This is a genomic window from Myxococcus sp. RHSTA-1-4 (assembly GCF_020037125.1).
GTDB lineage: Bacteria > Myxococcota > Myxococcia > Myxococcales > Myxococcaceae > Myxococcus.
In genome coordinates this window covers 114272-229614 of the sequence record NZ_JAIQDG010000005.1, presented here as the reverse complement: position 1 = coordinate 229614, position 115343 = coordinate 114272, and the positions used below count along the sequence as shown (strand labels likewise).

Sequence of the window (115343 nt, the reverse complement as noted above, 5' to 3'; positions counted from 1 at the left end):
TCCCATCGGGTTGCCATTGTCCCCCCATTCACGCAACCATGGTGATGCAAGGAAGACGCTATCGCGTTCATCCTTATCCAGAAATAATGACGCCTATTCCCGGAATCCTGGCAGTGCCTGGGCCGTCATGCCGGGTTGGTTGTCATTTGAAGGCTATTTCGCGGGCTATTTCGCGCGGAGGCGCTCCGGGCACGCTCGGGTTCACAACCCAGGTATGCCTGGCGTCCTGGGAGCATACGGCAAGAAGGAGAGACGCCATGCTTCCGAAGATGACCGCAGCGCAGAGCCTGGGCCCCACGGCCACGAGGCCGTTCGCCCTGGCTCCCACGCGTTCCGTAGTCCCGGGCACTCGCGGTTCCCTGCCGCGGAACGACATCTTTCAGCTGATGGAGGATGGCGACGACCAACCGGCGTTCGTGAGTCATGTCGCGGAGGCCCGCAACACCCAGGCGGGCGAGCGGGACGAGTATGCGGTCATGTCTGGCTATTCAGGACATGGCAAGACGCTCAAGAGCCTGCTCCAGGCCCGGCCCGACAAGATTCAATCGGATCGTCTCTTTCGAATCCTCAATTCGCTGGTCGTGGACGTGGTGGGCGGCGCGAACAAGGGCAATCATCAGTTCGATTGCGCGGAGCCGCACGCGGTCGCCAACCTTGCACTCATGGATGTTCCGCTGGAGAACATCAAGATCACCTCCATCAAGCTGGCGGACGGACCCAACAAGGGAGAGTCGAGGACTCCATGCAGGAATTGTAGCCAGTGGCTCGAGGCGAGCGTCGGCGGCTACGTGATAAAGAAGGGCATGCTCGACAAGTCGTGGCGGGACAGCTACCGCATCGGTCTGGGACGGGTGTCCGGCAAGGCGCTCAAGGCGCAACTGACCCAGAACCTGTGAGCCCGGCGGGACGGGTCAGGCGCTCGCGGGCTCGCGGCGCAGCGCCGCGTCCAGCTTGTCCAGCCCGAGCTTCGTCCCGTGCTCGCGCTCGGCGGGCGCATCGTGCCCGTCGAGGAAGACGCCCTGCTCGGTGAAGCGCAGCCGTGTGCCGGTGCCCGCGGGCTCGAACTCCACCGTCGTCACCGATCTTCGTGACACGAGAACCAGCGGGCCTTGGCTTCGAGCCGCGACCAGGCGGCGAACACCCGTGCCGGTGAAGCGGCATAGGTGCGCTCGATGGTGAAGGTGGCGTGCGTGGCGGAGCGTTCGGTCATGGGCGTTCCCCGGGCGGGTCATCGCTTAAGTATAATATTAAGTAACGATGTCCGGTGCGAGGTGTCAAGCGCGAGGCCCCCGAGGCCTCCGGGGCCTCGCGCCGCTGGCCGTACGGATTCCGAGGAGTTGGCGCCGGCGCGAGGAAGATTCGCGCCGCGTGTCGTTTTCCCGGCGGCTCATTCGACGTCTCCATGGAGCCTGATTTCACGGCCGCTTTGACACATTTCGTTACCGCGGCGGCGGTCACGGGAGACGTGTGACCTGGCAGTGCGGCCCTCCGGGGGCTGCCCGCCACATCCATCAGGTGATGTCAGACCCCTGATGCATCTCTTCCCGCGCACCTCTGAACCGAAGGATCAGCAATGTCCTCTCATCCATCATCGCAGGGCGTCGATGTGTCGTTGAACGTGCTGGAGCGTATTCGCCGCTGCGCGGCTTCAGTCACCCGGTATCCCATCGACATCCTCACGGAGGATGCACTGCTCGAGGACGAACTCGGCATCGACTCCGTGAAGCTCGCGGAGATCGCCGCCGTGGTCGGACGTGAGTTCAACCTTCCTCCCGAGCGCCTGCCCCGGGGCGGCAAGGCCCGGACGCTTCGCGCCATCGCGGAGGTGGTGGCTCCGCTGCTCGCGGGAGCGCCGCTGCAGCCGGCACCGGCAGTCGCCGCCGCGCCCGCACCGGTGGTCGCGCCGGCTCCCGTCGCGGCGGCATCGGGTCCCGCCCCCGCGGACCTGGAGGCACGGGTGCGTGCCGTGTTCGCGCGGGTGACCCGTTATCCCGAGGAGCTCCTGACGCCGGAGGCGGACCTGGAGGATGAGCTCGGCATCGACTCCGTGAAGCAGGCCGAGGTGCTGGCCGTGCTCGTCAAGGAGCTCGGGCTGAGCCGGGGGCCGGCTCCGTCCCAGCGCCTGCGGACCCTCGCCGCCGTCTGTGAGGCGGCCCGCGCGCACCTGCCCGCGCCGGCCGCGCCTGTGGCCGCCACGCGCGAGGCGAGTGCGCCCGTGCGGCCCTCGCCGTCCCCTGTCTCGCCTCAGCCGTTCCTGCCCTTCGCGGGGAAGGTGGCGCTCGTCACGGGCTCGGGGAAGGGCATCGGCAAGGTCATCGCCACCCGGCTCGCCAGGGCGGGCGCGACGGTGGTGGTGAACTCGTTCCACTCCCGGGATGAAGGGGAGAAGACCGCGCGGGAGATTGCCGCCTCGGGTGGGAAGGCAGTCCACCTGTGGGGCTCCGTCGCCCAGGAGGAGCACCTGGAGCGGATGTTCTCCAGCATCGCGGAGCAGCTCGGGGGGCTCGACTTCCTGGTGTGCAACGCGTCCAACGGCCTCATCGGGCCCTTCGACCGGATTACCCCGCGTGACTGGGACAAGGCGTTCCGCACCTGCATCACCGGCACCTACGAGTGCGCGATGCGCGCGCGGCCGCTGATGGCGGCCCGGGGGGGCGGGAGCATCGTCACCATGTCCACCTCCATGTCCCAGCGGTACATGCACGACCTGGGCTGCCAGGGCGTGGTGAAGGCGGGTGTCGAGTCGCTCACCCGCTACCTGGCCGCGGAGCTGGCCACCGACGGCATCCGCACCAACTGCGTGTCCGCCGGTCCGGTGCATGGCGAGCTGCTCGGGATGTTCCCCGACGCGGCCGCACGCGTCGCGCGCTGGGAGGCGGCCACGCCGGGCGGGCAGCTCTGCACGGCGGACGACGTCGCCGATGTCACGGAGCTGCTGCTGGGACCCAAGACGCGGCGGGTGAATGGCGCCATCTGGGTGGTGGACGCCGGGCTCTCCGGGACGGTGGACGGGCTGTTGCCGGCCGCCACCGAGGCACGGGAGCCGCGCCCGGGCAGCAAGGGCTTCTCCTACATCCACGGGCACGACGTGCGAGCGCTCCTCGCCCTCGAGTCCTGAGCCTTTCAGGGGGACATCCACCATGGGCTACTTCGCCGTCCCGTACGACATCCACTTCGACGACACGATGGCCTACGGGAGCCATCACTTCCTCACCAACTTCAAGTTCCAGTGCGCCGGCCGCGAGCACCTGCTCTTCGGTCCGCACTTCTTCGAGGTGCCGGAGCTGCGCCGCGACTTCGAGCAGGTGCTCCTGCTCACCTACGAGGGCTACACGCGCAACCTGGCGCCAGCGGTCCTGGGCGACCGGCTCGTGGTGCTGACGACCCTCGAGGAATGGGGCGAGGTCTCGTTGCGCTTCTGCTTCCGGACGCTGAAGGGCGACGGCACTCCGGTGGCCTGCGGGTACCAGACGGTCCTGTGCGCGGACAGGGATCACGGTGCCATCTGCCCGTTCCCCACTTCCTTCCGGCGCTGCTACGCGGCGATGGCGAACATCGACGAGCCCGAGGCGTCCCAGAGCTTCAAGGACCGTGTGTTGCGAGGGGGCTCCGCCGTCAACGAGCTGTTCCCGGAGGCGGTCCGGCAGCTTGCCAGGGTGCTTCTGGCCGACGCCGCCCTGCTCGGTACTTCCCGGGTGGTGGAGGTGGCATCGGGAGCGCGTGGAGCGGAGGCCTCCCGGCAAGTGGATGTCCCGTCAGGGGCACAGGAGGCGAACATCTCCCGGCGGGTGAGCGTCGCGGAGGGCGCACCTGGGGGGGAGGACTCCCGGCGAGTGGACAGCGCACCGGGAACACCTGGGGCGGAAGACTCCCGGCGAGTGGACACCGCGTCCGTGTCAGCCGGAGCGGACACTTTCCGGAGGGCGGACGCCGCGCCAGTTTCAGCCGGGGTCGCCGCGCCACGCCCGCCGGAGCCGAAGCTTCCGCCCGGCTCCACGGTCTTCCTCTTCGGTGGGCAGGGCACGTTCGAGCCCGAGCTCTTCATCCGGCTGAAGGCGCTGCACCCGGAGCTGCGTGACGAGCTCGCGACGGTCGCGGAGGCATGCCGGGCCATCGGCATCGACGCGGCCCCGCTGCTGGCCGCTCAGGACGTCGCCGCCGTCAAGCGCGCTCTCGATGAGTCGCCGCTACTCGACCAGCTCGGCATCTACCTGTCCGGTGTGCTGGGCGCCCGGTGGCTGCGGAGTCACGGTGTGTCTCCGGGAGTGTTCCTGGGACACAGCTTCGGGGAGATCGCCGCGATGACCGCGGCCGGAGCGCTCGACCTGCGCGCGGGTGCCGAGGTGGTCTGTCATCGCATCCGGGCCCTCCAGACGGTGTCCGATGAGGCGGGGACGCTCGCGGCCGTTGCCCTCGGCGAGGCGGAGACCGCCCTGGCCATCGTGGACTGCGGCACCCGGAGCCTGGAGATCGCCGGCCGCAACCACTCCCGCCAGACGGTGGTCGCGGGTCCGCGTCCGGAGCTCGAGCAGCTCCGAGCGCTCCTGCAAGGGCGGGGGCAGGGGTTCACCTTCGTGCCCAGCCGCTATCCCTTCCATCACCCCGTGCTGGCATCGGCCGCGGAGGCGTTCCGTACCGCGCTCGCCGGCGTGCCCATGCGTCCGCCGCAGGGACATATCTACTCGCCCATCGAGCGGCGCGAGTACACCGGCGGGCACGACGAGCTGGCGGATGCGCTCGCCTCCCACCTGGTGCGTCCCTTCGACTTCCTCGGCGCGGTGGAGGCGCTGGTTCGCGCGGGCTGCACCCGCTTCGTGGACTGTGGGACGGACGGGCGGCTGGCGCGCATCGTCCAGCGAATCCTCCCCGCGGGCCCCTCCATCGAGGTGTCGGCCATCAGCGGAGCGCTCCCGGTCGAGGCGCCCGTGGCCGCGCCGGACTCCGCGCGTGACGAGGACACCGCGATTGCCGTGGTGTCACTCGGGTGCATCCTTCCTGGCGGCGCGAAGGACCCGGAGGCGTACTGGCAGAACATCCGGCGAGGCATCAGCGGCATCGTCGACCAGGGCCAGCTCCAGCCCGAGCTGGTGACGGACTTCGCGGGGCCCGCCGGCACGCCGGACCGCACGTACACCCTGCTCACGGGGCGGGTGCGGGATTCGGACCTGGTTCCCCCGCCGGGCCTGGAGCCTGCCCGCTTTCGGCACTACGTCCGGGAGCAGAAGCTGCTGGCCATCGCGCTCTCGCAGGTGATGCGGGGGCTGGAGGCGGCCGCCATCCGCGCGTCCGGGCGCATCCAGTGCCTGCTCGGCTCCACCGGGGATGGGTCCTCCGAGTATGACGCCGCGCTGTGCCTGGAGGCCGGAGAGGCCCTGCTGCGCGCCCGGGGAGTGGGTGGTCCGGAAGTCGACGCCCTCGCTCACGTGGCGCGGGAGGCCTTGGGCGTCGAGGCCCGGTCCACGGAGCTGGCGCCTCATCCGACGCTCCAGGCCGTGGTGACGGACGTGGTCGGCCGTGGTGTTCCCACGATGCTGCTGGACGCGGCCTGTGCCTCGTCGCTCTACGCCATCGCCCTGGGGATGAAGGCGCTGGAGCTCGGCGAGGCCGACCTCATCTTCGCGGGTGGTGTCTTCTCTCCCGGGCCCGGCAACAGCTGCCTCTTCTCCCAGTTCAAGGGGCTCTCCGCGACGGGGAGCCGGCCCTTCGACGAGCGGGCGGACGGCGTCATCTTCGGAGAGGGCGCGGGTGTGGTGGGCCTGATGCGCCTGTCGGACGCGGTCGCGTCTGGGCTCCGGGTCCACGCCATCATCCGGGGCGCGGGGCTGTCCAGCGATGGGCGGAGCAGCTCGGCCAACGTGCCGCGCACGGAGGGGCAGGTGGCCGCGATGGAGGCGTGCTACGCGGCGGCCCACGTCGACCCGTCCACCATCCAGTACATCGAGGCTCACGGGACGGCCACGCCGGCCGGGGATGCCACCGAGCTCAAGTCGATTGCACGCGTCTTCGGCGGCAAGCGGCGCGGCCTCCAGCTCTCCAGCGTGAAGGCCCTGATGGGTCATACCGGCTGGGCCGCGGGCGCTGCCTCGGTCATCAAGCTGTGCAAGGCGTTCGAGCACCGGCTCATCCCGCCGCAGTCCAACTTCGACCGGCCCGGCGCCGAGCTGCGCGCGCTCGGGGGGGACTTCGAGGTGAGCACGCGTGAGCAGCCCTGGCCGGAGAATGGTGCGCATCCCCGCCGCGCCGCCACGAGCGGCTTCGGCTTCGGTGGCACCAATGCCCACCTGGTGCTCGAAGAGTATCGAGGGGGGACTCCGGCGCCTCGTTCCAGGGAGTCTCGCCCCGCCCAGGGCGACCTCGTGGTGGTGGCCGCGGAGGGGCTGTTCCCGGATGCGCGGGGCGTTCCGGTGACGGGAATCCCGGCCGAGCCGGGGGCACGCTTCGACACGGGCGCCGTCCGCCTGCCGCCCTCGGTGCGGCTGCTGCCGGACATCGCCGAGGACATGGACCTGACGCAGAGCCTGGGGCTCACCGTGGCGAGCTCGCTCGTCCAGAAGCTCGGTTCCTTCGAGGCCCTTCGCCCGGGCACCGCCATCGTCCTGGGGCTCGAGGGGAAGACCCGCCGGGGCGTGGAGGCGACCCAGCGCGTGCTGGCCTCTTCCACGCGGCGGCGGCTTCGTGAGGCCGTCCACCGTGCTCCGGAGCTCGCCCCGCTCCAGCCCCTGGTGGAGCGCCTCCACGAGGTGGTGACGGGGGCTCTGCGTCCCTCGGGGCCCTACACGCTCCAGGGGATGATGCCCAACGTCACGCCGGGTCGCATCGCGGGGGCGCTCGACACCAAGGGCCCCAACTTCGTGGTGGATGCGGGCGCCGCCTCGCTGGCGGCGTCGCTCCAGGCCGCGCGCGGGTTGCTGGAGAGTGGGTTCGAACTGGTGCTCGTGGGCAGCACGCACGTTCGCCGGCCGGGGGAAGGGCTGGATACGGCTTTCCCGGCCGAGGGCGTGGCGCTGCTGGCCGTCACCACCGCCGCGAAGGCCGCACAGCGCGGCTTGAAGCCGCTGTGCCATCTCCGGATGGCGGCGGATGCGCAGTTGAGCACCGGGGCCGGTCTGGAGCTCCCGCCCCACTCGGCGCGGGAGAGCCTGGAGGTCCTCCGGTCGGTGCTGGCCGCCGCGGAAGGGCGCGGCACCACGCTGCGCTTCCACCCGGACGCGGCGACGGGGGCTCGGCTCGAAGTCCAGCTCCTGCCCGCCGGTGCTGTCCGCTCCACAGCCGCGACACACGCGGAGGTTCAGGGGCCGGCGCCCGCGAAGGAGGTCGTGCCACCCGGGGTGGCAGCCACCCCTGAGACGTCCGGGGGCTTCGACCATGCGGCGCCCATCCGCTACCACGCGCCCGTGCTGGTCGAGCGCTCCGCTCGCACGACGCGACCGCCGCACCTGCGCGGCCGGCGTGTGCTGTTCATCGCGCAGGACGAGGCGCTGGCTCGCGAGCTCGCGTCCCAGGCGGAGGCCCTGTGCGGACCCGAGCACCTCATCCTCTGCGCGGGGACGTCGGGGGCGGAAGGACGGATTCGCCGCATCGACCTCACGCGTGAGGAGACGGCGGAGGCCGGCCTCGACGCGCTCGGCTTCGACCCGCGGGTCATCCTCGCGGTCTGCCGGCTCGAGCCCGGAGCGGGCGAGGCCGAGGTAGTCGCCGACACGGCGCTGCGCCACGAGGCACTGGAGTTGCTCTTCCTCGCCGCCCGGCGCGCCTACGAGCGGCTGACGGCGGGGGAGGTCGAGCTGGCGAGCCTGTGCATCGGCGGAGTGGGCCCGCGCCGGGCGCTGCACCCGATGACTGGGTTGTTCGCCGGCATGCTCAAGTCCATCGGGCGCGAGGTCCCCGCCCGGAGCGTTCGAGCCATCTCCACCTCTCCGCTCCCGCTCCCGGCGGCGCTCCAGCTCGCCGCCGCCGAGCTTGGCTCCGAGGAGGAGGGCGGTCCCTCCGTCGAGGTCTGCTTCGACGGACCGCGGCGCTGTGTCCGCCGGCTCCGGCCGACGGACGTCACGGCGGACCCCGCGTCCACGCTCGATGCGCGCTCGGTGGTGCTGCTCACGGGCGGCGGGCGCGGAGTGACGGCGGTCCTCGCCGGAGCGCTCCTGAAGCGGTACGGGTGCAAGGTCGTGCTCATCGGACGGAGCGACCCGGCAGAGGCCCCCGAGCGGGTGCTCCAGGCTCCCGACGAGGACCTGCCACACGTGGAGCGGGAGTTCTATGCCGCCGAGCTGGCCAGCAATCCCACCGCCCGGATGCCCGAGCTGCGCAAGCGGTTCGAGCGGTATCTCGCCGCGCGCGAGCTGAGGGCCACGCTCGACGGGCTCGCGCGGCTTCCCGGTCAGATGGTCTACCGGGCCGCGGACGTGACGCGGCCCGAGCAGGTGGAGCGGGTGGTCCAGGAACTTGCCCGGGAGCACGGGCGCCTGGACCTGGTGGTCCACGGCGCTGGAACCCAGACCTCGAAGAAGCTGAACCGCCGGCGGCTCGCCGAGCTCCGGGCCAACCTGGATACCAAGCTGCTCGGGCTCCGGAACCTGCGCGAGGCCTGCGCGAGTTGCTTCGCGCGCCCGGTGCCGTTCCATGTCCTCACGTCCGCCTTCAGCTTCATCGGCAATGACGGACAGGCGGACTACGGGGCGGCGAACGAGGCTCTGGACCGGCTCTGCGCCTGGGTCAGCGACGCCAGTCAGGAGGTCCGCTGGAGCAGCGCCGGCTGGCTGGCCTGGGACGGCATCGGGATGACGCGCGGCTCGGAGTACCGCGTGCTCGGAGCCAGCCGCCGGCTGCGAGGCATCCGCGCGGAGGAGGGCGAGGCGCTCTTCCTCCAGCTCGTCGACGGCCGCCCACGCGAGCCCATCAACGTGCAGCTCACCGAGAGCGAGCGCGCCTGGTACGGGCTGGAGCTGCTGCCCGTGGAGGCGCCACGTCCGGAGGCAACCCGGCCCACGCGGCGTGAGCTGGTGGTGGACGCGGCGAGCGTTCCCTGCCTGGAGGACCACCTCGTGCGCGGCACGCCCACGCTGCCCGGGGCGTGGGCCCTGGACCTGATGCTGCAAGCCGCGCTCGGAGAGGAGCGGCCGGGGCTGCGCACCGTCACCATCGAGGACGTCCGGTTCTCGCGCTTCATTCGCGTGAAGCCGGGCGGGCGGCAGGCGCTGCGGGCTGAGTGCACACCGCTCATCAACGAGCCCGGCCGGTACAGCGTGCAGGTGAAGCTGACCGGCGACATCGTCCATGCCACCGGGGTGGTGCTCGAACGGGACCTCGTCTACGCCGAGGCCCGCTTCACGCTGACGGCGGAGCCACCTCGGGGCGCGCCGTGGCTGGACGCGGCCACGCCTTCGGGAAGCGGGGTGCGCGTCCACGACCCGCACTGTGCGCCCGGAAGCCCTATCGAGCTGAGGAAGATGTTCGACTGCCTGGAGGAGATCCGGCTGGAGCGGACGGCCCGCTTCGCGCGGTTGGGACTGCCGATGACGTTGGAGCAGGCGGGGCGCACCGTTCCCGCGCTCGTGCTGGACGCGGCCCTGCGGCTGAGCGCGATGCACGTGGATGGGGTGTCGGACTCCGTGTTCGCGCCCATCCAGCTCCAGCGCATCACGTTCGACCGGGGCCTGGTGGAGGGGCAGGGCGGCACGCGGCTGCGCCTCTCATTGAAGGCGCTCTCGCCTCGCGTGGAAGGGGACTTCGTCCAGTGCGGCAGCGTCGCGGCGCTGGACGAGGCGGGACGCCTCCGGATGCTGTTCGAGGGCGGGCTCGCCCGTCCCATGGCCTGAGACACCTCTCCATCGGATGAACACATGAGCTCTTCGACTCTCATGAAAGACAGTATCCCGGTGGACGACGCCCGGCGGCTACGCTCCGAACTGCGGCGCGCGATGCCTCCGGAGGCCTTCCAACCGCAGCCCCTGCGCGGAGTCATCGCGCTCGCGCTCGTACCGGTGATGGTGGCCCTCGGCTGGGCGGCGGCGAGCGGCCGGCTGCCCTGGTGGGCGTGCCTCGTCATCTCGTTCGTGCTCGGGCAGTTGCTCGTCGTTGTCGGGTTCGCGGCCCACGAGGCACTGCACCACTCCGTGTTCCGGAGCAGGGTGCTCGAGGACGTCCTCGGCTGGGCCGGGTTCAGCCCGTGGCTGGTGACGCCCGGCCTGTGGCGCGCGTGGCATGTCCAGGCGCATCACAGCGCCGCGAACATCCATGTCCGGGACCCGGACATCCTCCCGCGTCAGGAGGATTTGCGCGCCCACTGGTTCCCCCGGTTGTTCCACGCGATATCACCGGGCTCGGGCACGTGGCTGAGCTACATCAGCTTCGGCCTCTTCTTCACCGCTCAGGGCCAGGCCTTCCTGTGGCACTACAGCGGCAGGCCCGAGTTCCAGCACGTGCGCATGAATCGGGCGCGGGAGCGGACGCTCTCGGTGCTGCTCGCGCTCGGCTGGGGCGCGCTGGGCTGGGCCATGGGGCCGTGGGGGGCGCTCTACGTGCTCGTCCTCCCGCAGGTCTTCAGCAACATCACCCTGATGGTCTACATCGCCACCAACCACTGGCTCCAGCCGGCGTCCGAGGACACCGACAACCCGTTCGTGAACACGGCCAGCGTGGCGACCCACCCGGCGGTGGACTGGGTCCACCTCAACTTCAGCTATCACCAGGAGCATCACATCTTCCCGGCGATGAGCCCGAGGTTCGCCCCGCTCCTGCGCGAGAAGCTGCGCGTGCTCAACCCCGAGGCGTCCATCGTGTATCCGCACCTGCTCGCTCTGCGCACGCTGTTCCGGCGTCCACCGCTCTATGCGGCGGATGGACACACCCTCGTGCGCCCCGATGGCACGGCTTTGGTCACCACTGGGGAGCTTCGCCGGAGGCTGGAGGCCGGTTGAACTGAAGCCCCTTTCCGTGTGGCAGGAGGTGCCTGTGACCGCGAAAGACGTGAGGACGGTCGCGGCGATAGGTATTGTGCGCGCCATGCAAAGGCTTTCTTTGACTTCCATGGTCGCGCTGTTCGCGACGGTGTCTCTCCTTGCCTGTAGCTCCGAGCCCGAAGTTGATACTGACGCGGGAACGCCGCCGCCGGACGACAGCGGGACGTCCGAGGAAACCGACAGCGGCACCGAGCCGGTGGGCGAGGGCATCCGCTTCAACCCCACCGTCCACATCATCGACGAGCGCGGACAGGGCGCGGTGATGCAGACGGGGGCGTGGACGGATGCTCCTTCCCCGGCGGCGCTCGTTCCGGGCGGTCTGCCGGACGGAGGCGTCCGGGTGTACCCCGCACGGCACGTGGGGGTCGAAGGTTACGTGGTCCCCGGCGTGCCGGAGGGGGAGTACCTCCTGCGCTTCAACGATACCTTGCTGGTGACGGACGCGCGCCAGGTGGAGCTGCGTTCCACGATGGTGCAGCGCCCCAGCCTCGAGTGGAGTGTCCCCACCGGCACGGCGCTCGACCTGCGCGTCTCCGGGCTCGCGCCCTGGCGGTCGTCGGACATCCTCCGGCTGAGCTCGCCCAACGGGAGTACCCCCATGGAGGACCTGCGCCTGAGCACCGCCGAGCATTTCGGAGGCACCCTGCCCACGGCCGGTGCCACCGGGCTCGACGTACGGGTGTCTCGCTTCCTCAGCCTGCTCGATGGCTCCAAGGGGGACTCGCTGTGGGTGCAGCAACTCTCGGAGAGCGCGGGCATTGACGGGGGCCATTCCTTCACGCGGGTGGTGCGCAGCTTCCACCAGCCCGCCGTCCCGCTCACCCCGGGAACGGCGACCTCGCTCGACGTGGCGCTCACGGGAGGCACCGAGCGCACCGTGTCCTTCTCGGTGGATGGCGCTGCGTTCGCGGCGCAGCTCGAGGCCACGCACCCGGATGCGCAAGGGCTGGGCTCGCTCAACTGGGCCATCGGCGCGCGCCCGGGGGCCGAGGCCTTCGCGCGGCTCGGCAGCCATCCCGAGCTCGCGTTCGCCTCCACCTCCATCGACGTCCCGCTCGCGCCCTACACGGTGAGCTTCCTGGATGCCTTTCCGGAGCACTGGCGGCGCGTGGCGCACGTGTCCTCCTCCACGCGGGTGCGCCTCACCTCGGGCGGAGCGGCCTATCAGCGCACGCTGGTCCTGCAGCGCGCGGATACGCTCGAGGGACTGGTCGAGGCGGGCACGCTGGCCCCCCGGCTGGGCCCGGTGCGGAACCTGCGCATCAACGGGCAGGACGCCACCGCGGCGCGCTCGGGCGTGGGGACGACGCCCCTGGTGAGCTGGGACCCGCCGGAGCTGGGGACCGCGACGCGTTACTTCGTTCGCGTCACGCCGCTCCTGCAGCAAGGCGCGGGCTTCACGGCCGGCACCAGCCGGACCCTGCTCGTGACCTCGAAGACGGAGGTCCGGCTGCCGCCCGGCCTGGTGTCCGGCTCGCACTTCGTGGTGACGGTGACCGCGACGCGGGGCGCCGGCACACGCAGCCCCCACGAAGGGGAGCTGCCGCTCGACATGGCGGAGGCCACGACGGGCATCCTCAGTCCCTGAGCGCGCCCGTCCCAGTGGGCGGTCTCCGCCCCCGAGCGGGGGGCCGCCTACCTCCGTTCGACCGCCTGCTTCCAGTCCAGCCGCGACAGCCCGCCCTCGGTACCAAAGAGGGCGGAATCGTCCTCCACGAGCACCGCGTAGACCCGCGGGTCCGCGAGCCGGGGAAGGGCGCGCACGTGGCCGCTCGCGGCGTCGTAGTGCGCGGCGCCGCGCAGCGTGCCGATGAGCGCGCCTCCCGGCACGAGCGCCGTGGAGACGATGGCCCGCGAGGGCAGTGCCTGCGCGTCACGCACGCGCGTCCAGCGTGAGCCGTCGAAGTAGCTGAAGCCGTCCTGGCAGGTGCCGGCGGCAGCGCGGCCCTCTGCATCCGTGGAGAGCGCCGTCACCCAGTTGTCCGTGAGGTCGCGCCCGTCGTGGAAGCGCTGCCACCGCGCGCCGTCCCAGCGCAGCAGCCCCCGGTCCTCGCTCGCCACCCAGAGGAAACGGCCGGCGCCGTCCGCCACGGAGGGGTGCTCGCTCCAGCCGTCGGGGAGCGGCAGCCGCTCCAGCAGCGAGAGCGTCTGGCCCCCCGGCGTGACGACGGAGGCGCCGCGCCCGTCCACCAGCGTCACGCCCTCGTCCAGCCTGACGGCGGCGAGCACCGAGAGCTTGCCGAGCCCCACGGGGTTGCGCCCGCCAAAGGCAAGCTGTGTCCACACCTTCCCGTCGTACAGGCCCAGCCCGTACGTCGTGGCGACGTAGAGTCGCACCCCGTCACTGGCGACGCCGAGCACCTGGTTGCTGGGAAGCGCGGGCGTGCGGAAGCTCTGCCAACGGCCGTCATCGCGCTGCCAGCACACGCCCCGGTCGAAGGTGCCCACGACGAGCCGTCCCCGGTGGCGTGTGAGCGCGGTGACATGGTTGCCGCAGAGCTGGCCCGTGGGCGTCACGCGGCGCCACGCCCCCGCCGTGCGCAGGTGCACCCCCGAGTCACGAGTCCCCACCCAGGTGGCACCCTCCGGCGAGCGGCTCATCGCCGTGGCCCCCATGGGCAGCGCGGGTGTTCCTCCCGAGGTGTCCTCCTCGCGGAGCTGCTCCTCCCATGTGCTCATGGCACCCTGCGAGCCGAGGACGGACACCCCACCTCCGGAGGTGCGCACGTACGCCAGCGGGCCCACCGGCACGTCCCCCGCGGACGACAGCTTCCCATCCGCGTCGATGAAGAACACGCCCTCGCTGGTCCCCACCCTCAGTCCCCGCCGCTCCTCCGCGAGGAGCCGCACCGGGCCGGGCACGGGCCACATCCGCTCCGTGCCGAGCTCCAGCACGCGGCCGTCCGCCGTGCCCGCGAAACGCGTGGACAGCGCGGTGTACGTGGGGCCCCCGGGCAGTGCCGACGCGAGCTGGCCGAGCCGTGCGACGTACTCACGGGGGCTCGCGCCCTCCGAGGGAGGCAGCGCGTGCCAGCGCACGTCGAGCACGGGTTCCACCCGGAAGCGCGCGTCCACCGAGACGAGCCCTTCATCCGTGGCGGCGAAGAGCCGCTCCCCGCTGCGCTCCAGCGCGCGGCAGAAGTGGCTCGGCAGGCCGTCCTCGACGGTGAGCACCCGGACGGGCGCGCCGGTGGGGGTGAACAGCTCCAGGCCTCCCTCGGTGCAGGCGACGACATGGCCGGAGAAGGACTCCAGGTCATGCACCGTCTCCGTGTTGGTGACGGTGGCGGCGAGGGCGGCGGCGGCAACGACAAAGAGGGTGGAGGACATGGCCCCCACCCCCTTTGCGAACTCCGGGCCACCGCTCGCGGCGGGGGCCCATGGGGAGGAACGCCCGGCCGTGTCCTCTTCCGGCCACGGGTGCGGCCGGAATCACACGGGCGGGCCTACTCCACCGCGGCGTGGACCCGCACCTTCTCGCGGCGCTCGAAGCGGTTGCCCGCCGCGTCCCGGGCGACGAAGACCAGCTCGTACTCACCCGGCGCCGTCCCGGCCGGCACCTTCAGCTCGCCGGAGAATCGCAGGCCATCCTCCGTCTCCAGCAGGTGCTGCTCCTCGCCGAAGAGCTCGCCGTACACGCTGACCTCCTTCGTGGCCTCCACCGCGTCCACCTCCAGCTTCAAGGTGCCGCCCGGGACGAGCTCCGCCGATGAGAGCGTCACGTCGAAGTCGTTGCCCTTCGAGTCCAGCCGGTAGCGCACCTCGCGGCGGAGCACCCGTCCGTCCGCCAGCTCCGCGGCGATGATGACGTCGTAGTAGCCGTCCTCCACCGACAACGGCACCAGGAACCGGCCCCGCCACGCGCCCGACACCGTGTCGAAGGTGAGCGGCTTCACGAGGCCGAAGGGGAAGTACGCCGTCACCCGGCGCGCGTCGCGCGGGGCCCGGACGCTGATGATGGGGTCGCCCGGCGGAATCTCCTCGCGGCTCAGCTCGCCGAAGACACCCGAGTAGGAGGTGCCCTCGGGCAGGTGCACCGGCACCATCTCCTTCACCGGCTCGCCGCCCGGCGCCGTGCGCGCCACCTGCTCCACGGCCACGAAGGAGGTGTACTGGCTCATGAGCCCATACTGGAGCGCGGTGGAGGTAATGCCCTGCACCACCTCGGGCGTGTGGCCGCGGTAGCCCTCGACGGTCAGCTCCTCGATGCGCTGGCGGGCCCACAGGCTGCGGAGCGCGGAGTTCTCCGGGGCGGCCTCGGGGAAGCGCACCGGCACTTCGAAGCGGCGCTCCACGCCGCGCACCCGGCCGGAGATGCGCAGCACGCCACCGCCCGTGCCGTGGAACTTCCCCACCAGGAACAGCGGCTGGCCGCTGAAGAGGTCCGGCAGCACCTTCGGGTACACGTCCGCCACGGGCAGGCCCTCCAGGTCCGCGCGCAGCGAGGTGAGCACCGGGCCGCGGATGCGCTCCTCGAACTCGCGGGCCACCTCCGCCTCCGGACGGTTGAGGTCCACGAAGGTGGAGCCGCCCCGGCCCAGCTCGGCCATCTTGGTGATGAGGTAGCGGTTGACGCCCGAGCCCACACCCGCGGCGAAGATGCGCGTCTCCTCGCGCAGGTGCGTCTGGAGCGTGGCGAGCACGTCCTCGTCACCGCCGATGAGGCCGTCCGTCATGAAGAGCACCATGCGCAGCCGGGCCGGGTCGTTGGCGGGCACCATGGCCTCTTCCGCGGCGATGCGCACGTCCGTACCGCCGCCGCCCCAGAAGTTGGCGACATAGGGCAGGGCTCGCTCGATGTTCTCCCGGGTGGCGGGCACCGCGCCGGGCGCGAACTTCGTCACCTGCGTGTGGAAGTTGAGGACCTGGAAGGTGTCCTCGGAATGCAGGTGGCGGAGCACCTCGGCGGTGATGGCCTTGGACTTCTCGATGGGCAGGCCCGCCTGTGAGCCCGAGGTGTCGAGCACGAAGTACAGCTCGCGCGGCACCACCTCCTTGTCGGACGGGTTGAGCTGCGGGTTCAGCAGGACCAGGAAGTAGCCGTGGTCCGCGCCGGGCTCGCGGTGCACGAGGACCGCGGGACGGATGAGGGCGTCGGCGACGGTGTACTCCAGCGTGAAGTCCTTGTTGGGGATGCGCTCCTCACGGCCGAGCTGAACGCGGGCGCGGGAGCGGCCCTCGCGCGCCACCTCCACGCGGTGCGACGTGGAGCGCAGCGCCTGGATGGGGAGGCCGGCGTCGAGCCGGACGGTGAGCTGGATGTCATGGCCGGCGCGCAGCTCGGGCGGGAGGACGGGCGGGGAGAGGCGGCTGGCGTCGGGGACGGTGGTGGTGTCCGGCGAGGTGCCCTCTCCCTGGCGGAAGGGCAGCGGCTCTCCGCCCATGAAGCGGGGGCCCACCACCATGGGGAAGGTGAAGCGGTAGGTGCCGGACTCGTACGGGAGCCGCTCCACGTAGTGGATGCGGACGCGGATGCTCTCGCCCGGGAGGATGTTGGCGACGGACTGGGTGAAGACGTTGGGGCGCTCCTGGTCGAGCAGCGCCGCCGTCCGGCCCTCCGACTTCGCCTGCTCGTAGGTGGCGCGTGCCTGCTCGCGCGTCTGGATGACGCCGCGGATGACGCGCTCGCCGACGAGGAGCTCCATGCCGTCCACGGCCGCCATCTCCGGCAGCGGGAAGACGTAGAGCGCTTCCAGCGGCTCGGTGTAGGGATTCTCGAAGACCTGGGTGACGGTGACGGAGGCCAGGAAGCCGCTCACCTCGGCGTCCACCTCCGTGTGCTTGAGGCTGAAGGTGCGCGGCGTGGAGTCCGGGCAGCCGGTGTGCTGTCCGTGCTGGCGCAGCCGGGCCACCAGCGTGCCCTGGGAGATGGCGCCGGAGCTGAGCGGCGAGGGCGGAGCGGGGCAGGGCGGCTGCTGGGCGGCGGCCGCCAGCGACAACAGGCAGACGGAGAGCGTGGCGAGTACGGCTCGCATGGGACGTGGGCCTCGGCTTTCGGGTGTGCCGGGGGCGATTGCAGGCCCCGGGCCAGCGCCGGCTGTGGCGAGGGACCCACGCTCGCGGGGGCTGACCCGTCTGGAGCCGGACCGCGCGTGTACCGCTGGCGACATGCGTCCGTGGCTGCCCGGCCGCACGGCGAGGGGGGAGGCGGAGAGCCGGGGGCGCGGGAGAGGTGTCCGTTCAGGGCACGGCGTGCCGCTCATCGGGGGGATGGATGGCGCCGGACGACAGTGGCACCTCCGCCCCGGCGCGGAGCCGCGGGGCCTGCTTCACTGACGGGAAGACGCGGCCGGCGGCTCGGCGAACACCGGCGCGCGGGTCTCCGCCAGTTGCTCCAGGAGCACGGCCGCGCGGGTGGGCGCGTCATACGTGGCGATTTCCGCCTGGAGCCCCCGGGCCCGCTGCCGGAAGTCCGGCGTGCCGAGCACGCTCCGCACCGCGCGCCGCACCTGCTCGGGTGTGGGTGCCTTCGTCTTGAGGTTCACCCCCACGCCCGCCCAGGCGACGCGGTTGGCGATCTCCGGCTTCTCCTCGGAGGTGCCCGCGCACACCAGGGGCACGCCCTGGGCCAGGGCGCACTGGACGCCGCCATAGCCGCCGTTCGTTACCATCACCGACACGCGCGGCATCAGGTGGGCGTAGGGGATGAAGCGCTCGATGCGGGCATTGGCGGGGAAGGGACCGGCGCCGAGCCATTCCACCGGCGGGCCTCCGGTGGCCGCGACCACCCACACGTCTTCGTCCGCGAGCGCCTGGAGTGTGGCGAGGATGAGGTGGGGCTCCTCCGTCGCCAGCGTCCCCTGCGTGACGTGGACCACGGGGCGAGGAGAGTCCCGGAGCTCGTCCCACCACGCGGGCGGCGTCCAGCCGGCCGGAGCTTCCGGGAGGAATGGGCCGATGAAGTGGACCTGCGGAGGGAGGTCGGTGCGCGGGTACTCGAAGGAGGGGACGGTGCCCTGGAGGTAGAGGAACGGGGACACGGGGACGTCGAAGATGGGCTTGCGCGTGGCGGGCAGTCCGAGCCCGGCGCGCATGCGGTTCAGGTGCGCGTTGACGTCCCGGAACACGACGTGGTTCACGCCCCACGCGAGCGCGCGGTTGCGCAGCCTGCCCAACGGGGTGCTGCTCGGCATGAGGCCCAGGCCGAAGGGGGCCGTGTCGGCGCTGGCGACCGTCATGGCGGTGATGCCGAAGGTGGCCCACGGCAGCCCGCGCCGCTCCTGGAGGAGGGAGGCGCCGAGGAAGCCCGTATCGCAGACCACGACGTCCGCCGGGAAGTCCCGGAGCTCGGCCTCCAGGTCCGCCAATTGTCCGGGGGCCGAGTCGATGAAGAAACGCGTGAGGTCGAACTTGAGCTTCGCGAAGTCGCTCAGCGCCGCGCGCTCGGGGAACACGTCGCCCACGGTGGTGTCGTGGAAGTCCCTCGCGGCCCGCATGGGCACGTAGCGCGCCCCGGTGGCCTCGACCTTGGAGCGGAAGATGCTGCCGGTATGCCAGCGCACCTCATGTCCCCGCTCGACGAGCCGCCGGGCGATGGGCGCACCCGGATTGAAGTGACCGGTGAGGGGAACGGTTCCGAAGAGGAAGCGGGCCATGGGGTGACGGTACTCCCGGCGGCGACGGAGTTCCCGGAGCAGTGCCGCCACCTCACGGGATACGGAGGCGCGTCCGCGTCCTGGTCACGGCGGCGAGCCCCGGCCGCGCGGCCCGCGCGGCGTCAGGTTCCATAAGGTTGCCTGCACCCCGAGCGCAGGAGGTGTCACATCCTGAGAAGATTCTCAGGACCCCTTCAGGATGCCCGCACATGGTGCCGTTACGGTGCGTGTCATGGTGGTTGCCCTTACAGCACTGCTGCTGGCCGCGGCGCCAGCGGAGCCCGTCCCGCTGAGCTTCGCGGAAGCCCTTGATGCCGCCGGGCGCGCGCCCCTGCCCGCCGCCACGGCGCGCGCGCTGGAGGCCAAGCGCGCCGAGGATGCCCGCATCTCCGGCCTCGTGGCAAACCCACAGCTCACGGTGGAGCCGGGCTGGCGCCGCCAGGAGGCGGTGGGTAGCGGCCTGGACCTGCGGGTGGGCGTGGCCCAGCCGCTCAACCTCTCCGGCCAGTCCGGCGCCCGGCGGGAGGCCGCGCGGCTGGAGACGGAGTCCCTCTCCGAGGAGGCCCGCGCCCGGTTGCTGTCCCGGCGGCTGGCCATGGCGGAGGCCTGGCTCGGGTTGTGGGCGGCGGAGCAGGCCCAGGCTCGCGCCGCGGAGGAGGTCCAGCTCGCCGCCGAGTTCCAGAAGGCGGTGGAGGCCGCCGCGGCGCTCGGCGCGTCCACCCGGCTGGAGGTGGCGGAGGCCGTCACCCATGCCGCCGAGGCACGGCTGGCCGAGCTGGACGCCCAGGGGCTCGTCGCCGAGCGCCGGGCCCAGCTGTCCCGCCAGCTCGGGCGTGCCGCCGCGCAGCCGCCGCTCTCCACCCGGGGCCCTCTTCCCGAGGTGACGCTTCCCCCCGAGAGCCGGTGGCCGGAGTTGCTGGCGCTCGCGGCGCGGAAGCCGGACGTGACGGCGCTGGCGCTCGGTGCCCGGGCGGAGCGTGCCCGGGCCAACGAGCTGCGCGCCTCGCGAGGCTTCCAGCTCCAGCTGGGCGCCTCGGCCCTGCGCGAGTACGACGGCGCGGTGGGGGGCGTGGCCACGCTGGGCCTGACGCCGCCCCTCTTCGACCACGCGGAGCGCGAGCGGGGGCCCCTGCTGGCCCAGGCCGCGAGGCTGGAGGGTGAGGCCGGGGAGGCCGCCGCCGCCGCCTTCGCGGAGCTGTCACTCGCCTTCCACGAGGTGGAGCACTCCCACGAGGTGGTGGAGCTGCTGAAGGGCACGCTGCTCCCCGGGGCCGAGGAGGCCGCCAACCTGAGCGTGCTGCTCTTCCGCGCGGGGGACACCACCGTCCTCGAGGTGGTCCGCCTGCGCCGCGTGCTCGCCTCCGCCCGCATCCGTCTGGGCCATGCGCTCGCCGACGAGGCCCTGGCGCGCGTGCGGGTCCGCTTCCTCATCGACGCCGCCGACATCTCCACCCCGGAAGGCTCCACGCCATGAGACACGTGCTCCTGACCACCGCCCTGCTGCTGGGCGCGGGCTGCTCGTCGCCGCCCGCGGAAGCGCCCGCCGCCGCGCCGTCCCGCCCCAGCTCCGCCACCGAGTGGGTGCGCCCGCGCCCGGTGCGAGGCGTGCCCCTGGCGGAGGCGCCCGCCCGCGTGCTGCCTCCGCCCGACGGGGCCGCCGCCATCGGCGTGCCCTTGCGCGCCAGCGTGTCCCGCATCGCCGTGAGGCCCGGCCAGGGGGTGCGCCGGGGCGACGTGCTGCTGGAGGTGCGCATGCCCGAGGTGGTGGAGGCCGCGGGCCGCATCCAGGCCGCGTCCCTGCGGCGCGAGGCCTATGCGAAGCGCCGCGAGCAGCTCATGGCGTTGAAGGAGGCGGGCATGGCGCGGCTGGCCGAGCTGACCGAGGCGGAGACTCAGCTCGCCGAGGCCGAGGCGGACGCGCAGGCCGCGCGGGCGATGCTCGCCGTGGCGGGGGTGGACCCGAAGGAGGCCGCCGCCGTGGCCCGCAGCGGCGTGGTGCCGCTGCGCAGCCCCGTGGAGGGCACCGTCACCGAGGTGTCGGTGGTGCTGGGCGAGACGCGCGACGGAGCCGGGGCGCCGATGGTGCGCGTGGCGGGCGGCGGCGAGGCCCGCATCGAGGCGCGCTTCGCCCGCGTGCTGCCGGAGGAGGCCCGCTTCGAGTTCACCGTGCCGGGCACGCCGCCGGTGCCGGTGCGCGAGGTGAGCCGCTCGCCCGCGGTGGACCCGGGGGACGGCTCCACCACCGTGTGGTTCGAGCCCGAGACGCCGCGACAGCTCCCCGCGGGGCTCGCCGGGGCGGTGAGGGTGCGCGCGGACGGCCTGCCCGGCGTCACCGTGGTGCCCGTGCGCGCGCTGCTGCTGGAGGCGGGCCAGGCCGAGGTCCTGGTCCAACAGGGGCGGGACTTCCGCCGCCAGCGCGTGGAGGTGGTGGCGACGTCCGGCGCGGACGCGCTGGTGCGCGGCCCGGGTGAGGCGGACGTGGTGGCCGCGGACGCCGAGGCGCTGCTCCTCCAGGAGGCCGCCGTGGGCGGCGGTGGGCAGGAGGGCTCGAAATGATGGGCCGGTTGGTGGAGCTCAGCGTCCGGTACCGCGGCGTCGTCCTGGGTGTGACGGCGGCGCTGGCGGTGGTGGCCGCGCTGGTCGGCTGGCGGCTGGAGCTGGACGCGCTGCCGGACATCACCACGAACCAGGTGCTCGTCCTCACGCGCGCGCCCGGCATGACGCCCGAGGAGGTGGAGCGGCTCGTCACGCGCCCCATCGAGACGGGGCTGGGCGGCATCCCCGGGCTGCTGGAGCACCGCAGCCTGTCCCGCTACGGCATCTCCTCCGTCACCGCCGTCTTCTCGGATGACGTGGACCCGTACCGCGCGAGGCAGGGCGTGCAGGAGCGGCTCTCCGGCCTGGCCTCGCGGCTGCCGCCCGGCGTGGACGCGCCGGAGCTGGGGCCCCTCACGGGAGGGCTGGGGGAAATCTTCCACTTCACGCTCAGCTCGGAGTCGCTGACGCCCGCGCGGCTGCTGGAGCTGGCCGAGCTGCGCGTGGCGCCGCTCTTGCGCTCCGTGCCCGGCGTCGTGGAGGTGAACACCTGGGGCGGGCATCAGCGCACGCTGGAGGTGCGGGCGGACCCGCGCCGGCTGGCGGCGCGCGGGCTGACGCTGGAGGACGTGCGCCAGGCGCTGGAGGGGGCCTCGGGCTCGGTGCCGGGAGCGAGCCTGCCCGTCGGGGACAGGCAGGTGCTGGTGCGCGCGGTGGCGCGTCCCCCAGGGGCCAGCGAGCTGGGCGGCGCGGTGGTGCGTACGCCGGGAGGCGAGCCGGTCCGGGTGGCCGACGTGGCGGACGTCGTCACGGGCGCGCTGCCCCGCATCGGCACCGCCACCGCCAATGGCCGGGGCGAGACGGTCTACGTCATGGTGCAGATGCTGCGCGGCGCCAACGCGCTGGACGTGGTCCAGGCGCTGCACGCGCGGATGCCGGAGGTGAAGGAGGCGCTGCCCAGGGACGTGCGGGTGGACATCGTCTATGACCGAAGCGTGCTGGTGCGCGGCACCCTGCACACGGTGGCGAAGAACCTGGCGGAGGGCGGCCTGCTGGTGGTGCTGGTGCTGCTGGCGCTGCTGGGCAGCTTCCGGGCGGGCCTGCTGGTGGCGTCGGTGATTCCGCTGTCCATGTTGGGCGCGTCCGTGGGCATGGTGTTGCTGGGCATCCCCGGCAACCTGATGAGCCTGGGCGCCATCGACTTCGGCCTCCTGGTGGACGGAGCGGTGGTGATGGTGGAGGGCCTCTTCCACCACGTGGGGCACTCGCGGCACCGGCTGGATGCGAGCGGGTGGCAGCAGCGGGTGGGCGAGGTGACGTCGTCGCTGGCGCGGCCCGTCTTCTTCTCCGTGCTCATCATCATGCTCGTCTACGTGCCGGTGCTGTCGCTCACCGGGGTGGACGGGAAGATGTTCCGGCCCATGGCGCTCACCGTGGTGCTGGCGCTGGCCACCTCGCTGGTGCTGGCGCTCACCTTCATCCCCGCGGCGGCCAGTCTGGTGCTGCGCCCCGAGCACGTGCCGGAGCGCGAGCCCTGGCTGGTGCGCGCGGTGCAGCGCGCCTACCCTCCGCTGCTGGAGCGGGCGCTGCGGCATCCGGCCTGGGTGGCCGGCGGGGCCCTGGTGCTGCTCGCCCTGGGCGTCTTCGAGTACGTGCGGGCCGGCACCGAGTTCGCCCCGCAGCTCAGCGAGGGAGACCTGGTGGTGCAGACGACGCGCGCGGCGGACATCCGCCTGGAGGGCGCGGCGCGCGAGGCGGGCCGGCTGGAGGCCGTGCTGCTGGGACGGGTGCCGGAGGTGACGCAGGTGGTGTCGCGCGTGGGAAGTCCCGCGGTGGCCACCGACATCATGGGCCTGGAGCAGGCGGACGTCTTCGTCGCCCTCAAGCCCCGCGAGCAGTGGCGGCCGGGGCTCACCCCGGAGGGGCTGGTGGAGGAGATGCAGCGCATCCTGGATGAGGACGCGCCCGGGGGAGAGCCCTCGTTCACCCAGCCCATCCAGATGCGCTTCAACGAGCTGCTGGGCGGCTCCGTCGCGGACGTGGCGGTGAGCGTCTACGGCGAGGACCTGGGGGAGCTGCGCCGGCTGGCCGAGCGCGTGGCGGCCCTGGTGGACGAGGAGAAGGGCGCGGAGGACGTGCGTGTGCTGGCGCCTCCGGAGGTGTCGCTGCTGGAGGTGGAGCCCCGGCCGCTGGACGCGGCGCGCGCGGGCTTCTCCGTGCGAGAGGTGCTGGAGGCCGTGCAGGCGGTGCGCACCGGCCTGGAGGTGGGCGCCACCTTCGACGGCGCGGTGCGCGTGCCCATCCTCCTTCGCCTGGGCGGTACCGCGGAGGCCTTCTCCCTGGCGGACCTCGCTCTGCCCGCCGCCACCGGCGGCACGGTGCCGCTGTCGCGCGTGGCGGACGTGCGCCTCACCTCGGCGCCCAGCCTGGTGAGCCGGCAGGACGGCCAGCGCCGCCTGGTGGTGGGCTTCAACGTGCGCGGGGCGGACCTGGGCACGGTGGTGGCGGGGGCCCAGGCGCGCATCGCGAAGGGGCTGGAGGTGCCGTCCGGCTACCGGCTCGTCTGGGGCGGGCAGTACGAGACGCTGACGGCGGCGGCGAGGCGGCTGTCGCTGGTCATCCCCGCGGTGCTGGGGCTCATCGTGCTGGTGCTCGTCGTGGCCTTCGGCCGGTTGAGGCCCGCCGTCATCATCTTCACCCACGTGCCCTTCGCCTGTGTGGGGGGCGTGCTGGCGCTGTCGCTGCGCGGCATGCCGGTGTCCATCTCCGCGGCCATCGGCTTCATCGCCCTGTCCGGAATCGCCGTGCTCAACGGCGTGGTGTGGGTGTCCCGCCTGCTGCACCACGAGGCGGAGGGCATGCCCATTCCGGAGGCGGTGCGCCTCACCGCCCGCGAGCGCGTGCGCCCGGTGCTGATGACGGCGCTGGTGGCGGCCCTGGGCTTCGTGCCGATGATGCTGGCGCAGGGGGTGGGCGCGGAGGTACAGCGGCCCCTGGCCACGGTGGTGGTGGGCGGGCTGGTGACGTCCACGCTGCTCACGCTGGGGGTGTTGCCCGCGCTGTACCCCTGGCTGTCGCGCCGCCGTCCCCGGGCGGCGAAGACCCCCGCGGCCAGGGAGGTCCCCGCATGAAGCTGCTGCTGGTGGAGGACGAGGAGCGGATGGCCCGGCTGCTGCACCGCGGGTTGAGCGAGGCCGGCCATCAGGTGGACGTGTGCGAGCGGGGCGAGGATGCGCTCCGGCAGGCCCAGGACGTGCCCTACGACGTGGTGCTGCTGGACTGGAACCTGCCGGACCTGGACGGGCTGGCGGTGCTGCGGCGCTGGCGTGAGCGGGGCCTGCGCACGCCGGTGATGCTGCTCACCGCGCGGGGCACGGTGGGCGAGAAGGTGGCGGGGCTGCGCGCGGGGGCGGACGACTACCTGGTGAAGCCCTTCGCCTTCGAGGAGCTGCTGGCCCGGCTGGAGGCGCTGCACCGCCGGGGCGAGGCGGGCTCGGTGCTCGGGCACGTGGGCCCGCTGGTGCTGGACGCGCGGCGCCGCGTGCTGCGCCATGGCCAACAGGAGCAGCCGCTCACCGGGCGCGAGTTCTCGCTCTTCCAGGAGCTGGCCTCGCACGTGGGCGAGGTGCTGTCCCGCTCGGAGCTGCTGGCGCACGTGTGGGGGGCGGGCTTCGACGGGCCGCCCAACATCGTGGACGTGTACGTGGGCTACCTGCGCGGGAAGCTGGAGCGGCTGGGGGCCACGCCGGTGGTGTCCATCCAGGCGGTGCGCGGAGTGGGCTTCCGGCTGGTGGTGGAGGCGGCGAAGTGAGGTTGTCCACGCGGCTGTGGCTGCTGGGCGCGGGCGTGCCGGTGCTGGGGCTGGTGCTGGCGGTGATGCTGGCGGGCCACCTGTTCGAGGCCTGGCTGGAGCGCGCGGTGGACCAGGCGCTGCTGTCACAGGCGGCCACGGAGGCGGTGAGCCTCTTCGACGGGCCCGGGGGCTCGCCGCACCTGCACCTGTCGCACTCGCCGCTGACCGACGTGGTGCGGGCCTTCGCCCCGGTGGCGGAGGTGTACGGGCCGGATGGCGAGCGGGTGCTGTCCTTCCCTCCCGCGGGGCAGCCGCCGCCGGAGCGGCTGGTGCCGCCGGCCCAGGCGGGCCCACCCCGGCTGGAGACGGTGGTCGAGGACGGGGCGAGGCTGAGGCGGCTCTCCGTGCGCGTGGAGTCCGAGGCCGGTGTGCCGTACCTGCTGCGCCTGTCCGCGTCCCTGGCCTGGATGGACGCCGCGGTGCGCGCCTTCCGGCTCATCACGCTGGGGTTGGTGGCCGCGCTGGGGCTTGTCTTCTTCGCCTTGCAGGCGTGGCAGGCGCGGTGGCTCTCCGGGCGCCTGGAGGGACTGCGCGGCCTCATCACCCAGATGCGCGAGGGGGCGCTGTCCGGCGCCGCGCCGCGCGCGAGTGGGGCGGACGAGGTGACGGAGGTGGAGACGGCGCTGCGCGAGGCCAACAGCCGGCTGGGCGCCGCGCGCGAGGCGCAGGAGCAGCTCATCGCCCGCGCCGCGCACGAGCTGCGCACGCCGCTGGCCTTGATGCGCACGCACCTGGACCTGGCGCTCTGGAAGGAGCGTGACGCGGCGGAGCTGCGCGAGTCCCTGGTGGAGACGCGCCGCGAGGTGGAGCGCCTGTCCGTGCTGGCGGGCAACCTGCTGGACCTGGCCTCCTTCGGCCGGGGCGCGTGGGAGGTGGGGGCGGGGGACCTGCGTGAGCTGCTGGAGGACGCCTCGGCGGCGGCGCGGGCGGAGGCGGAGGAGCGAGGTGTCTGGGTGACGGTGGAGGCCCCGGCTCCCGCTTCGTGCCGTTTCCACGCGGGCTCGGTGCGGCAGGCCGTGGACAACCTGCTGGCCAACGCGCTGCGCTTCGCCCCGAGCGGCACCGAAATCACCCTGCGTGCCGAGCGCCAGGGGAAGACGTGGCGGCTGTCGGTGAGGGACAGGGGGCCGGGCATTCCTCCCGAGCACCGGGAGAAGGTCTTCACGCCCTTCTACCGGGTGGAGTCCGCGGGCAGGGGCACCGGGCTGGGGCTGGCCGTGGTGGCGGAGGTGGCGCGCCGCCACGGAGGCCACGCGTATGTGGCGGACGTGCCGGGCCCGGGGGCCGAGGTGGTGCTGGAACTGCCCGACGCCGTACCCGAGGTGCCGGCGGTCCAGGGCGGGCCGCTTCCCCGGCTCAAGGACCGGGCTTGAGGCCCCCCGCGTAGAGCGCGGCGGAGCGGGAAATCAGGAAGCCCTGTGGCAGCACCTTCATCGCCAGGGCCAGGAAGCGGTTGAGGAGCCCCGGCACGTACAGCTCGCGGCGGCGGGCGAAGGCGTCCACCGCCAGCCGGGCGCACGTGTCCGCGGGCATGATGCCCAGGTCCCCGGCCTTGAACTTCCGCGACAGGCCGGACACCTCCAGCATCTCCGTGGCGATGCCGCCGGGAGCGAACACCGTCACGGACACGCCCGCGTCGCGCAGCTCGTACGCCAGCCCGCGCCCGTAGCTGATGACGAACGCCTTCGTGGCCGCGTACGCCGTCTGGTAGGGCAACGGCGAGAAGCCCGCCATGCTGGACACCAGCATGAGGCCTCCGGGCGTGCGGTGCGCCGACAGGTGGCTCGCGAAGTGGCGTGACAGCTCCACGAGGCTGGAGACGTTGGTGGCCAGCATGGCCTGGAAGTCCTCGGGGGACTGCTCCAGCGCGCGCCCGTAGAACGTCACCCCCGCGTTGAGGATGGCGCCATGCACCTCGCGGCCCGCCACCGCGGCCTCGAAGAGGCGCTTCGGCTCTCCGGGCCGGGCCAGGTCCGCCACCAGGGGCACCACCTGCACGCCGTGCTTCGACGTGAGCTCCTCCCGGAGCGCCACCAGCCGCTCCTCCCGCCGCGCCACGGCGAGGATGTTCGCGCCATGCTCGCGCGCCAGCACGCGCGCCATCTCCAACCCCAGACCGGACGACGCGCCGGTGAGCAGGACCCAGCGGCCCCGGAAGTCCATCTTGCTGCTCATGGGGCGCGAAGCTAGGCGATGCGTCCAGCCTCGCCAACCGGCTTCTCCGGCGCTCCCCGAGGGGCTCGCCTGCACGCCGGGTATGCCCCTCCAGAGGCACCTCGCGACGCCCCGGCTGCCCCCAGGCGTGCGTGCCAGAGGAACGCGGATGCGTCCTGGCGCCGTGCATGGACGCGCGCCTCCTGCCCGGTGCTCCCTCGGACGTCACGGCCCCGCGAGGCTGGCAAGCCCCGTGCAACAGGGCCTCCCGCCGCATGCGCCGGCAGGACGGCGCGCTCACGGGGATTCCATCCATGAAGATGATGAAGAAGGGGCTGGCGCTGGCCGGCACGGGGGCGCTCGCCCTCTGGGCGTGCACGATGCAGGAAGTCGTCCGGGACACGGAGGGCCCGGACACCCGGACGGACGCGGCCGGTGTGGGGACGTGTGACGGCCCCTATCCGAACTACTGGCAGGACCCGAAGTTCACCAGCACGGGGATGTGGATGGGGCAGGATGTCTCCAACCAGCCGCCTCCAGGGTGGACAGGGCCCGTGTTCCGCCTGAGCCAGCAGTACCCCGCGCAGCTTCCCGCTCCCCAGCCGGCGGACGAGGGCTGGCGCGCCGTCAATCCGTTCGACCCGAAGCTCAGCCAGGCCGAGCGGACGGCGGCGGCCGAGGCGTACACCTGGGCGGTGATGCGCTACCTCCAGGCCGGCAACGTGGACAACGGCGCCAACGGAGGGGACGTCTCCAAGGACTGGACGCTCTGCAACAACCCGGTGCGCTCCTGGGTCCACATTCCCTTCCAGACGTATGACCCGTCCAGCGGCCGCGAGTTCATGCACGGCCTCACGCGCGAGGCGCCCGTCACCTTCACCCTCAAGCCGGGAGGGCAGCAGCTGAAGACGACGGTCTGGGCGGTGGGCTTCTACAACCCTCGCGCCGCCTACGCGCTGGGCACGGTGTGGAAGCCGGACGGGCAGGCGCGGCTGCCTGCCAGGGACATGGCCTTCCCGGAGGGCGCCGTCATCGGGAAGCTGCTCTTCACCACCGCCACCCCCGAGCAGATTCCCAACCTCGAGAACATGCCGCAATGGCAGGCCAACATCAGCGCCCCGTCCTACTGCGCGTGTACGCCGGCCCCGGGAGATGGTGGGAGCTCCTCCACCTGCTCCTTCCAGGAGATCAGCCAGCAGTGCCCGCGCTCGCCGGGCACGGTGACGCTGCTGCAGTTCGACATCGCGGTGCGTGACGACCGTTCGCCCACGGGCTGGGCCTATGGGACGTTCGTGGCGGACGGCATCCAGAAGGCCTCGGAGCCCAACCCGTGGAACCGCATCTCCCCGCTGGGCCTCATGTGGGGCAATGACACGCCGCCCGCGGACAGCCTGGCCCTGGACTACCCCGTCGACCCGCGGCAGAACGGCTTCGCGCAGGAGGTCGTCTTCTGGGACGTCGCGGACCGCTGGAACGCGCACTCCAACGGGGGACACCTGGGCTGCAACGGGCGCCTCAACGGCCCCGCGGACAATGCGCGCAGCTCGTGCCTCTCCTGCCACATGACGGCGTCGGTCCCGGACAAGACGCGCACCGTGCCGCCCATCTTCGACCTGTCCTCCACCACCGGCCAGTGCCTGCCGGCCCCCGGCGGCCCCACCACGGACGCGGTCTACTTCGCGACCACGCAGTGCTCCCAGCCCTTCCAGGGCGGCTCGGTGGTGCCGGGGCCCCAGTACGCCAGCGGGCGGAAGGAGTGGATCTCCACCGACTTCTCGCTCCAGGTCTCCATCAGCATGGTGCAGTGGCTGGAGTGGCAGGCCGACCAGGTGGACGAGGCCACCGGCCCACGCGTGATGCAGGGCCTGCTGCCGGCGCGCTGAGCCGCCGGAGGGCGGGGTCGCGCGTCAGCGGGGCAGGGGGGCGCTCACGAGCGCCTCCAGGTGCCCTCATGCGTGCGACTCCGTGCCTGGCCTAGTAGCGCGGACGGGTGGGCAGGTTCAGGTCGTCGCGCAGGTCGTTCTCGGCGGTCCGGTCCTGCTTGCGCTTGGGCGTCGACGGGTCGTTGTCGTGGTCGTACGGCAGGCCCACCGCGGAGTGCTCCAGGTTGCGGACGCCCTCGGACGTGCCCGGGGCGAGCTCGCCGTTCACGAAGTCGGAGGCGTGCACCAGCTCGTGGAAGAGGCCGACGATGGGCGGGCGGTTCATCCACTCCTCGCCGCCCAGGGAGATGCGCGAGGTGTTGTAGTTCACCTGCGAGTCGGTGCCCTTGCCCGGCGTGCCATCCGCGGACATGTAGCCGTCGTTGAAGTTCGTCCCGGTGGCGGAGTTCCCGCCGGCCGTCGACTGGATGGTGGTCTTCTTGCCGCTGGAGTCCAGCCGGCGCAGCAGGTCCTGGCCCGACGGGAGCGAGCGCATCGCGTCCAGGTCCGACTGCACGCGGGCGTTGAAGTCGGCGTCCTCGCCGGATGCGACGGACACGGAGCTGCCCAGCGAGTCCGAGTCCGTCATGTCGACGGTCTGCCGCGTGTCCTCGGCCGAGGCGTCGACGGCGTCGTCGTCCTGGACGTAGAGCTTGTCGCTGCCCTCGCCGCCCGAGACGGCGTCCGTGCCCAGGCCACCCGCCACCGCGTCGTTGCCCGCCCCGCCCGACAGCGCGTCGTTGCCCCGCCCGCCAATCACCTGGTCATCGCCGTCGCCGCCGCTCATGGCGTCGTTGCCCGCGCCGCCGTCCATGTAGTCACGCCCGGCGCCGCCATCCATGCTGTCCGAGCCGTCGAGGCCGTACATGACGTCCCGGCCGTCGCCGCCGGAGATGGCGTCGTTGCCGCCCCGGGCCTCGATGTAGTCGTCGCCGCCGCCGCCCGACAGCGCGTCGTTGCCCATGCCGCCGACGAGGCTGTCGTTGCCCTCGCCACCGTCGATGCTGACGCCCTGGGTGACGCTGGAGTCGACGGTGATGGCGTCGTTGCCGTCCCCGCCGCGGATGACCGCGTTCTTCGCCTGCTCCGCCGTGAGGGTCACCGTGTTGCCGCCCGAGGTGACGGACAGGCCACCGTCCTGCGTCTGGGAGATGGTGGCGTTGTCGTTGCCGGAGCCCAGGTCCACCACGGTGCGGCCGGAGGCGTCCGTGGAGACGGTGGGGCCCGGCGTGGGCGCAGGCGTCGGGCCACCGGGCTTCTTCGCGGTGGTCTCGGTGCCGGGGGCGTGGGGGCCGTGGGAGTGGTTGCCAATCTCCCCCAGCAGCGTCTGGCGCTGGGCCGCCGCTCCCCGGGGGGCCGCGTCGAAGCCGTCGCGGAAGCGCTCGGCGACGGCGGTCTTCATGGCATTGGGCTGCGTCTTGACCGCCGCCTGCGGCGAGGCCTTCTGCGAGACCCGGGGCTCGACCTGCCGGACCTGCGACGAAGTCGATGCGCGGGAACCGGAGCTTCCAATCCTGGTCATGACGATTCTCCCGGGGACTGCGGCGGTCGGTCCGGACCCCCACACGACTCCGCCGTGGAGAGGACCTTGTAGCCCATTGTCGGAGTGTCGCCCCCGGAGTTGCGTCCCGCCTCTCGTGGCGGGCAATGGGGGGCCGGGTCGTCCGTAGGCGTCCGGGAATGAACCTCCTTGCGCTGCTCGGTGCCTCGCTCATCCTCCAGGTCACCCCACCCGAGTTCCCCGATACGCCCCCGGGCCGTGTGGCGCGGGCGTGGGTGGAGGCCGTCCAGAGCGGAGACAGCGCGAAGATAGAGCCATTCGTGCAGCGCTATCTGAGCGTGGACCCGCTGCTCTGGACGACCCGCGCCAACTACCGCGTGCTGATGAAGAACGTGCATGACCCCATGGGCCTGGAGGTGGGGGAGGTCCAGGCTCGGGGGGATGACGTCCTCTCGTTCATCCTCACCTCGCGGCGGGACGGCCGGCGCAGCCGCGTCACCGTCTACTCGGACCCGGAGGGCAGGGAGGTGGACGTGAGCCTCGCGCCCGTGCCGTCCCCAGAGGAGCAGGCGCGCTTCCAGTGGCCCGATGGCGGCGCGCTGGGCCGGCAGGGGACGCTCGACGCCATCCGGCGTCACCTCGGCCTGCTGGCGAAGCATGACAGGTGGTCCGGCGTGGTGCTCATCGCCAAGGGCGACAAGGTGCTGCTCTCCACGGCGCACGGTCTGGCGGACCGCGCGTTCCAGGTCCCCATCCGCGAGGGGACGCGGTTCGACCTTGCGTCGGTGGGGAAGATGTTCACCGCGGCGGCGGTGGCGCAGCTCGTGGACGAAGGCCGGGTGTCGCTGGAGGACACGGTGGGGAAGCACCTGCCGGACTACCCGGACGCGGCGGTGCGGGAGAAGGTCACCGTGCGCCACCTGCTGACCCACACGGGCGGGCTGGGCACCCTGTTCGGCTCGCCGGGCTTCGACGCGACCCGGCGCTATACCGACGCCACGGACATGACCACCGCCTTCCATGGCGAGCCACTGCGGTTCGAGCCGGGGACGGACTGGTCCTACAGCAACGCCGGGTTCGTCCTGCTCGGCGCCATCATCGAGCGCATCGAGGGCAGGCACTACCGGGACTCCCTTCGCGAGCGCATCTGGACGCCGCTCGGGATGACGGGCACCGACATCGTGGGCCGCGACGCCGTCGTGCGGGACCTGGCGCGCATCCATGACCGCACGCCGCTGGACCCGTTCGGGCGAGAGCCCAAGGTGCTGGACAGCCGGAACTACGGCTGGATTGGCGGACCACATGGGGGCGGCCACTCCACGGCCATGGACCTCTTCAGGTTCATGCGGGCGCTCAGGAAGGGGAAGCTGATGAAGCCCGGGACGCTCGAGGCATTCCTCACGCCCCCACCGGGCTCTCCGGACCCGAACTACGCCCACGGCTTTCGGACGGCGCAGGTGGAGGGGCACCGGCTCATCTTCCACGGCGGCCACCTGCGCGCCGACGTGGGCATCTTCTGGGACCTGGACGTCACCGTGATTGTCCTGGGCAATGACCTGTACGACAGCGTGGCGGGGGTTTCGCGGCCCATCCGGACGCTCATCGCGCGGAATGCCCAGGCGTTCTGATTCACGGCCCGGCTGTTCCAGCCCGGTCTGACACGCGCGGGAGTGGCCACCCGGCCTGTAGACATGCTCGCCAGGTGCTCGACTTCAGTGCCGATAGCGCCTATTTCGCGTCTGGTCCAACCGCGCGAGGCGCACAACTGATGCCCGGTGCGGCAACGCGGCGCCCGTCATTGCTGGACGTGGGGTGCGCGCATGGGTGGTTCCTGGAGGCCACGGCCAGGGAGTTCGCGGGCGTGGGGCTCGAGCCTGACGTGGCCGTGGCACAGGCCGCGCAGTCCCGTGGCCTGCCCGTCCGCGGAGGCTTCTTTCCGGATGCGCTGAGCGCGGACGAGCGCTTCGAGGTCATCGTCTTCAACGACGTGCTCGAGCACATCCCCGATATCAACTCCACGCTGTCGGCCTGCTTCGAGCGGCTCCAGCCAGGCGGGGTGCTGGTGATCAACGCACCGTCACGGCGCGGAGTCCTTTATCGGGTTGCACGACTCCTGGGCAGGCTCGGACTGCCGGGCTCATTCGCGCGCTTGTGGCAGATGGGGTTCCCGTCTCCACACGTGCATTACCTGGACTCGGATTCGGAGGCCGCGCTGGCGCGGCGGCACGGCTTCCGGCTCGAAGCGCAGATGGCGCTGCCTTCGGTGTCGACCCAGGGGCTGTATGCGCGCATTCGCTACTCGCGCGATGTCTCCGTGCCCAAGGCAGTGGCGCTGACGGCGGCCGTAGGCATGGCCAGTCCGCTGCTGGCGGTACTTCCTCCCGATATCGAGGTCTGGTTCCTGCGCCGTCAGGCGTGATGGACTGGAAGCTGCCGCCACCGCAGGCAGCCGGAGGGGACGGTGCTGTACGAGGCGGTGAGGGAGAACCTGGCCACGCTCTTCCCGCGGTTCTCAGTTCCGGCCGTAGACGCGGCGCCGCTGGTAGCGGAAGAACCCTGCGTCCTCCTCGCGCGCGATGGTCGGTGCCTCGTGTTCGAAGTACTGCTCGCGCAAGGAACGCAACTCGGCCTCGAGGGCTTCACCCTGCTCGAGCCGCGAGAACAGCTCCGCTCGCGCCTTCATGTACGCATGCCCGTTCTCCCAGCGCGCGTCCCGGTACGCATCGTCCGCCGCTCTGCGGGCGATCATCTCCTCGGAGTAGCCCATGCGCCGCCGTATGCCGGCGAGGGCGGCCCGTCGCTCCTCGACCGGCATCGCGGCGAGGCGTGCCTGCACCGGCTCGAGCCGTAGGAACACCTCGGTCGCCTGCGACCGCACCAGATGGGCCTCCGGCTCTCTTGGGTCCACGCCGGCGCCCGCGGACAGCCGGTCGAGAAACGCGCTCTGCTGCGCCTCGAGCGAGAGCGTCGGGTCCACGTCGAGGAGCTCTCGCCGTCTCGTCTCCTCCTCGTGCTCGTGGGCGAGCGCCGCCTGCATCCAGCGCGCGGCCACCTCCCCGTCCTGGTCCTTTGCCTTCTCCGCCCGTCCGGGGGCCTCGCCGTGGAGCCGTCGTGGCGCTTCCCCGGGACTCACCGAAGCGGGCTGCGACGCACCGGCCCGTGCGACCGGCGCGCCCCCGCCTCGAAAGAAGGGGAGCGCGCCAGCCATGAGGAGGGCGCCGGACGCGAGGAGGACGATGATTCTCCCGCGCCGACTGCGCATCAGAGTCGCGGCCCCAGCTCGGACCAGATGAGCCCGGCGATCTTGTTCGAACCCGAGGTCGTCGGGTGAACACCGTCGGACTTGATGTCGGCGTTGGTGATCACCGGCCGCGGATCGACGAACGCGCAGTCGACGACGGCGTTCGAGCACGCCTTGGCCAGAATCTGATCTCCGTAGTCGACGGCCTCGTCGAGGTCGTCGGCGCCGAGGAGCCCACCCTTCGTGTGGTAGTAGCCGAGGTAGACGACGTCGGTGACGCCGCTGGCCGACATGTCGTTCAGCATGTCCGCCACGTCGACGTAGATGTCGTTGATGTACTCCCGGCAGCTCTGCGAGAGGCGGCCGAACTCATACCACTGCGTCTTGCAGTCGTAGGGGTCGGCGAGCGCGATGGTGGGGATGAGGATGTCGTTTCCTCCGCCGTCCATCACCACGATGGGGCTGTTCGGATTGTCGCTCTCGGCGAGGTCGAACTGCCCGCGGATGGAGGGGGTGACGACCCCGCCCTCCAGCTCCGCGCCGGAGGTCGTGTAGTTGCGGAACGTCTCGCCCGCCTTGGCGTGGATCGCGCTCTGGATCTCCCCCGAGAGCGCGAAGATTGAGTCGCCCAGGAACACGACGCCGTCGTTGTCCGCGTCGGGAATCCACGGGGCGCTCATGAGCTGACCGAGGCCACAGCCGACGAGGAGCGCGGGGGCCGAGACGGCGAGGGCGAGCGTCCACCGGGGCAGACGCGCGCGGCCAGGGACTTGGAGCTTCTTCATGTGGTTCCTCCCGCCGGCAGGTCCAGCCCACCAGCGTGCATTGGAGAGGCGTCCCGAGGAGGGGAAGCCCCTCATGATGATTGTTCCGTCATCCGGACTTTCCGGATGACGTCCTAATCAGCACACAGAGTTGACTTGAATGTCAAAACAGAAAATGCAGTGAAATCGGAAAAGTCTCCGAGGGGTTCACGAGGGGCGGAGCCGGTGCTGGAGGAGGAGAGCCCGGCCCAGGCTGCGACGGAGGAGCGCACGTCGCGATGGGATGGGGCGGGGCTGCTGCGCCGGACGTTCGCGCTGGAGCCCGGGTAGACCTCGCACCGCGAGGCTCCAAGTAACAGCGGGTGACGCCCCCGTCCTGGCAAGCTCGACATGAACATCCAGGGCCTGGGCGGCATGTGCCTCCACTCGGACGGCTTCTACAACCGTGCAGCTCTGGGACTGCCACGGAGGCTCCATTTCCAAGGGATGCGCCCCTCGGCCTCCGCGTCTCCTCGGCGACACCTCGGGCCCCCTCGGCCGGCAGCTCGCGGTGGACCCGCGGGCCCTCGAGGGGCGGGCGCTGGAGCCGGCGCGCGCTCAGTCCTCCTCCACGCCGTGGCGCTGGTGCCAGCCGGCGATGGACTCCTTCGGGTAGCGCTTGAACTTCTTGTCCCCCTTCGCGGCGTGGACGGGGACCCAGTCCGGCTTGAAGTCGAGCATGATGTGCACGTGCTCCGGGGGCACCGGCAGGGGCGTGTCGATGGCGGACGCGAACGGGTGGATGAGCTCCGGCCACGTCGGGTCATACAGCCAGAGCGCCGAGCCGCACCGCCCACAGAAGTGACGCCGCCCCGTGCTCAGGCGCGCCTTCGCGTCCTCCGGGTTCTTGATGCGCGCGCGGTACACCTTGACGTGCTGCCCGCCGCGCACCTCGAGCGAGCCGGAGTCCCCCGACAGGTTGATGGCGTACCCACCGCCCCCCTGCGTCTTCCGGCAGATGGAGCAGTAGCAGCGCATGAAGGGCTGCGGGTGCTTCGTCTCCACGCTGAAGCGCACGCCACGGCAGTGGCACGAGCCTTCGAGCTTCATTCGTCCTCCCGGGTCAGAAGCCGTAGCGAATGCCGATACGGAGCTGCCGGGGAGGCTGTCGTTGGATGGGCGTCCTGAAGTTCACGTTCTCATCGGACGAACCGGAGGGCAGGTCCTCGGGGGTTCCTCCCTCGATGGGGAGGAAGGCCTCGAGCGTATAGGCCTCGTCCACGCGGGTCACCGCCTGGAAGTTGAAGAGGTTGAACACGGCCACCGAGAGGGACACCACCTGGTAGGACAGTCCCCCATCGGTGCTCATGTCCTCGACGGTGGTGTCGAGGTTCCGGTGGACGTACCAGGCCCCCAGCCGCGGGGTGTCCGTCAGCGCATGCTCGGCTCCCGCCATGAGCTCGGTGGAGGACTGCGGCAGCAGCTCGCGCTCCTCCGTGAAGGGGGACCGCGCGGCGAAGAGGTGCATCTCTCGGACCGGAGGAGCTCGACGTCTCCGCCCGCCTTGAGCACGTGACTGCCCAGCGCGTTGAACAGCCAGGCGCCCTTCGCGTTCGCCTGATAGCGGTCCAGGGTTCCACCCAGCGGGACGGACGAGCCCAGCAGGGCGCCATGCACCGGCGCCCCTCCTCGCGTGTCGAGCGGCTGCAACACGGCGGCGGCCTCCGAGGTCGCGTCCTGCCGGGACGGGATGCCGGAGACGGAGAGCGACAGGCCGTGGTCCTCCCCCGGCCGGAAGGTCACCTTGGCCAGGTACTGAAGGCTGCGGGCGTCGAGGAAGCAGCCCCGCCGAGCGTGGCCCCAAGGTCTCCCAGGTTCTTCATCCGCGTGGAGGTGCTGAAGATGGTGCCCCTGTTCGGGGTGGGCTCGGGCTGTCCCTCCAGGGCGCCGGGAGTCCAGTGGGCGAAGACGGAGCCACGGAATTCATTGGTGCCCGTGCGCGTCACCGCGTTGATGACGCCTCCCTGGGCGCGGCCCTCCTCGGGGAGGTAGCCGCCCAGGCGGACCTCCACCGCCTCGAGGAACTCGACGCTCAGTGGCCGGAACCGCCCTACGCCTTCCGGATTCCCACCACCTCGCCGTAGCCACCGGGGATGAAGAATTCATGCGGCTCCATGCCCATGATTCGCAGCGCGGTGGTGACGGCGTCCGCGGACCTGGGGACGCGCCTCGAGGGCTGACCGGTCTCCTCGATGATGTCCACCGGGACGCCGAGCCCGCGCGTCGTGTACGAGCCCACCTGCCGGTTCCCCGCCACGTTTCCGCCCGCGAAGCAGACCGAGGTGTAGGGGTGGTGGTCATCCGGCTGGGCGTAGCTGCCATCACTCCCGCGCGAGGCCCAGCTCCGGCCGAACTCGCTCATCACCAGCACCAGGGTGTCGTCGAGCAACGTCTTGCCCGGCTTGCCCGGAGCAGGCGAGGCCTTCATCTCGCCCAGGAAGCGCGCGACGCAGTCCATCAGCCCGCGGCCGTGCGCGCAGCTGTAGGCATGGCCCTGTCCGTTGTGGGTGTCGAAGTCGAGCCGCAGTGAGACGTGCACCGAGGTGCACAGGTCCGACTTGAGCAGGCGCAGCGCCATGTCCATCCGCGGGTCGAGCCCGGTGAGGTGGAAGTTCGCGAGGCCGAACGTGTAGGTGAAGGCCTCGCTCAGGTAGCTCGACAGGTACGCGGGACGGTTCGTCTTCAGCGCGTCGATGCCCTTGGTGCTCTCCAGCACGGACACGACATCCGTCGCCAGCACGCGGGAGACGGACGACAGCGAGCCATGCAGGCCCTCCAGGTAGCTGTCCACCTTCGCCGTCGAGCGGCCCAGGAGCTGCTGGGCGCGCGAGAGCGAGAAGCGCTCCACCGTCGTCGTCTTCAAGGTGCTCCCGGTGGGCTGGCCGCGCGCGTCCAGTTCGGGCCCCTCGGTGCGCGCATCCAGCCCCGTCCACCAGGCGTTGTCCGCGGGCTTCGCGGAGAGCATCGGCTTGAGCGCTTCGATGGACGGAACGCGAACCGGCGAGGCGTGGGAGGGCAACCCCATGCCGACCGGCGTCCCTCGTTCTCCGGAGACGACCACGAATGGCAGCGGCCGGCTCTCGCGGTACCGCTCGTACAGGTGGTTCGCGATGACCGAATGTACGGCGGGCGCCCGGTAGTCCGCGCCGGCGACACCGCACATCGCGGAGATGAAGGCGCTCGCGTGGTCGTTGGTGCCCTGGTCGATGCCGTGCAGCACGCTCAGTTGCTCATGCAGCGCGAAGTGCTGGTAGCCGTACATGAGCGGGCTGAAGCTGCCGCGCGCGCCGGGGTCCTGGGGATTCCAGGACTGCCAGGTCCGCAGCGGCTTGTAGGGGCCGTTCGCGGGCGCGAGGCTCACCACCTTGCTCGCATCGAAGAAGACGGGCTCTCCGCTGTAGCCGGCGGGCGCCGGGACGCAGAGCGGAATCTCCGCGTCCTCCAGCGGGGTGAAGTAGTACGCCGGCCGGAAGCCGCCCGGGATGTAGAGCACCACGAGCCGGGAGGGGACGTCGGCGTCCGCGGCATGCGCGATACCGGAGCCGAGGAGCCCCGCGCGTTCGAGGAGCGCGAGCTGCCCCGCTCCGAGGGCCCACTTGAGCAACGTGCGTCGGGAGGTGTTCGGCATGGAGTCCTCGGCTCAGTAGGTAATCCACAGCGGGTGACGGATGAGCGCCGCGCAGACGCCAATCCAGGCCAGGCGCGTGCTCTGCGTCTCGAGCGGGAGGTAGACCTGCTCGTACAGCGCCTTCGCTTCCGCGTCCGGAGGCGGCTGTCCGAGCATGCGCAGGTAGAGGTTGCGCAGGTTCTTCTGCACCGCGTCCGGGTTCTTGGAGGAGGTGTCCGCGAGCGTCACGTAGCGCAGCACCGCCGTGTTGTTCCGCTTGTCCACCGCGCGAGCGCACCAGGCCTGGGACATCTGGACCAGCGCCTGCGCGGCGGAGGGACCGAAGCTCACGTCCTTCTTGCGGTACAGCAGCGAGTTGCCACCTCCGAGCGCCTCGAAGCGCTCGACGGTGCGCGCGTCGGAGACGTACTCGCCCGAGATGCCGGGCGCCCAGTCACCGGGCCACACGAAGAACTTGTTCCAGTTCACCACGTACGCCCGGTTGCGCCAGTTGGGGTCGCTGGTGCTGACGAAGTCCTCGAGCGTGAGCCCGAGTTGGTCCATCAGGCTCACCACCATCTCCTCGGCGGACAGCCGGCGGACGCCGAACTCCTCGGGCGACGGCGTCTCCATCTGCGCGGGGGGCGCCGGCAGGTCGCGAATCCACCCTTCCACCTGCGCGATGGTCAGCGTGACGCGGCCGCTGGCGACGAACTCGTCGTAGGGCTGGCCCGGCGGCATCTGGGGATAGCTCCCGGGGGCGGTGCCCTTGAGCATCTGGACGAGCAGGCTGTTGTCCGGGTCCCCGCGCTTCACGTACCGCTCGTCGTAGACGAGCCCGTTCTCGAACGCGGCGAGCGAGGCGAAGAAGGGCTTGTTGCCGGTGACGTGGCAGCCCTGGCACGCGGGCGCGAGCGCGAGCCGTATCTCGTCGTTCCTGCTCGTGGCCTCGCAGCTCGTGCCGCCGTCCCCGGGGGTGGCCGAGTCATTGATGCGGGCCGCTTCCTGCTCCAGGCAGGCCGTCAGGGTGAGCGGGAGCGAGGCCAGCACGGCCGCCCCCAGCAACGAACGCAACGTGCGCATCACAGGCCCCTCCTCAGCTCGGGCTGCTCGAAGAGATAGCGGAGGAAGGGCCGGAGCTTGCGCTCCCTGGCGACGAACTCCCTGGCGAGCTTGTCGATGAAGCCCTTCTCCGTGGCCGGGTTCAGCTCCCGGCCAATGAACATCGCGTAGAGCCTGCGCGCGGTGCAGCGGTCGAACTCACCGGAGCGGACGAGGAGCTTGCCGAAGCCGAGCGGGCCCATGGTGCCGTCGCCGTGCTCCCCCAGCAGCGTGTACGTCTCGGGCATCGTGTCGAGCAGCACCGCCTCCGGATTGGCCTTGAGCTGCTCGGGGGTGACCGGGGTCAGCACGGTGTTGGGCAGGAAGGCGTTCTTCCAGCGGAAGCCCGGCGTGTTGCCGGTGTGCGGATACTGCCCGGACAGCCAGTCCTTCGTGACGCGCTGGTTGCCCACGCCCGGGATGAAGGGCCACGGGACGTAGTAGCTCGGGAACGGGGTGAAGTCCCACCGCTTGAAGAAGATGGCCGCGGGGTCCAGCGTCTTGTGGCAGTGCAGACATGTCCCGCCGGTCGCCGGGTCGACTTCCAGGGGAGGGAAGTGCACGTCCGCGGGAGGCGGCGAGAAGCTCTGGCAGGCGAACATCTCCAGGAAGCGCGCGGCCCGGACGCGCTCGCGGGGGAACGAGGACATCGCGCCCATCATGGTGAGCACCCCGGCGGCCGGAAGGCCCCTGGGCGCCTCGGTCGTGGTGCGCGGGTCGAAGCGGTAGGTGCGGTCGAGGCTGCCGGAGCGCGACCGGTCGTCGGTGAGCGCGAGGTGGAAGGGCTCCAGGTCTTCCACCACGAACTCGCGCCAGGCCTGCGGGTCGTTGGGGGCCGGGTGCAGCGGGTCGCGCGGGGCGTTGTCCGCGTCCGGGCGCCACCACGTGGTGTTCGCGTCCACCGCGCTGCTGCCCATCTGGCGGCCGAAGCGCACGTACAGCGCGCGCAGCCAGTTGGTTCCGACCGAGTAGTTGCCGATGACGAGGTCCGAGAGCGGCCGGTCATGCCACGCGAGGTGCGCGAACAGGCGCGCGGGCTCCTCGTACGGGTGGCGGCGTTGAGCGCCGATGAGGTCGAAGGTGCTCGAGCCGCCCAGGCCGGAGAGCGGCGAGCACCACACCAGGTTCGGTCCGCAGCCGCACCCCGTGCGCAGCCCGGGGTCGTAGTAGCCACCGCTCGCGACGCCGCAGTCGTACACCTTCCCCGAGGAGGAATCGACGACCTGCGTGACGCTGGAGCCGGCCTTGCCGAGCACCTCGACCGTGGTTCCCGGAGCCCACCAGGGCTCGACGGTGTGCACCTCGGGCACGGCGGCATTGCCGTCTCCGTCCTTGTCCGAGCACTGCTGGCTCGGGTTCTTCGAGCCGAACTCGTTCACGGCGTAGTACGCGCCCGGGTGCAGGCTGTTGGCGGGGCACCTGTGCAGGTGGCCGGCCATGTCGCCCTGGTACGCGTCGCCCTGGGCGCCGGTGGTGTATGCGCCCACCGCGAGCCACTCGTGTCCGAAGTGCAGCATGCGCTCGTAGAACTTCGGAGAGGCGAGCACCTCATCGAGCATCGAGCGCAGGAGCGCGGCGCGTGCTTCGGGGGTGGCCGCGGCCGCCATGGCCTCGTACTGCTCGATGGCCGGCGTGGTCCCCGTGAGTCCGAGCACGATGCGCCGCAAGAGCCGCGTGTCGCTCAGTAGGTCATTGAGTGGCTTGACCGGCGGGGGCGGCTCGGGAGTGCATTGCTGCGCGTGCGCGCCGGGCCCGAGGAACCCGGACATCGCGAACAGCACGGCAAGCAGGGCCGCGCTCTTCAGGTGCAGGTGCCAGTGCATGCATGAAACACTAGCATCAAGCACTGCACCCGGACGTGAGGGGTTTTGTCTGTCATTTCGTGAGAAAGCGGGGTGGACTCCCCTCTACACCTGCCAGTCTTTCCCGGCTCGGTCCAACCTGACTTTGCGTTTTGAGCCGACTCCCACCAGCCCGCCTCCGCCAGCGCGCGCATCCACCGCACGACTTCCTGCTCGACCATCGACTCCTCCGATGGTGGCCCCTCCATCGGCTCGCGGAACGGTTGGAGAATCAAGGGGTTACGGGCTGCATGAGGCCGGCTCTGGCCAGCAACTCACACACACGGCGGCCCTGCTCGACGTGCTCGGGGTTCCTCGCCGTCAGGCGCTCGGGTGTGAGGACGATCAGCGTGCCCTTGTCCTCAACCGGCTCGATGCGGACAGGAGCCGGCAGCGGTGGCACAGCCCCCCGACGCCGCGACAGGTACGTGACCCAGCCTACGAACGCGCCCGACTTTGACGGTTCGCGCATCAACCTTCTGTAGCTATCGGACGTGGCCACCACCCAGTCAGGGTCCCAGGCCAGAGCCATGCTCCGCACCACTCCAGCCAGCACAGGAACGGCGAGCACCCGCTCTGCTTCCGGGCCGGTGATGGGCAGGGTCAATACGCACGCATTGGAGACTGCCTCTGAGTAACACCCGCAGAGAATCTGAAGTCCCGACCTGTCGAACTTCCCACCGCCGTTGTCAAACCAGAGGGTGTACCCCAGTTGCTCGATGGCCGGTCCGCCACGCTCCCGGTTGACGCCGCGCCGGAATAAACCGGTGAGCGTGGGCACATCGGGCGGCATCAGTGGGTGCTTGCGCGCGTCCTTGGCTGACCGGGCGGGCTTGTACCAGTGAGCTAGCAGCGGGTCATACGGAGCCAGGAGGTTGAGGAAGTTTGCCGCGCGCTGAGCGCATTCTTCGGGCGACTCCTGTCGAGGCCCCCAGTAGGCACCGGCATAGTAGCCCTCAGGCACAGGTCTCTCGGTCACAGTGGTCTCCACTCAGAGGGGAGGGGTGTGAACAACCCTGATCTCGCTGATCAGGCTGCGCTCGAAGAGCAACTTGATGGCTTCGGCCACCTTCGCCTCGGCCACATGCCATTCAATGGGGATACCCATGCCGCGCACTCTTTCAATCTGACGCTGTGCTTGCTTGAGCATCTCCGCTGCCCCTGAGTTCGCGAACCAGAATTTAGGATCGAGGCTGTCCTCAAACTTGTTTGCGTAGTTGGGCCCCTTTGCCTCCAGTAACACGCCGTCCTTGAAGCCGTCGAACTTCACGCCGCCCTCTGCCGTGCTCATACCGCCGACCCAGTATGCCTCTTCGGCGCTATGTCCCGTGATTTGCTCTTGGTAGCGCCGGGCAGGTGGCTTCATGGACTCCTTCGCGGGGCCCCACTGTCCAGGCCCATTCGATGGCCCGGCGCCCTGCGCTGCCGTGTTGGCGCGTTGAAGAATGATGGCGGCCCCGGGGCCACCGCTCAGCACGACTGCCGCTCTTCCCACTGGCACCGTGACGCGCTCAATTGCCAGCACTCCCTGCGCGGACAGCGACAGCACCGGCACCGCTGCTTCGGCACCGGCCAGCGCCCCGGTAATCGTGCGCGTGGTGGCCGTGGCGGTGCCCGCCGTCACGAGGAGGTTCGTGGCCAACTCGGCAACTGCCTGCACCTGCTCCCCGCGCGTCATGTACCGGAAGCGCTCGAAGTATTCGGGCGAGGAGGCGATGAGCGCGGCCACGCCAGCGGGCAGGTTCTTCAGTGAGGCGATGCTGTCCAGCGGGTAGGTGAAGAAGTGGCCGATGGAGAGCGCCAGCTTCACGAACGCCGCTTCTGCTCCGTCCAGGGTGCGGCCCACGTAGTCCGCATCGTCGTACACCTCGACGAACACCGAGCCCTCGACAGGCTCCAGCCGTTCGTCCGCGAGCTGGAAGACGAAACCGTTGCTGACGTAGAAGCGCCCCAGCTCGAAGGGGCCCGCCCGGAATGCACCGTCCCGCCACTCCACGGGCGCGGCCTTCTGCTGCGTGCGGCCGGTGCGCGTCCAGGCCAGGTACCCGTCCGGCCGTAGCACCGCCACCCGGGCGAAGCGCTCCACGCGGCGCAGCAGCTCTTCTCGGGACACCTCGCCCTTCTCCAGCACCTCGCGCAGCAGATGGCCCACGGCCATTCGCGGCGGGAAGGTGCCGAGCGTCACCGGCTTACGGAGCAGCACTCCTAGAAGCCGCGCCGCCTGCGTGGGCGAGAGCGCGCCACCCAGGGGCCGCTCGTCCTGCTCCGCCAGCCCGGCGTCCGTCAGCAACTTCTCCCACGCATCCTCCTGCACGGTGCCACGAGCAACGGCGCCCCCAACGGCTCCCGCCACGCTGCCCGGGCTTGCTCCGGTCGCAACTTCACGGGAACGCCGACGGCGGCCCAGCCGTTCCGGTACCTCGGGGCCCGCGACGGACGGTGGCAGGATGGCGGAGGGGCCCGGGTGTTCCTCGCTCGGTGATGGCACCAACGCAGGCCCGGTGGCATTGCGCGGCGTGTAGCTCAGGTTGCTGCCCCGGCCCGGTGCTGGCGTCAGCGACGCGCAGCCTGTTGCGAGCAGGGCCACGCTCAGCAGCAGGGTGTTAGCGCGCATTGTCCACCCCAAGCCCCACCGAAGCGAATGCCCCCGGCCGCAGCGTCCCATCCCCTTGCGGGAACAGCAGCGTGCCGCCCGTGCCCAGCGCGTAGAGGCGCCCTCTCAGGAGCCGCCAGCGCACTTCGGCCGCCCCCAAGTAACGCGCCCCAGGCTGCCCCATGCCCACCCCCAGCCCCTTCAACGCCACTTCCAGGCTGCGCTCGAAGAGCTGCACCGCGACACGGCCGTCCACGTCGAAGCGGCCCCAGGTGAAGACTTCCGCGCCCAGCGACAATTGCAGGTGCCGGTAGAGCCCGCCGTAGCTCACCGCATCCCAACCCACCACCGCCTCCCCATAGAGGGAGAAGCCCTCCGGAAAGGGCGCCTCGGCCAGTGGCACGCCGTCAGGGCCTGCCGCATGGAAACGCGCCAGCTCGTAGTCCGGGCCGAAGAAGCCCTGCCGGAAGCCGCCGTGCTGCCTGCGCACCTCCAGCCGGAGTGTCATGTCCAACGTGGGTGTCACCGCATCCGCGCCCACGCCCACCACCGCGCCCCAGACGCCGTCCTCGCCAGGCCGTCCTCCCCAACCCGCGACCACGAGCGCTTCAAAGCCCGGACGCACCAGCACCACGGCGGTCGCGTCCAGGTGAGCCAGCGTCACCGGGGCTGCGCGGCCTCCCGCCTTGCCCCAGTCATGCACGGCGGAGAGAGCCAGCGTGTAGCGGCCCTTTTCCTTCGGCTTGCCGAAAAGGACGTGCTGTACGTCGAGGGAGAACTCCGCCCCCATCAGTCGCGCGCCCAGTACGTCCGAGACAAATGCTTCCGTGTAGAGCGGGCCCGCCGTGCCGGTGACGAAGCCTCCGGCCGGGTGATAGTCGGGATTCGTCCGGTTGGAGTAGCGCCGCACGAGGTGGCCCGTGAGCAGGCTGTAGCCTTCCAGCGCGCCGAACCACACCCCCAGCGGCGCGGTGTCCGAGCCGAACTTGAGCCCGCGCACGAGCTGTCCCCAGTCCGAGAGGCTGTCCCAGTCCTCCCGCCGAACGACGCTCGCGCCCTCACCGCCGCCCCACAAGCGCAGCCGCACAGGGGCGCCCACGCTGACGCCGAACTCCGGGCCGCCGTCGAGGATGACGGTCGGCTCCACCTGCGCCAAGCCCTCACTCTCGCCCGCCCCTGCGCGCGGCAGCAGCGCCAGCGTCGTCGCCTCCAAGCGCGTCAGGTAGTGCCATCGGCGCGGCGGAGGGGCCGGTGCGGGCGCGGCCTCCTCGGGGACGGGAGGCTCCGAGGTCCCTCCCGTCATGGGCAGCAGCAACAGCAACACAACCCCCACCCACTGGCGTCTCCCCATCGTGCGCGCCTCCTGGATGTGCTCCCCAATCGGGAAGCAGAGCCAGGTAATACCTGCTCAGTCCGACAGGAACGCCGGGCCTGCGGCACTTGCGCAGCGTGGGGCTGTGCAGCGTGGGGTCGTAGGGATGAGGGGGGGGCGAAGACGCCATGCCGTCGGCTGCCGGTTGGCGCTCAAGACGGGGCTGCGGCATGGGGAGTTGATCGGGCTCCAGTGGGGCGACGTGGACTTGCAGCGCGGCAAGCTCCAGGTGCGGCACTCTATCTGGCAGGGGGGACGGGCCTGTCCAAGGGCGGACGGGGGCGGACGGTGGACTTGCCCGGCTCCGTGGTGGACGCACTCAAGGAGCACCGGCACCTGCGCGGCCCCTACGTGTTCTGCCAGTCGGACGGCCAGCCGCTCACCGCGAGCATGACGGAGCGCCAGCTATCGCGGGCGGTGAGCCGGGCGGGCATCAGCCGCGAGCAGGGGCGCATCGCCTCACCTGGCACGACCTGCGCCACACCTACGGCAGCCACCTCGCCATGAGGGATGTCCCGCTCAAGGTCATCCAGGAGCTGATGGGCCACGCCACCATCGAAATGACGATGCGCTACGCCCACCTCGCGCCGGAGGCCCGGGAGAGCGCGGTGCAGCAGCTTGACCGGCCGGTGTCCCTCTCCACGTCGCTCTGGCCAACGACGACGGAGGGGTACTCTGATGGCACATGAGAGGCGGAGGAAAAAGAAAAGCCCAGCAACCCCTGAGGATTGCTGGGCTCTCAATGGCGAGGAGTACGGGACTTGAACCCGTGGCCTCCGGCGTGACAGGCCGGCGTTCTAACCAACTGAACTAACTCCCCACAACCATGGGCGGAACAGGGATTGAACCTGTGACCCTCGCCTTGTAAGGGCGACGCTCTACCGCTGAGCTATCCGCCCTGAAGGCGTCCGCCGCGCTGCAACGAGGGGGGCTTTTATAGAGCGTGCCCCCCACTGTCAAGCATACGTTTTCAGCGTCCTGATCATTCCAGCGCGGCCCATCCGGAGAGTGAAGACGCCCGGACGGGCTGTGGTCTGACTGCCTGGCTCAGGGGGCGGTGACCGTCCCCACGTCTCCACCCTGGAAGCCGTTGCCGCTGCCGCCTCTGTCATCGCGATCGCCGTAGCAGTAGGGCCCGCCATTGAGCGAGTACCGGTACATGTACGACGTTCCCACAGGCAGGTCGGGCAGGGGGACGGCGAACTGGTCGTTGTTTCCGACGTCCTGGTCGTAGGGGGCCAGAATCCACGTCCAGCCGGCGACTCCCGGGTCCTGGGCCGTGCTGCCGTAGCCCAGGTGCGCCACGAGCCCCGCGCCCGCGCCAGCCGAGTCGGTAACCCCTCCCTCCCAAACCTGCCCGTAGACGGTGCGGTCGTTCCCGGTCGCGGTTGTCATCATGGTGAAAGGATGCTGCAGGTTGCAGTACCCGATGTCCGAGTGGTTGTTCACCAAGAGGGCGTGCTGCTGCTCGACGGTGTATCCGCCCACGTCATTGCCGTCCTTGTCGCAGTACGTCCAGGCCCCGCCATCCGTGCTGTAACGCATGCTCACCGTGCGGCTGACCGTGTACGCCGGGTGGAACTCCACGGTGAACTCGTCCGTGGCCGCCTCGCCCTCGGCCTCGCGCGAGTACGTCGCGGCCTTCCAGGTGAAGGCCCCAGGTTCGGTGGAGGCGTTCACCCCCGCCGCGCCCAGGCCCACCTCGACCTGGAGGTTCGCGCCCGCGCCTGGCCCGTCGGTGACGCCGGGGATGCGCACGCGGCCTACGGCGGTGACGGCGGCACCACTGCCTATCGTGTCCGCGCTCACGCTCTGCAGCCGGCACACGGAAGTGGGCACCTGCCCCTGCTCCACCGTCAGCGTGCCAATCCGCGCCACGTCGAAGCCGGCGGCGCCGGTGTTGCCGTCCGCGTCGCAGTAGAGGAACGCGCCGCCGTTCACCCGGAAGCGGTAGGCGAACCGGAAGCTACCCACCGTGCCCGGGTTGGGCAGCGTGGCCTCGTACTCGTCGTTGTTGCCGGTGTCACCGGTGTCGCCCCGGTACGTGCCCGTGGTCGTCCAGTTCCACTGCGCGGACGTCGTCGGGTCCTGGCCCTCGGGCCCCCAGCCGAGCTGGCCCACGATGTTGGCGCCCTGGCCGGCCCCGTTCGTCACGCTCTGCACGAACACCTGGCCCACCACCCTGTGGGAGGCCGCGGACGCCGTCGTGTACTGCAGTGACTCGGGCGTGTCGTTCCCGGTCGCCCCCAGCTTGCAGTAGCCCACTACCGTGGGCGGCGCGGACGGGCCGGTGACGTTGAGCGTGCCGAGCTGGTCCAACTGGAACTCCTGGCCGCCGTCGTCGGTGCCGTTGCCGTCACACACGCGCAGGGGGCCGCCGTCGGCATTGAAACGCACCGCGTAGCGGTACTCGCCGCTCACCGCGGGGTTGGGGAGCGTGGCCTTCCACTCGTCGTTGGCCCCGAAGTTGTCCTTGTTGAACACCAGCGGCGTGGACCAGTTCCACAGCGGCGAGGTGCGCGGGTCCTCGCCCGCGGGGCCCCAGCCGAGCTGACCGGCGATGCCCGGGCCCGCGCCCACCTTGTCCGTCACGCCCGGCAGGTGGACCTGGGCGAACACCGTCTTCAGGCCGGTGGTCTGGTTGGTCTGGTACGCGATGACCTCGGGGGCCTTCTGGTCCTCGCCAATCTTGCACCACGACACCTTCGGCTTCGGCGGCTCGCTGCCCACGGTGAGGGTGCCCAGCTTCGCCAGGCTGAAGGTCAGCTCCCCCGAGGTGCTGTCGTTGACGCCGTCCGCGTCGCACACGCGCCAGGCGTTCTCACTGATGCTGAAGCGGAAGGCGAGCCTGTAGGTACCCACGGCGCCCGGGTTGGGCAGGTCGGCCTCCCACTCGTCGTTGTTGCCGTGCTCCGTCTTGTATGTGGCGTTGACCCACGTCCAGGCGTCGGAGGTGCGCGGGTCCGTGTCCTGCGGGCCGTACCCGAGCTGCGCCACCACGCCCGAGCCCCCTCCGGCGCCCTGGGTGATGCCCGCCGCGTACACCTGGCCGGCCACCTTGACGAGCGTGGTGTCCGTCGGCAGGTAGAAGTGCTCCGGGTTGGCGCGATTCCCGTCCGGGCCCAGCTTGCAGTAGTCCACCCGCGGCCGGGCGATGAACACCCGCCGCATCATCTCCGCCGACACGCCGTTGGCGATGCCGTCGCCGTCCGCCATCACCCAGGTGCTCCCCCCGTCGATGGAGAAGCGAACGGCGACGACCCACTCGCGGTTCTCCCCGCCAATGGGCGCCTGGAGCAGCACGTTGCCCTTGTAGATGTCCGCCTCGCCGCTGCCGGAGTCCGTCTCGTACGTGGCCTCCTCCCAGGTGTAGCTCTCCTGGAGGAGCAGCTCCGCGTTGCCCGCGGCGAAGCCCACCTGTGCCCGCACGCCGCCGCCCTGGCCGATGCCGCGGGTGACGCCGGGCACGGTGACGGCGCCCCGGACGGTGACGCCCACCGGCGGCCCGCCGCTCACCGTGTCGGTGTTGCCGTTGACCACCTCGGCCTGGGCGATGCTCGGCGTGGGCGGGCCCTCATAGGTGAAGCCCTTCACCAGCACGCCGTACGCGCCATCCGGGTTCCACACCCGCACGTCCATGCGTCCCGAGCTGGCGGTGGGGGTGTAGCCGTAGAGACGGAAGGAGTTGACCACCACCGTCCGCTGCAGCTCCAGGTTGCCCAGGAACGCCTTCGCGCCGGGCTGGAAGCCGGAGCCATAGATGTTGACGAGCGTATTGCCCGCCACGGGGCCGCCCGTGGGCTGGATTTCCCGCACCGTGGGCGGGGTGAGCTGGGGCGGGACGACTCCGTCGGAGTCGTCGCCGCACGCCACGGCGAGCAACGGCAATACGAGCAGCAGGGACCGGAGACAACGAGACGACATCGGCCATCACCCCTTGACGCCGCCAGCGGTGAGACCGCCGACGAGGTGCTTCTGGAGAGCGAAGAACAACGCCATGACCGGCGCGGACACCACGAGCGCGCAGGCGGCGAACTTGCCCCACTCCACCTTGTACTCGCCCACGTACCGCTGGAGGGCGACGGGCAGGGTGAAGCGGGTCGGGTCATTGAGCAGCGTGGCGGCGAGGATGAACTCGTTCCACGCCGTCATGAAGGAGAAAAGCGCCGTCACGGCCAGCGCGGGGCGGGCCAGCGGCAGCACGACGCGGAGGAACACCTGGGCGGGGGAGGCCCCGTCCATCACCGCCGCCTCCTCCAATTCGCGCGGCAGCGTGTCGAAGTAGCCCTTCAGCATCCAGATGCAGAAGGGCATGGCCGTGGTGGCGTACACCAGGACCAGGCCCGTGAGGCTGTCCAGCAGGTGCAGCTTCTGGAGGATGCTGTAGATGGGCACCAGCATCAGCGTCGCCGGGAACATCTGCGTAATCAGCAGCGCCTGCATCCCGCCTTCCTTGCCGGGGAAGCGGAAGCGGGACAGCGCGTAGGCCGCGGACACCGCCAGCGCCAGGCCCACCAGGGTGGTGGCGCCGGACACCACGATGCTCGACAGGAGCTGCCGGCCGAACAGCCACCGCCCCGCCGTGTCCGTGCCCAGGAGCACCTCGCGGAAGTGCTCCAGGGTGACCGTCTCGGGGAACGGATTGGCGGTGAGCGCCAGCCCGTCCGTGGGCGACAGGGCCATCTTCACCACCCAGAGCACCGGGTAGAGCGTCGCCATGCACAGCAACGACAGCCCGGCGTGGATGGCGGCCATCTTCAGGCGGGACGGGCGGCTCATCCCAGCACCTCCGAGGAGGACCGCGTCAGGCGCCGGGTGAAGCTGGACCAGGCCAGCAGCACCACGAAGATGAGGACCGAGTACGCCGCGGCGAAGCCGTACTGCTCATTGCGCTGGAAGGCCCAGCGGAAGGCCTCGGACACCAGGATGTCCGTGGCGCCGCCCGGCTCGCCCCCGGACACCAGGTAGATGATGTTGAACATGTTGAACGTCCACACGCTGCCGAGGATGACGGCCGGCAGCATGGCGGGCTTGAGCAGCGGCAGGGTGATGCGCCGGAACTGCGTCCACTTGCTGGCGCCGTCCACCTCCGCCGCCTCGTACAGCTCCTGGGGAATGGACTGGAGCGCGCCCAGCGCCACCACCATCATGAAGGGGAAGCCCAGCCAGGTGTTGGTGGCCACGTTGGCGGCGAAGGCGGTGGAGAAGCGGGTGAACCAGCTCACCGGCTCCAGCCCCAGCGCCACCAGCAGGCCGTTGATGGCGCCGAACTGCCGGTGGAACATGCCCTTCCACATCAGCGCGGTGATGTAGTTGGGCACCGCCCAGGGAATGATGAGCAGCACCCGGTACAGGCCCTTCAGCTTGAGGAGCGGGTCCTTGAGCAGCAGCGCCAGGAACAGGCCGATGCTCACGTGCAGCACCACGTTCACCAGCGTCCACAGCAGCGTCACCGCCAGCGTGAAGTAGAACGACAGCGGCTCGGTGATGCGGTAGCCGCGGCTGGCGAGGATGTCCACGAAGTTGGCCAGGCCGACGAACGAGTACTGGCCCGCCTCGTGGTGGAAGAGCGACAGGCTGAGGCCCACCGCGAAGGGGATGAACACCAGCACCAGCAGGCCTGCCACCGCGGGAGACAGGTACGCCACCGCCAGCTTCACGTCCGGATAGCGCTGCTTGAAGGACAGCGCCGGGGCCGGCCGGCGCAGCACCCACGCCGTGCCGCCCAGCGCCATGACGCCCACCAGCCCCAGCCAGGGGAGGGGGCTGGCGTCGGGTGGGCGCTCGCGGTGCAGCGCGCGGTAGCGGCGGTCCGCCAGCGCGCCCGCGTCCGGAGGGGCGGTGCCGCCCTGGAGCACCGCGCGCAGCGCCAGCTTCATGGGCTCCCACACCCGTGCCATCTCCAGCGTGTTGGGCATGGGCGTCGCGTGCCGCGCCGCCTCGCGGAAGGAGGAGATGAGCGCGTCGTCCTTCACCGCCTGCAACTGGTACGCGGCCACGTCCGCCGGAATCTGCCGGCCCACGGTGGTGCGCACCACCGACGCCTCGCCCAGGGAGAGGAAGCGCGCCAGCGCCTGGGCCTTCCCGGCCTGCTTCGACTGGGCGGAGACGAACGCCGCCTCCACGCCCAGGAAGGGCCGCATGGGAATGCCCGTCTCGCTCACCACCGGCAGGCCCACCACCCGGTAGGTGATGGACGGGGAGACCTCGCCCGCGAACCAGGGGCCGCTGATGACCATGGCGGCGCGTCCGTCGTTGAAGAGGCTCTTCACCAGCGCGCCGGACGCCTCCTGGGGGATGTAGCGGTCGTCCTGCAGCTTCTTCACGAAGGCCAGCGAGCGCGCCATGCCCTGGGTGTCGAAGCTCGCCCGGCCGGACGCGTCGAACAGCTCGCCGCCGAAGCCGAAGAGGAAGGGCGCGTGGAAGTAGAAGTCGCCGCTCTCGTACGCCAGGCCGAAGCGGCCCGCGCCCGCGTCCGACAGGGCCGGCAGCATCCGCAGCAGCTCCTCCGTGGTCGTGGGCGGGTCGGGCACCAGCCTCGTGTTGACGTAGAGCCCCAGCGACTTCAGCGACATGGGATAGCCGTACACCTGGCCATCCAGCTCCAGCGCCTCCACGGCGTTGGGGAAGTAGTCGCCGCGCACGAGCACGCCGGTGGTGGGCGCCAGCAGGTGCTGCGCGTGGAAGTTGCGCAGCCGCTCGTGGTTGAAGATGAAGACGTCCGGGCCGGCCCCATGCGGAATCGCGTTGGTCAGCTTGGCGGCGTAGGCGTCATAGGGGACGGCGAGCAGGTCCACCTTCACGCCCGTCCGGGCGGTGAACCGCTCGGTGACCTGGACCAGCGCCGCCTCCTCGCCGCCCCGGTACGCGTGCCACAGCTTCAGAGGTGGGGCCGCGTCGCCGGCAGCCTGGGCGGTCCACGCGGAGGCGAGGAGCGCCAGCGCCAGCAGCCACCTCACGACGCCACCTCCAGCGAGTCGCGCTCCACCGGGTGGCGTAGCGCCCGCGTCCCGTCCTCGGAGAAGACGTGCAGCGCGTCCGCCACCGGCGCCAGGGACACCGTGTCCCCCACGGCCACGTTCATCCCCTTGTCGAAGCGCGCCGCCACATGGCCCGCCTCCGTGGTGAGGAAGGCGTACCCGTCGAAGCCCAGCCGCTCCACCGCGTCCACCGTGCCCGACAGCGGCCCCTGCGCCGCCACGCGCAAATCCTGGGGACGCAGGCCCACCAGCACCTTGCCGGCATCCGAAGGCACGTCGGCGGGGCAGGGCAGGGTGAAGCCCCGGCCCGTGAAGCCGGCGCCCTCGCGCTTCGCCTCCAGGAAGTTCATGGCCGGCGAGCCGAGGAATCCCGCCACGAAGCGGTTCGCCGGGCGGTTGTACAGCTCCAGCGGCGGCCCCACCTGCTGGAGGAGCCCGCCATTGAAGACGGCCACGCGGGTGGCCAGCGTCATCGCCTCCACCTGGTCGTGGGTGACGTAGATCATCGTGGCGCCCAGCCGGCGGTGCAGCCGCGCCAGCTCGCCGCGCATCTGCACGCGCAGGGCGGTGTCCAGGTTGGACAGGGGCTCGTCGAAGAGGAATACCTTGGGCCGCCGGACGATGGCGCGCCCCATGGCCACGCGCTGGCGCTGGCCTCCGGACAGCGCCTTGGGCTTGCGGTCCAGGAGGTGGCCCAGCTCCAGCATCCCCGCCACTTCCTGCACGCGCGAGGCGATCTCCGCCTCCGGGTACTTCCGCAGCGTCAGGCCGAAGGCCAGGTTCTCCCGCACCGTCATATGCGGGTAGAGCGCGTACGACTGGAAGACCATCGCCACGTCGCGATCCCTCGGGGGGACCTCGTTCACCCGCGTCCCGCCGATGCGCACCTCACCCGAGTCCACCTGCTCCAGGCCGGCGATGAGCCGCAACAGGGTGGTCTTCCCGCAGCCGGAAGGGCCCACCATGACCAGGAACTCGCCTTCCCGCACCTGAAGGTCCACGCCCTTCACGATGAGGTTCTGGCCAAACGACTTCTTGATTCCGCTCAGGATGACTTCGGACAAGACGCGCTCGGATAATGTGTAGGGAGAACGGCGGCGAACCTTACCCCCGCGCACGGGTTTTACCCAAACCCCCGGGGGTTGGGCGCGGTGCGTCAAGCCGTAGGGGTTCCGGGGGCTGCCTTGTCAGCCCCGGAAGCCGCTTGTTATGGAAGCGGGGTTCGTTCCCGGGCCGAGCTACGTCCGGATCATCGAGGGCAGCCTACCCGTATGAGCACTCCCCGTATGACCCGCCTGAAGGGCGCGGCCCTGGCCAGCGTCCTGTTCGCCTTCGGCTGCAGTGAGAGCGACTATGTCCGGCTCTACCACAGCGAAGCCCGGGCCCCGAGCTACACGGTCGAGGACGTGGAGTCCATGCGGCACATGGGCCCCACCTTCGTGGACCGGGGGGTGAACTTCACCCTCTATTCGGAGAACGCCACCCGGCTGGAGCTGCTGCTCTTCGACGACCCGGAGATCAACCGGCCCACGCGCACCTACGAGATGACGCGCTACGGGGACGTGTGGAGCGTCTACGTGGAGGGCGTGGGGCTGGGCCAGCACTACGGCTTCCGCGCCTGGGGTCCCAACTGGGAATACGACGCGAAGTGGTTCCCCGGCTCCATCCACGGCTTCAAGGCGGACGTGGACGTCTACGGCAACCGCTTCAACCCCAACAAGCTGCTGACGGACCCGTACTCCAAGGCGCTGCACCGGGACCACGACTGGGGCAAGGGCAGCACCGCCAGCGGCCCCGCCCGCACGGAGGTGACGTACGCGGCCTCCGCCAAGAGCGTCCTCGTCCAGAGCAGCTACCCGTGGGGCGAGACGGAGCGGCAGTGGCGGGAGAACCGGCAGAACGAGAACTGGAAGGGCCACTCCTGGAACGACCTCATCGTCTACGAGGTGCACGCCAAGGGCTTCACGGCGGACCCCGCCAGCGGCGTGCGCTTCCCCGGCACCTACCGCGGCCTCGGTGAGAAGGCGGACTACTTCAAGGACCTGGGCATCACCGCGGTGGAGCTGCTGCCCATCCACGAGAAGCCGCTGGACGGCGGCTACTGGGGCTACCAGACCATCAACTTCTTCGCCCCCGAGGTGTCCTACGCGGCCATGAAGCGGCCGCACGAGGTCATCGACGAGTTCAAGTGGATGGTGGAGGAGCTGCACAAGCGCGACATCGAGGTCATCGTCGACGTGGTCTACAACCACACCGGCGAGGGCGGCCTGTGGCGCGAGAAGCTGGAGACGGACGACGTCCAGCCCGGTGAGCCGCTGGAGTCCCTGGACCCCGCGGAGACCGCCGGCCTCTACTCGTTCCGCGGCATCGACAACCAGGCGTACTACGCGCTCAACCCGGACCGGCGCACGTACTGGAACAACACCGGCGTGGGCAACCAGACGCGGCCCAACCACCGGCCCATGCGCAAGCTGACCATCGACAGCCTGCGCTTCTACGCGGAAGAGCTGCACGTGGACGGCTTCCGCTTCGACCTGGCGCCCATCCTCGGGGAGCGCGACGGCGACTACAACCGCTGGGACGACCCGCGCAACACGGTGCTCCAGGAGATCGTCGACGACCCCGTCCTCCAGAAGTACAACACCCGCATCATCGCCGAGCCCTGGAGCGCGGGCGGCTGGTACTGCATGCCCATGGGCGAGTTCCCCAACTCGCTCACCCAGCCGGGCGCCGGCTGGTACGAGTGGAACGGCCGCTTCCGCGACTGGTGGCGCTCCTTCATCAACCGGGACGACTGGAAGCTCAACTCCAACGAGGGCTCGCTGTGCGGCAGGCCGGGCTCCGCCGACGGCGCCTTCCTGATGTACGGCAGCAAGGAGTGGTACGTGCGCAACGGGCGCCGTCCGTACCACTCGATGAACTTCATCACCGTGCACGACGGCTTCACGATGTACGACCTGTTCGCGTACGACGAGAAGCAGAACAAGTGCGGCCCGCTCAACCCGGTGTGCTGCGACACGCCCAACAGCCCCTTCTGCGACAAGGAGAGCGGCGAGAGCCACAACCGCTCGCGCAACTGGGGCCCGGTGGGAGACCCCCGCGCGGAGAGCCTGCGCCGGCAGATGATGCGCAACGCCTTCATGTCGATGATGGTCAGCCACGGCACGCCCATGATTCTGGGCGGCGACGAGTGGATGCGGACGCAGCTGGGCAACAACAACGCGTACTCCACGCGCGCGGACAACCCCTTCAACTGGTACCAGTGGGGCGCCTACCTGGCGCGTGACGAGCGCCACCGGATGTACGACTTCGTCAAGGCGGCCATCCGCCTGCGCAAGGAGCACGCGTACGCCTTCGCGCCGGCGGACTACGAGAAGGGCGCGCCGCTGGCCTGGAAGAGCGCGCAGAACACCGAGGTGGTCTGGGACACCAAGCAGCTGATGATCCACTACTACGACGTGTCCTTCGGGCCGGAGCTGGTGGTGCTCATCAACATGGAGCCCCGCGCGGTGGAGTTCACCCTGCCCGAGGTGCCGGGCCGCCAGTGGAAGCGGCTCATCGACACGCAGTCGTACTTCGACAGCCCGGAGTACCTCACATCGGCGGGCCTGAGCAGCCGCGTCACGGGCAACTCGTGGCTGGACGCGCCCGCGCCGGTGGCGGGGGCGACGTACGGAGTGCCGGAGCGGACCATCGTCGTCCTGCGCGCGGAGTAGGGCAAGCCGCCGAGGGTGCGCTATAAGCGGGGCCCGTCCATGCGAGTCCCGCCCGCGCGCCTCGGCGCATTCCTGCTGCTGCTCCTCAGCCCGTTTCTGGCCCTGGCCGATGCGCCCCGAGATCGCTTCGGGGCGGCGGGTTACTTCCGCATCATGACCCGCCCGGACTTCTCGGGCGGCTCCGGCCAGCTCGGCTACTACTGGCTCTACGGCCGGCTCCTCAACGAGAGCCCCTACGGCGAGCTCAACCTGCGGCTGGACGTGCTCCAGTCCACGCCGGGCAGCGACGAGGTCTGGGCGGAGGTGCACACGCGCTTCTCCGGCACGTCGTTCCGCTCCGCGGACCCGGGCAACGGCTCGTTCATCAACTTCCGCGCGGACTACCTCTTCGTGCGCGCCGGCAACATCCTGCTGGACCGCGTGACGTGGCAGCTGGGCACGCTCGAGGACCGCTGGAACGACCTGCACATCTACGACCAGCGGCCGGCCACGCTGCTCTGGGACACGGTGGGCCTGTCCGGCACCTACCAGGGGGACCGCTACGACGTGCTGCTCGCGGTGGGAGACAGCGGCTACACGCTGCGGCCCCAGAAGTACAACACGGTGCTCACCGGCGCCGCGTCGTTCCGCTACCGGCTGATTCCGGGGCACCTGGAGGCGGGCGTGCGCGCGCAGGTGGGCTACGAGCCGGCGGTGCGCGGCAACCGCAACGCGCTCTACGCGTCGCCGGGCATCAACTACGAGGACTACGTGCGGCGCGAGGTGGTGCGGCGCTACTTCGAGGCCAACCCCGGCCAGGAGGACCTGGTGCCGGACCTCAACCCGCGCAGCGGGACGTACTTCCGCACCGTGGGCTACCTGGGCTTCGGCAACGTGGGCCCGCTGGTCTGGGACAACTTCTACCTCACCTTCGAGCGCAAGCACCCGGAGCAGGCGTACACGGAGAACTTCCGGGGCCGCGACTGGACGGTCTACATCGCGGACCAGACGGACGAGCGCTACGAGGCGACGCTCGGCAACGAGGCGTACCTGCGCATCATCCCCGACAAGCTGGAGGCGCTGTGGGGCCTGTGGGTGGGCTACTCCTTCAACGAGGACAACGCCATCAAACCGGGCGAGGACGACCGGCTCGTCGCCTCCACGGTGCTGCGCCTCCAGTACTTCCTCACCGAGCGCGTCCACCTGCTGGCGGAGACGAGCATCGCGCGGGAGAAGAGCCAGAACGGCAACCTCTACCGCAACCACGTGGACTCGGTGTTCACCAACACGGGAGGGTTTCCGGACGCGCGCGGGCTGGAGTTCGGTGACAGCAACACGCGCGACACGTGGCAGGGCAAGGTGGGCGTGGTGCTCAACCCCACCGGCCGGGGCATCTACGCGCGCCCCAGCCTGCGCCTGCTCTACGGCATTCAGTACTCCACCCAGCACGCGGCGTTCGGCAACTCGTTCGTGGAGAGCCTGGACCAGTACAACCTGTACATCGGCCCCGAGCGCCACTGGCACTCGGTGGTCGCCATCGAGGCCGAAGGATGGTTCTGAGTCAGCGGTGGGGTGTCTTCCTCTTCCTGGCGGTGACGGCGGCGGGCTGTCTGCTGCAGCGCTCGTCGCCGCCCGTGCTGGCGCCCAACGGCACGGTGGTGGCGGTGGCCTACGTGCGCGACGACGTGCAGCGGCGCGGCACCGTGGCGGACGTGCCGGAGCAGGTGAAGCAGCGCGTGGCGGAGGCGCTGGCGAAACGCAACCTCCAGGTGCAGGTGGTGCCGTATGAGGAATACGCGGCCGACTTCGCGAAGGTGACGGACTCGCAGCGCCGCTACGCGATGCTGAAGGCCCTCGCGCCCGAGGCGCCGCTGTTCCTGCTGGTGGAGACGCGTGTCTCCTTCTTCGGCCAGGTGACGGGCCGCTTCTCCTGGGAGGTCTACGTCCGGACGACGGCGGGCCGCGCCCACTCGGAGATGGAGCCCAGCACCGTCACCCAGGACTACGGCGCCGCGCTCCAGTTCGACCAGCAGCGGGAGAACGACGCGCAAATCGAGGTGGCCCGGCAGATTTCGGGTCAGGCCGCGGGCCTCTTCGATTCGTTCATCGCCTCGCCCATGACGGTGCCGGTGACGGATGGCGGCCCGGGCGTGGTGCCGGGCCTGCGCGCGCCGGCGGGCGAGGGCATGGAGCCGGGCTCCGCGACGCCCACCCAGCCGCCGCCCCCCACGGACGGCGGCACGTCGTGGGTGCCACCCGCGGGGGACGCCATCTACTTCGTGATGGTGGACCGCTTCGCCAATGGAGATTCGCGCAACGACGGACAGGTGGACCCGAAGGACGCGCAGGCGTTTCACGGGGGCGACCTGCAAGGCGTCATCGACCGGCTGGACGGGCTCCAGGAACTCGGTGTGCGCACGGTGTGGCTTTCACCCGTCTTCCAGATGCGCACGGAGAAGTTCTACGGGTACGGGGCCTTCCACGGCTACTGGGTGGAGGACTTCGGCCGGGTGGAGCCGCGCTTCGGTGACGAGGCGCTGCTGACGCGGCTGGCGGAGGAGCTGCGCCGCCGGGACATGCGGCTGGTGCTGGATGTGGTGCTCAACCACGTGGGCCCGGAGACGCGGCTGGTGCGCGAGAAGCCGGACTGGTTCCACGGCCTGGGCCCCATCGACAACTGGAACGACTCGCGCGAGCTGGTGCTGAAGGACGTGCACGGGCTGCCGGACCTGGCGGTGGAGAAGGACGCCGTGTACGCGCACCTGCTGGGGCACTCGCGCAGGTGGGTGGACGCGGTGCGGCCGGCGGGCTACCGGCTGGACGCGGTGAAGCACATGCCGCTGAAGTTCTGGGCCCGGTACAACGACGACCTGCGGGCCCATGCCGGGCGGGACTTCCTGCTGCTGGGCGAGATGCTGGACGGAGACCCGGTGCTGCTGGCTCGCACCCTGGAGCAGGGCCGCTTCGGGACGATGTTCGACTTCCCGCTGGCCTTCGCCATGGTGGACGTCTTCTGCCGGGACCGCTCGCCCTCGCACCTGGGCGCCGTCCTCTTCAACGACAGGCTCTACCCGGCGCCGGGCTCGCTGGTGACGCTGCTGGACAACCATGATTTGCCCCGGGTGATGAGCGAGTGCGGCGGGGACGTGGAGCGGGTGAAGCGCGCGCTGGCCGTGCAGCTCACCGCGCGCGGGGTGCCTGCACTGACCTACGGCACGGAAGAGGGGCTCACGGGGAAGAAGGAGCCGGAGAACCGGGGCGACATGCGCTTCACGCCGGACCACCCGCTGCGTGCGTGGATTACCCGGCTGCTGGCGGTGCGCCGGGGCAGTGGGGCCCTCCAGGGTGGCGAGACGCTCGTGCTCGCCGCCCGGGAGGACCTCTTTGCCTACGCGCGCGTGGCGCCGGACGAGGCCGTGGTCATCGCCGTCAACTCGGGCAGGGCGCCCTCGGACGTGGCGCTCCCGGAGGGGCTGGTGGGGGCGCGTGTCTCGGAGCTGCTCACGGGCACCGGGCTTCCGGGGGCGGCGCGCTCGCTGTCCGTCCCACCGGGGCAGGTGACGCTGCTGCGGCTGAAGCCGGGCGCGGCCGGTGGCTTTGGTGCGCTGGCGAAGCAGGCCGGCTCGCGCTGGCGGGGGCAGGGCGAGCGGCGCACGGTGGAGCTGGCCGTGAGTGACTCGGCGGTGCGCCTGGTGGGCAGCGGGCCGGAGCTGGGCGGCTGGAAGCCGGAGCGCTCGCTGCGTTCGGAATCGGGCGGATTCAAGCTGTCGCTGCCCGTGGGCGCCGTCTTCGAGTACAAGCTCGTGCGTGACAGCACTCCGGGGAAGTTCGACTGGGAGGACGGTGACAACCGCCTCCTGTTCATTCCGGAGGGGCGTGAGCCCCTGCGCCTGAGCATTTCTCCCAACTTCGAGGGACAGAAGTGAACGACAGACTCCTCCGCGCGGCGCGCCGCCAGCCCACCGATACGACTCCCGTGTGGCTGATGCGCCAGGCCGGCCGCTACCTGCCCGAGTACCGGGCCATCCGAGGCAACATCGGCTTCCTGGACTTGTGCAAGCACCCGGACCTCGCGGCCGAGGTGACGGTGCAGCCGGTGACACGCCTGGGCGTGGATGCGGCCATCATCTTCTCGGACATCCTCATCCCGGTGGAGGCGATGGGGATTGAGCTGGAGCTGGGGGACAAGGGGCCGCACTTCCCGAACCCCGTGCGCACCGCCGCGGACATCGACAAGCTGGGCGTGCCGGACCCGGTGCAGGGCACGGGCTTCGTGGCCGAGGCCATCCGCCGCACGCGCAAGGCGCTGAATGACTCGGTGCCCGTCATCGGCTTCGCTGGCGCGCCCTTCACGCTGGCCGCGTACATGGTGGAGGGCGGCGGCTCGAAGAGCTACATCCTCATCAAGCGGCTGATGTTCGAGCAGCCGGAGCTGGCGCACCGCCTCTTCGGCAAGCTCACGGACACGCTGATTCCCTACCTGAAGATGCAGGTGGAGGCGGGCGCGAGCATCGTCCAGATTTTCGACTCGTGGGGCGGCGAGCTGTCGCCGTGGGACTACGAGCGCTTCTGCATTCCCTACCTCACGCGGATGGTGTCCGAGCTGAAGGCCACGGGTGTCCCGGTCATCGTGTTCGGCGTGGGCATGTCCACGCACCTGCCGCTCTTGAAGCGCACGGGCGCGGACGTGGTGGGCCTGGACTGGACGATGCCCATGGACGAGGGCCGCCGCGTGCTGGGGCCCGACGTGGCGGTGCAGGGCAACCTGGACCCGCTGCACCTGTTCCTCCCGCGCGAGGAGCTGGAGGGGCGCGTGAAGGACATCCTCCTGCGCGCCGGGCCCGTGGGGCACATCTTCAACCTGGGCCACGGCATCCTCCCGCCCACGGACCCCGAGGCGGCGAAGTTCCTCGTGGACGCCGTGCACCGGCACGGCGTGGCGCTCCGGCAGGGGACGCTGGGGAAGTAGGAGGCAGGCTCAGCGCGTGTGGCGGGCACGCCTCACGCGTGCGGGCATCCACGCCATCAGGGCCAGCCACGCGAGCCCCACGGCCGCGTGTCCGCCGCCCGTGCCGCCGCACCCGCAGCCCGTGACGTCCAGCTCGCGGGGCTGGATGACGAAGGGCACCTCGTTGGATGGGGCGCTGCGAAGCTGCGTCACGCCCACGGCGTAGGCCACCGCGCGGTGGCCTCCCATCGTGAGCGCCTGCTCCGGTGTCACCGCGTAACGCCAGCGGCCCTGAGCGCCCGCGGTGGTGCGGCCCAGCACCGTGTCGTCCACCACGAGTTCCACCTCGATGCCCGGGTCCGCGGTGCCCTCGAACTCCGGCGTGCGCGTGTGCAGCACCTCGTTCGCGGCGGGGCGCTCGATGCGTGGCGCGCCTGGCATGGCGCTCACCGTGAGGACGACCTCCACCTGGACAGAGTCCAGTGCGCCGTCGCTCGCCCGGTAGCGGAAGCGGTCCGTCCCGGTGAAGCCCGGGTCCGGCGTGTACTGGAAAGACCCGTCCTCTCCGAGTTGCAACGTGCCGCGTATCGGGCCCACGAGCAGCAACGCATGCAGCGGGCCGCCTTCGTCATCCACGTCGTTGCCGAGCACCCCCGGGGCCTCCACCTGGAGTGTCTTGTTGCTCGCGGTCTCGTACGCGTCCGGCATGGCGATGGGCGCGGAGTTGAGGCCCAGCACGGTGACTTCCGTCAGGCCCGGCGTGTCCCGGGAGCTGTCCGTCTCCAGGGTGACGGCATACTGGATGTACCGCCCGGGCCGCGCCCCGGCCTGTCCGAGCGGACCGAGGTCCGGTGGGCGGTCGTCCGAGCCGTGGGTGGCCTCCGAGAAGAACGTGGCCGCCGTGCCATCCGGACCCACGAAGGGCACGCCCGCGCAGCCGGGCTCGTCGCAGGTGCGCACCTGGAGCTTCAGCCGCGTGCCCCCACGCCGCCATACGTCGCGCGCCTCCTGCGCGGAGAGCGCCCGGCGCCAGATGGCCACCTCGTCCACCGCCGCCTCGGTGGGGAAGCCCATCCCCGGAAACTGTCCGAGCAGCGGCCGCTGGTCGAAGCTGAAGTCGCCCGCGTAGTCGTGTGTCACCGACAGCGGCTCTCCATCCACGTACAGCGTCAGCGTGACCGGGTTCCGGCCCTGCTTCACTCCCACCAGGTGGTGCCACTCACCGTCATCCAGCCGGATGGGGTGGCAGACGCTCGCGAAGTCGCCGGTGCTGTCCCGCACCACCCACCAGCCCCGGCCGTCCGGGCACAGGGCCTCGCAGCCTCCGCCCATCCACACATGGGGATTGCCACTGGAGCCCTCGGCGCCCATCACGACGAGGTTGTTGCCCTGGCAGGACGTCGTCTTCACCCAGGCCGCCCACGTGAAGTCCCCCCGGGCGAAGGCGAAGTCCGGGGCCGCGTCTCCGCCCACCGTCAGGTAGCCCTGCCTCGGGAGCGCCAGTCCCTCTCCGACGCGGCCCTGGACGTACCCGCCCGGTATCCCGTCCGGCGCGGTGAAGGTTGCCGCATGGCCTCGCCCCGAAGCATCCGGCACCGTCGCGCCGTCAACCAGCGCCCCCGTGCCATCCGCGTGCAGCAGCAGCACGTTGTCCGCCATGGAGACGTTGCTCTCGGTGTAGCCCGTCTCCGTGATTCCCTCGTCCGGCAGGCCCTTGCCCGCGGGCGCGCGCGGCTTCCACCCCAGCGTGTCCCACCGCACGCGGGGCCCGCCCGAGTCGAGGACGCGCGAGACGAACAGGGACGGCTCTCCGCCGCCGTAGGGGCCGCTCTGCCTGCGCCAGAGGCGGCGGATTTCCTCCGCCGGCAGCGCCCGCTTCCAGATGGAGGGCTCATCGAGCGCTCCCTCGAAGTAGCTGCCGCTGTAGGCCTCGTTGCTGCCCAGCGCGGCCCGGTCCGACAGCGCGGCGCTCGTCGCCGCGGCGGAGAAGGGCATGGGGGAGACGCCCAGCAGCCGCCCATCCAGGTAGAAGCTCACCCGGTTGGCCGGGGACAGCTCGAACACCGTGGCGACCAGCCGCCACACGCCCGGTGCCCAGGGCACCTGGATGGAGGTGGTCAGCGGGTCCACGGCGGCATCCGGCGCTTCGGCCCAGGCCCGCAGCCCATCGCCCCCACGGATGGAGAAGCCCAGCCGCGTCCCTCCGCTTCCGCCCACGTTGATGACGTCCGCGAAGGAGGCGGTGTCCAGCTGGGTATCGGGGCGCAGCCACGTCATCAGCGTCATGGCGCCCGCGTTGCTGGCCAGGTCCACGCCTCCGGACACGAGGCGCACATGGGTGTTCCGGCCCGGCGGCAGGTCCAGCCCGTTGCCCAGCACCCCCGTCACGTTCCGGGCGTCACTGGCGCCAAGGCCCTCCAGCAAAGGTGTCAGCCCCGGCGTCGCCGGCAGGCACTGGAGCGTGTTCCCGGGCACGGCCGCCGCCTCGTCCAGGCGCATCCGCAGCGTGTTGCCCGTCAGGTTCGGGAAGGCCGCGCGCTCGTCGGGGCTCCACTGGCGCACCTGGAGCACCCCCGGCGTCCCGGTGAACTCGGTGTTGGTGTGGACCGCCTGGGGGGCGAGGAAGGCCTCGTCGCCACGCTCCTGGAAGTTCAGGCGCACCTGCTGGGCCCGGACGCCGGCTGGCAGGGTGCACAGCAGCAGACCCGCGAGGGCGGCCAGGGCCGCTCCACGTACGCCGTGCCGCCTGGGGAGTGCGCCTGGGCTCATGGTGGAATTCCCATCCTGTCCGCTCTGTCCTGGTGCGGGCAAGGGAGGGGGCGCCTTTCGCCCAGCGGTTGACTCTTGAATCAACGGGCGATTGACGCGGCGCATCGCGGCCCGTTAGATGGGCTTCATTGACGCAGCAGGAAGTGAGGGACACATGGCAAGCGAGAAGCGCAACGGCCGCCCGAGGGTGGCCATCGTCCGCGGCTTGCGGACCCCCTTCGTGAAGGCAGGCTCCGTCTTTTCGGGGCTTACCGCGCTGGACCTCGGACGCATGGTGGTCCAGGAGCTGGTGCAGCGGACGGACATCGACCCGGGCGCCATCGACCAGGTGGTGTTCGGTCAGGTCATCCCCACGCTGACGGCCCCGTCCATCGCCCGCGAGGTGGTCATCGCCGCGGGCCTGCCGCGCAAGATTGAGGCCTTCACGGTGGCGCGCGCCTGCGCCACCTCCATCCAGGCCATGACGACGGCGGCCAACGCCATCGCCGTGGGCGAGGCGGAAGTCGTCATCGCCGGCGGCACCGAGTGCATGTCGGACGCCCCCATCTTCACCAGCCGTCCGCTGGCGCAGGCGCTGGTGGCGGCCTCCAAGGGGCGCTCGCTGCCGGAGAAGCTCAAGCCCTTCCAGCGGCTCAAGGCCAAGGACTTGCTGCCGGTGCCCCCCGCCATCGCCGAGTTCTCCACCGGCATGACGATGGGCGAGAGCGCGGAGAAGATGGCCAAGGAGAACGGCATCTCTCGCGAGGAGCAGGACCGCATCGCCTACAACTCGCACCGCAACGCGGCGCGCGCGTGGAAGGAGGGCCTGTTCGACAACGAGGTGATGCACGTCCCCGTGCCGCCGAAGTACGAGCAGACCGCCGCGAAGGACAACATCGTCCGCGACGACACCAGCGTGGAGGCCCTGGGTCAGCTCAAGCCGGTGTTCGACCGGAAGTACGGCACGATTACGGCGGGCAACGCCTCGCCGCTCACCGACGGCGCCGCGGCGCTGCTGCTGATGAGCGAGGAGCGCGCGAAGGCGCTGGGCCATGAGCCGCTGGGCTACCTGCGCGCGCACGCCTACGCCGCGACGGACCCGGGGGACCAGCTCCTCCAGGGCCCGGTGTACGCGGTGCCCACCGCGCTGAAGCGGGCGGGCATGACGCTGGCGGACATCGACCTGGTGGAGATGCACGAGGCGTTCGCCGCGCAGGTGGCGAGCAACCTCCAGGCGCTGGCGTCCAGGGAGTTCGCGAAGAAGGCGGGCTGGAGCGCGCCGGTGGGCGAGGTGGACCGCGAGCGGCTGAACGTGACGGGTGGCTCCATCGCCATCGGCCACCCCTTCGGTGCCACGGGGGCGCGCCTCGTCACCCAGGCCCTCAACGAGCTGAAGCGTCGGAACAAGAACACGGTGCTGTGCACCGTCTGCGCCGCCGGCGGCCTGGGGGCCGCGGTGGTCCTGGAGCGTGCGTGATGGCCATCAAGCTTGAAGAGCTCGAGGCGAAGCAGGGCTTCTCCTACCAGGTGGAGGACGGCGTCGCCGTCATCACGTACGACCTGCCGGACTCGCCGGTGAACACGCTGTCGCCGGAGACGGGCGAGGCCTTCTCCCGGCTGATGACGCGCGCGGAGCGGGAGTCCGAGGTGAAGGCCGTGGTCTTCATCTCCGGCAAGAAGGACACCTTCGTCGCCGGGGCCAAAATCGACTTCCTGCAGACCATCAAGACGGCGGAGGAGGCCACCGCCATCAGCCGTAACGGGCAGGAGGGCTTCGACCGGCTGGACGCCTTCCCCAAGCCCGTCGTCGCGGCCATCCACGGCGCGTGCCTGGGCGGCGGCCTGGAGTGGGCGCTGGCGTGTGACTACCGCATCGCCACGGACAGCCCCAAGACGTCGCTGGGCCTGCCGGAGGTGCAGCTCGGCCTGATTCCGGGCGCCGGCGGCACCCAGCGGCTGCCCGCGCTCATCGGCGTGCAGGCGGCGCTGGACCTCATCCTCACCGGCAAGAGCCTCAAGCCCTCCAAGGCGAAGAAGCTGGGCGTGGTGGACGAGGTGGTGCCGGTGCCGATCCTGCGCAAGCTGTCCCTCCAGCGCGCGCGGGAGCTGGCCGCGGGCACGCTGAAGGTGGAGCGCAAGCACGGCCAGGGCCTCAAGGCGGTGGTCGAGGGCGGCAAGAAGAAAGGGCTGGCGGGCTTCTTCCAGGGCCTGGCCAACAAGGAGCTGTGGGCCGAGGTGGCGCTGGAGGACAACCCGCTGGGCCGCAAGCTCGTCTTCGACGAGGCGCGCAAGCAGCTCCTGAAGAAGACGCGCGGCCGCTACCCGGCGCCGGAGAGGGCGCTCCAGGTCATCCGCGTGGGCCTGGAGTCCGGGCACAAGGCGGGCCAGGAGGCCGAGGCGAAGGCCTTCGGCGAGCTGGTGATGTCCGACGTCTCCAAGCGGCTGGTGGAAATCTTCTTCGCCACGACGGCGCTGAAGAAGGAGAACGGCACCTCCAACCCGAGCGTGAAGGCGCGCGAGGTGAAGAAGGTGGCGGTGCTGGGCGGCGGGCTGATGGGCGGCGGCATCGCCTACGTGGCCAGCGCGCTCCAGGGCGTGCCCGTGCGCGTGAAGGACAAGGATGACGACGGCGTGCGCCGCGCGCTCAAGCAGGTGCAGTCCATCCTGGATGAGCGCACGAAGAAGCGCTCGCTGACGCACCGCGAGGCGGCGGCGAAGATGGCGCTCGTCACCGCGGGCACCGACTACAGCGGCTTCAAGTCGGCGGACCTCGTCATCGAGGCGGTGTTCGAGGACCTGAAGCTCAAGCACCGCATCATCGCCGAGGTGGAGGCCGTCACCGGCGAGCACTGCATCTTCGCGTCCAACACGTCCAGCATCCCGATTTCGGAGCTGGCCAAGGGCAGCAAGCGGCCCTCGCAGGTCATCGGGATGCACTACTTCAGCCCGGTGAACAAGATGCCGCTGCTGGAGATCATCACCCACCCGGGCACCGCCGAGTGGGTGACGGCCACCTGCGTGGAGGTGGGGCGCAAGCAGGGCAAGACGGTCATCGTCGTCAACGACGGGCCGGGCTTCTACACCTCGCGCATCCTCGCGCCGTACATGAACGAGGCGGCGTACCTGCTGGCCGAGGGCGCGGACATCGCGGAGCTGGACAAGGCGCTCGTGGACTTCGGCTTCCCGGTGGGCCCGATTACCCTCCTGGACGAGGTGGGCATCGACGTGGCGCAGAAGGTGGGCCCCATCATGGAGGCCGCGTTCGGCAAGCGCATGGCGGCGCCCAGGGCGCTGGAGCACGTCGTCACCGAGGGCCGCCTGGGCCGCAAGACGCAGAAGGGCTTCTACCTGTACGAGAACGGGAAGAAGAAGGAGGTGGACACCACCGTCTACAACCTCCTGCCGCACGGCAGGGACCGCAAGTCGTTCGACCGCGAGGAGATGGCGGAGCGGCTGGTGCTGCAGATGGTGAACGAGGCCGTGCGCTGCATGGGCGAGGGCATCCTCCGCAGCCCGCGTGACGGCGACGTGGGCGCCATCTTCGGCCTGGGCTTCCCGCCGTTCCTGGGCGGCCCGCTCCGCTACGTGGACAGCCGCGGCCCCGCCGAGGTGCTGCGCAAGCTGGAGCACTACCACGACAAGCTCGGCGAGCGCTTCACGCCCGCGCCGCACCTGGTGGAGATGGTGAAGGCGGGCAAGACGTTCTACCCGCGCTGACGCCTCCCACCGGCTCGGGAGCCTTCGCGTCACGCGCGGGTTCCCGGGCTTGACCGGGGCGGCGTTCTGGACCAAGCCTGCCGGCCGAATGGCCCGCTCCGCGTCCCGCAGCATCGCCCTCGTCACCCTGGTCGCCGTCGTCCTGTGCAGCGCCGCCGCCGCGGCCGGGGCCTGGCGCTTCTTCCACAAGAATCCGCAGAACCCCGTCGTCCGGCTGGACGAGTACGTCACCATGGGTTGGGTGGCGTGGGACTCGAGCTGGTACATGCGGATTGCCCAGGAGGGCTACCAGTTCACCCCCGGGCAGCAGAGCTCGGTGGCCTTCTTCCCGCTCTACCCGATGCTCATTCGCGCGGTGGAGACGCTCGGGCCCAATGTGTACCAGGCCGGTGTCCTCATCACCCTGCTGTGCGGCCCGCTGGCGCTGGTGATGTTCTCACGGTGGGCCCGCCGCCTCACCGATGACGACACCGCGCTGAAGGCCGGGCTGCTGATGGCCTGCTACCCGTTCACCTTCTACTTCTACGGCGCCATGTACTCGGACGCGCTGTTCGTCCTGCTGGTGGTGTCCGCCTTCCTGCTGCTGGAGCGCGGGCTGCTGGTGCCGGCGGTGCTGGTGGCGGCGGTGGCCACGGCGGCGCGGCCCGTGGCCCCCGCGGTGGTGCTGGGCCTGCTGGCGCGCCGGCTGGAGTGGAAGCACGCGCGGGGCGAGAAGTGGACCGCGGTGGACTTCCTGCCCGTGCTCGCGGGGCTGGGCTTCGGTTGCTACATGCTCTTCCTCTGGCACAAGTTCGGGGACCCCTTCGCCTTCGTGAAGGTGCAGGGCGCCGCGGGCTGGGACCAGAACCCCGGCTGGCACACGTGGCTGAAGGTGAGCTGGTTCGAGCGCGTCATCCTCTCGCCCACGGACAAGCGCGAGGCGTTCCGCCTGGCCGCGCATGCCTTCTTCACGCTGCTGGCCCTGGCGCTGGTGTGGCCCACCCGGAAGCTGCTGGGGTGGGGCTACGCCCTCTACGTGCTGGCGATTGTCGGCCTGCCCGCGTGGTCCACGAAGGACTTCATGGGCATGGGGCGCTATCTCCTGTCCGCCTTCCCCGTCTTCCTCACCGCCGCGATGCTCCTGCGGCAGCGGCCCCGGGTGCTCCGGGCGTCGCTGGCCGTGGGCGCCGTCTCCGTGCTCGTCCTCTCCTGGGCCTTCGGCGCGGACTACTACATCTCATGAGCGCGCTCATTCAGCAGGCACTGGCGCTGTACTCCGACCTTCCTCCCACCGAGCGCTTCCACGTGCACGCGCGGGCCTTCTCCGCGCCGCTGATGGACGTGGCCGTGCGGACGCCCGGCGGCACGGTGGCGGACATCGGCTGCGGGCACGGGCTGCTTTCCGCGGTGCTGGCGCTGGCCGACCCGAAGCGCACGGTGCGTGGCGTGGACCCGGACCCGCGCAAGGTGGCCTGGGCGCGGAGCGCGCTCGCGAGGCTGCCCAACGTCCGGCTCGCGGAGGGCACCGTGGAGGAGACGCTCGCCACGGAGGCCCCGGGCTCCTTCGACGCGGCGGTGGTGTGCGACGTGCTCTACCTGCTGCCCGAGGAGAAGTGGCCCGCCTTCCTGCGTACCGTGCATGGCTTGCTCAAGCCCGGCGGGCGCTTCCTGCTGAAGGAGGTGGAGGGCGACGGCTCCTGGAAGCACCGCAAGGCGCTGGCGCAGGAGTGGGTGATGGTGTCGCTGCTCGGGCGTACGAAGGCCAGCGGGGGCATGGCGCTCAAGCCGCGCGGGGAGATGCTGCGGCTCCTGGCGGACGCGGGCTTCAACGTGGAGGAAGTGGTGGAGCTGGGCCGCGGCTACACCACGCCCCATGTGCTCTACGTCGCGGAGGCGAGGCTGCCGTAGGTGTGCAGCTCGATGCCGCGCTCGCGCAGCCGCGCCTTCACCCTCGGGCTCGTGAGCGCGTCCAGCTCCGCCTGCCAGCCATAGGTCCACGCCGGGTCCTCGGGCACATGCGGCGTGCCTTCACCCGGGTGACACCCCAGCTCGAAGTCCCCCGCCGGCAGCGCGTCCAGCGCATCCATCAGCGCGGCCTCGTCCAGCCGGCCCGCTTCGAATACGCCGCCCGCGCTCACCCGGCGCACGCCCGGCGCGCTCCACGGCGGCACGCGTGCCAGCACCGACAGCACCGCCGCCTTCACCGCCGGCCCGGGGGCCCGCAGCCACTTCATCGTCGGCAACGCATCCGGCCACCGCAGCGGCAGCCGCTCGCGCGCGGCCAGCGCCTCCACCACCGGACGCACGCCCGGTAGCAGGTGCAGGTGCTGGTGCCCGTCCAGGTGGTCCACCTCCACGCCCAGCTCCCGCGCCCGCTTCAGCTGTGAGGCCAGCTCCACCTCCACCTCCTCGCGCCGCACGGCCCCGGACAGCCACGCCTTCGCGAACTCCGCCCAGTTGCCCCGCAGCCGTCCACCCGGCGCCACCGAGGGCACCGCGTGCACGGGCGCGGCCGGGGGCAGCCGCGTGGACAGCGCGAGGTGCAGCCCCACCGCCAGCCCCTGGGCGCGCGCGCGCGCGGCGGCCTCGGGGGCCGTGGGGCCCATGGCCAGCAGGGTGGCGCTGGTGACGATGCCTTCGCGGTGCGCCCGGAGGATGCCCGCGTCCAGGGCGGGGTGCAGCCCCAGGTCGTCCGCGTTCACCACCAGGCGCGTGAGGGAGCGCGCCACGCCAGTCCTCATCCCCGCGCCGCGCGCCCCGGGGGCGCCGCGTGGAGCTGCTGCACCGACGGAGGCAGCCGCACCGGCTGCACCGGCGACGGCGGCGAGCGCGTCTCCGGGTACAGCCGCACCAGCTCCTTCACCATCTTCACGATGACGGAGGGCGACGCCAGCGTGGAGATGCCGCGCGTGCGGGGGAAGTAGTCCACGCCCATCTGGAACACGCGGAAGCCCTTGCGGATGGCCTTCACCACCAGCTCGGCGTCGATGAACGAGCCCTGGCTGTGCAGCTCCATGGCCTCCAGCACCCGGCGGTGCATCACCTTGAAGCTGAAGTTGACGTCCTTTATCTGGATGTCGAACAGCGCGCGGATGAGCAGGTTGTAGACGAACGAGTAGACGATGCGCTTGGGGCCCTCGCTGGTGCGGTCGAACCGGAAGGCGCAGATCATGTCCGCCTCCAGGTACTCCATCAGGTGCAGGGCCCGCTCCAGCTCGCGCATGTCCCAGGGAAGGTCCACGTCCGAGTAGACGACGATGTCCTTCGTCGACGCCGCCAGGCCCGTGCGCATGGCTCCGCCCAGCTTGAGGTTGACGGGGTGGTGGATGACCCGGAGCTGCGGCACCTTTTGCGCCAGCGCCTCGCAGATTTCGCGCGTCCGGTCCGTGGACGCGTCGTTGACGATGATGATTTCGAAGTCGTCGGTCAGCCTGGGCAGGACCTCGAGCGCCCGGCTCACCGCGCGCTCGACGTAGTCCTCCTCGTTCCAGGCGGGGAAGAAGAGGCTGATACTCGGGTACTTACCCACGGGCGACCTCGGCGGCGTAACGTGCAGGAGTGGACGGGCCTCGGTAGCAAAGCTCCCAGCAGCAATCAACGACGGGGGGTCGCACCCCGGATTACCGGTGTGATACCGTATAGGCAACATTTTGCGGGGACACTGTGAACGTCAGGCCCTACACCCTGCTGGTCGTGGATGATTCGCAACTGACGCTGCCGAGGTTGGCCCGTGCGCTGGGGCCGGAGGACTTCGCCCTCCGAGTCACTTCCCATGGGGCGGAGGTACCCCGGCTGGCCCGGGAGGTCGCCCTGGTGGTGCTCTGCCCGGGTGAGGAGGCTTCCGGAACCCTGGCGCTGCTCGACCGGCTGCTTTCCAGCGACAACCCGCCCGGCCCCCCGGTGCTCGTCCTGGCTCCCCCGGAGCCACGGGAGACCTGGCTGGAGGCCCTGCGTCGCGGCGCTGAGGTTGTTTTTGACCCATGGGACGCGGACGAGCTGGCCGCGCGGGTGCGCCGCTGCCTCGCCCTCCAGGCCCGGATGGAGGCGCTGGCCACCCAGGTGGGAGAGCTGCAGCGGCTGTCCTCGACGGACGGGCTCACCGGCGTCCACAACCACCGCCACTTCCAGGAGCGGCTGCGCGACGAGTTCCGCCGCGCCCAGCGCTACGACGACGCGCTGTCCCTCATCCTCCTGGACCTGGACCACTTCAAGAGTGTGAATGACCAGCACGGCCACGCGGCCGGGGACGGGGTGCTGCGCGAGGTGGCGGGCGCGCTCCAGCGCGGCGTGCGCGAGACGGACCTGGTGGCCCGCTACGGGGGAGAGGAGTTCGCGGTGCTGCTGCCGCGCACCCACCTCACCGGCGCCCTCACCGTCGCGGAGCGGGTGCGCCGCGAGCTGCGCGCCCTGCGCGTGGGCCCGGACGGCTGCCTGCGTGTGACGGCCTCCCTCGGGGTGTCCAGCTTCCCCCACCGCTCCGTCCTCACCCCCGAGCAGCTCCTGCTCACCGCCGACGAGGCCCTCTACCGGGCCAAGCACGAGGGGAGAGACCGCATCTGCCTGCACTCCCAGATGCCGCCCTTCCCGCCCCCTCCCTCCCAGGGCGGCTGACCCGGGTCAATCACCCTGGGTTCATGTTGACCCATTTGGTGGGGGAGGGTCTATTCTGACTCACGACTTCTTGGCGCACGAGAGCGTTAACTCCCGTGATTCCAGGAGTTTGGCTCGCAACGGCCATTGGCAGGGCCATTGCAATTGTCGTGAGGCAGAAAGAATCCATGGGTCCCCAAGCCGCACAGCTCCAGTCGCAGGACACCGCCCCCCGTGGGCGGCTGCTGTTGGTGGATGACGAGGAGAACATCCTCAAGTCCATCCGCCGGGTACTGCGGCGGGGGGATTGGGACATCGAGACGGCGACGGACGCGGAGCAGGGGCTGCGGACGCTGGAGCGGTTCCACCCCGAGGTCGTCATCTCCGACTTCCGGATGCCGGGGATGAACGGGGTGGAGTTCCTCACCCACGTGAAGCAGCAGGAGCCGCGCGCCCAGCGCATCATGCTGACGGGCCAGGCGGACCAGCAGGCGATTGAGGAGGCCATCAACCGCTCCGAAATCTTCCGCTTCATCTCCAAGCCCTGGAACGACAGCCACCTGGTGCTGACGGTGAAGAGCGCCTTCGAGCAGTACGCGCTCCAGACGGAGAACGAGCGGCTGTACCGGGTGACGCAGGAGCAGAACGCGGAGCTCAAGCTGCTCAACGCGGACCTGGAGGAGCGCGTCGCGCAGCGCACGCGGATGCTCAGCCAGGCCAAGCGCGAGTGGGAGCTGTCCTTCGACTGCATGGAGACGCCGCTGTGCGTGGTGCGCGCGCGGGACTTCGCCGTGCGCCGCGCCAACCTCGCGTATGCGCGCGTGGCCGGCCGCTCCATCGAGGAGATTCCGTCCGACACGGCCTGCTTCCGCTACCTCTTCGGCCGCAACGAGCCGTGCACGGGCTGCCCGCTGCCGGCGGCGGTGGAGAGCGGCAAGGGCGCGCGGGGCGAGGTGCAGCAGGCCGGGCGCACCTACGTCGTGGCCGCCTACCCCATGGCGGGGGACGACCGGGTGGTGTGCACCTACCGGGACGTCACCGAGGAGCAGTCGATTACGCGCCGCCTCATCGAGACGGAGAAGATGGCGGCGGTGGGCCAGCTCGCCGGGGGCGTGGCGCACGAAATCAACAACCCGCTGGGCGGCATCCTCGCCTTCGCGCAGCTCATGTCGCGCGACGCGGGCCGCAGCGCCTCCGATTTGGAGTCGCTCAAGCTGATTGAAGAGAGCGCGCTGCGCTGCAAGCGGATTGTGGAGAGCCTGCTGAAGTTCAGCCGGCACAGCCGCGTGGAGGACCGGCGGCTCTTCGACTTGTCGAAGTGCGTGGAGGACGCTGCGGTGCTGTTCCGCGCGCAGCTCAAGGCGACGCCGAAGGTGGAGCTGTCGCTGGGGCTGACGGACGGGCTGCCCAAGGTGTACGGCGACCCGGGCCAGCTCGCGCAGGTGGTGCTCAACCTCCTGCAGAACGGCCTCCAGGCGCTGCCGAAGCCGGAGGGGCGGTTGTCGCTGGTGACGGGGCGCGAGGGGGACCGCTGCTACTTCGCCGTGGCCGACACCGGCACGGGAATCGAGGAGCGCCACCTGCCGCGCATCTTCGAGCCCTCGTTCACGACCAAGGCCCCCGGTGAGGGCACCGGCCTGGGCCTGTCCATCGCCTACCGCATCGTCCAGGACCACGGGGGCAGCTTCCACGTGGACACCCAGGTCGGCCAAGGCTCCCGCTTCACCGTCTTCCTGCCCATTCCCCTGCAGCTCGAGAGGTTGCCGTGAATCAAGTCAAGCGCGCCAAAGTCCTCGTCGTGGATGATGACTCCGTCGTCCTCAAGGCCGTGACGCAGATTCTCCAGCGCGAGGGCCACCCCGTGGTGGCCATTGACGACGCGGTGGAGGGCCTGACGGCGGCGAAGGACCCGACCATCGACGTGGTCGTCCTCGACATCAAGATGCCCAACCTGTCCGGCATGGACCTCTTGCGCGGCATCAAGGCCGAGCGCCCGGACGTGGAGGTCATCATGATGACGGCCTTCGCCACCGTGGAGACGGCGGTGGAGGCGGTGAAGGCGGGCGCGTACGACTACCTCACCAAGCCCTTCGAGAACATCGACGAGGTGAGCCTCACGGTGGCCAAGGCGGCCGAGCGCAAGGCGCTCAAGGACCGCACCCGCGCGCTGGAGGAGGCGCTCACCGCGCGCAGCCAGTTCGAGGACCTCATCGGCCAGTCCACGCAGATGCGCTCCGTCTTCAAGCTGGTGGAGACGGTGAGCCACTCCACGGCCACGGTGCTCATCCAGGGTGAGAGCGGCACGGGCAAGGAGCTGGTGGCGCGCGCCATCCACTACCGCAGCTCGCGCAAGGACAAGCCCTTCGTCGCCGTCAACTGCTCGGCGCTGACGGAGACGCTGCTGGAGAGCGAGCTGTTCGGCCACGTGAAGGGCAGCTTCACCGGCGCCACCGGCAACAAGAAGGGCCTCTTCGAGGCGGCCGACGGCGGCACCATCTTCCTGGACGAGATTGGCGACGTGCCCCCCGCCACCCAGGTGCGCCTCTTGCGCGTGCTGCAGGAGGGCGAGGTCAAGCGCGTGGGCGCCAATGACCCGGTGAAGGTGGACGTGCGCGTCATCGCCGCCACCCACGTGGACCTGTCCCGCGCGAAGGAGCAGGGCAAGTTCCGCGAGGACCTCTTCTACCGCCTCAACGTCATCACCATCGACCTGCCGCCGCTGCGCGACCGCCCCGAGGACGTGCCGCTCCTGGCGCACCACTTCCTCAAGCTGTACGCGGCCAAGGCGGACAAGAAGGTGACGGGAATTTCGCCGCGCGCCATGGAGGCCCTCACCTGCAACCGGTGGACGGGCAACGTGCGCGAGCTGGAGAACGTCATCGAGCGCGCGGTGGTGCTGACGTCCAACGACATCATCGACGTGGAGGACCTGCCCCCGGGCTTCCAGGCGGCGCCGCAGGCCGACTCGACGGTGGAGGTGTTCAGCCTGGCGCACCTGCCGTACGCCCAGGCCAAGCGCCTGGCGATGCGCGCCTTCGAGCGGCGCTACCTCTCCGCGCTGCTGGAGAAGAACAACCAGAACGTGTCCAGCGCGGCGCGCGCCGCGGGCGTGGACCGCTCCAACTTCCGTCGCCTGCTCAAGCAGTACGAGGTGGCCGGCCGCTCCATGAAGCCGCGCCAGGCCAAGGTGGACGAGGGCGACGCCATGGAGGCGGCGTCCTGAAGTAGCCCCAGGGAGGGCTTTGAGCCCTCCTCGCCCGGCTCGCGGGGGTTTTGCTCCGCGAGCTGGCGTTGAATGGCCTCGTGGCGCTCCGCCAGCTCCGCCTCCTCCCCGTTCCGGGAGGGGGTGTAGAAGCGGCGGGCGCGCGGGGAACTGTGTCGGCGGGAGGGCACCCCGGCATTTCGGGGGAGCGCCCGGAGGGCCGCCTGGACTAGAACGCGGGTTCGCGTGCAGACCCTGGCAATCGTCGCGAAGAAGGACAAGCCCGAGGCGGCGGCCCTCGCGGCGCAGCTTCGGGAGCGCTACCCGCACCTGACGGTGCTGGGGGACCGCTCGCTGGCGCATGTGCTCGGCTGGCCGCGGGTGGAGGACCGGGAGCTGGCGTCCCGGGCGGACCTGGTGGTGGTGCTGGGCGGTGACGGCACCCTCATCTACGCGGCCCGGATGTTGGGGGGACGCGGGGTGCCCATCCTCGGCGTCAACCTGGGCAGCCTCGGCTTCATGACCGAGATTCCCGTGGAGGAGCTCTTCAGCACCCTGGAGTCGGTGCTGGCGGGGCGCTTCCAGATGGACTCGCGGATGAAGCTCACCTGCCGGCTCGTCCGAGGGGGACGCACGCTCGTCGAGGACGAAATCCTCAACGACGTGGTCATCAACAAGGGCGCGCTGGCGCGCATCGCCGACCACGAGACGTCCATCGACGGGGTGCCGATTACGACCTACAAGGCGGACGGCGTCATCCTCGCCACGCCCACGGGCTCCACGGCGTACTCGCTGTCGGCGGGCGGGCCCATCGTCCACCCATCGGTGGACTGCACGGTGCTGTCGCCCATCTGCTCGCACGCGCTCACCCAGCGCTCCATCGTCGTGCCGGCGGACCGGGTGATTCGCATCACGCTGCGCAGCGAGACGGCGGATACGTACCTCACGCTGGACGGGCAGACGGGCCACGGGCTCCAGGGCGGGGACTGCATCGAGGTGGTGCGCTCGCCCAACCGCGTCAACCTGGTGCGCAACCCGAGGGTGGCCTACTTCTCCATCCTCCGGCAGAAGCTCCACTGGGGCGAGCGCTAGACGGGGCGCCGTGTTCCTCTTCCTGTCGAAGGTGCTCGACATCTTCCTGTCGCCGTTGTCCTGGGCGCTGCTGTTCCTGGTGGCCGGGATGGTGGTGCGGAGGCGGGCGCGGGTGCTGAGCGCGCTGGGCCTGTTGGTGCTCTACGTGTTCTCCACGGACGCGGTGGCGACGGCGCTGATGCGCGCGGTGGAGGCGGGCGCGGTGTCCACCTTCCGGCCGGACGTGACGTATGACGCCGTCATCGTGCTGGGCGGAGGGTTGGACCCGGCCGCCACCGAGCGCTCCGGCCGGCCCGAGTACAACGCCGCGCCCGAGCGGGTGCTGCGCGGCTTCGAGCTGCTGAAGGAGGGGAGGGCGCAACGGGTGCTCATCTCCGGCGGCTCGCTGGACCCGAGGCCCGAGGCGGTGGTGGAGGCGGACGTGCTGTCCCGGCAGCTCCAGGCGTGGGGGATTCCGGCGGAGCGCATCTTCACCGAGGGGCGCAGCCGCAACACGCGGGAGAACGCGCTGGAGTCCGAGCGCATCGTCCGCGAGCAGGGGTGGAAGACGCTGCTGCTGGTGACGAGCGCCGCGCACATGCCGCGCGCCGCCGGGTGCTACGCGGCGGTGGGCCTGCGGGCGGACACGCTGCCGGTGGACGTGCGTGCCTCGTCCACGCCGCTGCGGCGGATGAGCTGGCTTCCGCGCGCGGGCAACCTCAGCCAGAGCACGGACGTGCTGCGCGAGCTGGCGGGGCGCGTGGTGTACCGGTGGCGCGGGTGGACGGCGCCGTGAGTGCCACTGGAGCAGCGCCGACGGATGAGGCGCGTCATGGTGCGGTGTGCGGGACTCCCGGCACGGCCGGCGCGCTCCTTGCGTGGTGCCGGCGGATGACGCGCTTCCTCGCAGCGCTGTGGCCGGGCCCGTGCCGAGGCGCTACTTGAGCGGCGCCGGAGGCCGGCGCGCGTCCTTCGCCAGCGAGCCGGGGCCGAGGCGTGCAATGCGCCCCTCCGCCTTCGGGCGTGGTGCGGGCTTGCCGGAGCGCAACGCCTCCGCCAGCACGTCCAGCGGCGTGCGCCCGTCCGCCAGCGCGGGCGTGGAGGGCAGGCCCTTCAGCATCTCGTAGCCGTCCTTGCCGCTGGCGAGGAAGCTCAGTGTGGCCAGCCGGTACGTGGCCTCCGCGTCCAGCGGCTTGCCGCCCACCTTCACGTCCACCACGCGGTCTCCCGCGGGCCGGGCCGGGTCGTAGGTGAAGCGCATTCCGGACACCTGCGGGAAGCGGCCCGGCTTCGCGTCCTCCCGGGCCAGGCTGACGCCGTTCTCCAGCGCCGCCCGCAGCGTGGCCCCCTTCACCTCCACCACCACCAGTGCGTCCTCGTACGGGAGGATGGCGTGCAAATCGCGCCGGGTCATCGCCCCCGCCGGCATCACCATGTCCGCGCGCAGCGCGCCCCCGTTGACCAGCGCCACGTCCGCGCCCGCCGCCGCGCGGAAGGCATCCGCCACGAAGGAGCCCAGGTTCGTCTCCCGCGTGCGCACCTCCCCGGCGCGCGCCTCCAGCGACACCGGCGTGCGGCCCACGCGCTCGGAGAGCCGGGCGAACAGCGCGTCGTAGGCCTTCATGGCCTCGTTGAACTCCTTGTCCTCCGGCACCTTGCGTGTGACGGGCAGCCGCTTCCACGTGGCCTTGCGCAGCGCGCCCGTCGCCGCGTCCACGTCCAGCGTGAGCCGGCCCAGTTCCACCGCGTCCGCCGCCACCTTGAAGATGGGCGTCCCCGTGGAGCGGTCCTCCGCGCCCACGTGGTCATGTCCACCCAGCAGCGCCTCCACCTTCACGCACTTCGCGAGCGCGCGGTCCTGCTCCAGCGGCAGGTGCGTCAGCCCCACCACCACCGTCGCCCCCGCCTCGCGCAGCTTCGCCACCGCGCGCTTCGACGCCTCGCAGAAGTCCGTGAACCGGGTGTCCGGCCCCGCCTTGGTCGACGTCTTCGTCTCCTCCAGCACCACGCCGAAGAAGCCCAGCTTCACGCCGCCCACCTCGCGCACGTCGTACGCCTTCACGCCCGCGAAGAGGCCGCCCGCCTTCGAGTCCTCCACGTTGGCGCCCAGCCACGTGAAGCGCGACTCGCGGATGCGCTCGCGCAGCACCTCGTCGCCGAAGTCGAACTCGTGGTTGCCCAGCACCGCGTAGTCCAGGCCGAGCGCGTTCCACGCGTCCACCATCTGCCGGCCCTTGAGCGCCTTGCCGTCCACGTTCAGCAGCGATTCCACCGAGGGTGACAGCGTGTCGCCCCCCAGCACCGTCACCACGTTCGGCGACTCCTTCAGCGCCTGCCGGCGCAGGGTGGCCACCCGGGCGAGCCCACCCCGACGGCCCTCCTCCACGGGCTGCACCTGGTACACGTCCGCCAGGTGCAACAGCGTCACCCGCACCGGAGCGGCGGGCGCGGAGGGCTGAGCCCCCGAGGCGGAGCCCGCGGCCAGCACGACGGCCAACGCGAGCGGCAGGAGCAGGGCCCCGCGTCGGGCCGGCGCTGTCGTCGTCTTCATCTCGGCTCTCTCTCCGGGAGGCGCTTGCGTGGCGCCCCGCAATCTCACTGCGGGAGTAGCGCAGTCGGGAGTCGAACGCGAGCACCCGCGCCTTCACTTTTCGTGCGGGCATGCTGCAACGCGGTGGCGATTCGATGAGGGTTGATGCGGTGCGGCATATTGGAAAGTTACAGAAGCGGGACATCCTGAGTTTGCGTGGACTTCACTCTGGTTGCTAGGACGGCCAGCAACCAAGGGAGGTCATCATCATGCGGTTCCGCAACAGGTGGAGTGCATTGCTACTGGCCGGCTGGATGGTCGGCTGTGGTGAGTCCGCGCTCGAGACGCAGCAGGGCTCCGGTGAGGAGACAGGGCAGGTCGTCCAGCAGCTCAGCGCTTCGACGCGTCCCGGCATGGGCGCGACGGTCTACGCGGGCGGCACCACGTTCCGTGTCTGGGCACCCTTCGCCAAGAAGGTGTTCGTGGCGGGCGACTTCAGCAGCTGGGGCTGGATCGAGCTGGGCAACGAGTTCAACGGCAACTTCTCCGGCGACGTCGCGGGCGCGGTGAAGGGCCAGAAGTACAAGTTCGTCACGCGCAACCAGTGGGACGGTGACTCGTGGCGCGCGGACCCGCGCGCGGCGTGGCAGGAGAACTCCACGGGCGCCAGCATCATCTATGACCACGGCGAGTACTACTGGAACGCCCAGCAGTACGGCAGCCCGGGCTTCAACGAGATGGTCATCTACGAGATGCACGTTGGCACGTTCAACGACTCGCCCGGCTGGGGTCCCGGCAACTGGAACAGCGCGATTGCCAAGCTGGACCACCTGAAGGACCTGGGCATCAACATGATCCAGGTCATGCCGGCGTACGAGTTCGCCGGTGACTTCTCCTGGGGCTACAACGCGGCCTTCCCGTTCGCCCCTGAGAGCGCCTACGGGCACCCCAACGACATGAAGCGCTTCGTGGACGAGGCGCACTACCGCGGCATCGGCGTCATCTTCGACGTGGTGCACAACCACTACGGCCCCAGCGACCTGCCCATGTGGTGCTTCAGCGGCGACTGCCAGGGCTCGGGCGGCGAGTACTTCTACACCGACTGGCGCAAGAGCACGCCGTGGGGCGATACGCGCCCTGACTACGGCCGCGCCGAGGTCCGCGCGTACATCCGCGACTCGATGATGAGCCTGACGCACGCGTTCCGTGGCGACGGCCTGCGCTGGGACGCCACCAAGTACATCCGCACGCAGAACGGCAGCGACTCCACCGACATCCCCGATGGTTGGCGCGTGTTCCGGTCCATCAACCGGGAGATCAACGCCAACCAGCCGTGGAAGATCAGCATCGCCGAGGACTTCGGCGCGGGTGACGCCATCACCAACGCCTCCTCGTCCGACATCGCGGGTGGCGCCGACTTCGACGCGCAGTGGGCGGGCGAGTTCGTGCACCCCGTCCGCGCGGCGGTCATCGAGCAGAACGACGCGAACCGGAACATGTACGCGGTGCGCGACGCCATCACCCAGCGCTTCAGCGGGCGGCACACCGCGCGCATCATCTACACGGAGAGCCACGACGAGGTGGCCAACGGCCATGCGCGCGTGCCGGAGGAGATCTGGCCGGGCAACGCCGGGAGCTGGGCGGCCAAGAAGCGCTCCACGCTCGCCGCGGGCATCGCCTTCACCTCGCCCGGCATCCCCATGATGTTCCAGGGCCAGGAGTTCCTCGAGGACGGCTACTTCCAGGACTCCGACCCGCTCGACTGGAACAAGAACACCACCTACAGCGGCATCCGCACGCTGTACCGAGACCTCATCCGCCTGCGCCGCAACTGGTTCAACAACACCCGCGGTCTGCGCGGCGGCAACGTCAACGTCCACCACGTCAACAACACCAACAAGGTGATTGCCTACCACCGCTGGGAGAACGGTGGCGGGGGCGATGACGTGGTCATCGTGGCCAACTTCAGCAACACCTACTTCGACAGCTACAACGTGGGCTTCCCGCGCGGCGGCACCTGGTACGCGCGCTTCAACAGCGACGCGAACGTGTACTCGTCCGACTTCGGGAACACGCAGACGTTCAACATCACGGCCAACGGCGGAGCCAAGGATGGCATGGGCTACAACGCCAACGTCAGAATCGGGCCGTACTCCCTCGTCATCTTCTCGCAGTAGCGCGTGAGGGGAGCGGCGCCCCTCCCATTCCGGGGTGGGGCGCCGTTGCTCACACGTGGTAGCGGCGGCCCTGCGCGAGCGGTTCGATGACGCTCGCGCCGGTGTCGAAGTCGTCCGGGTAGTGGATGAGCCGCATCCGGGCGCGCAGCTCCGCGGGCAGCGCCGCGAGCTTCTCGTAGGGCGTGTGCACGCCGTAGTTCGTCTCGTGAATCATCAGGTCCGCCTCCGAGAGCCATTCGATGAGGCCCTCGTCGAAGGCGGTGTCGGCGCTGTAGCCCAGGCACCGGCCCCCCGCGTGGATGCGCAGCGCGGTGGTGGGCACGTGGTGGTACGTCATCCGGCTCTCGATGAGGAACGGCCCGTGCCGCACGGCGGCCTCGGTGGAGAGCGGCGTGTGCTCGAAGTAGTCCTCGAAGTGCTTGTCGTCGGGCTCCGCGCCCTTGCGCTGGATGAGGCACTCCATGCCGGCGGCCAGGTGCCCGTCCCAGAGTCGCTCCGCCACGGCGGGGTGGGTGAGCACCTCCAGCTTCTTCTTGAGCACGAAGAAGGAGAAGTAGCCCAGGCCCTCCAGTCCGGACGCGTGGTCCGCGTGCAGGTGGGTGAGGGCCACGGCGCTGACGCGGTCCACGTCGAGCGGCACGCCGGAGGACTCGGAGGCCTCGCGCATCATCTTCCGGATGGGGTGCGGGCAGTCCACCAGCAGCACCTGCCCCTCGGCCTCCACGGCGAGGCACGAGGAGTAGTGCAGGGCGGAGAATGCATCACCGACGCCGAGGGTGACGAAGGACAGGCTCATGGCCGAGGGCTCCGGGCGGAGGGTGCGAGTCGTTCCCGCAGCTTCGCCGCGACGGCGGGCGGGCAGAAGGCCGAAACGTCCTCGCCGCGCGAGACGCGCTCCTTGAGTCCGCTGCTGCTCACCTCGGCCAGGTGGGCCTCGGCGGGGAGGAAGAGGGTGGACAGTTCCGGGGCCAGCGCGCGGTTGTTGTGCGCCAGCTCCGTCTCGAACTGGGCGTCGGTGGCGCCGCGCACCCCGCGCAGCAGCACGCTGGCGCCAATCTCCCGCGCGAAGTCCACGATGAGCCCCTCCGTGCGGGCCACGGTGACGTTGGGGTGGAGCCGCACGGCCTCGCGCAGGAGGGCCATGCGCTCGTCGGTGGACAGCAGGTACTGCTTGCTGGGGTTGACGGCCACCACGACGACGACGTGGCCGAAGAGGCGCGCGGCCTGACGGACGACGGACAGGTGGCCGGCCGTGACGGGGTCGAAGCTGCCGGCGTAGACGGCGATGGTCATGAGGACACCTCGGGAGCCGCCCCGGGCGCCAGCGTCCGGGACGGGTGGAAGGTGAGGGCGGCGTACAGGGTGCCGGCGACGCACAGGGCGGCGGACAGGGCGAAGTGTCCGGAGTAGCCGAGCGCCTTCGCGCTGAAGCCACTCACCGCCGCCGCGCCTCCCGTGGCAATCACCACCAGCGAGGCCTGCACGGTGTAGTCCGTGGCGGCGTGCTCGGGGCGGCACGCGTCCATCATCGCGGTGAAGACGGCGGCGGTGGCCATGCCGCTCGCCACGTGCTCCACGGCGCAGACGAGCGTCAGCATGGGGAGGGAGGCGGGGCCGCCGCGCGCGGCGAGCGCGTACAGCAGCACCGCTCCGGCCTGGATGGCGCCGAAGAGGAGCAGCGCCCGCCGCCCGCCGAGCCGCACCACCAGCCCACCGCCCAGGAGTGCCCCCAGGAGGCCCGCGGTGAAGCCCACGCCTCCGAGCATCCAGCCGATGTCCGTCAGCGTCAGCCCCGAGTCCACGAGGAAGGTGCGCAGCATGCCCGTGGCCAGGGCCTCGCCCGCCTTGAAGACGATGAGCAGCGTCAGCCACGCGACGGCTCCCGGGCGTATGAGCCACCAGGAGAGGCCCAGGCTCTGCGCCGGTGGAGGCTCGGAGGGCGGCTCCCGGAAGAGGGCGATGGGCACGGTGGCGGCGAGCAGCAGGGCGCCCAGCACGAGGAACGTGGGGCGCCAGCCCACCGCGTCGAAGACGGCGAGCATCAGCCCTCCTCCGACAATCATGCCCACGCGGTAGGCGGCCACCTGCACGCCGTTGCCCCAGCCGCGCTCGGCCGGCGCGAGCAGGTCCACGGCCAGTCCATCCGTGGCCACGTCCTGCGTGGCGGCCAGGAGGTTGATGCCCAGCACCGCGGCCAGGAGCACGTGGGTGTCCAGTCCGTCCGCCGGGAGCGCGAGCGAGAGCAGCAGCCCCGCGGACAGGCACTGCAAGGGGAGGATGTAGCCGCGCCGGCGTCCCCACCGCGTGGAGCCGTGCCGGTCCATGAGTGGCGCCCAGAGGAACTTGAGCGCCCACGGCATCGCGAGCAGGTGCGCGAGGCCGATGGCCGGCAGCGACAATCCCTGCTTGCGCAGCAGCACGGGCAGCGCCTGGGTGAAGAAGCCGAACGGCAGGCCCTGCGACAGGTAGAGGCTGGAGAGCAGCGCGAGCTTCGTCGAGGCCTTCATGCGTCCTCCCGCGCTTCCGCCGTGTCCAGCAGGCCCGCGGCCATGCGCTTCACCGTGCCGGCCGCGGAGCCCGCGGGCACCAGGCCCGGTGAGCTCGCTGACAGCACGAAGTAGCCCTGCACCGCGGCGAAGAGGCCCGCGGCGATGGCCCGCGCGCGGCGCCTGCCCACCACCGCGGCGACGAGGGACTCCAGTTGCTCCAGGTCCGCGCGCACCACCTTCTCGTAGGCGGCGCGGACCTCGGGCTGGCGGATGGCCTCCGCGCTGATGGTGACCCAGCTCGCCACCGCCTCCGGGGCCGCGTCCGCGCCCGTGGAGAGGAACGCGTCGATGAAGGCGTCCACCCGGGCCCGTGCGTCGTCGCCCTTCAGCTTCGCGAGCCGCGTCGCCACCCGCTCCCGTGCCCGGGACGCGAGCTGCTCCACCAGCGTGAGCAGAATCTCCTGCTTGTCGCTGAAGTGGTAGTGCACGAGGCCCGGGCTCAGGCCCGCCGCCTTCGCGATTTCCCCCACCGAGGCGCGCTCGTACCCGCGCTCGGCCATGACCTTCAGCAGCCCGGCGACAATCTGCTGGCGGCGCTCCTCGGTGTTGGACGGACGGGGCATGGTGGCCTTGTTTGTTGGTTGTGTGACCAACTTATAAACAGACCATGCGCAGGCGTCAACCCGGCGTGGGCGGGCCGGGGTCGGTGCTCGGGTGTGCGGCGGGGTGGGCCGCCGGGAGTCAGGCCGGCGCGGGGCCCGGCATGTCGAGGGTGGTGTTCATGTAGGTCTCCCGGGCGGAGACCAGCGCCTCGATGCCGGCGGCCACGAGGTCGGGCACCTCCAGCGCGGGGAAGTGGCTGACGGCGGGCAGCTTCATCACGTGGAACCACGGGTTCTGCGTGCCGAAGGCCACCTGTCCCTCGAGGTAGTCGTGTGACTCCGGCTGCGAGTACAGGTGCAGCGTGGGCGTGGACGGCGTCAGCGCGGACAGGGCTCGCAGCGGGGAGCCCTCGCGTGCGTAGGCGGAGGAAATCTCCCGCGCGGCCCGGGCCCACATCTCCTCTCCGAAGGAGCCCATGTCCTCGCGGACGAAGCGGATGATGCTCTTGTCCTCCACGCCTTGCAGCCACATGCCGAACAGCCCGTCACGGGCCTCCCGCCAGCGGTCCGACACCAGGGCCTGCAAGGCATCGCGGAAGGGAGGAGGCGGCTCGGTGACAATCCAGTCCAGCAGCACGAGCTGGGGGACGCGCTCGGCGCCCAGCTCGCGCCGCAGCTCCAGCGCCCACCAGCCCGCGTGCGACAGGGCCACGGGGACAATCCGCCGCGCGCCGCTGGTCCTCACCACGGTGAGCAGGTCGTCGAGCACGGTGGCGCTGTCGAAGTCGGTGCCACCACTCGAGGACGCGCCATGTCCGCGCAGGTCCACGGAGAGGACGCGGCGGCGGGAGGCGCAGCGGGGGAGGAGCTGACGGAAGCCGGCCCGGGTGGTGCACCAGCCCGGGATGAAGAGCAGCGCGGGCTCCCCACGGCCCACGTCGTCGTAGTGGATGTGGGCGCCGTCCTTGGAGCGCACCTCGGGCATGGTCTTCCCCTCCGTGAGGTAGTGGCTCCTCCAGAGTTGGGCAGGCCGGGTCCGCTCGGCAGCAGTCGGGCGGGGGAGGGCGGGGATGCCCGGAGGCGCCCGCCGTCCCTCAGAAGGAGAGCAGCGTCGTCACCTTGTCGGCGCCGAGCCGCTTCGGCCCCTCCAGGAAGTCCAGGGTGATGAGGAAGCTGTAGCCGACCAGCTCACCGCCCAGCCGCTTCACCAGCTTGGAGGTGGCCTCCGCCGTGCCGCCCGTCGCCAGCACGTCGTCGACCACGAGCACGCGCTCACCCTTCAGGATGGCGTCCTCGTGCATCTCCACGCCGTCCGCGCCGTACTCCAGCGAGTAGCGCTCCACGATGGAGCGGTGGGGCAGCTTGCCCGGCTTGCGCGCAGGGACGAAGCCCGCCTGGAGCGCCAGGGCGATGGGCGCGCCCAGCAGGAAGCCTCGGGCCTCCACGCCCACCACCTTGGTGATGTGCTGCCCGCGGAAGGGCGCGGACATGGCGTTGATGACGCGGCCGAACAGGAGCGGGTCGGCCAGCACGGGGGTGATGTCCTTGAAGACGATGCCCGGCTTGGGGAAGTCCGGCACGTCGCGCAGCCGCGCCGTCACGTCGGCGGCGAGGGTGGTGTCGGTCAGGTTCGCTGCGGGCAGGTTCATGAGAAGAGCTCCGGGTTGACGCAGTGAGGAGGCCGCCGTCCCTCCAGCGCGGCCAACAGGTTGTCCACCGCCATGGAGGCCATGCGGCCCCGCGTGGCATGCGAGGCGCTCGCGATGTGCGGCGCCAGCAATACGTTCGGGAGCGTCATCAGCGGGTTGTCAGCCGGTAATGGCTCCGGTTCCATCACGTCGAGCGCCGCCCCGCCCAGCCGCCCCCCTCGCAGCGCTTCAGTCAGCGCCTCCTGGTCCACCACCCCGCCGCGCGCGGTGTTGACCAGCAGCGCGCCGGGCTTCATCGCCGCCAGTTCCTCGCGCCCCAGCCAGTGCCGCGTCGCCGCCGACAGCGGGACGTGCAGGCTCACCACGTCCGATTCCGCCAGCAGCGTGGCCTTGTCCACCCGCCGTACGCCCAGCTCCGCCTCCAGGTCCGGCCTCGGCTGGCGGCTCACGTACAGCACGCGCATGCCGAAGCCCCGCGCCCGCCTCGCCACCGCGGCGCCGATGGCGCCCAGGCCGACGATGCCCAGCGTGGCACCATATATGTCCGTGCCCAGTAGCAGGGTGGGGCTCCAGGTCCGCCATTTCCCCGCACGGACGAAGGCATCCGCCTCCGCCACCCGCCGGGCCAGCCCCATCAACAGGGCAAACGCGAAATCCGCGGTGGTCTCCGTCAGCACGCCGGGGGTGTTGCCCACCGCAATCCGGCGCGCGGTACATGCTGGCACATCGATGTTGTCGTACCCGACGGCCACGTTGCTCACCGCTCGCAGGCCCGGCGTGGCGGCGAGCAGCCCGGCGTCCACCCGGTCTGTCAGCAGGGTGACAAGCCCCTCGGCGAGCGCCGCCTCGGCCAGCAGCGTGTCACGGGACGGTGGCAGCTCCTCCTCCCAGACGCGCAGGTCCACGTGCCTGCCCAGTCGGCCGAGGGCCTCTCCAGGAAGCTGGCGGGTCACGAAGACACGGGGGCGGACGGTCCGGGCCATGACGGGGGTTGATGCTCTCACAGCCTGAGGCCGGCGGGCGGGTTCCGCTGGCGGACGCATCGATTTTTCCCGCGAGCGGGAGCCCCGTCGCTGTGGTAGTCCAACGGGTTCCCCGCGGCCATTGGAGCCTGGGGCCTTTGCCAGCCGTGCAATCCACCGCCGACATTCGAGACGCCCTCCCTCCTCAGGACACCGTGTGGCTGCGGGCCCTGAAGGCTGAAGTCCAACCCACCACCTTCAAGAAGGGACGGGAGGTGGCCGAAACGCGCCGCGTCTTCGGTCTCCAGCGCGAGGGTGACCGCATCACCGCCCAGGTCGCCGGCTCGTCCGGCGAGCGCTACCAGGTGGCCCTGGCGCTGGGGGACGGGAAGGCCACGTCCACCTGCACCTGCCAGTCGTGGAACGTCTACGGCCCCCACTGCAAGCACGTGGTGGCCGCCGCCCTCATCTACGCCGCGCGCTTCCGCCCGCCCGCGCCCCCGCAGCCGCGCCCCAAGCCCGTGCCCGAGGTCCAGGCCCAGGCCGAGGCCCCCAACGAGGTCATCGACGACGAGGTGCCCGTAGAGCCGGCGTCGCCGGGCGTCGACGCGGTGAACCTGCCGGCGCTCGCCAAGGTGGAGAGCTGGCTGGGCCTGTCCTCGCTGCCCGACTACGAGTTCTTCTACCGCCTGACGGCCTCCAGCACCGGCAACGGGGGACGGCACTGGGTGGTGGACGTGCGCCGGCAGGACGCGCAGACGAAGGGCCCCATCCACGTCAAGCGCCTGTTGCAGACGGGCGGCCGCATCGCTCCCGCGGACGAGCGCGTCTTCATGATGCTCTCGCGCCACGAGCACCGGTATGACTCGCGCATCGTCCTCTCCGACGAGGACCTGAGCGAGGCGCTGGAGTTCCTGCGCACCCGCCGCGTCATCTACCGGGGCACGGCGCTCATCAACACGGAAGCCCCCGTGCGCCCGCAGATCCGCCTGGAGTCCCGTCCGGACGGCGCCACCGCGCGCATCGAGCTGCTCTTCCCGGACGGTGCCAGCTACTCCCTCAAGGACGTCATCCTCCTGTCGGGGAAGAAGACCTGGGTCATCCAGGGGCAGAACCTGCACGCGGTGGAGCCGGACTTCCCGCCCCGGCTGCTGCGCAAGTGGCTGCTGGAGCCGAGCATGTCCTTCCCGGCCGGGCAGCTGGACCGGGTGCTGACCTTCTTCGCCGCGCACCTGCCGCGCTTCCGCATGGCGCTGAAGGCGGACGACATCGACGTGGACGAGTCGGTGGAGCCGCGCTTCATGGTGACCTTGGAGGGCAACCCGGAAAAGGTGAAGGTGCAGCTCGCCGCCCGCTACGGGCAGACCACCGTGCCGGTGTCCCCCACGGCCACGCACCTGGGCTACGCCAGCGGCGTGGGCGCGGAGAGCCGCAAGCTGTACCGCCGCCGCGAGGACGTGGAGCGCGCCGCCGGCAAGCTGCTGCTCGAGCTGGGCCTGCGCTTCGAGCCGCAGAGCGCCGTCTTCGACGCCGCCGGCGACACCGCGCTGGAGTTCTGGGCCCGAGGGCTCGCCTCGCTCCCCGCCGAGTGGGAGCGCTTCGGCGTGCAGGCCCCCAAGGTGCGCCTGCGCCCCAAGCTCAAGCCGCGCATCCGCGTGGGCATGAGCGGCGTGCAGTGGTTCGACCTGGACGCGGAGTTCGTCACCGACGACCAGGCGGTGGACCTGGGCGCCGTGCGCATGTGGCTGGACTCCGGCCGCCGCTTCGTCCCCCTGAAGGACGGCACCTTCGCGGAGGCCGACGCCGCCGAGCTCAAGCGTGTGGCGGACCTGCTGGAGGAGGCCGGCGCCATGCCGGGCCGCTCCCGCACGCGGCTGCCGCTGCACCAGGCCGTCGCGCTGGATTTGCTGGCCGACCTGGGCGAGTTCACCGAGGTGGAGGCCAAGGCGCGCCAGGCCATGCTGGAGCTGCGCGAGACGGCCGGCGTGCCCAAGGTCGCCGTGCCCGAGGGGCTCAACGCCACGCTGCGCCACTACCAGGAGGCGGGCCTGTCCTGGCTCTGGTTCCTGCGCCGCCACGGCCTGTCCGGCATCCTCGCGGACGACATGGGTCTCGGTAAGACGGTGCAGTCGCTGAGCCTCATGCAGAAGGTGGCCAACGACGAGGGGCGCAAGCCGTCGCTCGTGGTGGCCCCCACCAGCGTGCTCGCCAACTGGGAGCGCGAGGCCGAGCGCTTCACCCCGGGCCTCAAGGTCATGGTGTGGCACGGCCAGGACCGCAAGGAGCGCGCGGAGGACCTGAAGGGGATGGACCTGGTCCTCACCTCGTACGCCCTGGTGCGTCGGGATCTGGACCAGCTCTCCCAGGTGGGCTTCCGCTACGTCATCCTGGACGAGGCGCAGAACATCAAGAACGCGGACAGCGCCACCGCGCAGGCGTGCAAGTCGCTGCCCAGCGAGACGCGCCTGGCGCTCACCGGCACCCCGCTGGAGAACCGCCTGTCGGAGCTGTGGAGCATCTTCGACTTCCTGATGCCGGGCTTCCTCGGCAGCGCGGACGGCTTCAGTGACAGGTACGAGCAGCCCATCCAGGTGGCCAACGACGCCACCGCGAAGGACCGGCTGCGCCGCCGCATCCAGCCCTTCATCCTCCGCCGTCTGAAGACGGAGGTGGCCAAGGACCTGCCGCCCAAGACGGAGAGCATCGCCTGGTGCGAGATGGAGCCCGGCCAGGCCGCCCTCTACCGCGAGGTGCTGGAGGAGAGCCGCCGCAAGGTGACCGAGTCCATCGAGAAGGTGGGCTTCAAGCGCAGCCGCGTGTCCATCCTCGCCGCGCTGATGCGCCTGCGGCAGGTGTGCTGCGACCCGCGCCTGCTCAAGATGCCGCCCGGCACGCTGCTGCCCTCCAGCGCCAAGGTGGAGCGCTTCCTCCAGCTGGTGGAGGACCTGGTGGCCGAGGGGCACCGCGCGCTCGTCTTCAGCCAGTTCACGGAGATGCTGGAGCTGCTCAAGACGGAGGCGGACAAGAAGGGCCTGCGCTACCTCTACCTGGACGGCCGGACCAAGGACCGCATGGGCAAGGTGGACGAGTACAACCAGCCCGACGGGCCGCCGCTGTTCTTCATCTCCCTGAAGGCGGGAGGCACCGGCCTCAACCTCACCGCGGCGGACTACGTCATCCACTTCGACCCGTGGTGGAACCCCGCCGTGGAGGACCAGGCCACAGACCGTACCCACCGCATCGGTCAGACGCGCGCCGTCATCAGCTACAAGCTGATTACCCGCGGCACCGTGGAGGAGAAGATTCTGTCCCTCCAGCGCCGCAAGCGTGATTTGGCCGCCGGGGTGCTCGGCGCGGACGGTGACGAGTTGGGCCGGACGCTCACCGAGCAGGACATCCAGGAGCTGTTCACCGAAATCTGAGGGGTTGCGAAGTTGGAGCTCCGACGGAGCTCCCTCTCCCACCCGCACGCCAGACGTGCGCCCGACCCGAACGCCTGTGCAGTGTCAGAGGGACCTGCTAGGGTGTTCAGTTACCAGGGCCGTCGTACGGACCACGGAGGGCGCGCGTGCTGCTGGGTCTTCGGATCTCGAACGTGGCGGTGATTGAGGAGGTGGAGGTGGCGTTCGGAGCCGGCCTCACCGTCCTTACAGGTGAAACAGGTGCGGGCAAGTCCATCCTCGTGGATGCACTGGGCCTGCTGCTCGGCGGGCGGGCCGACGCGGACGTCATCCGCGCCGGCTGTGAGGAGGCGTCCGTGGAGGGCGTCTTCGCGCGCACCCCGGCATTGGGCATGCGCCTGGAGGAATTGGGGCTGCCGGACCTCGGCGAGGAGGTGCTGGTGCGCCGGGTGCTCGGCCGGACCGGCCGGGGCAAGGTGTACGTCAATGGTGCCCTGGTGACGGTGGGGGTGCTGTCGAAGCTCACCCGCGGCACGGTGGACATCGCCGGCCAGCACGAGCACGTCAGCCTCTTCGACCCGGGGCTGCACCGCGTCCTCCTGGACAGGTATGGCTCCCTGGACGAGGTGCTGGCGAACTACTTCGGCGAGTACTCCGCCCTGCGCGAGGTGGACGCGCGCATGAATGCGCTGGGGGGCGACGAGGCGAAGGTGCGCGAGCGCGCCGAGTTCCTGCGCTTCCAACTGGACGAGATTACGCGCCTGGACCCGGAGGCCGGGGAGGACGCGCGGCTGGACGCCGAGCGCAAGCGGCTGGGCAGCGCGGAGAAGCTCAAGCGCCATGCGTCCGAGGCCGAGCTGTTGGTGGCTGGCGAGGAGCAGTCCGCGGTGGAGACGGTGAGCCGCGCGCTCGGGCTGGTGCACGACGCGGTGAAGAGCGACGCCATGCTGACGCCGGTGGCGCAGGCGCTGAGCACGGCCCTGTCGGAGCTGGAGGAGGCGCAGCGCCGGCTGAACCGGTACGTGGAGGGGCTGGAGTCGGACCCCTCGCGGCTGGCGGACGTGGAGGAGCGGCTGGACGCGCTCAAGCGCCTGTGCCGCAAGCACGGCACCCACCTGGATGGTCTCCTGAAGAAGCGCGGCGAAATCGAGGCCGAGCTCGGCACGCTGGAGAACCGCCAGGAGGTACTGGAGGAGCTGGCCGAGGAGCGCCGCAGGGTGGAGGAGCGGGCCCGCAAGGCGGCCATGGTGCTGTCGCGCAAGCGCGCGCAGAGCGCGGTGGAGTTCTCCGCCCAGGTGCGCGAGGGCCTGGGGGGGCTGGCCATGGGCAAGGCGGCCTTCGAGGTGCGGGTGACGCCGGGCGAGACGCTGCGTCCGGACGGCGCGGACGAGGTGGAGTTCTTCTTCAGTGCCAACCCCGGCGAGCCGCCGCGCCCGCTGGCCAAGGTGGCCTCCGGTGGTGAGGCGAGCCGCCTGCTGCTGGCCCTCAAGCGCGCCCTGGCGGACAGCGACGGCTGCGGCTGCTACGTCCTGGACGAGGCGGACGCGGGTGTCAGCGGCGCCATCGCCGACGTGGTGGGGCGGATGATCAAGGAGGTGAGCAGCCACCGTCAGGTGCTCTGCATCACCCACCTTCCCCAGGTGGCGGCCTACGCGGACGCCCACCTGCTCATCCGCAAGGGCCTCAAGGCCGAGCGCACCGTGTCCGAGGTGGTGGTGCTGGAGGCCGGGGCGGAGCGCACCCGCGAGCTGGCCCGGATGATGTCCGGCGTGGAGGTGACGCGTGAGGCGCTGGGGGCCGCCGAGGCCCTGGTTCGGTCGGCCCACCGGGCGCTGGGGGCCCCTACCCCGAGGGCCAGGAGGGAGACCGGCCCGGAGGGTACCCCCCGGGGTCGGCTCCGACGCACTGCGTGATGAACGGTGGGTGCATCCGTGTCCTTGCCCCATCCGTGGGCCTCACATAGCATCCAGGGTGTGTCCAGCACCGCAGGGCAGACCGCGGCCTCCCGCCTCAAAATTGTCTCCGCAGGCCTGACGGACGTCGGGCGCAAGCGCAATCACAATGAGGACAGCTTCCTTATTGATGATGAGCTGCAGCTCTATGTCGTCGCGGACGGGATGGGAGGCCACGCGGGAGGAGGCACCGCGTCGCGCATCGCCGTCGAGACCATCGACAAGGAGATGCGGCGGGCGCGGGAGGGTAAGGACAACCCCTTCCTCTCCGTCCCCAACCTCCAGGACTCGCCCATTCCCGAGTCCCTGCGCACCGCCGTGGAGAAGGCGTGCCTCGCCATCTTCACGGCCGCCCAGGAGGACGCGCGGCTGTCCGGCATGGGCACCACCGTCATCTCCCTGGTGGTGCGGGACGAGCACGCCTTCTTCGCCCACGTGGGCGACAGCCGCGCGTACCTCATCCGCGGGGACCTCATCCAGCAGATCTCCGAGGACCACTCCCTGGTCAACGAGCAGATCAAGGCCGGGATGATTACCCCCGAGGAGGCCAAGCACTCCCGCTACAAGAACATCATCACCCGCTCCGTGGGGTTCGAGGAGGAGGTGCAGGTGGACGTCATGGGGCTGGTGTCGGAGCCCGGTGATGTCTTCCTCCTGTGCTCGGACGGGCTCGCGAACATGCTCGAGGACCGCGAAATCCACGAGGTGGTGACGAAGACGCGGGCCTTCGAGGAGGTTCCCAAGCGGCTCATCGACCTCGCCAACGAGCGGGGCGGGGACGACAACATCACCGTCATCGTGGTGCGCGTCGAAGCCTGAGGTCGCCAGCCCCCACGGGACGTGGCCATTGCCCTCCCTGGCGGTCTGTTGACCTTGACACTCTCGGAATGCGAATGGTAGCTGCCCCAACGTTTCCAGCGGTGGCGAAACGCCGCTGAGAGACGGTGCCGGGGAGGGGAGTGGCGGGGGGAGGTGTTGCGCGGAAGCAGGCGACTTAGCTTCTGGCGCCAGAAGTCCCACGCAAGAGCAGGGGAGCGGTCCCGTGGCGAAAAAGTCCTTCACGCTGATGGTGATCCCGGACCACGACGCGCCGGTGAAGCGGTACACCATCCAGAGGTCCTTCCTCGTCCAGGTGGGGATGGGGCTGATGCTGGTGGTGGGACTGGCGGCGGGGGCGAGCATCCACTACTTCCAGGTGGCCGCCGACGCGTCGGAGAACCGCATCCTCCGCGAGGAGAACCTGACGCTGCGCTCGCAGCTCAAGTCGGTGCGCGAGCGCATCGAGCACATCGGCTCCACGCTGGACCGGGTGGAGCGGTTCGACCAGAAGCTGCGCGCGATTACGCTGCTGTCCGACCCGCAGCGCAACCTGGCCCTGGGCCCCACGCAGCCCGAGGCGGGCACCACGGCCCCGGCGACGGACACCCAGTTCACCCAGCTCACCACCACGGAGACGCCGGCCGCGCTGGTGGGCCGGTTGGACAAGCTGAGCGCGGAGGCCACCCGCCAGGAGCAGAGCCTCCAGGAGCTGCAGGCGTACTTCCAGGACCAGAAGTCCATGCTGGCCTCCACGCCGTCCGTCTGGCCCGCGCGCGGCTGGGTGACGAGCGACTTCGGCTCGCGCGTGGACCCGTACACCGCCGACCGCGTCATGCACGGCGGCATCGACATCGCGGCGCCGCACGGCAAGGAGGTCTACTCCCCGTCGGACGGCACGGTGGTGTTCGCCGGGCTCGAGGGTGGGTACGGCAACGTGCTCGTCATCGACCACGGCTACGGCATCAAGACGCGCTACGGCCACCTGTCGAAGATGCTGGTGAAGGCGGGCGACAAGGTGAAGCGCGGCTCGCTCATCGCCGCGGTGGGCAACACCGGCCGCTCCACCGGCCCGCACCTCCACTACGAGGTCCGCGTCAACGGGATTCCCCAGAACCCGCGCAAGTTCATCCTCGAGGAGTAGTCCCTCGAGGTGACGTCACCGCGCCTGGCCCCGGGAGGGGCCCGAAGGTGGCCTCACGGTGTGGCGGGCGCGGCGGGGACGAAGCCATCCAGGCGCAGGCGCCGGCGCTGCAGGCCGTGTGCGCGCCCGGTGCGCACCATGACGTGGGTGCGCTCCAGCTCCGCCCACACCAGCGGCCCCAGCACCTGCCAGTGCGAGGGTGCATCCACCGTCAGCTCCAGCAGGCTCACCGTCCACGCGGGCACGTCCGTGTCGGGCGTGCCCTCGGGCAGCACGCGGCGCACGTCGCGCGCCAGTTGCCGGGCCGTGGGCACGTCCAGGTCCTCGCGCACGGTGAGCTGGGAGGTGGGCACCAGCAGCGCGGCGAGGCAGTCCGCGTGCAGGCGCAGCACCTTCGCGCCCGGGTACTGCGCGGACAGGGACTCGGCCGTGGCGCGCAGCACCGCGTCCCCGGTGGCGAAGCCGAAGCGCGCGTTGACGTGAATCATCCCCTGCACGTCGGCGATGACGGCGCCCACGCGCCACCCGTCATGGTGGGCGTGCGTGGACAAGTCATATTCCTCCTTGAGGAGGCTGCCCTGGGTGAGGGCCGGCACCTGGAGCGCGCCCGTCTTCGCATCCGGGTGGCCGCGGCGGGCCTGCTCGGCCTGGAGGAGGACCTCCACCGCGGCCTGCACCGGCGCCTGCGGGTGGCGCTGGAGCACCCAGGGGTGGAGGGCGATGAGGGCGGTGGCGGTGGCGTCGTCGAGCGGGTAGGGCATGGGCGCGTCTTGTGTAGCGCGACTGGCGCTCCGGCGCAGGCGCTTCCCTTCACTACTTCATGCGGTGGGCCGTCACCGTCACCTCGTCCCGGTCGTGGTAGAGCTGCCGGACGGTGAGGCCCTCCCAGCCTCCCTCCTGCTCCAGCGTGTGGCGCACGCGCAGCAGCACGGGGTTCTTGTCCTTCATCGGCAGCTTGATGTTGGCCACCAGGTGGCGGGCCCAGCCCTTGCGGCCCCACTTCGCCAGCAGCTGCGCCACCTCCAGCGGGCGCCAGGCCATGTCGCAGAAGAGCCAGTCCGCCGGCTCCTCGGGCGCGTAGGCGAAGGCGCTCTCCTGCACGTGCTGGACGCGGCGGTTGGCGGCCAGCTCCGGCATCAGCCGCGCCGGGTCCACCGCCACCACCCGCGCCCCGCGCGCCACCAGCCGCTGCGTCCACCCGCCCGGCGCCGCGCCCAGGTCCACGCAGACGTCGCCACGGCCGGGCTCGAAGGCCAGCCCGTCCAGGGCCTCCTCCAGCTTCATGGCCGCGCGCGAGGGGGACTCGCCCGCGCGCTTCATGCGCCGCCGCCCACCCGCCGCCAGTGAGGGCGCCTCTCGCGCGGGCACCGCGCCCACCACCGTCACCCCGTCCGGCGCCACGCACAGCCCCACCAGCACGGCGCCCGCCTCGCGCGCCCGTTGCGCGTCCTCCAGCAGCCGCTCCTCGGGGAGCTTCGCGCGCACCGCCGCCTCCAGGGCCTCCGCGGGCGCCGTCAGCGTGTTGCCTCGCGGCGTGTCCGGCGTGAAGGCCTGCACCACCCAGGGCCCGTGGCCCGGCAGCGACGTCACCGCCCGCGCGGCGGCCTCCGCGGTCTCCTCCGGCGTCTTCACGCCCAGGGAGACGACCACGCGGTAGCCGGCCCGGGCGAACGCGGGCGAGAGGCCGGGGACGGCCTCGCTCTCCACCAGTGCCTCACCCAGCAGGCGGGGATGCGCGCCCGCCCACTCCAGCTCCTCGTAGAGGTGCGGCTCGAAGCCGGCACGGCAGGTCCACAGCCAGTGCCCCGGCCGGGCGGCGAGCGTCTGTGCGGGCATGGGGGGCACGCGGGCCCGGGGTGGGACCCGGGGCGCGGGCGGCGCGGCGCGTGCAGGTGACCCGCCTCCAGCGCCGGGGCGCTGCCGGCCTCCGGTGCCAGGACCCTGTCGGCCACCAACACCGGGGCCCTGCCGGCCCGCAGGGGCGGGTCCGGGGCGTCCCTGCTTCGGGCCCGGGCGTCCGGAGTGACGGGAAGTGCGTGGTGGAGAAGGACGGGCCGGCCTTCGGCGTTGATTTCGCGTGGGGGACATTGCGTGCGCTCGGTTCCGCTTTACTCTGGGCCGCTGCGTGGTGGGCAACCGGCCGAGTGGAAGATTCGGCGGTTGCACGTGGTTTCCAACCGTTCCCCCCTTACACCTCCTGGGATTTCCCTTCACTCGCCGCCGTCCTTCGAGGATTCTCCGGCGAGAGAGTCGACCGAATGATCGAATGGACGCTGAAGAAACTCATCGGGACCAAGAATGAGCGCGAGCTCAAGAAGGCCCATGGGAAGGTAGCGCGGGTCAACGAGCTGGAAACCCGGATGAGGGACCTCAAGGACGAGGACTTCCCCCGGGAGACGGCCCGCATGCGGCAGGAGGTGCAGAATGGCCGGTCGCTGGACGACCTGCTCTTCGAGGCCTTCGCCCTCACCCGCGAGGCGGCGCGCCGCGTCATCGGCCAGCGCCATTATGACGTGCAGCTCATCGGCGGCATGTTCCTCCACCAGGGGTGCATCGCGGAGATGCGCACCGGTGAAGGCAAGACGCTGACGGCGACGCTGCCCACCTACCTCAACGCGCTGTCCGGCCGCGGCGTGCACGTGGTGACGGTGAACGACTACCTCGCCCGTCGCGACGCGGAGTGGATGGGGCGCGTCTACCGCTTCCTGGGCATGACGACGGGCTGCGTGCTGCACGAGCTGACGGACAAGCAGCGGCAGGAGGCGTACCGCTCGGACATCACCTACGGGCAGAACAACGAGTTCGGCTTCGACTACCTGCGCGACAACATGAAGTTCCGCCTGCAGGACTACGTCCAGCGCGAGCTGAACTACGCGATTGTCGACGAGGTGGACTCCATCCTCATCGACGAGGCGCGCACCCCGCTCATCATCTCGGGCCCCACCGAGGACACCACGGACAAGTACTACCGGGTGGACCAGGTCATCCCCGGGCTGGTGCCGGACCAGGACTACACCCTGGACGAGAAGCACCGCTCCGTGTCCCTCACCGACGAGGGCATCGAGAAGCTCCAGAAGCGGCTGGGCGTCAGCAACCTGTACGCGCCGGGGGAGATTGAAACGCTCCACCACGTGGACCAGGCCCTGCGCGCGCACACGCTCTACAAGCGCGACAAGGACTACGTCGTGAAGGACGGCGAGGTCGTCATCGTCGACGAGTTCACCGGCCGCCAGATGCCGGGACGCCGCTGGTCCGACGGCCTCCACCAGGCCATCGAGGCCAAGGAGGGCGTGAAGATAGAGAACGAGAACCAGACGCTGGCGACCATCTCGTTCCAGAACTACTTCCGCATGTACTCCAAGCTGTCCGGCATGACGGGCACCGCCGACACCGAGGCGGAGGAGTTCGCGAAGATCTACAACCTGGACGTCCGCGTCATCCCCACCAACCGTCCCGCCATCCGCAAGGACCTGCAGGACGTGGTCTACAAGACGGAGCGCGAGAAGTTCGAGGCGGTGGCCGCGCAGATTGAAGAGCTGCACAAGGCGGGGCAGCCGGTGCTGGTGGGCACGGTGTCCATCGCCAAGAGCGAGGTGGTGTCCAGCTTCCTCAAGAAGCGCGGCATCCCCCACCAGGTGCTCAACGCCAAGCAGCACCAGCGCGAGGCGGACATCGTCGCGCAGGCGGGCCGCAAGGGCGCCGTCACCATCTCCACCAACATGGCCGGCCGCGGCACGGACATCCTCCTGGGTGGTAACGCGGAGGTGCTCGCCAAGGCCGCCATGGGCCCGCCGCCGGAGCCTCCCACCGAGGCCCCGGAAGGGCAGCCGCTGGACCTGACGGCCTACGAGCAGGCCCTGGCGGACTGGGACAAGCAGCTCGCCGAGACGAAGGCGAAGCTGGAGGAGCAGACGAAGAAGGAGCGCGAGGAGGTGATGGCGGCCGGAGGCCTGTTCATCATCGGCACCGAGCGCCACGAGTCGCGCCGCGTGGACAACCAGCTCCGCGGCCGCGCCGGCCGCCAGGGTGACCCGGGCGCCAGCCGCTTCTTCCTGTCGCTCGAGGACGACCTGATGCGCATCTTCGGGTCCGAGCGCATCCAGGGTCTGATGGAGCGGCTGGGCATGGAGGAGGGCGAGGTCATCGAGCACGTGTGGCTGTCACGTGCCATCGAGGGCGCGCAGAAGCGGGTCGAAGGCCACAACTTCGACATCCGCAAGAACCTGCTCGAGTACGACGACGTGATGAACCAGCAGCGGCGCACCATCTACAAGCTGCGCCGTCAGGTGCTGGCCGCCGGGGCGGGACTCCCGCTGGTGGAGTACACGGAGGACCCGAAGACGCGCGTGAAGTCCCGCTCCGAGCAGATGGTGAGCTGGGCGGACTTCCGGGAGATGGTGCTGGACGCCATGGAGGACGTCATCGTGTCCCTGACGGACACGTACGCGCCCACCAAGGGCGTGGACGGCTGGGACATGCAGGCGCTCACCCAGGGCGTGAAGGAGACCTTCAGCCTGGAGATGGGCTTCGAGGGCGTGGGCAGCCGCGAGGAGCTCCAGGAGCACATCTACAAGGCGGCGGAGAAGGTCTTCCTGGCGCGTGAGGAGGAGTTCGGCGAGAACTTCCTGCGCTTCCTCCAGTACAACTACCTGGCGACCATCGACCGGCTCTGGAAGGACCACCTGCTGGCCATGGACCACCTGCGCCAGGGCATCGGCCTGCGCGGCTACGGCCAGAAGGACCCGAAGCAGGAGTACAAGAAGGAGGGCTACCAGGGCTTCATCCAGATGCTCGGCGCCATCAAGGCGCAGTTCATCACCCAGATGATGCAGGTCCAGCCCCGCTCCGCGACCAATGCCGCGGAGGAGGCCGCCCGCATCCAGCGCCAGCTCGCGCAGCAGCAGAAGCGGGCGGTGGAGGGGCGCGGCACCGCGGACGGCAAGCTGGACGAGGCCTCCGTCGCCGCCACGGCCCGCCCGGCCGCCGCCAAGGCCGACGGGCCGCGCGTGGGCCGCAACGACCCCTGCCCGTGCGGCAGCGGCCGTAAGTACAAGAAGTGCCACGGCGCCGCGGAGGCCAGCGTCTAGGGCGCGGGCCCCTCACAGCGTCAGCCAGGACTCCGGCGCGGCGTCGTCCCCTCGAAGGGGGGCGGCTACCGCGCCGGTGGTCTTTCCGGGGGCTGGGGGGACCTTCCAGGGCCCGGGGATTTCCGGGCTCCAGGGGGCCTGGGAGGGGGTGTTCCTCCAGGAGGCGGGGGAGACGGGCGGGCACGGGCCGTCCGGGGTGGGACTGGCGGTGCCGTGAAGCTTGCGCCGCGCGGAAGGGTTCTGTTAAGGACCCCCCGCCCCTGGGTATGGGGTCGGGGAGTCGTTCAGCCCTGGTAGCAGGTAGCAACCACTACACACACGCTCGTGCCGGTCGCCGGTGCTTCCGTGGGTGGAGGGCCTCTCCTCGGAGAGGGACTCCCTTGCGGTCGTCACGACTGGAAGCTTGGCGGGCGTGGCGGACACAACCGGAGAGAGAATCACATGGAGACGCAGGACACGCAGACGCAGCAGCAGGCGATGGCCGCCGCCGGCGGCATCACGATGAGGCAGCTCCTGGAGGCCGGCGTTCACTTCGGCCACCAGACGAAGCGCTGGAACCCGAAGATGAAGCCCTACATCTTCGGCGCCCGTAACGGCATCTACATCATCGACCTGCAGAAGACGGTGACGATGGCCCGCTCCGCGTTCCGCTTCGTGGCGGACGTGACGGCGCGTGGTGGCTCGGTCCTCTTCGTGGGCACCAAGAAGCAGGCGCAGGACGTCATCCGCGAGGAGGCGACGCGCGCCGGTCAGTTCTTCGTCACCAGCCGCTGGCTGGGCGGCACGCTGACCAACTTCAAGACCATCAAGCAGGGCATCGACCGCCTGAAGACCCTCGAGAAGATGGCCGAGGACGGCACCTTCGAGCGCCTTCCCAAGAAGGAAGTCGCCCAGCTGGAGCGTGAGCGCGAGAAGCTCGAGAAGAACCTGGGCGGCGTGAAGGAGATGTCGAAGCTGCCCCGCTGCGTCTTCGTCATCGACCCGAAGAAGGAGCACATCGCCATCCACGAGGCGAGCCGCCTGGGCATCCCCGTGATTGGCCTGGTGGACACCAACTGCGACCCGGACGGCATCGACTTCGTCATCCCGGGCAACGACGACGCCATCCGCTCCATCAAGCTCTTCACCTCGAAGATCGCCGAGGCCTGCATCGAGGGTGCGGCGCGCTACCGCGCGTCCGGCGCCGCCGAGCGCGACGAGCAGGAGGAGCGCGAGGGCCGTGAGGAGCGCGGCGAGCGCCGTGACGACCGCCGGGGCCCGCGCCGTGGCGACCGCGGTGACCGCCGTGGCGGCGACCGTGACCGGGGTGGTGACCGCGGCGAGCGCCGTGGCCCCCTCGTGGAGATGAAGGGCGCCCCCGTGGCCGCCGAGCCCGCCGCCGAGGGCTCCGGCTCCGAGGGTGGCGAGGAGACGGCGGCCGAGTAGCCGTCCCTTCCTCTCGTCGTTTTCCGGGCGGCCGGGTGGCGCAGCAGCGACCCGGCCGTCCCTGTTTCCCGTGTATCGCAGTACCCCTTTTCAACACTGATGCTCCGCCCGGCGCTTCGCGCCCCTGGTGAGGCGGAGGCTGGAGAAGAACATGGCCGAGGTCAGCGCCCAGATGGTGAAGGAGCTCCGCGAGAAGACCGGCGCGGGCATGATGGACTGCAAGAAGGCGCTCGCCGAGACCGGCGGTGACTTCGCGAAGGCCGAGGAGTGGCTGCGCAAGAAGGGCATCGCCAAGGCGGGCGCCAAGGGCGACCGCGTGGCGGCCGAGGGCATCATCGGCACCTACGTGCACGGTGGCCGCATCGGCGTGCTCGTGGAGGTCAACTGCGAGACGGACTTCGTGGCCCGCAACGAGGACTTCCAGGCCCTGGTGAAGGACGTGGCCATGCACATCGCCGCGGCCAACCCCCAGTTCGTCCGCCGCGAGGAGGTTCCCACCGAGAACCTCGAGAAGGAGAAGGAGATCGAGCGCGAGCTGCTCAAGCAGCAGGGCAAGCCCGAGGCGATGCTGGACAAGATCCTCGTCGGGAAGATGGAGAAGTACTACGAGCGCGCGTGCCTCGTGGACCAGCCCTGGGTGAAGGACGACAAGAAGAAGGTCGGTGAGATGGTCACCGAGCGCGCCGCGAAGATTGGCGAGAAGATCTCCATCCGCCGCTTCGCCCGCTTCGTGGTGGGCGAGGGCATCGAGAAGAAGAAGGACGACCTCGCCGCCGAGGTCGCCAAGCAGCTGGGCCAGGCCTGAGCCGCCCGCGCGGCCCTGACGAGGGGCCGTGAGGCGGAACGCTGGTAGCAGAGGGCCGCGCGCATGGGCTTCCCGACGAGGGGGGCCGGGCGACGCGGCCCTCGCCTTTGCGGGCCGCCCCCCGGCCCGGGCGATTGCCAGCGGACGATGTGGGCCGCGAGGCCCGACTCCGGCGTTGATCGGGCGCGGGACGGGGGATAGAAGCGGACGCGCATGTCCTCCGACACCAAGAGCCCCCTCCGTTACAAGCGCATCCTCCTCAAGCTCTCGGGCGAGGCCCTGATGGGCGAAGGAAAGTACGGCATCCACCCGCCCACGCTCGCCGGCATCGCCGACGAGGTCATCGAGGTGGCGCAGGCCGGCGTGGAGGTGGCCCTCGTCATTGGCGGCGGCAACATCTTCCGCGGCGTGGCTGGCGCCACCGAGGGCATGGACCGCGCCAGCGCGGACTACATGGGCATGCTGGCCACCTGCATCAACTCCATGGCCATGCAGGACGCCCTGGAGAAGAAGGGCCTGCACACTCGCGTGCTGTCCGCCATCAAGATGGAGCAGATCGCCGAGCCCTACATCCGCCGGCGCGCGGTGCGCCACCTGGAGAAGGGCCGCGTCGTCATCTTCGCCGCGGGCACCGGCAACCCGTACTTCACCACCGACACCGCCGCCTCCCTGCGCGCCATGGAAATCAACGCGCAGGTCATCCTGAAGGCGACGAAGGTGGACGGCATCTACAACGCGGACCCGAAGAAGGACCCGACCGCGCGCCGCTACAAGACGCTGACGTACATGGACGTGCTGCGGCAGAACCTCAACGTGATGGACTCCACGGCCATCTCGCTGTGCATGGACAACAAGCTCCCCATCATCGTCTTCGACCTGACCGTGCGTGGAAACATCCGCCGCGCGGTGCTGGGCAACGGAGAGATTGGTACGCTGGTGGGTGGGACGGAGACGGCCTGGGCCTGACGGGCCCGGTGCCCGCCGACTTCGGAAGCTCTTAAGGAGAGACCACAATGAGTGGAGACGTCGTCGCCGAACTGAAGGGCCGCATCGACAAGACGCTCGAGGACCTGCGCAGGGAGCTGACCAAGGTGCGCACCGGGCGCGCCAGCATCTCCATCCTCGACGGCATCCGGGTGGACTACTACGGCACGCCCACGCCCCTGTCCGGCGTGGCCAGCGTCAACGCCCCGGAGCCCCGGCTCATCACCATCAAGCCGTGGGAGAAGAGCGTCCTCAAGGAGATCGAGAAGGCGCTGCGCGAGGCGAACCTGGGCATCAACCCGATGAACGACGGCGAGATGATCCGCCTGCCCTTCCCGCCGCTCACCGAGGAGCGCCGCAAGGACATCGCCAAGCAGGTGAAGACGAAGGGTGAGGACCACAAGGTCGCCATCCGCAACATCCGCCGCGACGCCAACGAGGCGCTGAAGACGCAGCTCAAGGACAAGAAGATCACGGAAGACGACCACAAGCGCATCACCGAGCTGGTCCAGAAGCAGACGGACGCCGGGATTGCCCAGGTGGACGACATCGTGAAGAAGAAGGAGAAGGAGGTCATGGAGGTCTGATGTCCTTCGTGCTCCTGGCCGAGCCCTCCGCCCCGGTGGCGGGCGTACTGCGCCGCTACCTGGAAGGGGCCGGCCACGAGGTGTCCTGGGTGGGCAGCGCCGATGAGGCCCTGCGCGCCGCCCGGGAGCGCCCCCCGGCCGTGCTGCTGGCGTCCGGAGTGGGCCCCCTCGACGGCGAGGCGCTGTGCCGGGGCCTGCGGGCCCAGGGCGCCTCGCCGCCGGTGCTCCTGGTGTACCCGCCGGACGAGGAGCATGCGGACCAGCGTGCCGCCGAGGCGGGCGCGGATGGGTGCCTGGTGGGGCCCCTCAAGCGCGCCAACGTGCTCACCTGCGTGTCGCTGCTGGTGCAGCGCGAGGAGGCCCGGGGGCTTGTGTCCAGCCCCGCGGGCGCGGTGTCCGCTGCCGCCCGGACCGCTGGCGCCCCGGCCGTGCCCTCGCGTGCCTCGGGGTTCGCCATCACCCCCGTTCCGGGCACGCTGGCCACCCTGGAGCCCGAGGGGCGCCGCGTCACCCGCCCGGAACTCCCGGCGGCGGGGGCGGCGTCGTCCCCGGACTTCGAGTTCCTCAAGCGGCTGATGCTGATGGAGGTGAAGCGCAGCCGGCGCTACCGCTACCCCATTGCCTTGCTGCTGGTGGAGCTGGACGGCTTCGCCGAGCGCGCCGCCGCGCTGGCCCCGGCCGCCCGGACGGCGGCGCTGGCCGAGGCGCTGGGGCTGCTGGTGGCGGGCGTGCGCGACATCGACGTGGCGGTGCCCTTCGCGGACAGCCGCTTCGTCGTCTTCCTGCCGCACACCCCTCGCTCCGGCGCGCTGGTGGTGGCCGAGCGCCTGTGTGAGCGGGTAGGGGCCCTGCGGGGGCTCCCGGGCACCAGCGCCTCCGTGGGTGTGGCGGTGTCCGAGCCGCCCGGAGGCAAGGGCGCGCCGTCCGGGGCCCAGGCCCAGGTGAGCTTCGGGAGCCTGCTGAAGGAGGCCGGCGAGGCGCTGCGGCGCGCGCAGGCGGCCGGCGGCAACCGGGTGGAGCCGGCGGGCGGGAAGCCTCAGCCGGGGTAGATGAAGTCCACGCCGCTGAGGTCGTGCACCACGTCCGCGACGAAGGAGAGCAGCTCCAGTCCCCGGCCCTTGTCGTCCTTCCAGGTGCTGGTGGCCGCGTCGTAGTCGAAGTGGATGCCCTGGCCCCGGCCGGCCACCCATATCTGCCGCACGGCGCGCTGGGTGTTGACGATGCACTTCTCCCGGGAGCGGGAGGTGAGCGTCACCATGTCGCCCGTGCTCTCGGCTTCCAGGATGTCCGGGTCGATGGCGTCCGCCGCCGCGAGGATGCGGCGGAAGGCGGCGGCGGCAAGCTGGTTGTAGCGGGCTTCGTCCATCATGGCCGCACGGGCCTCACTGGATGACGTCGAGCACCTGCTGGCCAGGGGCCGCGTAGAACAGGAACTTCATCTGCGGCGTCTCCCCGTCGACGCGCTCCAGGGCGATGACGGTGCCCGGGTTGACCGGCTTGGGGAAGGACTGCATGCCCAGCAGGTGGGCCGCCAGCGCGCCCATGGAGGGCTGGTGCCCCACGAGCGCCAGGTTCTGGTCCATGTGCTCCGTCAGGACGGGCTCCACCGCGCCCACCGGCATGTCCGGCAGCAGGCAGCGGTGCACCTTCAGCAGCCCCTCGTGCTTCGTCACGAAGGAGAGAATCTGCGCCGTCTGCACCGTGCGCACCAGCGGGCTGGTCAGGATGAGGCCCACCGGCCCCATGCGCTCCGACAGCGACGCGAAGTGCTGGGCGGTATTGGCGCGGGCCTTGGCGGTGAGCGCGCGCGCCTCGTCGCCGAGACCCTCGGGGATCTCCGCGTCCGCATCGCCGTGCCTAACCAGGAAAATCCTCAAAGTCCCTCCACCGCTTTCGACAGGACCGCGGTTCGTACACGAGCGTGGCCCGGTTGGTCAAAGGTAATGCGGCGATTGTTCAGTGGCCGGAACAACCTCGTCGTGACAGAGAGGGAAGGGAGTCACCGCCCGCCGCGCAAGTGGCTGGAATGCTCGGCGGCGCCGGCCCGTCTGGAGGAGAACGCATGCGCAAGGTGCTGTGGGGACTGTGGGTACTGCTGGCCTTCTCGGCTTGTAAGAAGGAGGAGGCGGCATCCCGTCCGGCACCCGAGCAGGCGGCCGGAGGCAGCGCTGGCGGCCCGGAGGACGGGGAGGACGGGGCGGGCCCCTACGTGGTGACGAAGGAGAAGCTGGACGCCTATGTGGGCTACCAGCGGCGGATGCTGGAGGTGTACGGCTCGCTCCTGAAGGGGCTGCACAACCTGGGGGCCCTGGTGGACGCGGGCACGCCGGAGGCGATGGCGTCCGCGCGCGCGGGGCTGAAGGTGGTGGAGGCCAAGGCGAAGGCGGAGGCCGAGGCCCGCGCGCAGGCGGGGCTGAGCGAGGCGGACGTCAACGGCATCGCCGAGGTGGTGACGGCCGTCATCAGCCAGCGGCAGCTCGGGCGCACGCTCCAGTACGAGGAGGAGCTGAAGAAGCTGGAGGCGCTCCAGGAGAAGCTGCCGCCCGAGCAGCAGGAGGGGATGGCGGCGCAGGTGGCCTCCATGCGGCGCCAGGTGGAGGCCTTCGAGAAGCTGGCCGACGCCCGGCGCGAGTACGGCGACGCCAACGTGGACGTGGTCCTCACCCGTGAGGAGGACCTGATGAAGAACTACCAGGAGATGCTCCGGGTCTTCACCGGCACGCGCCGGTGAAGACCGCGGGGAGGCCGCGCCTCAGACGCGCTTGAGGTGCGGCGCCTTCTTGAGGAGCTGTGCCAGGAAGAGGTCGGCGACCTTCTCCATGACGGTGTTGCCGCGCAGGCGCTGGTTGAGGTTGACGAAGTCCACCTGGTCCAGCCGCTGGTCCTGGTTGTAGCAGGAGAAGACCCACGTCTCCTTGCCGGTGAGCGGGTCCACGTGCCGCTGGAGGCACTGGGCGCAGATTTCCTTCATCATGCACTGCATCGGCGAGTTGATGGAGCCGATGGCCTCGTGCCCGGGCTTGAGGTGCGGCTGGAGCACGCCGTGCCGGGCCTCGGCCACCGCGCGCATCATCCGGTCCGAGCCGATGGCGATGATGCGGTCCACGTCGGCCAGGGAGACGACGGGCGCCGGGCCCAGCGTGTTCTCCGCGTAGGCCAGCATGGCCTGCACCACGTTGCCCCGGAAGGCCGAGTCCTGCGGGCGGCGGGGCTCGATGGTGTCGCCGCCGTCCACGGACCACACAATCTGGTCCGTGCCGGCCTCAATCTCGTCACGCTTGAAGACGTCCGACTTCTGCCGGAAGCCGGCGAAGTAGACGACGCGGCAGCCGGCCGCCTTGAGCGAGCGGGCGATGGAGAAGAGCACCGCGTTGCCCAGGCCGCCGCCCACGAGGGCCACCGTCTCGTTGTGGCCAATCTCGGTGGGCGCGCCGGTGGGGCCCATCAGGACGACGGGCTCGCCGGGCCGGAGCGCGGCGCACAGGCGCGAGGACGAGCCCATCTCCAGGACGATGGTGCCCATCAGCCCCTTCTCCTTGTCCACCCACGCGCCGGTGAGGGCCAGGCCCTCCATGGTGAGGCGCATGCCGTCCACCACGGGCGCGGTCCGCTCGAAGTTCTGCAGGCGGTAGAACTGGCCGGGCGAGAAGTGGCTGGCCGCGAAGGGCGCGCGCACCACCACCTCCACAATCGTGGGCGTCAGGCGGTTGACGGCGACGACGGTGGCCGTGAAGGCGTCATCCAGCTTCGCGAAGTGCGCGGCGCGCTGCTCGTCGCGCCGGGACTGGGCCAGCTCGTCGGTGAAGTCGAGCGCCGAGATTTCCTTCGCGTACAGGCGCGCCACCTCGGGGTGGCCGTCCTTGGCGCTGGCCATGGCCTTCACCACGTTGCCCGCGTAGGCGGGGTGGTTGTCGCCGTAGAAGGAGATGAAGCGGCCGTCCTTCCGGTAGCTGGTGAAGAAGCCCGCCTTCACCGCCGGGTCCTCCTTCGCCTCCACGGGCTGGAGGCTGAAGCCGCCGCCGTCCTCCACCAGCTCGTGGCCCTGGAAGTACTCGCCGGCCTCGTCGAGCTGGAAGGTGCCCGGGTATTCCTTCTCGTACGTGACGTTGGGGGACGTGCCGGCGGCGACGCACACCGTGCGCGCGGGCAGCTCGAAGAACTGGCCGCTGCCCTTCAGCTTGCCGTCCACCGTCACCATGCGCTCGAAGCGCAGGGCGCGCACCGCGCCGGTGGCGTCCGGCAGGGCCTCCACCGGGCTCATTCGCTCGATGAAGCGGATGCCCTCTTCCAGGGCCTTCGTCACTTCCTCGTGGTTGAGGCGGTAGGCGGGGGACTCGGTGAGGCCGCGGCGGTAGACGAGGCTCACGCCGCCCCAGGCGCGCACCAGCTGGATGAAGTCCGGGGCGCGGCCCTCGGCCCGGGCCTTCTCGCGCTCGGCGCGCACGGCGCGGCCGTGCTCCAGGAACGTCGCATAGGTGGCGCGCTCCTCCGTGTCCAGGCGGGCCAGCACGGCCTCCTCGCCGATTTCCGCCACCAGCTTCTCGTGGCGGTCGAGCGTCTTCTCCACCTGCACCGGGTAGTACGCCATCAGCTCGGTGGCGGTGTCGATGCCGGTGAGGCCGCCGCCGATGACGATGGCGGGCAGCTGCACCTGGAGGTTGGCCAGCGAGTCCTTCTTGAAGGCGCCGGTGAGCTGGAGCGCCATGAGGAAGTCGCTCGCCTTGCGGATGCCCCGGATGAGGTTGTTCTTCATCCCGATGATGGTGGGGCGCCCGGCGCCGGCGGCGATGGCGATGTGGTCGAAGCCCAGCGCCCACGCGTCGTCGATGGTCAGCGTGCCACCGAAGCGCACGCCTCCGAAGATGCGGAAGCCCTCGCGGCGCGCCAGCGTGAGGTGGATGAGGGTGAGGAAGTTCTTGTCCCAGCGAACGGTGATTCCGTACTCGGACACGCCGCCGAAGCCCTCCAGCACGCGCTCGTCCAGCTCGCTCGTCAGGCGGGACCAGTCGCGGATGGGCTTGAGGGCGTGGCCGTTGCGGCCCACCAGCGCGTCGGGGAACGGCTCAATCTTGAGGCCGTCCACGCCGGTGACGGCGAAGCCCTCGTTGAGGAGGTAGTGGGACAGCGTGTAGCCGGCGGGGCCCAGGCCCACCACCAGCACGTTGCGGCCCGTGTAGGGCAGGGCGTACGGGCGGCGGACGTTGAGCGGGTTCCACCGGGTGAGCAGGCCGTAGATTTCGAAGCCCCAGGGCAGCGCCAGCACGTCCGTGAGGGTGGCCGTCTCCGCCAGGGGGATGTTCACCGGCTCCTGCTTCTGGAAGATGCAGGCCTTCATGCAGTCATTGCAGATGCGGTGGCCGGTGCCCGGGCACATCGGGTTGTCGAGCGTCACCATGGCCAGCGCGGCCACGGAGTTGCCCTCGCGCTTGAGCAGGTGCGCCTCGGAGATGCGCTCGTCGAGCGGACACCCGTTGAGGGGGATGCCCAGCGGGTTCTTCTTGAAGCTGTGCCCCTCCGCCACCGGGTCCTTCGCGGGGAAGCCCTTGGAGCAGGAGTCCTTCTGGCGCTCGTGGCAGATGACGCAGTAGTCCACCTCGTTCATCACGTCGCGCGGGGTGCCCCGGCGGTCGGTGAGCTTGAAGCCGTCGCGGTGGCGCAGGTGGTGCTCCAGCCCTTCCGTGACTTCGGGCAGCTCCGCGTCCGGGCGCTTGAGCTGGACGAGCTGGTCGAACACCAGCGGCTTGGGAATCCGGTGGGTGGGCCAGGTGTGGAAGAGCTCCTTCGTCTCCGGGTGCAGGGCGCGCGCGTACGTCCAGCGGTCCGCCAGGGACAGCAGGGCGCGGACGGCCTGGAGCTCGGCGGCGTCGTCGCCGTGGGTGACGAGGCTGGAGCCGAAGGCGTCACGGCCCTCCTGCGTGGACACCAGCACGGCGCGCAGCGCGGCCCAGCGGGCGCGCAGGGCCTCCGCCTGGGGCTGCAGCTCCGCGGGGAGGCCGCCGGAGAACAGGCGCTCCAAATCCATCAGCGTGAGGATGGACTCGGCGAGGCCGCGCTCCAGGTCGCCCGTGGCCACGGCCTCCGGGAAGCCCAGGCTCAAGAGCAGGCGCATGCGCGCGTCCAGAGAGGGGAACTCGGCCAGCGTGGGGCGGTCCGCGGCGCCCTTCTTGAAGACGCGGCGGGTGATGAACTCGCGCTTGAAGTCGAAGAGGGGAAGCTCGCCCTTCAGGCGGCCGGCCAGTCCGTCCACGTCCGCCTCGATGCGGAAGAGCTTCGCGACGAAGCGCGACATGTGGCGGGCCACGCGGATGAGCAGGTCCGACTCGGCGGGGCCGGTGAGGCTCGTGCCCCCGGACTTGCGGTACGCGTCGAAGGCCTGGAACAGCTCCGGTTCATCCCCGGCGAGCTGCGCGTCGAAGCGCTCCGAGAGCCGGCGCAGGCCGCGCGGGCGGTAGAGGTCCTCGAAGGTGAAGCCCGGCAGGCCCAGGGTCAGCGAGGGGGTGGGGTCGGAGGGCAGGTCGGTCAAGGCGCGCATATCACTGAAGGTGTAGGAGGAACCTGGAGGAACGGCCCCCGGGCGGGGCCTATTTCGCGGGCAGTCGCCCGGAAAGCAAGCGGGCTCGGCACCGGCCGTGAAGGGTGGCGATGGGAGCGATTGGCCCGGCTTCGGTTGTAACGCGCCGGGACGTGGCGGGCATACCACCCCCCGCTTCACCTGGGAGAGGGGGGCGGGCGGAAGCGGGACTCCCCCACCTGTCGTGTTGTGGGGTCTGGCCCCCGGGGATACGGTGCGCCGCCATGACGGAACGCGCCCACCGCCGCCACCCGGAGCCGCACCTGGCCCCGGTGCCCGACGCCTGCTACCTCTGCAAGGGAAGCCGGCTGCGGGTGAAGTTCCCGGCCCGAGGCGGAGGGGAGCCGGAGGGCGCGGCCGCCTACAACTGCACCTCCTTCGGGCACCGCAGCCACCCGCCCATCTGGGAGTGTCTGGAATGCGGAATGCTGTTCCAGTGGCCCATTCGCCCGGCGCGGGAGTTGCTGGCCGCGTACCAGGACGTGGAGGACCCGCTGTACGTGGCGGAGAAGGACAACCGCTACCACACGTTCCGCAAGGTGGTGCGGGCGCTGGGGCCGGCGCGGGGGCGGACGCTGCTCGACGTGGGCGCGTACTGCGGCTACTTCCTGGACGTGGCGCGGGAGGCGGGCTTCCGGCCGGAAGGGCTGGAGCTGTCGCGCTGGGCGGCGGGGCATGCGCGCTCGCTGGGCTTCACCGTGCACGGTGTTCCGCTGGCGGAGCTGGCGGAGCGGGGCGTGCGGTACGACGTGCTGACGCTGTGGGACGTGGTGGAGCACTTCGCGGACCCGCGCGCCGAGCTGGAGGCGGCCTTCCGGCTGGTGCGCCCCGGGGGCCACGTCTACCTGTCCACCATTGACGCGGGCAGCCTCGTGGCCCGGCTCCTCGGCGGCCGGTGGCCGTGGCTGATGGACATGCACCTGTTCTACTTCGGCCGCGCCACCCTCGCGACGCTGCTGGAGGAGGTGGGCTTCCGCGTGACGGACTCGCGGACGTACACGCACATCATCTCCGCGGACTACCTGCTGCGGAAGGTGGGCGCGAGCTTCCGGCCGGTGGCACCGGTGCTGGAGCTGGCGCGGCGCGTGGTGCCGGGGGCGTGGGCCATTCCGTTCAACCTGGGCGACAACATGCTGATGGCCGCCGAGCGGCCGGCCTGACTCCCTCTGCCTATGTCACCTCTACCGCGGCGGGTGCTCCACCCGCTGGTGCTGCTGGCCTTCTCCCTGCTGTCGGCGTTTCACACGTGGCCGCTGCTGTCGAAGCTGAAGGGGCACGTCGCGGGCGGGCGCGAAGACGTGCTGATGAACATGTGGCACCTCTGGTGGATGCGCCAGGCGGTGTGGGTGGACCCGCGGAACCCCTTCTTCGCGCCGATGCTGCATTGGCCGCTGGGCGCGGAGCTGTACTGGCACACGTTGTCCCCGGCCAAGACGCTGTGGGGCGTGGTGCTGCTGCCGTGGATGCCGGTGGAGACGGCCTACAACCTGGTCCTCTTCGGAAGCTTCGTGCTGACGGGGTACACGGCGTGGCTGCTCATGCGCTACCTGCTGGAGCGCGCGGGCTTCGCGCCGGGACTGGCGGCGGTGGCGGCGCTGGCGGGCGCGTGTGTCTTCGACTTCTCGCGCTACCACCTGAGCCACGCGACGACCCACCTCAACCTGTCCGCGCTGGAGGGCATCCCCCTCTACCTGTACTTCTTCCTGCGCTGGCTGGACGAGGGGAAGCGCCGGTGGTTGGCGGGCCTGGCGCTGGCCGCGCTCTACACGCTGCTGTGTGACTACTACTACCTGCTCTACATCGCGCTCTTCTCCTTCCTGTGGGCGGTGGCCGAGCGCTGGCGCCACGGGCCGCTGCTGTCCCTGGGGACGCTGAAGGACGCGGGGGTGCGCCGGGCGGGGCTGGCCGCGGTGGCGGCGGCGGTGGCGTGTCTGCCCGCGGTGGTGCCGCTGCTGGTGCACCTGTTCCCCGCGCCGCTGGCCATCCACCACGGGGACTCCGACTACTTCACGGACCTGTACGCCTTCTTCCTGCCGGACACGTTGTCGGGCTGGCTGGAGTCGATGCCCGCCCGGGCCCGGGAGTTCGCGCTGGGGGTGGTGCGCCACAAGATGTCCACCAACGCGGAGGAGGCGGGCACCTTCCTGGGGTGGCTCACGCCGCTGCTGGCCGTCTTCGCCCTCTGGAAGGGCGTGCCCGAGGGCCGGCGCTGGGCGGGGCTGGGCCTGGGCTTCGCGGTGCTGTCCATGGGCACGGTGCTGAACATCGGCATGGAGGACGAAGTGTCCCCCGTGGTGCTGCTCGCCGCCGTGACACTGTGGGTGGGGTGGTGGCCCGCGTGGCGTGGGCGGACGTGGCACCGGGACGTGACGCTGCTGCTGGGCCTGTGCACGCTGATGGCGTACCTGTCGCCGCTCACCGCGTTCAACGAGCCGCTGCGGGTGCAGGTGCCCATGCCGTACGTGGTGTTCAAGCACGTGGTGCCGCTCTTCTCGCGCGGGGGCATGCCGGTGCGCTTCGAGCTGCTCACCACGCTGGCGCTGGGCGTCCTCGTGGCCTTCGCGGCGGCGCACCTGGGGCGCATGGCATCCGGGCGCGCCGCGTTGGCAGGCCTGGGCGTGGCGGTGGTGGTGGCGGTGGTGCCCAACGTGGAGTACCTCGGCAAGCCCATGGCCATGCCGGTGCTGCCGGCGCTGCCGCCGGTGTTCGACGAGATTCGCGACGCGCCCATGCCGGCGGCCGTCTTCACGGACCATGTGCTGGGGCAGTGGGAACAGATATTCCACGGCAAGCCGGTGTCCTTCGCGCGCCTGTCACGGCTGCCGGTGCGCGAGGCGGAGATGGTGGAGCAGCGCATCTTCCGCGCGCTGGAGGGGCTCCATGGCGTGGCCGGCAAGGTGACTGCCGAGGAGCGCGAGCAGATGCGGCGCTTCCTGAAGGAGAACCATTACCGCTGGTACGTCGCGCACTACCACCACCCCATGCGCCACCGCTTCGTGGTGGAGGAGCTGGGCGGGGAACTGGTGCACCAGGACTCCTACGTCACCGTCTATCGCTTCCCGTGACGCCGGCGGGGGAGGGCAGGGACGGTGCTTGCTCGCGGGGCGCGGGAGCCGGCAGGGACACCCGGTTCAGCCTGCGCCGGAGCTGGAGCAGGCCCCAGAACATGCGCAGCCCGTCGAGGCCGGGGATGACCTTGGAGCCGCCGAAGTCCTCCCAGTCGATGGGGACCTCGAGGGCGCGGGCCCCCTGGCGCTTGAGCAGCACCAGCAGCTCCACGTCGAGGAGCCAGCGCTCCTCGCGCAACACGTCCAGCAGCGGGCGGAGCATGGACGCGCGGATGAGCTTGACGCCGCACTGCGTGTCGTAGAAGTGCAGGCGGAAGTTCGTGTCCGTCAGCGTGGCGAAGACGCGGCCTTGCAGATGGCGGTGGAGGTTTCGCACCACGCGGCGTCCAGCCATGAGGATGCGTGAGCCGGCAATCACGTCCGTCGCGCGGCCGGTGTCGGTGGTGGTCAGCTCCACCAGCCGGTGGAGTTCCTCCGCGCTGATGGCGCCGTCCGCGTCCACGAAGGCCAGCCACGTGGCGCCCGGAGACGCGCTACGCCAGCCCAGCCGGATGGCCGAGCCCTTCCCCTGGTTGCGAGGCGCGGCCACGTACGTGAAGCGGTGGGGCGCGCCCTTCGCGGAGAACCGGGCCTGGGCGTCGTCCACGCACGCGCGCTGGAGCGTGGCGTGCTCGGGGCGGCTGCCGTCGTCCACGACGATGAACTCCACCGGAGGGGCGGAGCGCTCCAGGAAGACGCGTGTCAGCTCCGTCACGTAGCGGGGCAGGCGCTGGCCCTCGTTGTAGGCGGGGATGACGATGCTGATGAAGGGCGCTTCCACGGGCCCGGTTTGACACGGGCCCGCCGGGTCGTCAATGCGAGGAATCCGGGGCCGCCGGGCCCTGACGCGGGCGCGGGCGGAGGGTGCCCCGGAGAGTGGACGGGGCCACCTCGCGGCCTCGCCGCGACGATGCCGGGCACGCCCCGCGGGACCAGCCTGCGGCCTCGCGCACGGGCTCCATGTGCTCGCGCCAGCGGGCCTCACCGAGCATGCGGGCGACTTCGGAGAGGCACGAAGTGGCGGCGCGGGGCCCGGCTACTTCCGGCGGCCGCGCTGCTTTGGCGCGGGCTTCCGAGCGCGCTGACCTGCGTTCCCCGTCGCGGGCGTCGCGGAGCTCTCGGGCTCGGGGCGAGCGCGGGGAGCGCCCTCCCGTGCGCGAGGCTGCTGGCCGGCTCCGGACCTGGCGTGGCGCGGCTTGGGCAGGACGGCCTCTCCGGCCGCCAGCGGCTCGGTTCCGGACCCGGCGGTGGGCTTCCGGTGGGAAGCGGACTTCCCCCGAGGCGCCTCCTTCGCGGGAGGCTTCGTGGGCTCCACCGCGGGAGCCGGCTTCGCGGAGGGCCTCGCCTTCTCGGGGGCCTCCCGCTCCTCCACCGCCCTCTCGGACGGCGCCGTCTTCGCCACGGCGGGTGTCTGCGCGGGGATGGGACGCCGGTCGTCCTCGGGCGGCCTGCCGCCCAGCCGCGCGCGGAGCTCCTCCACCTCGCGCCGCAGGCGAATCACCTCGGCGGAGAGCTGGGCGTACGAGTCGCGCACGTGCCCGTTGAACACGCGCTGCCGGCCCAGGGCCTCGTTGATGAACACCTGGCACGACTTGCGGAAGGCCCACTTCGCCACCAGCACGAGCTGCCCCGCGCCGCCCCGGTGCGTGTGCAGCGGCAGCGCCCGCGTGGCGTCCGCGTTCTCCTCCAGCGCGTGCAGGTTGAAGGTCAGCGGCTCCACCCTCGGCTCCACGCCCTCGGCGGGCACTTCCACCGGCTCCGACGTGGGGAGGCCGCGCAGGCGCAGGCGCTCCTCGATGCGCGAAATCAGCTCCCGCGCGGGGATGTCCCGTCCCAACAGCTTCATTGGCGATTCTCCTCGAGGATGCGTTCCATCTCTTCCCGGTAGGCCGCCACCACCTGTGGCCAGCCCTGCTTCTTCACGTACTCCAGACCCTTCTTCCCCATCGGCGTGCGCTCGTCACCCACCTCGCGCAGGCCCCGGATGAACGAGTCCAGGTCCGTGTACGTCCGTCCCGCCCCGCTGCGCTCCACCTGTCCCACCAGCACGTCCGAGCGCCCGTTCACCAGCACCGGCGTCCCCTGGGCGAACGCCTCCAGTGTCAGCAGCGACAGGCTCTCGTACCGGGAGGGCACCACCACCGCCAGCGCCCCGGCCAGCGCGTCGTGTTTGTCCTGCTCGTCGATGCGGCCCAGGTAGCGCACGCCCTCGCCGGACAGCTCCATGTTGCTGTCACCCGCCAGCACCAGGTCCGGCGCGTCCGCGTACCGCTCCTTCAGCGCGTGGTGGTGCTCCAGCAACTCCCCCACGCCCTTGCCCGGCTCCTGCCGCCCCACGTAGAGCAGGTAGTGCTTGCGGAGGCCGTGCTTCTCCCGGAAGCGCGCGCCGTCCGCCGCCGGCCGGTCCACCCCCACGCCCACCACCCGCGTCCGCGCGTGGTCCGGGAAGTACTTCTCGATGATGGTCAGCTCCTCCGGCGTGAGGCAGAGGAGCGCGCGCGGGCGCTCGAAGACGTCCGCGTACAGGCCGAAGCGGATGGGCGACTCGTCATGCGTGGTGGGCACCAGCAGCGCCCGGTCCGCCACCAGCGGCAGGCCCCACACCGTGGGCGCGTAGAGGTACGTGAAGAACAGGTACCCGTCGTACGCGTCGCGCGTGGTGGCGAGGTGATTCAAGAGCCCCGGGCACAGCGGGCCCTGCTCCGCCACCCACTGCTCCTCGCGCAGCCGCTCGTTCGGCTTGTCGAACACCTGCCGCGACAGCCCGTTGAAGCCCCGGATGTTGCGCACCCGCGTCGACGGGAAGCGCAGCACCTTGATGCCGTCCACCTCGTCCGGCCCCGGCGGGAAGGCGTTCTCCCAGGACAGGTGGTTCTTCGCGCACGTGGTCAGCACCGTGATGTCCCAGTGCGGGGCCATGTGCTCGGCCACCTGCGCGGCCAGCTTCTCCGCGCCGCCCGTCACCTCGCCGTAGCGCTGCACCACCAGCCCCACGCGCGGGCGCTTCGGCACCCGGCGCGGGCGCGGCGCGGGCCGGGGCAGCAGCCCC

General features: G+C 70.8%; 82 protein-coding genes, 2 tRNA genes and 2 pseudogenes (2 of these 86 running past the window's edge). 41 read left to right on the top strand and 45 right to left on the bottom strand.

The window, feature by feature from the left end:
• A protein-coding gene (locus K8638_RS10130) for a TOMM system kinase/cyclase fusion protein (protein ID WP_223754249.1) crosses the window boundary here: on the bottom strand, window positions 1-17 show its beginning. It extends 4111 nt beyond the left edge of the window; the window shows 17 of its 4128 coding nt (coding positions 1-17); its start codon is at window positions 15-17; its stop codon lies off the left edge, out of view.
• Between the two features lie 240 nt (window positions 18-257).
• Here K8638_RS10130 and K8638_RS10125 point away from each other — a divergent pair, with 240 nt between their 5' ends.
• On the top strand, window positions 258-896 hold the full coding sequence (locus K8638_RS10125) for a hypothetical protein (RefSeq protein WP_223754248.1): 639 nt from the start codon (window positions 258-260) through the stop codon (window positions 894-896).
• A gap of 15 nt (window positions 897-911) precedes the next feature.
• Here the strand turns inward: K8638_RS10125 and K8638_RS10120 are convergent, their stop codons facing one another.
• Together K8638_RS10120 and K8638_RS44530 are read right to left on the bottom strand one after the other, a co-directional pair.
• The gene (locus K8638_RS10120; protein WP_223754247.1) at window positions 912-1079 is read right to left on the bottom strand and encodes an SRPBCC domain-containing protein; all 168 of its coding nucleotides are present in this window, start codon (window positions 1077-1079) and stop codon (window positions 912-914) included.
• Complete coding sequence (locus K8638_RS44530) at window positions 1076-1210, bottom strand: hypothetical protein (protein ID WP_255662547.1); 135 nt, start codon at window positions 1208-1210, stop codon at window positions 1076-1078. Before K8638_RS44530 ends, K8638_RS10120 begins: the two co-directional genes overlap by 4 nt.
• A 363-nt stretch (window positions 1211-1573) precedes the next feature.
• Between K8638_RS44530 and K8638_RS10115 the strand changes: the two genes are divergently transcribed.
• The 4 genes from K8638_RS10115 (at window position 1574) to K8638_RS10100 (ending at window position 12546) form a co-directional block, all read left to right on the top strand.
• Window positions 1574-3118, top strand: a complete 1545-nt coding sequence (locus K8638_RS10115; protein ID WP_225937153.1) for an SDR family oxidoreductase — start codon at window positions 1574-1576, stop codon at window positions 3116-3118.
• Window positions 3119-3140: 22 nt separating this feature from the next.
• Entirely contained in the window at window positions 3141-9815 is a 6675-nt protein-coding gene (locus K8638_RS10110; RefSeq protein ID WP_223754245.1) for a type I polyketide synthase, read from the top strand.
• Window positions 9816-9857: 42 nt separating this feature from the next.
• Window positions 9858-10916: a fatty acid desaturase gene (locus K8638_RS10105; RefSeq protein ID WP_223754244.1), complete on the top strand. Its 1059-nt coding sequence runs from the start codon at window positions 9858-9860 to the stop codon at window positions 10914-10916.
• A 109-nt stretch (window positions 10917-11025) separates the two neighbouring features.
• The gene (locus tag K8638_RS10100; RefSeq protein WP_223754243.1) at window positions 11026-12546 is read left to right on the top strand and encodes a fibronectin type III domain-containing protein; all 1521 of its coding nucleotides are present in this window, start codon (window positions 11026-11028) and stop codon (window positions 12544-12546) included.
• Window positions 12547-12593: 47 nt separating this feature from the next.
• Here K8638_RS10100 and K8638_RS10095 read toward each other — a convergent pair whose 3' ends face one another.
• The 3 genes from K8638_RS10095 to K8638_RS10085 all read right to left on the bottom strand — a co-directional run bounded on the left by K8638_RS10095 (window position 12594) and on the right by K8638_RS10085 (window position 18553).
• Window positions 12594-14288 (bottom strand): hypothetical protein, encoded by a 1695-nt coding sequence (locus tag K8638_RS10095; RefSeq protein ID WP_223754242.1) that lies wholly within the window; start codon window positions 14286-14288, stop codon window positions 12594-12596.
• Window positions 14289-14404: 116 nt separating this feature from the next.
• Window positions 14405-16933: a VIT domain-containing protein gene (locus K8638_RS10090; protein WP_223754241.1), complete on the bottom strand. Its 2529-nt coding sequence runs from the start codon at window positions 16931-16933 to the stop codon at window positions 14405-14407.
• A 294-nt stretch (window positions 16934-17227) separates the two neighbouring features.
• Window positions 17228-18553 carry a glycosyltransferase gene (locus K8638_RS10085; protein WP_223754240.1) on the bottom strand — a complete coding sequence of 442 codons (1326 nt, stop codon included), beginning with the start codon at window positions 18551-18553 and terminating at the stop codon, window positions 17228-17230.
• Between the two features lie 232 nt (window positions 18554-18785).
• Here K8638_RS10085 and K8638_RS10080 point away from each other — a divergent pair, with 232 nt between their 5' ends.
• From K8638_RS10080 to K8638_RS10060, 5 genes are read left to right on the top strand one after another with little or no spacing between them, the layout of a single operon-like run.
• Window positions 18786-20027: a TolC family protein gene (locus K8638_RS10080; RefSeq protein ID WP_223754239.1), complete on the top strand. Its 1242-nt coding sequence runs from the start codon at window positions 18786-18788 to the stop codon at window positions 20025-20027.
• Window positions 20024-21109, top strand: a complete 1086-nt coding sequence (locus K8638_RS10075) for an efflux RND transporter periplasmic adaptor subunit (RefSeq protein ID WP_223754238.1) — start codon at window positions 20024-20026, stop codon at window positions 21107-21109. The genes K8638_RS10080 and K8638_RS10075 overlap by 4 nt, the downstream gene beginning before the upstream one ends.
• Window positions 21106-24219, top strand: coding sequence for an efflux RND transporter permease subunit (locus tag K8638_RS10070; RefSeq protein ID WP_223754237.1), 3114 nt, complete (start codon window positions 21106-21108; stop codon window positions 24217-24219). The genes K8638_RS10075 and K8638_RS10070 overlap by 4 nt, the downstream gene beginning before the upstream one ends.
• A complete protein-coding gene (locus tag K8638_RS10065) occupies window positions 24216-24899 on the top strand; it encodes a response regulator transcription factor (RefSeq protein WP_223754236.1) in 684 nt (227 codons plus the stop codon). The genes K8638_RS10070 and K8638_RS10065 overlap by 4 nt, the downstream gene beginning before the upstream one ends.
• A complete protein-coding gene (locus K8638_RS10060; protein ID WP_223754235.1) occupies window positions 24896-26314 on the top strand; it encodes a HAMP domain-containing sensor histidine kinase in 1419 nt (472 codons plus the stop codon). Before K8638_RS10065 ends, K8638_RS10060 begins: the two co-directional genes overlap by 4 nt.
• Here the strand turns inward: K8638_RS10060 and K8638_RS10055 are convergent.
• A complete protein-coding gene (locus K8638_RS10055; protein WP_223754234.1) occupies window positions 26298-27116 on the bottom strand; it encodes an SDR family oxidoreductase in 819 nt (272 codons plus the stop codon). The two genes, K8638_RS10060 and K8638_RS10055, sit on opposite strands and share 17 nt — an antisense overlap.
• A 293-nt stretch (window positions 27117-27409) precedes the next feature.
• Here K8638_RS10055 and K8638_RS10050 point away from each other — a divergent pair, with 293 nt between their 5' ends.
• Window positions 27410-28978: a hypothetical protein gene (locus K8638_RS10050; protein WP_223754233.1), complete on the top strand. Its 1569-nt coding sequence runs from the start codon at window positions 27410-27412 to the stop codon at window positions 28976-28978.
• Between the two features lie 91 nt (window positions 28979-29069).
• Here K8638_RS10050 and K8638_RS10045 read toward each other — a convergent pair whose 3' ends face one another.
• Window positions 29070-30539 carry a M91 family zinc metallopeptidase gene (locus K8638_RS10045; RefSeq protein WP_223754232.1) on the bottom strand — a complete coding sequence of 490 codons (1470 nt, stop codon included), beginning with the start codon at window positions 30537-30539 and terminating at the stop codon, window positions 29070-29072.
• Window positions 30540-30697: 158 nt separating this feature from the next.
• Here K8638_RS10045 and K8638_RS10040 point away from each other — a divergent pair, with 158 nt between their 5' ends.
• Window positions 30698-32146, top strand: coding sequence for a serine hydrolase (locus K8638_RS10040; protein ID WP_223754231.1), 1449 nt, complete (start codon window positions 30698-30700; stop codon window positions 32144-32146).
• Window positions 32147-32286: 140 nt separating this feature from the next.
• Entirely contained in the window at window positions 32287-32937 is a 651-nt protein-coding gene (locus K8638_RS10035; protein ID WP_223754230.1) for a bifunctional 2-polyprenyl-6-hydroxyphenol methylase/3-demethylubiquinol 3-O-methyltransferase UbiG, read from the top strand.
• A gap of 93 nt (window positions 32938-33030) precedes the next feature.
• Here the strand turns inward: K8638_RS10035 and K8638_RS10030 are convergent, their stop codons facing one another.
• From K8638_RS10030 to K8638_RS09980, 11 genes are all read right to left on the bottom strand, one after another.
• On the bottom strand, window positions 33031-33570 hold the full coding sequence (locus K8638_RS10030) for a hypothetical protein (protein ID WP_223754229.1): 540 nt from the start codon (window positions 33568-33570) through the stop codon (window positions 33031-33033).
• A gap of 209 nt (window positions 33571-33779) precedes the next feature.
• Window positions 33780-34544 carry an SGNH/GDSL hydrolase family protein gene (locus K8638_RS10025; protein WP_223754228.1) on the bottom strand — a complete coding sequence of 255 codons (765 nt, stop codon included), beginning with the start codon at window positions 34542-34544 and terminating at the stop codon, window positions 33780-33782.
• A gap of 576 nt (window positions 34545-35120) precedes the next feature.
• A complete protein-coding gene (locus K8638_RS10020; RefSeq protein WP_223754227.1) occupies window positions 35121-35612 on the bottom strand; it encodes a GFA family protein in 492 nt (163 codons plus the stop codon).
• Window positions 35613-35625: 13 nt separating this feature from the next.
• Complete coding sequence (locus tag K8638_RS10015; protein ID WP_223754226.1) at window positions 35626-36030, bottom strand: hypothetical protein; 405 nt, start codon at window positions 36028-36030, stop codon at window positions 35626-35628.
• 271 nt (window positions 36031-36301) lie between these two features.
• Complete coding sequence (locus tag K8638_RS10010) at window positions 36302-36574, bottom strand: hypothetical protein (protein ID WP_223754225.1); 273 nt, start codon at window positions 36572-36574, stop codon at window positions 36302-36304.
• A 38-nt stretch (window positions 36575-36612) separates the two neighbouring features.
• The gene (locus K8638_RS10005; RefSeq protein WP_223754224.1) at window positions 36613-38190 is read right to left on the bottom strand and encodes a DUF1501 domain-containing protein; all 1578 of its coding nucleotides are present in this window, start codon (window positions 38188-38190) and stop codon (window positions 36613-36615) included.
• A gap of 12 nt (window positions 38191-38202) precedes the next feature.
• The gene (locus tag K8638_RS10000) at window positions 38203-39252 is read right to left on the bottom strand and encodes a hypothetical protein (RefSeq protein ID WP_223754223.1); all 1050 of its coding nucleotides are present in this window, start codon (window positions 39250-39252) and stop codon (window positions 38203-38205) included.
• Window positions 39252-41093: a hypothetical protein gene (locus K8638_RS09995; RefSeq protein WP_223754222.1), complete on the bottom strand. Its 1842-nt coding sequence runs from the start codon at window positions 41091-41093 to the stop codon at window positions 39252-39254. Before K8638_RS09995 ends, K8638_RS10000 begins: the two co-directional genes overlap by 1 nt.
• Before the next feature lie 250 nt (window positions 41094-41343).
• Window positions 41344-42090, bottom strand: a complete 747-nt coding sequence (locus K8638_RS45150) for an immunity 52 family protein (protein WP_223754221.1) — start codon at window positions 42088-42090, stop codon at window positions 41344-41346.
• 12 nt (window positions 42091-42102) lie between these two features.
• On the bottom strand, window positions 42103-43401 hold the full coding sequence (locus K8638_RS44835; RefSeq protein WP_305071151.1) for a Tox-REase-5 domain-containing protein: 1299 nt from the start codon (window positions 43399-43401) through the stop codon (window positions 42103-42105).
• A 313-nt stretch (window positions 43402-43714) separates the two neighbouring features.
• On the bottom strand, window positions 43715-45055 hold the full coding sequence (locus K8638_RS09980) for a hypothetical protein (RefSeq protein ID WP_223754219.1): 1341 nt from the start codon (window positions 45053-45055) through the stop codon (window positions 43715-43717).
• Between the two features lie 166 nt (window positions 45056-45221).
• Between K8638_RS09980 and K8638_RS09975 the strand changes: the two are divergent.
• Window positions 45222-45765, top strand: a pseudogene (locus K8638_RS09975) (tyrosine-type recombinase/integrase); the annotation flags it as partial.
• Between the two features lie 54 nt (window positions 45766-45819).
• On the opposite strand, the gene K8638_RS09970 reads toward K8638_RS09975, so the two are convergent.
• From K8638_RS09970 to K8638_RS09945, 6 genes are all read right to left on the bottom strand, one after another.
• Window positions 45820-45896, bottom strand: a tRNA-Asp gene (locus K8638_RS09970).
• Between the two features lie 7 nt (window positions 45897-45903).
• Window positions 45904-45975 (bottom strand) — tRNA-Val (locus K8638_RS09965).
• Window positions 45976-46123: 148 nt separating this feature from the next.
• Complete coding sequence (locus tag K8638_RS09960) at window positions 46124-49000, bottom strand: IPT/TIG domain-containing protein (RefSeq protein ID WP_223754218.1); 2877 nt, start codon at window positions 48998-49000, stop codon at window positions 46124-46126.
• Window positions 49001-49006: 6 nt separating this feature from the next.
• Window positions 49007-49855 (bottom strand): sugar ABC transporter permease, encoded by an 849-nt coding sequence (locus K8638_RS09955; protein ID WP_223754217.1) that lies wholly within the window; start codon window positions 49853-49855, stop codon window positions 49007-49009.
• On the bottom strand, window positions 49852-52035 hold the full coding sequence (locus tag K8638_RS09950; RefSeq protein WP_223754216.1) for an extracellular solute-binding protein: 2184 nt from the start codon (window positions 52033-52035) through the stop codon (window positions 49852-49854). The genes K8638_RS09955 and K8638_RS09950 overlap by 4 nt, the downstream gene beginning before the upstream one ends.
• Window positions 52032-53120, bottom strand: coding sequence for an ABC transporter ATP-binding protein (locus K8638_RS09945; RefSeq protein ID WP_223754215.1), 1089 nt, complete (start codon window positions 53118-53120; stop codon window positions 52032-52034). Before K8638_RS09945 ends, K8638_RS09950 begins: the two co-directional genes overlap by 4 nt.
• Before the next feature lie 222 nt (window positions 53121-53342).
• On the opposite strand from K8638_RS09945, the gene K8638_RS09940 reads away from it, so the two are divergent.
• Genes K8638_RS09940 through hemE form a run of 4 tightly spaced genes read left to right on the top strand, consistent with a single transcriptional unit; the run spans window position 53343 to window position 60720 of the window.
• On the top strand, window positions 53343-55772 hold the full coding sequence (locus K8638_RS09940; protein ID WP_223754214.1) for a glycogen-debranching protein: 2430 nt from the start codon (window positions 53343-53345) through the stop codon (window positions 55770-55772).
• A 39-nt stretch (window positions 55773-55811) separates the two neighbouring features.
• Window positions 55812-57311: a hypothetical protein gene (locus K8638_RS09935; RefSeq protein ID WP_223754213.1), complete on the top strand. Its 1500-nt coding sequence runs from the start codon at window positions 55812-55814 to the stop codon at window positions 57309-57311.
• Window positions 57302-59677 (top strand): alpha-amylase family glycosyl hydrolase, encoded by a 2376-nt coding sequence (locus K8638_RS09930; protein ID WP_223754212.1) that lies wholly within the window; start codon window positions 57302-57304, stop codon window positions 59675-59677. Before K8638_RS09935 ends, K8638_RS09930 begins: the two co-directional genes overlap by 10 nt.
• Window positions 59674-60720, top strand: a complete 1047-nt coding sequence (gene hemE, locus K8638_RS09925) for a uroporphyrinogen decarboxylase (protein ID WP_223754211.1) — start codon at window positions 59674-59676, stop codon at window positions 60718-60720. The genes K8638_RS09930 and hemE overlap by 4 nt, the downstream gene beginning before the upstream one ends.
• Before the next feature lie 9 nt (window positions 60721-60729).
• Here the strand turns inward: hemE and K8638_RS09920 are convergent, their stop codons facing one another.
• A complete protein-coding gene (locus K8638_RS09920) occupies window positions 60730-63468 on the bottom strand; it encodes a LamG-like jellyroll fold domain-containing protein (RefSeq protein WP_223754210.1) in 2739 nt (912 codons plus the stop codon).
• 154 nt (window positions 63469-63622) lie between these two features.
• Between K8638_RS09920 and fadI the strand changes: the two genes are divergently transcribed.
• The 4 genes from fadI to K8638_RS09900 all read left to right on the top strand — a co-directional run bounded on the left by fadI (window position 63623) and on the right by K8638_RS09900 (window position 69051).
• The gene (fadI, locus tag K8638_RS09915; RefSeq protein ID WP_223754209.1) at window positions 63623-64924 is read left to right on the top strand and encodes an acetyl-CoA C-acyltransferase FadI; all 1302 of its coding nucleotides are present in this window, start codon (window positions 63623-63625) and stop codon (window positions 64922-64924) included.
• Complete coding sequence (gene fadJ / locus K8638_RS09910) at window positions 64924-67164, top strand: fatty acid oxidation complex subunit alpha FadJ (protein ID WP_223754208.1); 2241 nt, start codon at window positions 64924-64926, stop codon at window positions 67162-67164. Before fadI ends, fadJ begins: the two co-directional genes overlap by 1 nt.
• Window positions 67165-67252: 88 nt before the next feature.
• Complete coding sequence (locus tag K8638_RS09905; RefSeq protein ID WP_223754207.1) at window positions 67253-68386, top strand: mannosyltransferase family protein; 1134 nt, start codon at window positions 67253-67255, stop codon at window positions 68384-68386.
• On the top strand, window positions 68383-69051 hold the full coding sequence (locus K8638_RS09900; RefSeq protein WP_223754206.1) for a bifunctional 2-polyprenyl-6-hydroxyphenol methylase/3-demethylubiquinol 3-O-methyltransferase UbiG: 669 nt from the start codon (window positions 68383-68385) through the stop codon (window positions 69049-69051). The genes K8638_RS09905 and K8638_RS09900 overlap by 4 nt, the downstream gene beginning before the upstream one ends.
• On the opposite strand, the gene K8638_RS09895 is transcribed toward K8638_RS09900, so the two are convergent.
• Both K8638_RS09895 and K8638_RS09890 read right to left on the bottom strand, forming a co-directional pair.
• Window positions 69024-69872 carry a ChbG/HpnK family deacetylase gene (locus K8638_RS09895; protein ID WP_223754205.1) on the bottom strand — a complete coding sequence of 283 codons (849 nt, stop codon included), beginning with the start codon at window positions 69870-69872 and terminating at the stop codon, window positions 69024-69026. The two genes, K8638_RS09900 and K8638_RS09895, sit on opposite strands and share 28 nt — an antisense overlap.
• 8 nt (window positions 69873-69880) lie before the next feature.
• On the bottom strand, window positions 69881-70672 hold the full coding sequence (locus K8638_RS09890; protein ID WP_223754204.1) for a glycosyltransferase family 2 protein: 792 nt from the start codon (window positions 70670-70672) through the stop codon (window positions 69881-69883).
• Between the two features lie 134 nt (window positions 70673-70806).
• Here K8638_RS09890 and K8638_RS09885 point away from each other — a divergent pair, with 134 nt between their 5' ends.
• The 5 genes from K8638_RS09885 (at window position 70807) to K8638_RS09865 (ending at window position 76802) form a co-directional block, all read left to right on the top strand.
• Window positions 70807-71754, top strand: coding sequence for a diguanylate cyclase (locus K8638_RS09885; RefSeq protein ID WP_223754203.1), 948 nt, complete (start codon window positions 70807-70809; stop codon window positions 71752-71754).
• 167 nt (window positions 71755-71921) lie between these two features.
• On the top strand, window positions 71922-73502 hold the full coding sequence (locus K8638_RS09880; RefSeq protein WP_223754202.1) for an ATP-binding protein: 1581 nt from the start codon (window positions 71922-71924) through the stop codon (window positions 73500-73502).
• A complete protein-coding gene (locus K8638_RS09875; protein WP_223754201.1) occupies window positions 73499-74956 on the top strand; it encodes a sigma-54 dependent transcriptional regulator in 1458 nt (485 codons plus the stop codon). The genes K8638_RS09880 and K8638_RS09875 overlap by 4 nt, the downstream gene beginning before the upstream one ends.
• Before the next feature lie 225 nt (window positions 74957-75181).
• Window positions 75182-76027: an NAD(+)/NADH kinase gene (locus tag K8638_RS09870; RefSeq protein ID WP_223754200.1), complete on the top strand. Its 846-nt coding sequence runs from the start codon at window positions 75182-75184 to the stop codon at window positions 76025-76027.
• A gap of 10 nt (window positions 76028-76037) precedes the next feature.
• Complete coding sequence (locus K8638_RS09865; RefSeq protein WP_223754199.1) at window positions 76038-76802, top strand: YdcF family protein; 765 nt, start codon at window positions 76038-76040, stop codon at window positions 76800-76802.
• Between the two features lie 141 nt (window positions 76803-76943).
• Here the strand turns inward: K8638_RS09865 and K8638_RS09860 are convergent, their stop codons facing one another.
• Entirely contained in the window at window positions 76944-78557 is a 1614-nt protein-coding gene (locus K8638_RS09860) for a bifunctional UDP-sugar hydrolase/5'-nucleotidase (protein ID WP_223754198.1), read from the bottom strand.
• Between the two features lie 248 nt (window positions 78558-78805).
• Between K8638_RS09860 and K8638_RS09855 the strand changes: the two genes are divergently transcribed.
• Complete coding sequence (locus K8638_RS09855; RefSeq protein WP_223754197.1) at window positions 78806-80713, top strand: alpha-amylase family glycosyl hydrolase; 1908 nt, start codon at window positions 78806-78808, stop codon at window positions 80711-80713.
• A gap of 49 nt (window positions 80714-80762) precedes the next feature.
• Here K8638_RS09855 and K8638_RS09850 read toward each other — a convergent pair whose 3' ends face one another.
• The 7 genes from K8638_RS09850 to K8638_RS09820 form a co-directional block, all read right to left on the bottom strand.
• Window positions 80763-81509, bottom strand: a complete 747-nt coding sequence (locus K8638_RS09850) for an MBL fold metallo-hydrolase (RefSeq protein WP_223754196.1) — start codon at window positions 81507-81509, stop codon at window positions 80763-80765.
• Window positions 81506-82006 (bottom strand): pantetheine-phosphate adenylyltransferase, encoded by a 501-nt coding sequence (coaD, locus tag K8638_RS09845; protein ID WP_223754195.1) that lies wholly within the window; start codon window positions 82004-82006, stop codon window positions 81506-81508. Before coaD ends, K8638_RS09850 begins: the two co-directional genes overlap by 4 nt.
• Window positions 82003-83220: an MFS transporter gene (locus K8638_RS09840; protein WP_223754194.1), complete on the bottom strand. Its 1218-nt coding sequence runs from the start codon at window positions 83218-83220 to the stop codon at window positions 82003-82005. Before K8638_RS09840 ends, coaD begins: the two co-directional genes overlap by 4 nt.
• On the bottom strand, window positions 83217-83825 hold the full coding sequence (locus tag K8638_RS09835) for a TetR family transcriptional regulator (RefSeq protein WP_223754193.1): 609 nt from the start codon (window positions 83823-83825) through the stop codon (window positions 83217-83219). Before K8638_RS09835 ends, K8638_RS09840 begins: the two co-directional genes overlap by 4 nt.
• A gap of 118 nt (window positions 83826-83943) precedes the next feature.
• On the bottom strand, window positions 83944-84789 hold the full coding sequence (locus tag K8638_RS09830; protein WP_223754192.1) for an alpha/beta fold hydrolase: 846 nt from the start codon (window positions 84787-84789) through the stop codon (window positions 83944-83946).
• A gap of 109 nt (window positions 84790-84898) precedes the next feature.
• Window positions 84899-85453: an adenine phosphoribosyltransferase gene (locus tag K8638_RS09825; RefSeq protein WP_223754191.1), complete on the bottom strand. Its 555-nt coding sequence runs from the start codon at window positions 85451-85453 to the stop codon at window positions 84899-84901.
• A complete protein-coding gene (locus tag K8638_RS09820; RefSeq protein ID WP_223754190.1) occupies window positions 85450-86436 on the bottom strand; it encodes a D-glycerate dehydrogenase in 987 nt (328 codons plus the stop codon). Before K8638_RS09820 ends, K8638_RS09825 begins: the two co-directional genes overlap by 4 nt.
• Before the next feature lie 146 nt (window positions 86437-86582).
• Here K8638_RS09820 and K8638_RS09815 point away from each other — a divergent pair, with 146 nt between their 5' ends.
• The 4 genes from K8638_RS09815 to K8638_RS09800 all read left to right on the top strand — a co-directional run bounded on the left by K8638_RS09815 (window position 86583) and on the right by K8638_RS09800 (window position 93728).
• A complete protein-coding gene (locus K8638_RS09815; protein ID WP_223754189.1) occupies window positions 86583-89837 on the top strand; it encodes a DEAD/DEAH box helicase in 3255 nt (1084 codons plus the stop codon).
• 146 nt (window positions 89838-89983) lie between these two features.
• Complete coding sequence (recN, locus tag K8638_RS09810) at window positions 89984-91729, top strand: DNA repair protein RecN (RefSeq protein ID WP_223754188.1); 1746 nt, start codon at window positions 89984-89986, stop codon at window positions 91727-91729.
• A 60-nt stretch (window positions 91730-91789) separates the two neighbouring features.
• Window positions 91790-92587: a Stp1/IreP family PP2C-type Ser/Thr phosphatase gene (locus K8638_RS09805; RefSeq protein ID WP_223754187.1), complete on the top strand. Its 798-nt coding sequence runs from the start codon at window positions 91790-91792 to the stop codon at window positions 92585-92587.
• 223 nt (window positions 92588-92810) lie between these two features.
• On the top strand, window positions 92811-93728 hold the full coding sequence (locus K8638_RS09800) for a peptidoglycan DD-metalloendopeptidase family protein (protein ID WP_223754186.1): 918 nt from the start codon (window positions 92811-92813) through the stop codon (window positions 93726-93728).
• 53 nt (window positions 93729-93781) lie between these two features.
• On the opposite strand, the gene K8638_RS09795 is transcribed toward K8638_RS09800, so the two are convergent.
• On the bottom strand, window positions 93782-94489 hold the full coding sequence (locus K8638_RS09795; protein WP_223754185.1) for a GGDEF domain-containing protein: 708 nt from the start codon (window positions 94487-94489) through the stop codon (window positions 93782-93784).
• Window positions 94490-94541: 52 nt separating this feature from the next.
• Window positions 94542-95564, bottom strand: a complete 1023-nt coding sequence (gene rlmM, locus K8638_RS09790; protein ID WP_223754184.1) for a 23S rRNA (cytidine(2498)-2'-O)-methyltransferase RlmM — start codon at window positions 95562-95564, stop codon at window positions 94542-94544.
• Window positions 95565-95986: 422 nt separating this feature from the next.
• On the opposite strand from rlmM, the gene secA reads away from it, so the two are divergent.
• The 6 genes from secA (at window position 95987) to K8638_RS09760 (ending at window position 103665) form a co-directional block, all read left to right on the top strand.
• Window positions 95987-98815 carry a preprotein translocase subunit SecA gene (gene secA / locus K8638_RS09785; RefSeq protein WP_223754183.1) on the top strand — a complete coding sequence of 943 codons (2829 nt, stop codon included), beginning with the start codon at window positions 95987-95989 and terminating at the stop codon, window positions 98813-98815.
• A gap of 441 nt (window positions 98816-99256) precedes the next feature.
• Entirely contained in the window at window positions 99257-100240 is a 984-nt protein-coding gene (rpsB, locus tag K8638_RS09780) for a 30S ribosomal protein S2 (protein WP_223754182.1), read from the top strand.
• 151 nt (window positions 100241-100391) lie between these two features.
• The gene (tsf, locus tag K8638_RS09775) at window positions 100392-101045 is read left to right on the top strand and encodes a translation elongation factor Ts (protein WP_223754181.1); all 654 of its coding nucleotides are present in this window, start codon (window positions 100392-100394) and stop codon (window positions 101043-101045) included.
• Window positions 101046-101258: 213 nt separating this feature from the next.
• Complete coding sequence (gene pyrH, locus K8638_RS09770; RefSeq protein WP_223754180.1) at window positions 101259-102011, top strand: UMP kinase; 753 nt, start codon at window positions 101259-101261, stop codon at window positions 102009-102011.
• A gap of 47 nt (window positions 102012-102058) precedes the next feature.
• Entirely contained in the window at window positions 102059-102616 is a 558-nt protein-coding gene (gene frr / locus K8638_RS09765) for a ribosome recycling factor (protein ID WP_223754179.1), read from the top strand.
• Window positions 102616-103665, top strand: coding sequence for a diguanylate cyclase (locus tag K8638_RS09760; protein ID WP_223754178.1), 1050 nt, complete (start codon window positions 102616-102618; stop codon window positions 103663-103665). The genes frr and K8638_RS09760 overlap by 1 nt, the downstream gene beginning before the upstream one ends.
• On the opposite strand, the gene cyaY is transcribed toward K8638_RS09760, so the two are convergent.
• A complete protein-coding gene (cyaY, locus tag K8638_RS09755; protein WP_223754177.1) occupies window positions 103653-103985 on the bottom strand; it encodes an iron donor protein CyaY in 333 nt (110 codons plus the stop codon). The two genes, K8638_RS09760 and cyaY, sit on opposite strands and share 13 nt — an antisense overlap.
• 13 nt (window positions 103986-103998) lie before the next feature.
• Window positions 103999-104493 (bottom strand): histidine phosphatase family protein, encoded by a 495-nt coding sequence (locus tag K8638_RS09750; RefSeq protein WP_223754176.1) that lies wholly within the window; start codon window positions 104491-104493, stop codon window positions 103999-104001.
• A gap of 185 nt (window positions 104494-104678) precedes the next feature.
• Between K8638_RS09750 and K8638_RS09745 the strand changes: the two genes are divergently transcribed.
• The gene (locus K8638_RS09745) at window positions 104679-105347 is read left to right on the top strand and encodes a hypothetical protein (protein ID WP_223754175.1); all 669 of its coding nucleotides are present in this window, start codon (window positions 104679-104681) and stop codon (window positions 105345-105347) included.
• Window positions 105348-105368: 21 nt separating this feature from the next.
• On the opposite strand, the gene K8638_RS09740 is transcribed toward K8638_RS09745, so the two are convergent.
• The gene (locus K8638_RS09740; RefSeq protein ID WP_223754174.1) at window positions 105369-109148 is read right to left on the bottom strand and encodes an FAD-dependent oxidoreductase; all 3780 of its coding nucleotides are present in this window, start codon (window positions 109146-109148) and stop codon (window positions 105369-105371) included.
• A gap of 263 nt (window positions 109149-109411) precedes the next feature.
• Here K8638_RS09740 and K8638_RS09735 point away from each other — a divergent pair, with 263 nt between their 5' ends.
• Together K8638_RS09735 and K8638_RS09730 are read left to right on the top strand one after the other, a co-directional pair.
• Window positions 109412-110347 (top strand): class I SAM-dependent methyltransferase, encoded by a 936-nt coding sequence (locus K8638_RS09735; protein WP_223754173.1) that lies wholly within the window; start codon window positions 109412-109414, stop codon window positions 110345-110347.
• Window positions 110348-110359: 12 nt separating this feature from the next.
• A complete protein-coding gene (locus K8638_RS09730; RefSeq protein ID WP_223754172.1) occupies window positions 110360-112252 on the top strand; it encodes a hypothetical protein in 1893 nt (630 codons plus the stop codon).
• Here K8638_RS09730 and K8638_RS09725 read toward each other — a convergent pair.
• The 4 genes and pseudogenes from K8638_RS09725 to K8638_RS09710 all read right to left on the bottom strand — a co-directional run.
• On the bottom strand, window positions 112230-113075 hold the full coding sequence (locus K8638_RS09725; protein ID WP_223754171.1) for a glycosyltransferase: 846 nt from the start codon (window positions 113073-113075) through the stop codon (window positions 112230-112232). The two genes, K8638_RS09730 and K8638_RS09725, sit on opposite strands and share 23 nt — an antisense overlap.
• A 31-nt stretch (window positions 113076-113106) precedes the next feature.
• A pseudogene (locus tag K8638_RS45145) lies at window positions 113107-113307 on the bottom strand (DUF3253 domain-containing protein); the annotation flags it as partial.
• 23 nt (window positions 113308-113330) lie between these two features.
• Complete coding sequence (locus K8638_RS09715; protein ID WP_223754169.1) at window positions 113331-114140, bottom strand: hypothetical protein; 810 nt, start codon at window positions 114138-114140, stop codon at window positions 113331-113333.
• On the bottom strand, window positions 114137-115343 hold the 3' portion of the coding sequence (locus tag K8638_RS09710; protein WP_223754168.1) for a glycosyltransferase family 4 protein. Its footprint extends 1031 nt past the window's final position; only the last 1207 of its 2238 coding nucleotides appear in the window; the start codon falls outside the window, past its right edge; its stop codon occupies window positions 114137-114139. The genes K8638_RS09715 and K8638_RS09710 overlap by 4 nt, the downstream gene beginning before the upstream one ends.

What these genes read in the sequence shown, in the direction of transcription:
- secA (WP_223754183.1), top strand. Translation starts at nt 95,987, where the DNA reads ATGATCGAATGGACGCTGAAGAAACTCATCGGGACCAAGAATGAGCGC.
- K8638_RS09920 (WP_223754210.1), bottom strand. Translation starts at nt 63,468, where the DNA reads ATGAGCCCAGGCGCACTCCCCAGGCGGCACGGCGTACGTGGAGCGGCC.
- K8638_RS09960 (WP_223754218.1), bottom strand. Translation starts at nt 49,000, where the DNA reads ATGTCGTCTCGTTGTCTCCGGTCCCTGCTGCTCGTATTGCCGTTGCTC.
- K8638_RS44530 (WP_255662547.1), bottom strand. Translation starts at nt 1,210, where the DNA reads ATGACCGAACGCTCCGCCACGCACGCCACCTTCACCATCGAGCGCACC.
- K8638_RS10035 (WP_223754230.1), top strand. Translation starts at nt 32,287, where the DNA reads ATGCCCGGTGCGGCAACGCGGCGCCCGTCATTGCTGGACGTGGGGTGC.
- tsf (WP_223754181.1), top strand. Translation starts at nt 100,392, where the DNA reads ATGGCCGAGGTCAGCGCCCAGATGGTGAAGGAGCTCCGCGAGAAGACC.
- K8638_RS10115 (WP_225937153.1), top strand. Translation starts at nt 1,574, where the DNA reads ATGTCCTCTCATCCATCATCGCAGGGCGTCGATGTGTCGTTGAACGTG.
- K8638_RS10040 (WP_223754231.1), top strand. Translation starts at nt 30,698, where the DNA reads ATGAACCTCCTTGCGCTGCTCGGTGCCTCGCTCATCCTCCAGGTCACC.
- K8638_RS09930 (WP_223754212.1), top strand. Translation starts at nt 57,302, where the DNA reads ATGGTTCTGAGTCAGCGGTGGGGTGTCTTCCTCTTCCTGGCGGTGACG.
- K8638_RS09835 (WP_223754193.1), bottom strand. Translation starts at nt 83,825, where the DNA reads ATGCCCCGTCCGTCCAACACCGAGGAGCGCCGCCAGCAGATTGTCGCC.
- K8638_RS10045 (WP_223754232.1), bottom strand. Translation starts at nt 30,539, where the DNA reads ATGACCAGGATTGGAAGCTCCGGTTCCCGCGCATCGACTTCGTCGCAG.
- K8638_RS09995 (WP_223754222.1), bottom strand. Translation starts at nt 41,093, where the DNA reads ATGCACTGGCACCTGCACCTGAAGAGCGCGGCCCTGCTTGCCGTGCTG.
- rpsB (WP_223754182.1), top strand. Translation starts at nt 99,257, where the DNA reads ATGGAGACGCAGGACACGCAGACGCAGCAGCAGGCGATGGCCGCCGCC.
- K8638_RS09735 (WP_223754173.1), top strand. Translation starts at nt 109,412, where the DNA reads ATGACGGAACGCGCCCACCGCCGCCACCCGGAGCCGCACCTGGCCCCG.
- K8638_RS10055 (WP_223754234.1), bottom strand. Translation starts at nt 27,116, where the DNA reads ATGAGCAGCAAGATGGACTTCCGGGGCCGCTGGGTCCTGCTCACCGGC.
- K8638_RS09745 (WP_223754175.1), top strand. Translation starts at nt 104,679, where the DNA reads ATGCGCAAGGTGCTGTGGGGACTGTGGGTACTGCTGGCCTTCTCGGCT.
- K8638_RS10070 (WP_223754237.1), top strand. Translation starts at nt 21,106, where the DNA reads ATGATGGGCCGGTTGGTGGAGCTCAGCGTCCGGTACCGCGGCGTCGTC.
- K8638_RS10015 (WP_223754226.1), bottom strand. Translation starts at nt 36,030, where the DNA reads ATGCACCTCTTCGCCGCGCGGTCCCCCTTCACGGAGGAGCGCGAGCTG.
- K8638_RS09840 (WP_223754194.1), bottom strand. Translation starts at nt 83,220, where the DNA reads ATGAAGGCCTCGACGAAGCTCGCGCTGCTCTCCAGCCTCTACCTGTCG.
- K8638_RS09740 (WP_223754174.1), bottom strand. Translation starts at nt 109,148, where the DNA reads ATGCGCGCCTTGACCGACCTGCCCTCCGACCCCACCCCCTCGCTGACC.
- K8638_RS09905 (WP_223754207.1), top strand. Translation starts at nt 67,253, where the DNA reads ATGGCCCGCTCCGCGTCCCGCAGCATCGCCCTCGTCACCCTGGTCGCC.
- K8638_RS09830 (WP_223754192.1), bottom strand. Translation starts at nt 84,789, where the DNA reads ATGCCCGAGGTGCGCTCCAAGGACGGCGCCCACATCCACTACGACGAC.
- K8638_RS09730 (WP_223754172.1), top strand. Translation starts at nt 110,360, where the DNA reads ATGTCACCTCTACCGCGGCGGGTGCTCCACCCGCTGGTGCTGCTGGCC.
- frr (WP_223754179.1), top strand. Translation starts at nt 102,059, where the DNA reads ATGAGTGGAGACGTCGTCGCCGAACTGAAGGGCCGCATCGACAAGACG.
- K8638_RS10090 (WP_223754241.1), bottom strand. Translation starts at nt 16,933, where the DNA reads ATGCGAGCCGTACTCGCCACGCTCTCCGTCTGCCTGTTGTCGCTGGCG.
- K8638_RS10000 (WP_223754223.1), bottom strand. Translation starts at nt 39,252, where the DNA reads ATGCGCACGTTGCGTTCGTTGCTGGGGGCGGCCGTGCTGGCCTCGCTC.
- K8638_RS10110 (WP_223754245.1), top strand. Translation starts at nt 3,141, where the DNA reads ATGGGCTACTTCGCCGTCCCGTACGACATCCACTTCGACGACACGATG.
- K8638_RS09795 (WP_223754185.1), bottom strand. Translation starts at nt 94,489, where the DNA reads ATGCCCTACCCGCTCGACGACGCCACCGCCACCGCCCTCATCGCCCTC.
- K8638_RS09940 (WP_223754214.1), top strand. Translation starts at nt 53,343, where the DNA reads ATGACCCGCCTGAAGGGCGCGGCCCTGGCCAGCGTCCTGTTCGCCTTC.
- K8638_RS10005 (WP_223754224.1), bottom strand. Translation starts at nt 38,190, where the DNA reads ATGCCGAACACCTCCCGACGCACGTTGCTCAAGTGGGCCCTCGGAGCG.
- K8638_RS10050 (WP_223754233.1), top strand. Translation starts at nt 27,410, where the DNA reads ATGAAGATGATGAAGAAGGGGCTGGCGCTGGCCGGCACGGGGGCGCTC.
- K8638_RS09900 (WP_223754206.1), top strand. Translation starts at nt 68,383, where the DNA reads ATGAGCGCGCTCATTCAGCAGGCACTGGCGCTGTACTCCGACCTTCCT.
- K8638_RS09880 (WP_223754202.1), top strand. Translation starts at nt 71,922, where the DNA reads ATGGGTCCCCAAGCCGCACAGCTCCAGTCGCAGGACACCGCCCCCCGT.
- K8638_RS10065 (WP_223754236.1), top strand. Translation starts at nt 24,216, where the DNA reads ATGAAGCTGCTGCTGGTGGAGGACGAGGAGCGGATGGCCCGGCTGCTG.
- cyaY (WP_223754177.1), bottom strand. Translation starts at nt 103,985, where the DNA reads ATGATGGACGAAGCCCGCTACAACCAGCTTGCCGCCGCCGCCTTCCGC.
- pyrH (WP_223754180.1), top strand. Translation starts at nt 101,259, where the DNA reads ATGTCCTCCGACACCAAGAGCCCCCTCCGTTACAAGCGCATCCTCCTC.
- K8638_RS09850 (WP_223754196.1), bottom strand. Translation starts at nt 81,509, where the DNA reads ATGAGCCTGTCCTTCGTCACCCTCGGCGTCGGTGATGCATTCTCCGCC.
- K8638_RS10075 (WP_223754238.1), top strand. Translation starts at nt 20,024, where the DNA reads ATGAGACACGTGCTCCTGACCACCGCCCTGCTGCTGGGCGCGGGCTGC.
- K8638_RS10125 (WP_223754248.1), top strand. Translation starts at nt 258, where the DNA reads ATGCTTCCGAAGATGACCGCAGCGCAGAGCCTGGGCCCCACGGCCACG.
- K8638_RS10025 (WP_223754228.1), bottom strand. Translation starts at nt 34,544, where the DNA reads ATGAAGAAGCTCCAAGTCCCTGGCCGCGCGCGTCTGCCCCGGTGGACG.
- K8638_RS09860 (WP_223754198.1), bottom strand. Translation starts at nt 78,557, where the DNA reads ATGAAGACGACGACAGCGCCGGCCCGACGCGGGGCCCTGCTCCTGCCG.
- K8638_RS10105 (WP_223754244.1), top strand. Translation starts at nt 9,858, where the DNA reads ATGAAAGACAGTATCCCGGTGGACGACGCCCGGCGGCTACGCTCCGAA.
- K8638_RS10020 (WP_223754227.1), bottom strand. Translation starts at nt 35,612, where the DNA reads ATGAAGCTCGAAGGCTCGTGCCACTGCCGTGGCGTGCGCTTCAGCGTG.
- K8638_RS09760 (WP_223754178.1), top strand. Translation starts at nt 102,616, where the DNA reads ATGTCCTTCGTGCTCCTGGCCGAGCCCTCCGCCCCGGTGGCGGGCGTA.
- K8638_RS10080 (WP_223754239.1), top strand. Translation starts at nt 18,786, where the DNA reads ATGGTGGTTGCCCTTACAGCACTGCTGCTGGCCGCGGCGCCAGCGGAG.
- K8638_RS10095 (WP_223754242.1), bottom strand. Translation starts at nt 14,288, where the DNA reads ATGTCCTCCACCCTCTTTGTCGTTGCCGCCGCCGCCCTCGCCGCCACC.
- K8638_RS09825 (WP_223754191.1), bottom strand. Translation starts at nt 85,453, where the DNA reads ATGAACCTGCCCGCAGCGAACCTGACCGACACCACCCTCGCCGCCGAC.
- K8638_RS10085 (WP_223754240.1), bottom strand. Translation starts at nt 18,553, where the DNA reads ATGGCCCGCTTCCTCTTCGGAACCGTTCCCCTCACCGGTCACTTCAAT.
- fadJ (WP_223754208.1), top strand. Translation starts at nt 64,924, where the DNA reads ATGGCCATCAAGCTTGAAGAGCTCGAGGCGAAGCAGGGCTTCTCCTAC.
- K8638_RS09855 (WP_223754197.1), top strand. Translation starts at nt 78,806, where the DNA reads ATGCGGTTCCGCAACAGGTGGAGTGCATTGCTACTGGCCGGCTGGATG.
- K8638_RS09955 (WP_223754217.1), bottom strand. Translation starts at nt 49,855, where the DNA reads ATGAGCCGCCCGTCCCGCCTGAAGATGGCCGCCATCCACGCCGGGCTG.
- K8638_RS09935 (WP_223754213.1), top strand. Translation starts at nt 55,812, where the DNA reads ATGCGAGTCCCGCCCGCGCGCCTCGGCGCATTCCTGCTGCTGCTCCTC.
- K8638_RS09820 (WP_223754190.1), bottom strand. Translation starts at nt 86,436, where the DNA reads ATGGCCCGGACCGTCCGCCCCCGTGTCTTCGTGACCCGCCAGCTTCCT.
- K8638_RS10100 (WP_223754243.1), top strand. Translation starts at nt 11,026, where the DNA reads ATGGTCGCGCTGTTCGCGACGGTGTCTCTCCTTGCCTGTAGCTCCGAG.
- coaD (WP_223754195.1), bottom strand. Translation starts at nt 82,006, where the DNA reads ATGACCATCGCCGTCTACGCCGGCAGCTTCGACCCCGTCACGGCCGGC.
- fadI (WP_223754209.1), top strand. Translation starts at nt 63,623, where the DNA reads ATGGCAAGCGAGAAGCGCAACGGCCGCCCGAGGGTGGCCATCGTCCGC.
- K8638_RS09980 (WP_223754219.1), bottom strand. Translation starts at nt 45,055, where the DNA reads ATGGGGAGACGCCAGTGGGTGGGGGTTGTGTTGCTGTTGCTGCTGCCC.
- K8638_RS09715 (WP_223754169.1), bottom strand. Translation starts at nt 114,140, where the DNA reads ATGAAGCTGTTGGGACGGGACATCCCCGCGCGGGAGCTGATTTCGCGC.
- rlmM (WP_223754184.1), bottom strand. Translation starts at nt 95,564, where the DNA reads ATGCCCGCACAGACGCTCGCCGCCCGGCCGGGGCACTGGCTGTGGACC.